Source organism: Streptomyces sp. NPDC020845 (genome assembly GCF_044334165.1).
Classification (GTDB): Bacteria; Actinomycetota; Actinomycetes; order Streptomycetales; family Streptomycetaceae; genus Streptomyces.
On the sequence record NZ_JBIRSJ010000017.1, the window covers coordinates 162,990 to 261,279 of the forward strand.

The 98,290-nt window shown below is 71.0% G+C and carries 100 protein-coding genes and 1 pseudogene (1 of these 101 running past the window's edge); 49 read left to right on the forward strand and 52 right to left on the reverse strand.

The window, feature by feature from the left end; genetic code table 11:
- The 4 genes from dnaG to ACH4U7_RS39385 form a co-directional block, all read right to left on the reverse strand.
- Positions 1–128, reverse strand: the start of a protein-coding gene (gene dnaG / locus ACH4U7_RS39370) for a DNA primase (protein ID WP_398532568.1). 1,879 nt of this gene lie to the left of the window's left edge; the window shows 128 of its 2,007 coding nt (coding positions 1–128); its start codon is at positions 126–128; its stop codon lies beyond the left edge, outside the window.
- An 87-nt stretch (positions 129–215) separates the two neighbouring features.
- The gene (locus tag ACH4U7_RS39375; protein ID WP_398532569.1) at positions 216–1,496 is read right to left on the reverse strand and encodes an NAD(P)/FAD-dependent oxidoreductase; all 1,281 of its coding nucleotides are present in this window, start codon (positions 1,494–1,496) and stop codon (positions 216–218) included.
- A 405-nt stretch (positions 1,497–1,901) separates the two neighbouring features.
- Positions 1,902–3,344, reverse strand: coding sequence for a deoxyguanosinetriphosphate triphosphohydrolase (locus ACH4U7_RS39380; RefSeq protein ID WP_398532570.1), 1,443 nt, complete (start codon positions 3,342–3,344; stop codon positions 1,902–1,904).
- Positions 3,341–4,177 (reverse strand): sirohydrochlorin chelatase, encoded by an 837-nt coding sequence (locus ACH4U7_RS39385; protein WP_398532571.1) that lies wholly within the window; start codon positions 4,175–4,177, stop codon positions 3,341–3,343. Before ACH4U7_RS39385 ends, ACH4U7_RS39380 begins: the two co-directional genes overlap by 4 nt.
- Before the next feature lie 225 nt (positions 4,178–4,402).
- Between ACH4U7_RS39385 and ACH4U7_RS39390 the strand changes: the two genes are divergently transcribed.
- Complete coding sequence (locus ACH4U7_RS39390; protein ID WP_398532572.1) at positions 4,403–6,649, forward strand: molybdopterin oxidoreductase family protein; 2,247 nt, start codon at positions 4,403–4,405, stop codon at positions 6,647–6,649.
- Positions 6,650–6,743: 94 nt separating this feature from the next.
- On the opposite strand, the gene ACH4U7_RS39395 is transcribed toward ACH4U7_RS39390, so the two are convergent.
- Positions 6,744–7,742, reverse strand: a complete 999-nt coding sequence (locus ACH4U7_RS39395; protein WP_398532573.1) for an adenosine deaminase — start codon at positions 7,740–7,742, stop codon at positions 6,744–6,746.
- Between the two features lie 151 nt (positions 7,743–7,893).
- Here ACH4U7_RS39395 and ACH4U7_RS39400 point away from each other — a divergent pair, with 151 nt between their 5' ends.
- Positions 7,894–8,607: a vancomycin high temperature exclusion protein gene (locus tag ACH4U7_RS39400; protein WP_398532574.1), complete on the forward strand. Its 714-nt coding sequence runs from the start codon at positions 7,894–7,896 to the stop codon at positions 8,605–8,607.
- Between the two features lie 20 nt (positions 8,608–8,627).
- On the opposite strand, the gene cutA is transcribed toward ACH4U7_RS39400, so the two are convergent.
- Positions 8,628–8,951, reverse strand: coding sequence for a divalent-cation tolerance protein CutA (gene cutA, locus ACH4U7_RS39405; protein ID WP_089506579.1), 324 nt, complete (start codon positions 8,949–8,951; stop codon positions 8,628–8,630).
- Between the two features lie 99 nt (positions 8,952–9,050).
- Here cutA and ACH4U7_RS39410 point away from each other — a divergent pair, with 99 nt between their 5' ends.
- Entirely contained in the window at positions 9,051–9,449 is a 399-nt protein-coding gene (locus ACH4U7_RS39410; protein WP_398532575.1) for a cupin, read from the forward strand.
- Positions 9,450–9,507: 58 nt separating this feature from the next.
- Here ACH4U7_RS39410 and ACH4U7_RS39415 read toward each other — a convergent pair whose 3' ends face one another.
- The 5 genes from ACH4U7_RS39415 to ACH4U7_RS39435 form a co-directional block, all read right to left on the reverse strand.
- On the reverse strand, positions 9,508–12,060 hold the full coding sequence (locus tag ACH4U7_RS39415; RefSeq protein WP_398532576.1) for a CBM35 domain-containing protein: 2,553 nt from the start codon (positions 12,058–12,060) through the stop codon (positions 9,508–9,510).
- Between the two features lie 35 nt (positions 12,061–12,095).
- On the reverse strand, positions 12,096–12,944 hold the full coding sequence (locus tag ACH4U7_RS39420; RefSeq protein ID WP_398532577.1) for a carbohydrate ABC transporter permease: 849 nt from the start codon (positions 12,942–12,944) through the stop codon (positions 12,096–12,098).
- On the reverse strand, positions 12,941–13,885 hold the full coding sequence (locus ACH4U7_RS39425; RefSeq protein ID WP_398532578.1) for a carbohydrate ABC transporter permease: 945 nt from the start codon (positions 13,883–13,885) through the stop codon (positions 12,941–12,943). Before ACH4U7_RS39425 ends, ACH4U7_RS39420 begins: the two co-directional genes overlap by 4 nt.
- A 16-nt stretch (positions 13,886–13,901) precedes the next feature.
- Positions 13,902–15,230 carry an ABC transporter substrate-binding protein gene (locus ACH4U7_RS39430; RefSeq protein ID WP_398532579.1) on the reverse strand — a complete coding sequence of 443 codons (1,329 nt, stop codon included), beginning with the start codon at positions 15,228–15,230 and terminating at the stop codon, positions 13,902–13,904.
- A 184-nt stretch (positions 15,231–15,414) separates the two neighbouring features.
- Positions 15,415–16,443 carry a LacI family DNA-binding transcriptional regulator gene (locus tag ACH4U7_RS39435; RefSeq protein WP_089506583.1) on the reverse strand — a complete coding sequence of 343 codons (1,029 nt, stop codon included), beginning with the start codon at positions 16,441–16,443 and terminating at the stop codon, positions 15,415–15,417.
- A gap of 79 nt (positions 16,444–16,522) precedes the next feature.
- On the opposite strand from ACH4U7_RS39435, the gene ACH4U7_RS39440 reads away from it, so the two are divergent.
- The gene (locus ACH4U7_RS39440) at positions 16,523–18,766 is read left to right on the forward strand and encodes an alpha-galactosidase (protein WP_398532580.1); all 2,244 of its coding nucleotides are present in this window, start codon (positions 16,523–16,525) and stop codon (positions 18,764–18,766) included.
- A gap of 224 nt (positions 18,767–18,990) precedes the next feature.
- Here ACH4U7_RS39440 and ACH4U7_RS39445 read toward each other — a convergent pair whose 3' ends face one another.
- Entirely contained in the window at positions 18,991–19,671 is a 681-nt protein-coding gene (locus ACH4U7_RS39445; RefSeq protein ID WP_398532581.1) for a TIGR04222 domain-containing membrane protein, read from the reverse strand.
- A gap of 89 nt (positions 19,672–19,760) precedes the next feature.
- Here ACH4U7_RS39445 and ACH4U7_RS39450 point away from each other — a divergent pair, with 89 nt between their 5' ends.
- The 4 genes from ACH4U7_RS39450 (at position 19,761) to ACH4U7_RS39465 (ending at position 21,410) form a co-directional block, all read left to right on the forward strand.
- The gene (locus ACH4U7_RS39450; protein ID WP_398532582.1) at positions 19,761–19,982 is read left to right on the forward strand and encodes a hypothetical protein; all 222 of its coding nucleotides are present in this window, start codon (positions 19,761–19,763) and stop codon (positions 19,980–19,982) included.
- A 619-nt stretch (positions 19,983–20,601) separates the two neighbouring features.
- Complete coding sequence (locus ACH4U7_RS39455) at positions 20,602–20,790, forward strand: DUF397 domain-containing protein (protein ID WP_398532583.1); 189 nt, start codon at positions 20,602–20,604, stop codon at positions 20,788–20,790.
- 81 nt (positions 20,791–20,871) lie between these two features.
- Entirely contained in the window at positions 20,872–21,240 is a 369-nt protein-coding gene (locus tag ACH4U7_RS39460) for a VOC family protein (RefSeq protein WP_398532584.1), read from the forward strand.
- A 26-nt stretch (positions 21,241–21,266) separates the two neighbouring features.
- Entirely contained in the window at positions 21,267–21,410 is a 144-nt protein-coding gene (locus ACH4U7_RS39465; RefSeq protein WP_398532585.1) for a hypothetical protein, read from the forward strand.
- A 21-nt stretch (positions 21,411–21,431) separates the two neighbouring features.
- On the opposite strand, the gene ACH4U7_RS39470 is transcribed toward ACH4U7_RS39465, so the two are convergent.
- From ACH4U7_RS39470 to ACH4U7_RS39480, 3 genes are all read right to left on the reverse strand, one after another.
- Positions 21,432–22,028, reverse strand: a complete 597-nt coding sequence (locus tag ACH4U7_RS39470) for an HD domain-containing protein (RefSeq protein ID WP_398532586.1) — start codon at positions 22,026–22,028, stop codon at positions 21,432–21,434.
- Between the two features lie 187 nt (positions 22,029–22,215).
- Positions 22,216–22,752, reverse strand: coding sequence for an SRPBCC family protein (locus ACH4U7_RS39475; RefSeq protein WP_398532587.1), 537 nt, complete (start codon positions 22,750–22,752; stop codon positions 22,216–22,218).
- Positions 22,692–23,099, reverse strand: a complete 408-nt coding sequence (locus ACH4U7_RS39480) for a PhzF family phenazine biosynthesis protein (RefSeq protein ID WP_398532588.1) — start codon at positions 23,097–23,099, stop codon at positions 22,692–22,694. Before ACH4U7_RS39480 ends, ACH4U7_RS39475 begins: the two co-directional genes overlap by 61 nt.
- Positions 23,100–23,294: 195 nt before the next feature.
- On the opposite strand from ACH4U7_RS39480, the gene ACH4U7_RS39485 reads away from it, so the two are divergent.
- Complete coding sequence (locus tag ACH4U7_RS39485) at positions 23,295–23,720, forward strand: iron chaperone (RefSeq protein WP_398532589.1); 426 nt, start codon at positions 23,295–23,297, stop codon at positions 23,718–23,720.
- Between the two features lie 12 nt (positions 23,721–23,732).
- On the opposite strand, the gene ACH4U7_RS39490 is transcribed toward ACH4U7_RS39485, so the two are convergent.
- Both ACH4U7_RS39490 and ACH4U7_RS39495 read right to left on the reverse strand, forming a co-directional pair.
- Positions 23,733–24,518, reverse strand: a complete 786-nt coding sequence (locus ACH4U7_RS39490) for a sulfite exporter TauE/SafE family protein (RefSeq protein WP_398532590.1) — start codon at positions 24,516–24,518, stop codon at positions 23,733–23,735.
- A 126-nt stretch (positions 24,519–24,644) separates the two neighbouring features.
- Positions 24,645–25,262, reverse strand: coding sequence for a hypothetical protein (locus tag ACH4U7_RS39495; protein WP_398532591.1), 618 nt, complete (start codon positions 25,260–25,262; stop codon positions 24,645–24,647).
- Between the two features lie 145 nt (positions 25,263–25,407).
- Between ACH4U7_RS39495 and ACH4U7_RS39500 the strand changes: the two genes are divergently transcribed.
- The 11 genes from ACH4U7_RS39500 to nirD all read left to right on the forward strand — a co-directional run bounded on the left by ACH4U7_RS39500 (position 25,408) and on the right by nirD (position 37,528).
- Positions 25,408–26,085, forward strand: a complete 678-nt coding sequence (locus ACH4U7_RS39500; RefSeq protein ID WP_398532592.1) for a response regulator transcription factor — start codon at positions 25,408–25,410, stop codon at positions 26,083–26,085.
- A 7-nt stretch (positions 26,086–26,092) separates the two neighbouring features.
- On the forward strand, positions 26,093–27,451 hold the full coding sequence (locus ACH4U7_RS39505) for a sensor histidine kinase (RefSeq protein ID WP_398532593.1): 1,359 nt from the start codon (positions 26,093–26,095) through the stop codon (positions 27,449–27,451).
- A gap of 87 nt (positions 27,452–27,538) precedes the next feature.
- Positions 27,539–28,831 carry an ATP-binding protein gene (locus ACH4U7_RS39510; protein WP_398532594.1) on the forward strand — a complete coding sequence of 431 codons (1,293 nt, stop codon included), beginning with the start codon at positions 27,539–27,541 and terminating at the stop codon, positions 28,829–28,831.
- The gene (locus ACH4U7_RS39515) at positions 28,831–29,277 is read left to right on the forward strand and encodes a roadblock/LC7 domain-containing protein (RefSeq protein WP_398532595.1); all 447 of its coding nucleotides are present in this window, start codon (positions 28,831–28,833) and stop codon (positions 29,275–29,277) included. Before ACH4U7_RS39510 ends, ACH4U7_RS39515 begins: the two co-directional genes overlap by 1 nt.
- The gene (locus tag ACH4U7_RS39520) at positions 29,274–29,633 is read left to right on the forward strand and encodes a DUF742 domain-containing protein (RefSeq protein WP_014179897.1); all 360 of its coding nucleotides are present in this window, start codon (positions 29,274–29,276) and stop codon (positions 29,631–29,633) included. The genes ACH4U7_RS39515 and ACH4U7_RS39520 overlap by 4 nt, the downstream gene beginning before the upstream one ends.
- 289 nt (positions 29,634–29,922) lie before the next feature.
- The gene (locus ACH4U7_RS39525; RefSeq protein ID WP_043491684.1) at positions 29,923–30,471 is read left to right on the forward strand and encodes an ATP/GTP-binding protein; all 549 of its coding nucleotides are present in this window, start codon (positions 29,923–29,925) and stop codon (positions 30,469–30,471) included.
- Positions 30,472–30,539: 68 nt separating this feature from the next.
- Complete coding sequence (locus ACH4U7_RS39530) at positions 30,540–31,754, forward strand: cytochrome P450 (RefSeq protein WP_398532668.1); 1,215 nt, start codon at positions 30,540–30,542, stop codon at positions 31,752–31,754.
- Positions 31,751–33,085 (forward strand): cytochrome P450, encoded by a 1,335-nt coding sequence (locus ACH4U7_RS39535; protein ID WP_398532596.1) that lies wholly within the window; start codon positions 31,751–31,753, stop codon positions 33,083–33,085. Before ACH4U7_RS39530 ends, ACH4U7_RS39535 begins: the two co-directional genes overlap by 4 nt.
- Before the next feature lie 68 nt (positions 33,086–33,153).
- Positions 33,154–34,497, forward strand: coding sequence for an NAD(P)/FAD-dependent oxidoreductase (locus ACH4U7_RS39540; RefSeq protein ID WP_398532597.1), 1,344 nt, complete (start codon positions 33,154–33,156; stop codon positions 34,495–34,497).
- Positions 34,498–34,499: 2 nt separating this feature from the next.
- Positions 34,500–37,157, forward strand: coding sequence for a nitrite reductase large subunit NirB (gene nirB, locus ACH4U7_RS39545; protein WP_398532598.1), 2,658 nt, complete (start codon positions 34,500–34,502; stop codon positions 37,155–37,157).
- On the forward strand, positions 37,154–37,528 hold the full coding sequence (gene nirD, locus ACH4U7_RS39550; protein WP_398532599.1) for a nitrite reductase small subunit NirD: 375 nt from the start codon (positions 37,154–37,156) through the stop codon (positions 37,526–37,528). The genes nirB and nirD overlap by 4 nt, the downstream gene beginning before the upstream one ends.
- Here nirD and ACH4U7_RS39555 read toward each other — a convergent pair.
- The 5 genes from ACH4U7_RS39555 to ACH4U7_RS39575 all read right to left on the reverse strand — a co-directional run bounded on the left by ACH4U7_RS39555 (position 37,511) and on the right by ACH4U7_RS39575 (position 41,807).
- On the reverse strand, positions 37,511–38,722 hold the full coding sequence (locus tag ACH4U7_RS39555; RefSeq protein WP_398532600.1) for a hypothetical protein: 1,212 nt from the start codon (positions 38,720–38,722) through the stop codon (positions 37,511–37,513). The two genes, nirD and ACH4U7_RS39555, sit on opposite strands and share 18 nt — an antisense overlap.
- 95 nt (positions 38,723–38,817) lie before the next feature.
- Positions 38,818–40,017: a CU044_5270 family protein gene (locus tag ACH4U7_RS39560; protein ID WP_398532601.1), complete on the reverse strand. Its 1,200-nt coding sequence runs from the start codon at positions 40,015–40,017 to the stop codon at positions 38,818–38,820.
- 1 nt (position 40,018) lies between these two features.
- Complete coding sequence (locus ACH4U7_RS39565; protein ID WP_398532602.1) at positions 40,019–40,576, reverse strand: RNA polymerase sigma factor; 558 nt, start codon at positions 40,574–40,576, stop codon at positions 40,019–40,021.
- A 166-nt stretch (positions 40,577–40,742) separates the two neighbouring features.
- A complete protein-coding gene (locus tag ACH4U7_RS39570) occupies positions 40,743–41,258 on the reverse strand; it encodes a GNAT family N-acetyltransferase (protein ID WP_398532669.1) in 516 nt (171 codons plus the stop codon).
- 339 nt (positions 41,259–41,597) lie between these two features.
- Complete coding sequence (locus ACH4U7_RS39575; RefSeq protein WP_398532603.1) at positions 41,598–41,807, reverse strand: DUF397 domain-containing protein; 210 nt, start codon at positions 41,805–41,807, stop codon at positions 41,598–41,600.
- 111 nt (positions 41,808–41,918) lie between these two features.
- On the opposite strand from ACH4U7_RS39575, the gene ACH4U7_RS39580 reads away from it, so the two are divergent.
- Positions 41,919–43,547 carry an IS200/IS605 family accessory protein TnpB-related protein gene (locus ACH4U7_RS39580; protein WP_398532604.1) on the forward strand — a complete coding sequence of 543 codons (1,629 nt, stop codon included), beginning with the start codon at positions 41,919–41,921 and terminating at the stop codon, positions 43,545–43,547.
- Here the strand turns inward: ACH4U7_RS39580 and ACH4U7_RS39585 are convergent.
- Together ACH4U7_RS39585 and ACH4U7_RS39590 are read right to left on the reverse strand one after the other, a co-directional pair.
- The gene (locus ACH4U7_RS39585) at positions 43,544–44,758 is read right to left on the reverse strand and encodes an endo-1,4-beta-xylanase (protein ID WP_398532605.1); all 1,215 of its coding nucleotides are present in this window, start codon (positions 44,756–44,758) and stop codon (positions 43,544–43,546) included. The genes ACH4U7_RS39580 and ACH4U7_RS39585 overlap by 4 nt on opposite strands.
- A 13-nt stretch (positions 44,759–44,771) precedes the next feature.
- Positions 44,772–45,872 (reverse strand): endo-1,4-beta-xylanase, encoded by a 1,101-nt coding sequence (locus tag ACH4U7_RS39590; protein ID WP_398532606.1) that lies wholly within the window; start codon positions 45,870–45,872, stop codon positions 44,772–44,774.
- 128 nt (positions 45,873–46,000) lie between these two features.
- Here ACH4U7_RS39590 and ACH4U7_RS39595 point away from each other — a divergent pair, with 128 nt between their 5' ends.
- From ACH4U7_RS39595 to ACH4U7_RS39615, 5 genes are all read left to right on the forward strand, one after another.
- Complete coding sequence (locus ACH4U7_RS39595) at positions 46,001–47,044, forward strand: LacI family DNA-binding transcriptional regulator (protein ID WP_398532607.1); 1,044 nt, start codon at positions 46,001–46,003, stop codon at positions 47,042–47,044.
- A gap of 160 nt (positions 47,045–47,204) precedes the next feature.
- Complete coding sequence (locus ACH4U7_RS39600; RefSeq protein ID WP_398532608.1) at positions 47,205–48,524, forward strand: ABC transporter substrate-binding protein; 1,320 nt, start codon at positions 47,205–47,207, stop codon at positions 48,522–48,524.
- Positions 48,524–49,447: a carbohydrate ABC transporter permease gene (locus ACH4U7_RS39605; protein ID WP_398532609.1), complete on the forward strand. Its 924-nt coding sequence runs from the start codon at positions 48,524–48,526 to the stop codon at positions 49,445–49,447. Before ACH4U7_RS39600 ends, ACH4U7_RS39605 begins: the two co-directional genes overlap by 1 nt.
- Positions 49,444–50,370: a carbohydrate ABC transporter permease gene (locus tag ACH4U7_RS39610; RefSeq protein ID WP_398532610.1), complete on the forward strand. Its 927-nt coding sequence runs from the start codon at positions 49,444–49,446 to the stop codon at positions 50,368–50,370. Before ACH4U7_RS39605 ends, ACH4U7_RS39610 begins: the two co-directional genes overlap by 4 nt.
- A gap of 35 nt (positions 50,371–50,405) precedes the next feature.
- Complete coding sequence (locus ACH4U7_RS39615; protein ID WP_398532611.1) at positions 50,406–52,766, forward strand: glycoside hydrolase family 3 N-terminal domain-containing protein; 2,361 nt, start codon at positions 50,406–50,408, stop codon at positions 52,764–52,766.
- Positions 52,767–52,773: 7 nt separating this feature from the next.
- Here ACH4U7_RS39615 and ACH4U7_RS39620 read toward each other — a convergent pair whose 3' ends face one another.
- From ACH4U7_RS39620 to ACH4U7_RS39630, 3 genes are all read right to left on the reverse strand, one after another.
- Positions 52,774–54,810 (reverse strand): hypothetical protein, encoded by a 2,037-nt coding sequence (locus tag ACH4U7_RS39620; RefSeq protein ID WP_398532612.1) that lies wholly within the window; start codon positions 54,808–54,810, stop codon positions 52,774–52,776.
- A 92-nt stretch (positions 54,811–54,902) separates the two neighbouring features.
- Positions 54,903–55,823, reverse strand: a complete 921-nt coding sequence (locus ACH4U7_RS39625) for an amidohydrolase family protein (RefSeq protein ID WP_398532670.1) — start codon at positions 55,821–55,823, stop codon at positions 54,903–54,905.
- 53 nt (positions 55,824–55,876) lie between these two features.
- Entirely contained in the window at positions 55,877–56,311 is a 435-nt protein-coding gene (locus tag ACH4U7_RS39630) for a MarR family winged helix-turn-helix transcriptional regulator (RefSeq protein WP_398532613.1), read from the reverse strand.
- A gap of 117 nt (positions 56,312–56,428) precedes the next feature.
- Here ACH4U7_RS39630 and ACH4U7_RS39635 point away from each other — a divergent pair, with 117 nt between their 5' ends.
- Together ACH4U7_RS39635 and ACH4U7_RS39640 are read left to right on the forward strand one after the other, a co-directional pair.
- Entirely contained in the window at positions 56,429–57,286 is an 858-nt protein-coding gene (locus tag ACH4U7_RS39635; RefSeq protein WP_398532614.1) for an alpha/beta fold hydrolase, read from the forward strand.
- A 48-nt stretch (positions 57,287–57,334) separates the two neighbouring features.
- Positions 57,335–57,748 carry an SRPBCC family protein gene (locus ACH4U7_RS39640; RefSeq protein WP_398532615.1) on the forward strand — a complete coding sequence of 138 codons (414 nt, stop codon included), beginning with the start codon at positions 57,335–57,337 and terminating at the stop codon, positions 57,746–57,748.
- Positions 57,749–57,799: 51 nt separating this feature from the next.
- On the opposite strand, the gene ACH4U7_RS39645 is transcribed toward ACH4U7_RS39640, so the two are convergent.
- The 3 genes from ACH4U7_RS39645 to ACH4U7_RS39655 all read right to left on the reverse strand — a co-directional run bounded on the left by ACH4U7_RS39645 (position 57,800) and on the right by ACH4U7_RS39655 (position 59,618).
- Complete coding sequence (locus tag ACH4U7_RS39645; RefSeq protein ID WP_398532616.1) at positions 57,800–58,744, reverse strand: zinc-binding alcohol dehydrogenase family protein; 945 nt, start codon at positions 58,742–58,744, stop codon at positions 57,800–57,802.
- 118 nt (positions 58,745–58,862) lie between these two features.
- Positions 58,863–59,396: a chloramphenicol phosphotransferase CPT gene (gene cpt, locus ACH4U7_RS39650; protein ID WP_398532617.1), complete on the reverse strand. Its 534-nt coding sequence runs from the start codon at positions 59,394–59,396 to the stop codon at positions 58,863–58,865.
- 18 nt (positions 59,397–59,414) lie between these two features.
- Positions 59,415–59,618: a DUF397 domain-containing protein gene (locus ACH4U7_RS39655; protein ID WP_398532618.1), complete on the reverse strand. Its 204-nt coding sequence runs from the start codon at positions 59,616–59,618 to the stop codon at positions 59,415–59,417.
- Positions 59,619–59,923: 305 nt separating this feature from the next.
- Here ACH4U7_RS39655 and ACH4U7_RS39660 point away from each other — a divergent pair, with 305 nt between their 5' ends.
- The 3 genes from ACH4U7_RS39660 (at position 59,924) to ACH4U7_RS39670 (ending at position 61,290) form a co-directional block, all read left to right on the forward strand.
- Positions 59,924–60,121 carry a DDE-type integrase/transposase/recombinase gene (locus tag ACH4U7_RS39660; protein WP_398532619.1) on the forward strand — a complete coding sequence of 66 codons (198 nt, stop codon included), beginning with the start codon at positions 59,924–59,926 and terminating at the stop codon, positions 60,119–60,121.
- 264 nt (positions 60,122–60,385) lie between these two features.
- On the forward strand, positions 60,386–61,063 hold the full coding sequence (locus ACH4U7_RS39665; protein WP_398532620.1) for a transposase: 678 nt from the start codon (positions 60,386–60,388) through the stop codon (positions 61,061–61,063).
- Entirely contained in the window at positions 61,060–61,290 is a 231-nt protein-coding gene (locus ACH4U7_RS39670; RefSeq protein ID WP_398532621.1) for a hypothetical protein, read from the forward strand. Before ACH4U7_RS39665 ends, ACH4U7_RS39670 begins: the two co-directional genes overlap by 4 nt.
- Before the next feature lie 17 nt (positions 61,291–61,307).
- Here the strand turns inward: ACH4U7_RS39670 and ACH4U7_RS39675 are convergent, their stop codons facing one another.
- The gene (locus tag ACH4U7_RS39675) at positions 61,308–61,562 is read right to left on the reverse strand and encodes a hypothetical protein (protein WP_398532622.1); all 255 of its coding nucleotides are present in this window, start codon (positions 61,560–61,562) and stop codon (positions 61,308–61,310) included.
- A 229-nt stretch (positions 61,563–61,791) separates the two neighbouring features.
- Here ACH4U7_RS39675 and ACH4U7_RS39680 point away from each other — a divergent pair, with 229 nt between their 5' ends.
- The gene (locus tag ACH4U7_RS39680) at positions 61,792–62,241 is read left to right on the forward strand and encodes a hypothetical protein (protein WP_398532623.1); all 450 of its coding nucleotides are present in this window, start codon (positions 61,792–61,794) and stop codon (positions 62,239–62,241) included.
- 69 nt (positions 62,242–62,310) lie between these two features.
- Here the strand turns inward: ACH4U7_RS39680 and ACH4U7_RS39685 are convergent, their stop codons facing one another.
- From ACH4U7_RS39685 to ACH4U7_RS39695, 3 genes are read right to left on the reverse strand one after another with little or no spacing between them, the layout of a single operon-like run.
- Entirely contained in the window at positions 62,311–63,009 is a 699-nt protein-coding gene (locus ACH4U7_RS39685; protein WP_398532624.1) for a response regulator, read from the reverse strand.
- The gene (locus tag ACH4U7_RS39690) at positions 63,006–64,208 is read right to left on the reverse strand and encodes a sensor histidine kinase (protein WP_398532625.1); all 1,203 of its coding nucleotides are present in this window, start codon (positions 64,206–64,208) and stop codon (positions 63,006–63,008) included. Before ACH4U7_RS39690 ends, ACH4U7_RS39685 begins: the two co-directional genes overlap by 4 nt.
- 20 nt (positions 64,209–64,228) lie before the next feature.
- Positions 64,229–64,777, reverse strand: coding sequence for a hypothetical protein (locus tag ACH4U7_RS39695; protein ID WP_398532626.1), 549 nt, complete (start codon positions 64,775–64,777; stop codon positions 64,229–64,231).
- A gap of 166 nt (positions 64,778–64,943) precedes the next feature.
- On the opposite strand from ACH4U7_RS39695, the gene ACH4U7_RS39700 reads away from it, so the two are divergent.
- A complete protein-coding gene (locus tag ACH4U7_RS39700) occupies positions 64,944–65,045 on the forward strand; it encodes a transposase (protein ID WP_372455166.1) in 102 nt (33 codons plus the stop codon).
- 356 nt (positions 65,046–65,401) lie between these two features.
- On the opposite strand, the gene ACH4U7_RS39705 is transcribed toward ACH4U7_RS39700, so the two are convergent.
- The 8 genes and pseudogenes from ACH4U7_RS39705 to ACH4U7_RS39740 form a co-directional block, all read right to left on the reverse strand.
- Positions 65,402–66,631, reverse strand: coding sequence for a hypothetical protein (locus ACH4U7_RS39705; RefSeq protein ID WP_398532627.1), 1,230 nt, complete (start codon positions 66,629–66,631; stop codon positions 65,402–65,404).
- 518 nt (positions 66,632–67,149) lie between these two features.
- A complete protein-coding gene (locus ACH4U7_RS39710; protein WP_398532628.1) occupies positions 67,150–67,467 on the reverse strand; it encodes a helix-turn-helix domain-containing protein in 318 nt (105 codons plus the stop codon).
- A gap of 10 nt (positions 67,468–67,477) precedes the next feature.
- The gene (locus ACH4U7_RS39715; protein ID WP_398532629.1) at positions 67,478–68,557 is read right to left on the reverse strand and encodes a tyrosine-type recombinase/integrase; all 1,080 of its coding nucleotides are present in this window, start codon (positions 68,555–68,557) and stop codon (positions 67,478–67,480) included.
- 105 nt (positions 68,558–68,662) lie between these two features.
- Positions 68,663–68,842, reverse strand: a pseudogene (locus ACH4U7_RS39720) (hypothetical protein); the annotation flags it as partial.
- A 298-nt stretch (positions 68,843–69,140) separates the two neighbouring features.
- On the reverse strand, positions 69,141–69,533 hold the full coding sequence (locus tag ACH4U7_RS39725; RefSeq protein ID WP_398532630.1) for an ester cyclase: 393 nt from the start codon (positions 69,531–69,533) through the stop codon (positions 69,141–69,143).
- Between the two features lie 82 nt (positions 69,534–69,615).
- Positions 69,616–70,356: an SDR family NAD(P)-dependent oxidoreductase gene (locus ACH4U7_RS39730; protein ID WP_398532631.1), complete on the reverse strand. Its 741-nt coding sequence runs from the start codon at positions 70,354–70,356 to the stop codon at positions 69,616–69,618.
- A gap of 459 nt (positions 70,357–70,815) precedes the next feature.
- Positions 70,816–71,154 carry a hypothetical protein gene (locus tag ACH4U7_RS39735; RefSeq protein ID WP_398532632.1) on the reverse strand — a complete coding sequence of 113 codons (339 nt, stop codon included), beginning with the start codon at positions 71,152–71,154 and terminating at the stop codon, positions 70,816–70,818.
- Between the two features lie 184 nt (positions 71,155–71,338).
- Positions 71,339–72,355, reverse strand: a complete 1,017-nt coding sequence (locus ACH4U7_RS39740) for a WD40 repeat domain-containing protein (RefSeq protein WP_398532633.1) — start codon at positions 72,353–72,355, stop codon at positions 71,339–71,341.
- Positions 72,356–72,379: 24 nt separating this feature from the next.
- Between ACH4U7_RS39740 and ACH4U7_RS39745 the strand changes: the two genes are divergently transcribed.
- The 3 genes from ACH4U7_RS39745 to ACH4U7_RS39755 all read left to right on the forward strand — a co-directional run bounded on the left by ACH4U7_RS39745 (position 72,380) and on the right by ACH4U7_RS39755 (position 75,020).
- Positions 72,380–72,979 carry a hypothetical protein gene (locus ACH4U7_RS39745; protein WP_398532634.1) on the forward strand — a complete coding sequence of 200 codons (600 nt, stop codon included), beginning with the start codon at positions 72,380–72,382 and terminating at the stop codon, positions 72,977–72,979.
- A 62-nt stretch (positions 72,980–73,041) separates the two neighbouring features.
- Positions 73,042–73,917 (forward strand): alpha/beta fold hydrolase, encoded by an 876-nt coding sequence (locus ACH4U7_RS39750; protein WP_398532635.1) that lies wholly within the window; start codon positions 73,042–73,044, stop codon positions 73,915–73,917.
- A 173-nt stretch (positions 73,918–74,090) separates the two neighbouring features.
- A complete protein-coding gene (locus ACH4U7_RS39755; protein ID WP_398532636.1) occupies positions 74,091–75,020 on the forward strand; it encodes an oxidoreductase in 930 nt (309 codons plus the stop codon).
- An 88-nt stretch (positions 75,021–75,108) separates the two neighbouring features.
- Here the strand turns inward: ACH4U7_RS39755 and aroQ are convergent, their stop codons facing one another.
- The 5 genes from aroQ to ACH4U7_RS39780 form a co-directional block, all read right to left on the reverse strand.
- The gene (aroQ, locus tag ACH4U7_RS39760) at positions 75,109–75,582 is read right to left on the reverse strand and encodes a type II 3-dehydroquinate dehydratase (protein WP_398532637.1); all 474 of its coding nucleotides are present in this window, start codon (positions 75,580–75,582) and stop codon (positions 75,109–75,111) included.
- 2 nt (positions 75,583–75,584) lie between these two features.
- Positions 75,585–75,905 (reverse strand): hypothetical protein, encoded by a 321-nt coding sequence (locus tag ACH4U7_RS39765; RefSeq protein ID WP_398532638.1) that lies wholly within the window; start codon positions 75,903–75,905, stop codon positions 75,585–75,587.
- A 162-nt stretch (positions 75,906–76,067) separates the two neighbouring features.
- Entirely contained in the window at positions 76,068–77,420 is a 1,353-nt protein-coding gene (locus ACH4U7_RS39770; RefSeq protein WP_398532639.1) for an MFS transporter, read from the reverse strand.
- Between the two features lie 78 nt (positions 77,421–77,498).
- Positions 77,499–78,359 (reverse strand): sugar phosphate isomerase/epimerase family protein, encoded by an 861-nt coding sequence (locus ACH4U7_RS39775; RefSeq protein ID WP_398532640.1) that lies wholly within the window; start codon positions 78,357–78,359, stop codon positions 77,499–77,501.
- A complete protein-coding gene (locus ACH4U7_RS39780) occupies positions 78,346–79,347 on the reverse strand; it encodes a zinc-binding dehydrogenase (protein ID WP_398532641.1) in 1,002 nt (333 codons plus the stop codon). Before ACH4U7_RS39780 ends, ACH4U7_RS39775 begins: the two co-directional genes overlap by 14 nt.
- 295 nt (positions 79,348–79,642) lie before the next feature.
- On the opposite strand from ACH4U7_RS39780, the gene ACH4U7_RS39785 reads away from it, so the two are divergent.
- Positions 79,643–80,455: an IclR family transcriptional regulator gene (locus ACH4U7_RS39785; protein WP_398532642.1), complete on the forward strand. Its 813-nt coding sequence runs from the start codon at positions 79,643–79,645 to the stop codon at positions 80,453–80,455.
- Positions 80,456–80,531: 76 nt separating this feature from the next.
- On the opposite strand, the gene ACH4U7_RS39790 is transcribed toward ACH4U7_RS39785, so the two are convergent.
- Positions 80,532–80,969, reverse strand: coding sequence for a MarR family winged helix-turn-helix transcriptional regulator (locus ACH4U7_RS39790; RefSeq protein WP_398532643.1), 438 nt, complete (start codon positions 80,967–80,969; stop codon positions 80,532–80,534).
- A gap of 232 nt (positions 80,970–81,201) precedes the next feature.
- Between ACH4U7_RS39790 and ACH4U7_RS39795 the strand changes: the two genes are divergently transcribed.
- The 10 genes from ACH4U7_RS39795 (at position 81,202) to ACH4U7_RS39840 (ending at position 91,729) form a co-directional block, all read left to right on the forward strand.
- A complete protein-coding gene (locus ACH4U7_RS39795) occupies positions 81,202–82,035 on the forward strand; it encodes a CoA transferase subunit A (protein ID WP_398532644.1) in 834 nt (277 codons plus the stop codon).
- Positions 82,032–82,826 (forward strand): CoA-transferase subunit beta, encoded by a 795-nt coding sequence (locus ACH4U7_RS39800; protein WP_398532645.1) that lies wholly within the window; start codon positions 82,032–82,034, stop codon positions 82,824–82,826. Before ACH4U7_RS39795 ends, ACH4U7_RS39800 begins: the two co-directional genes overlap by 4 nt.
- 5 nt (positions 82,827–82,831) lie before the next feature.
- A complete protein-coding gene (locus ACH4U7_RS39805) occupies positions 82,832–84,028 on the forward strand; it encodes a thiolase family protein (protein WP_398532646.1) in 1,197 nt (398 codons plus the stop codon).
- A 32-nt stretch (positions 84,029–84,060) separates the two neighbouring features.
- A complete protein-coding gene (gene pcaH, locus ACH4U7_RS39810; RefSeq protein WP_398532671.1) occupies positions 84,061–84,828 on the forward strand; it encodes a protocatechuate 3,4-dioxygenase subunit beta in 768 nt (255 codons plus the stop codon).
- The gene (pcaG, locus tag ACH4U7_RS39815) at positions 84,828–85,430 is read left to right on the forward strand and encodes a protocatechuate 3,4-dioxygenase subunit alpha (protein WP_398532647.1); all 603 of its coding nucleotides are present in this window, start codon (positions 84,828–84,830) and stop codon (positions 85,428–85,430) included. The genes pcaH and pcaG overlap by 1 nt, the downstream gene beginning before the upstream one ends.
- A gap of 85 nt (positions 85,431–85,515) precedes the next feature.
- Positions 85,516–86,877 (forward strand): 3-carboxy-cis,cis-muconate cycloisomerase, encoded by a 1,362-nt coding sequence (gene pcaB / locus ACH4U7_RS39820; RefSeq protein ID WP_398532672.1) that lies wholly within the window; start codon positions 85,516–85,518, stop codon positions 86,875–86,877.
- 301 nt (positions 86,878–87,178) lie between these two features.
- Positions 87,179–88,465, forward strand: a complete 1,287-nt coding sequence (pcaC, locus tag ACH4U7_RS39825) for a 4-carboxymuconolactone decarboxylase (protein ID WP_398532648.1) — start codon at positions 87,179–87,181, stop codon at positions 88,463–88,465.
- Between the two features lie 113 nt (positions 88,466–88,578).
- Entirely contained in the window at positions 88,579–89,868 is a 1,290-nt protein-coding gene (locus tag ACH4U7_RS39830) for an ABC transporter substrate-binding protein (protein WP_398532649.1), read from the forward strand.
- A gap of 8 nt (positions 89,869–89,876) precedes the next feature.
- Positions 89,877–90,887 carry a carbohydrate ABC transporter permease gene (locus ACH4U7_RS39835; RefSeq protein WP_398532650.1) on the forward strand — a complete coding sequence of 337 codons (1,011 nt, stop codon included), beginning with the start codon at positions 89,877–89,879 and terminating at the stop codon, positions 90,885–90,887.
- A 5-nt stretch (positions 90,888–90,892) separates the two neighbouring features.
- Positions 90,893–91,729, forward strand: a complete 837-nt coding sequence (locus ACH4U7_RS39840; protein ID WP_398532651.1) for a carbohydrate ABC transporter permease — start codon at positions 90,893–90,895, stop codon at positions 91,727–91,729.
- Here the strand turns inward: ACH4U7_RS39840 and ACH4U7_RS39845 are convergent.
- Together ACH4U7_RS39845 and ACH4U7_RS39850 are read right to left on the reverse strand one after the other, a co-directional pair.
- Complete coding sequence (locus ACH4U7_RS39845) at positions 91,687–92,805, reverse strand: ArsR/SmtB family transcription factor (RefSeq protein ID WP_398532652.1); 1,119 nt, start codon at positions 92,803–92,805, stop codon at positions 91,687–91,689. The genes ACH4U7_RS39840 and ACH4U7_RS39845 overlap by 43 nt on opposite strands.
- A gap of 246 nt (positions 92,806–93,051) precedes the next feature.
- Positions 93,052–94,116: an AraC family transcriptional regulator gene (locus ACH4U7_RS39850; protein ID WP_398532653.1), complete on the reverse strand. Its 1,065-nt coding sequence runs from the start codon at positions 94,114–94,116 to the stop codon at positions 93,052–93,054.
- Positions 94,117–94,216: 100 nt separating this feature from the next.
- Here ACH4U7_RS39850 and ACH4U7_RS39855 point away from each other — a divergent pair, with 100 nt between their 5' ends.
- On the forward strand, positions 94,217–95,134 hold the full coding sequence (locus ACH4U7_RS39855) for an MBL fold metallo-hydrolase (RefSeq protein ID WP_398532654.1): 918 nt from the start codon (positions 94,217–94,219) through the stop codon (positions 95,132–95,134).
- A 49-nt stretch (positions 95,135–95,183) separates the two neighbouring features.
- On the opposite strand, the gene ACH4U7_RS39860 is transcribed toward ACH4U7_RS39855, so the two are convergent.
- Both ACH4U7_RS39860 and ACH4U7_RS39865 read right to left on the reverse strand, forming a co-directional pair.
- Positions 95,184–96,794, reverse strand: coding sequence for an MFS transporter (locus ACH4U7_RS39860; protein ID WP_398532655.1), 1,611 nt, complete (start codon positions 96,792–96,794; stop codon positions 95,184–95,186).
- 236 nt (positions 96,795–97,030) lie between these two features.
- Positions 97,031–97,462 carry a hypothetical protein gene (locus tag ACH4U7_RS39865; protein WP_398532656.1) on the reverse strand — a complete coding sequence of 144 codons (432 nt, stop codon included), beginning with the start codon at positions 97,460–97,462 and terminating at the stop codon, positions 97,031–97,033.
- A 75-nt stretch (positions 97,463–97,537) separates the two neighbouring features.
- Between ACH4U7_RS39865 and ACH4U7_RS39870 the strand changes: the two genes are divergently transcribed.
- Complete coding sequence (locus ACH4U7_RS39870; RefSeq protein ID WP_398532657.1) at positions 97,538–98,161, forward strand: TetR/AcrR family transcriptional regulator; 624 nt, start codon at positions 97,538–97,540, stop codon at positions 98,159–98,161.
- The last annotated feature ends 129 nt before the right edge of the window (positions 98,162–98,290 follow it).

Sequence of the window (98,290 nt, forward strand, 5' to 3'; positions counted from 1 at the left end):
AAGGGGCACAGGCCCTTGAGATTGCCGCCGCCGGCATTGCGCAGCTGGAGGTACTCGGACACAACGGCGTCAATCGGGACCGCGTCCCGCACCGCCTTCACGTCGTCATCGTTGATCCTGCCTGCCACGCGTGAATTCTACGGCCGGGCTCCGACATCGCCGGAGCCCAGCCGGGCGCGCAACCGGTGTACGGGGTTCCGCCTACGGGGTTCCGCCTACGGGAGCAGGGACGTCAGCGGGACGGACGGGTTCGCCAGGTCGTCGGGGTCGAGGCGGACGCCACTGCGGATGAGGCGCTGGATGGGCTCGACGACATCCCACACGTTCACGTTCATCCCCGCCAGCAGGCGGCCCTCGCTCAGCCAGAAGGCGATGAACTGCCGCTTGCCGACGTCGCCGCGGCACACCACCTGGTCGTACGAGCCGGGCGGCGCGTAGCCGGAGTACTCCAGTCCGACGTCGTACTGGTCGGAGAAGAAGTAGGGCACGCGGTCGTACGCCACGTCCTGCCCGAGCATGGCGCGGGCCGCGGCCGGTCCGCCGTTCAGCGCGTTGGCCCAGTGCTCGACGCGCACCCGGCCCCCCGGCGGCTCGATACCGCCCGGGAAGGCGAGCGGGGCCGCGGCCACGTCGCCCGCCGCGAAGACGTCCGGGTCGCTGGTGCGCAGCGAGGCGTCCACCACGATCCCGCCGCCCGCCGCGCGGTCCGCCACCTCCAGACCGGACGCCTCGGCGAGCGCGGTGCGCGGGGCGGCGCCGATCGCGGCCAGCACGTCGTGGGCGGGGTGCTCCTCCCCGTCGTCGGTGCAGGCCGCCAGCACCACACCGTCCTGCCCGGTGATCTCGGTGAGCCGGGCGCCGAAGTGGAAGCGGACGCCGTGCTCCCGGTGCAGATCGGCGAAGAGGGTGCCGAGCTCGGGACCGACGACGAGATGGAGCGGGGTGGGCTCGGGCTCGACGATCGTCACCTCGGCGCCGTACCCGCGCGCGGCCGCCGCCACCTCCAGGCCGATCCAGCCCGCCCCCGCGATGACCAGCTGACCGTTGTCCCGGCCGAGCGCGGCCAGGACCGACCGCAGCCGCTCGGCGTGGGCGAGACGGCGCAGATGATGCACGCCGACGAGGTCGGTGCCGGGGATGTCGAGCCGACGCGGCTCGGCGCCGGTCGCCAGCAGCAGCCGGTCGTAGTGGATACGGGTCCGATCGCCGAGGACAACGGCCTTGGCGGCGCGGTCGAGCTGCACGGCGGTCTGGCCGAGGTGCAGCTCGATATCGGCCTGGGCATACCAGGCGGGCTCATGCACGAAGACGCTGTCGCGCTCCTGGCTGCCGGTGAGGAAGCCCTTGGACAGGGGCGGTCGCTCATAGGGGTGGTCGCGCTCGTCACAGATCAGGATCACCCGGCCGGTGAATCCCTCGGCCCGGAGGGTTTCCGCGGCTTTTGCCCCGGCCAGACCCCCTCCGACGATGACGAACGTCTGGTGTGCGTCGACCACTTCTCTCCTCCTCGCTGCCGCGCGATTCCCATGCGCGGCTACGCCGTGTCAAGGCCGGTCGTATGAGCCCCGGTCATGTGAGCCGATGTTCGAGCCTCCCGCACCACGCGTGCGGCGGGAAGGGGCAGAAAGCTGCTGCCTGGAGTTCCGGCGTTCGTCAGCGGCTGTCAGCAGGTGTCGGCAGGTTGGGTGTTGGCCGGGTGACAAATGCCAAGTTATCCGGCCGTAGTGCGGCGGCAGCTTAAACACGCGCCCGTGGGCCACGGCCCACCGTCGCCGAGCCGTACGGCGGGGTGGGCCCACCCGCACCCGCCGGGCACGGGCGAGGCGGGCACGGGCGAGGCGGGCACGGGCGAGGCGGGCGGGGCCGCGCGTGCCCGGCGGGCGCGGGCGGGACGCCCCCGCTCATGGCCGCCGGACCGTGCCACGGGTGGCCAGTCGGGCGTGCAGGGAGCGGGCGGAGGTGTCGGTGAGGGCGGCGATTTGGTCGACGATGGCGCGGAGGCGCGCCGTGTCGTCCCCGGCGGCGTCCGCTTCGTCGTACAGGGCGCGGAACTGCGGGTCCAGGCCGACCGGGGCGCGGGCGATCAGTGCCTCGCCCAGTTCGGCGATGATGACTCGTTGGTCGGCGCGGACCGCTTCTTGGTCGGCGCGCTGCATCACATAGCGGTCGGCGACCGCCTTCAGGACCGCGCATTCCAGGCGCGCCTCGCGCGGGACCACGAGCTCGGCGCCGTAGCGGGTGAAGCGGCCGGTGCCGTACGCGGCGCGGGTGGCACCCTCGGCGGCGAGGCAGAAGCGGCCGATGAGCTGGCTGGTGGCGTCCTTGAGCCGGGCCTGTGCGACGGAGGAGCCGTCGTAGCCGTGGGGCCACCACTCCTGGTCGAGCAGCCGGTCCAGGGCCTCGGCAAGTTCGTCGGGCTCGGCACCCGGGGCGTAGCGGGCGGCGGCGACCGCGAACACCTCGCGGCGCTCGGGTTCGGCGAGCAGCAGGCCGGGGTCGAGGTGGCCGGCGTGCAGGCCGTCCTCGACGTCGTGGACCGAGTACGCCACGTCGTCGGACCAGTCCATGACCTGGGCCTCGAAGCAGGTGCGGTGCTCGGGCGCGCCCTGCCGGAACCAGGCGAAGACCGGGATGTCGTCCTCGTACACCCCGAACTTGCGCGAGCCGGGGTCGCTGGGGTGCCCGCCGCGCGGCCAGGGGTATTTGGTGGCGGCGTCGAGCGCGGCGCGGGTGAGGTTGAGCCCCACGCTCACCGCGGCTCCGGTGTCCGGGTCGGCGACGAACCGCTTGGGTTCCAGCCGGGCGAGCAGCCGCAGCGACTGGGCGTTTCCCTCGAAGCCGCCGCAGGTCTCGGCGACCTCGTTGAGCGCCTGCTCGCCGTTGTGCCCGAAGGGCGGATGGCCGAGGTCGTGGGCCAGACAGGCCATCTCCACCAGGTCCGGGTCGCAGCCGAGGGCGGCGCCGAGCTCCCGGCCCACCTGGGCGCACTCCAGGGAGTGGGTCAGCCGGGTGCGCGGGGTGGCGTCCCAGGCGGGGGCGGCGGCGCCGGGGCCCGGGTCGGCGGCGGGGGCCGCGGGGACGGCGGGTACGACCTGGGTCTTGCCGGCCAGCCTGCGCAGCGCGGCCGAGTGCAGCACCCGCGCCCGGTCCCGCTGGAACGCGGTCCGGCCCGGGCGCTTGTCGGGCTCGGCCGCCCAGCGCTCGAGGTCCGCCGCCTCGTAGCCGGGGCTCGCCCAGGCTGAGGCTGCGGACTCGGTCGGCTGGAGGGTTGGGTGGGCAGTGGGCCGGGCTTGTTCTGCGGACTCAGCTGATGGTTCGGGTGCCGTGGGGCCAGTGCGGCTCATACACCGACGGTAACCGCCGGATGTGACATGGGTGCAGAGGCGAGCGCCTGTTCGTAGCGGTGGACCACGAGCCGCGCCACGGCCGGATGGTCGCCCAGCGGCCCGGAGGCGATACCGGGTGCCGCGTCCGCGCACTGGGTCGCGAAGCGGCCCGGCGCGGCGAAGTACGAGGCCACCGCGATCCGCCGGCCACGCCCCATGTCGGTCAGGGCGCGTACCGCCTCGGCCACCGTGGGCGCGGCGGCGGAGGCGTAGCCGGGCAGTACGGGCACGCCGCCGAGCCGGGCGCTGAGCAGGGCCGCCGTACGGGCCGTGTCGGCGGCCGAGTCCCGGTCGCGGGAGCCCGCCGCCGCCAGGACGACGCCCGCCCCGGAGAGCCCGCCGGATGGCCCCCCGAACAGCCCGCCGGACGGCCACCCGGCCTCGGTGAGGCGCGCGTGCAGGGCCTCGGCGAGCAGCGGGTGCGGGCCGAGCGGGGCGGCCATACGGACGGACAGGTGGGGCGCGGCGGCGACGGCGTCCGGCAGGTCCCGTTTGATGTGATGGCCGCGGCCGAGGAGGAGCGGTACGAGGACGGCCTCGCCGCGCAGCCCGGCGAGCGTGTCGGCGAGCAGCGGATCGTTCAGCTCGACATGGCCGAGGCGTACGGGCAGGTCGGGGCGGAGCGCGCGGACGCGGTCCACGAGCGCGGTGACCGTGCGCAGCGCCTCCGGGTCACGGCTGCCGTGCGCCACGGCGACGAGGGTGGGCGGGCGGTGCGGGGCGGTGGGACGGGAGCCGCTGACGGTGAGATGGCCGAGTTGCGCGCTGAGCTGTGCGGTGATCCGGGTCATGAGCTGGGCCGTACTGTCGAGAGGGCCGGAAGGGGCTGCGGGACCGGGGCGAGACGACGCCTTCATGACGAGAGCCTCGCAGCGGGACATTGCACCCCCGTTGCGCGGCCGTCACAGGTGATTGCCACGAGTTCACCGCTCACCCCCGCCCGCGCTGAGGTCCGGTTGCCCGATGCGTAACGCGAGCGGGCGCGGCACGTAACACGGCCGTAGCACGCTGACCGCATGCCGCATGTGACCGGCGCCATGACGCCCGACCCCGCCGTCGACACCCACTGCCCGTACTGCTCGCTCCAGTGCGGCATGGCGCTGCGCCCCGCGCCGGGGAGCGAAGGGGGCGTGGCGGTGGTGGAGCGGACGGCGTTCCCCGTGAACCGCGGCGCGCTGTGCGGCAAGGGCCGTACGGCGCCCGCCGTACTCTCCTCCCAGGTGCGCCTGACCGAGCCGCTGGTCCGCCGCCCTGACACCGGCCGGCTCGAACCGGCCACCTGGGAGGAGGCCCTGGACCGGATCGCGGAGGGGCTGGCGGGCGCGGCGCAGACGTACGGGCGGGACACCGTGGGGGTCTTCGGCGGGGGCGGGCTGACGAACGAGAAGGCGTACGCGCTGGGGAAGTTCGCCCGGGTCGTGCTCGGCACCTCGCAGATCGACTACAACGGCCGCTTCTGCATGTCCTCGGCCGCCGCCGCGCACAACAGGGCCTTCGGCCTCGACCGCGGGCTGCCGTTCCCGCTGGCTGACGTGGCCCGCACCGGGTGTGTGATCCTCGTCGGCTCGAACCTGGCCGAGACCATGCCGCCCGCGCTGCGCTATCTGACCGAGCTGAAGGAGTCCGGCGGCAAGCTGATCGTCATCGACCCGCGCCGGACCCGGACCGCCGAACAGGCGGATCTGCACCTGGCCCCGCGCCCCGGGACGGACCTGGCGCTCGCGCTGGGTCTGCTGCACCTGGTGGTCGCGGAGGGGCGGGTGGACGAGGAGTTCATCGCGCGGCGTACGAACGGCTGGCCCGAGGCGCGGGCCGCGGCGATGGCGCACTGGCCGGAGATGGTCGAGCGGATCACCGGCGTCCCGGTTCCCGAACTCCGCGAAGCGATGCGGATGTTCTGCGACGCGGAAAGCTCCATGGTGCTCACGGCGCGCGGGCCCGAGCAGCAGTCGAAGGGCACGGACACCGTCGGCGCCTGGATCAACCTGTGCCTGGCCACCGGCCGCGCCGGCCGCCCGCTGTCCGGCTACGGCTGCCTCACCGGCCAGGGCAACGGCCAGGGCGGCCGCGAACACGGCCAGAAGGCCGATCAGCTGCCCGGCTACCGCAAGCTCGACGACCCGGCGGCCCGCGCCCATGTGGCCGGCGTATGGGGCGTCGCCCCCGACGCGCTGCCGGGGCCGGGGCGCAGCGCGTACGAACTGCTGGACGCGCTCGGCGGCGACGTACGGGCCCTGCTGCTCATGGGCTCCAACCCGGTCGTCTCCGCTCCCCGCGCGGCCCATATAGAGGCGCGATTGCGGTCGCTGGACTTCATGGCGGTCGCGGACGTCGTCCTCTCGGAGACCGCCGCGCTCGCGGACGTCGTCCTTCCGGTGACCCAGTGGGCGGAGGAGACGGGCACGACGACCAACCTGGAAGGCCGCGTCATCCTGCGCCGCGCCGCCATCACCCCGCCGCCCGGCGTCCGCTCGGACCTGGAGGTGCTTCACGGGTTGGCCGCCCGGCTGGGCTGGGAGAAGGGCTTCCCGACGGACCCGGAGGAGGTCTTCGACGAGCTGCGGCGCGCGTCGGCGGGCGGGGTGGCGGACTACTCGGGCATCACCTACCGCCGGATCGCGGAGGAGGACGGGGTCTTCTGGCCCTGCCCGGAGGGGGCGGAGGCCGCGGAGTCGGACTCGGCCCTTTCGGCCGGGACCGCGGCAGAGGCCGCCGGGGCGGGCCTGGCTGGGGCCGGGGCGCAGGGCGCCTCGGCCGAGCCCGGCCTGCCCCCGGGTACGCACCCCGGTACGCCGCGCCTCTTCCTCGACCGCTTCGCGACCGACGACGGCCGGGCCCGCTTCGTACCGGTGTCCCACCGCCCCGCGGCGGAGGAGCCCGACGCGGAGTATCCGCTGTTCCTGACCACCGGCCGGGTGCTCTCCCAGTACCAGTCGGGCGCGCAGACGCGTCGGGTCGAGGAGCTGAACCGGGCCGCCCCCGGCCCCTTCGTCCAGCTGCACCCCCAGCTCGCCGAGCGCCTGGGTGCCGCCGAGGGCGACCGGCTCGCGGTGGTCTCGCGCCGCGGGCGGGCCGTCGCCCCGGCCCGCATCAGCCGCGACATCCGGCCGGACACGGTGTTCATGCCCTTCCACTGGGCGGGCGAGGGACGGGCCAACGCGCTCACGAATCCGGCGCTGGATCCGGTCTCGCGGATGCCGGAGTTCAAGGTGTGCGCGGTGCGGGTGGAACGGGCGGAACAGGTGGAACCAGCCGCGGGATAGTTCCCCACCCCGGCGGGGCCGCCCCGCCGGGGTCGGCCACAGGCGCAGCCGGGGGCTCCCGGCAGGGCGGGGCGGGGATCAGCGCGCCCCCACCTCAGCCCTCGTACACGTCGACTTCCTTCAGGTACGCCGCCCGAGCCGCCTCGTCCAGGAAGGAGGCGCGGAAGGAATTCCGCGCGAGCACTCGCAGCGTGGCGTCGTCCAGGCGCAGCGCGTCCCGCACGGCGTTGAAGTTGTCGCCCGCGTAGCCCCCGAAGTACGCCGGGTCGTCGGAGTTCACCGTCACCAGCAGCCCCGCGTCCAGCATCGCCCGCAGTGGGTGGTCCTCGAGCCGGTCGACGACCCGCAGCCGGACGTTGGACAGCGGGCATACGGTCAGCGGGATCTGGTCCGCGACCAGCCTGGCGACCAGGGCCTCGTCTTCCAAGGAGCGTACGCCGTGGTCGACGCGGTCGACGCCGAGGATGTCCAGCGCCTCCCATACGTACGCGGGCGGCCCCTCCTCCCCCGCGTGCGCCACGCACTTGAGCCCCGCCTCCCGCGCCCGGGCGTACACCTCGCGGAACTTCGACGGCGGGTTGCCGACCTCCGCCGAGTCGAGGCCGACGGCCGCGAGGCGGTCCAGGTAGGGGCGGGCCGACTCGAAGGTCTCCAGGGCGGACTCGGCACTCTCGTCGCGCAGGAAGCACATGATCAGGCGGGTGGTGATGCCGTACGTCCGCTCCGCCGCGTCCAGCGCGCGCGTCAGGCCGTCGATGACCGTGCCGATCGCGACGCCGCGCGCGGTGTGGGCCTGCGGGTCGAAGAAGATCTCGGCGTGCCGGACGCCCTGTGCGCGGGCGCGGGCGAGATAGGCGTTGGTGAGGTCGGCGAAGTCGTCCTCGGTGCGCAGCACTGCCATCAGCGCGTAGTAGAGGTCCAGGAAGTCCTGGAGGTCGGTGAAGGAGTACGCGGCGCGCAGCTCGTCCTGGGTGGCGTACGGCAGCTCGACGCCGTTGCGCTCGGCGAGCGCGAAGGCCAGCTCGGGTTCGAGGGTGCCCTCGATGTGGAGGTGGAGCTCTGCTTTGGGGATCGGGGGCGGGGTCGGGGGCACGACGGGATCACCTGCTGTTTTCGCTGACGGGGAAACTCACGGGGAGGCTGACAAGACTAATGCGGCGGTGTCTGCCGGCTGAACCGATCAAGCAACCGATCGGTCGTGATCGGCGTCAGTCCAGTCGGACAGCGGAGAGAGCGGTGGACGGATGGGTGCCGGAGAGCGGGTACGGAGAGCGGTGCGGGCCGTGCGGGCGCGGCTGCGCCTGCCCAGGACCCGGCGCGGGCAGCGCCGCGCCGTCCAGGTGGTGATGGGTGTCAGCGTGCTCGCGCTGCTGCCCGCGACCTGGCTGCGGCTGTCCACCGACGCCCGGGTCCGTACGGTCGCGGACGTCCCCAAGGCGCCGGTGGCGGTGGTCTTCGGCGCCGGGCTGTGGAACGGCGAGCCGTCCCCGTATCTGGCGCACCGCCTCGACGCGACCGCCGAGCTGTACGAGCGGGGCAAGGTCCGCGCGATCCTGGTGACCGGCGACAACAGCCGGCACGACTACGACGAGCCGGACGCGATGCGCGCCTATCTCGTCCGGCACGGTGTGCCGGACGGGCGCATCGTGAGCGACTACGCGGGCTTCGACACCTGGGACTCGTGCAGCCGTGCCGAGCGGATCTTCGGCGTGCGCCGGGCGGTGCTGGTGAGCCAGGACTTCCATATCCGCCGGGCGCTGGCGCTGTGCGAGGCGGCGGGCATCGACGCGTACGGGGTCGGCGTCGCCGAGCCGCACGATGTGACGTGGCTCTTCGGCGGGGCGCGGGAGGCCGTCGCGGCGGGCAAGGCCGCGCTGGACGCGGCCTTCAAGCCCGATCCGCACTTCCTGGGGCCGCGCGAGCGGGGGATCGACAAGGCGCTGGCGGGCTCCCGCTGAGCCGTGCCCTCAGGCTGCGTTCAGTCGATCGTCGTCTGCTCCACCACCCACCCCAGGTAGTCCTCACTCCCCTGCGTGATCGGCGTCGCGATGATCTCCGGCGTCTCGTAGTCATGCGCCTCGCGGAGGTGCGCCTCCAGCTCCCCGTACCGCGCCGCGGTGGTCTTGAACAGCACCTGCCACTCGGCGGCCGTCTCGATCTCGCCCTGCCACCGGTACACCGACGTCACGGGCTGGCTGATCTGCGCGCAGGCCGCAAGCCGCGCGGTCACGGCCCCGCGCGCCAGCGCCTCGGCCTTCTCTGGGGTGTCGGTGGTGGTCAGTACGGTCAGGAAGTCGGCCATGGTGGAAGAGCCCTTCTGTACGCATCCCGGCTGTGCGACTGGCGCGCAACACGCTAGCCGGTGACGATTGAGGTGACCCGGCGACGATCGAGGGACACCATGGACGACCTCACCGCACTCGCACGCCACCACCTGGACCGGGCCAAGACCGACCCCCACGGCCGAAGCTCCCATCTCTTCCTGCATGACGGGCCGCTGCGGCAGAGCGTGATCGCCATGGTCGCCGGTTGCGAGCTCGAGGAGCACAACGCGCCCCCGGCGGCGAGCCTGCAGGTGCTGCACGGGCATGTCCGGCTGACCGCGGGCAAGACCGGGCACGTCCGGCTGGAGCTCATCGCGGGGCAGGTGCAGCGCATCCCGCAGGAGCGCCACGCGCTGGTGGCGGTGGAGGACTCGGTGGTGCTGCTGACCGCCGTGACCGCCACGGTGGGCTGCCCCACCCCCACCGAGGAGGCCGCCGCGCACCACCACGCCGCACGTCCCCACATGGCGCGCTGAGACAGAGGCACCCGCGCCCCCGGCGCTGATTGCCCGGGGGCGCGGGATCGGTATGGTCTCAGCCGGTCACCGGGGCGAGCTGGACGCGGTCGATGTTCGGGGCGTACGAGCTCGCGTTGGAGAACGTCAGCGTGTTCGCGCCCTTCGCCAGCTCGACCGGGACGGCCACGCTCCAGTAGTCGTTCCAGGTCCAGGTGTTCTTGAAGGTGACGCGCTGGGCCGCGCCGCCCCCGACCGCGATATCGGCGGTCCGGGAGATGATGTTGGTGTTGTACTGGTGGCCGTCCGCGCGCTGGTTGTTGGCGTAGTGGACGATCAGCAGGTAGCGGCCCGCCGAGGGGGCCTGGACGGTCAGCTTGAGGTTGTTGGCCGCGCCGGCGCCGAGCGAGCCGACGTAGGCGCCGCCCGAGGCGTAGTCGCTGGAGGTCCTGGCGGCGGCCCCGCCCAGGGTGCCGCTCTCGGCCTCGTACGAGGCGAGTCCGGTGGTGTCGCCCGCGCCCGTGGCGTCGAGGGAGGAGAGCCGGACGGCGGACCCGGTGGCGGAGGCGGCGGTGACGCGGTTGTTGCCCGCGGTGAGGAAGAGCCGCAGGGGCCGTTCGGGGGCGGTGGTCGTGGTGGTGCCGTGCAGGGACAGCTTGACGGGGGCGCCGGAGCCGCGCGGGGTCAGGGTGTAGTAGCCGTCGCGCGGCGCGTACACGTCGAAGACCGCGGCGTCCGAGCCGTCGAGCTCCAGGGACCCGGTGCCGACGCCGGCGGCCGAGGAGTAGTCGTAGCGGGGGCTGCCGGAGGGGTCGGCCAGGGTGGCCTCGTACGAGGCGGACGAGGCGGCCGGGGTGGTGGCAGCCGTCAGGTCGATCTTGTCGAGGGTGACCTCGCCCTTGTCGTGGGCCAGGGTGAGGGTGTGGCTGCCCGCGCCCAGCCGGACGGTCATGTGCTGGATGCCGCGGTAGGTCCAGTTGAGTGTGGAGGGGTAGGTGACCGGCTGCGCGGACTGGCCGTCAACGGTCAGGGTCTGGGTGGAGGGGGCCCCGGCCTGGTTGCCGTAGAAGATCGCCAGGTCGTAGTCGCCGGTCTTGGGGACGTCGACGTTGAACGCGACCTTGCTGGTGGGCTTGTTGAGGGAGCCGACGTCCTTGGTGCCGGAGGCGGCGTAGCCGTTGGCGTTGGAGACGGTGCCCTGGGTGTAGACCTGGCCGTCGGTGATCGCCGCGGACTCCGCTTCGTACGACGCGCTCCACGGCACGTCGGCCACCCGCGGGGTGCCGGTGCCGGCCGGGGTGAGCGTGATCCGGTACGCGGACATCGTCTTCATACCGGTCAGCGGCACGGTCACCGAACCGTCCGCGCCGACCTTGAGCTCGCTCCGGGACAGCACGCGCGGCGGCGCGGCCGCGCCCTCGTAGCCGGACCACTCGGCCTCGGAGACGGTCGCCACCACCCGCGAGCCGAACAGGTCGCGGTCGACGTGCTGGACTGCCACATCCGCGGCGCCCGCCGAGCCGCCCACCAGGATCTGCGCCTGCTTGCGGGACGGGTCGTACGAGGCCAGGCCCTGGAGGGTGTCGATGGCGTTGGCGGTGGGCGGGGTGACCTTGACGGTGCGGCCGGTCATCCCGGCGTACCAGCGGAAGAACCACCAGCCGCCGTTGGGGATGTTGGACCGTACGACATTGCCGCTGAGGTTGCCGGCGGCGTCCCAGTAGGCCTGGTTGGCGTACACCTTGTTGCGCTCGAACATCGACACCCACTGGACCAGCTGGCCCGGGACGGACAGGTCGCGGCGGTTGGCGTACTCGTCGATGCTGATCGGGCGCGGCGAGATCCCGACGCTCTTCTCCAGCGCCCGGTAGTGGTCGTAGTGGGACTGGAAGTCCTTCAGCGAGCCCGACGACAGCTCATGCCAGGTCATCACGTCCGGCAGCACGTTGTTGGCCTTCGCCCAGGTCAGGAACTCCGGGAGGAAGCGGGTGTCGTAGCCCGCCTCGTTGGGTCCCGCGATCCGGGCGTCGGGGTCGATGGAGCGGATGCGCTGGTAGACCGTCTTCCACTCGGCGAAGAAGCGGTCCCGGCCCTTCTGGTAGGCGGCGGGGTCGGAGGAGCCCAGCTTGTACCAGATCTGGTCGGGCTCGTTGAACGGCACATAGACGAACCGCTCGCTGTGCGGCGCGCCCGCCACATCCTTGGCCATCTTCTCGACCTTGGGGAGGTAGTCGTCGATCCCCAGGTCCTGGTACGGCCACTGGGTGTACATGTCCTGGAGCAGGATGTAGACGTCGTCCCCGCCGTTGCGGAAGAAGGACTTGGAGACCGTCAGCGCGTCCCCGTTGGGGTGCTGCGCCCCGCCTTCCGGCTTCTGCGAGATGGTGGTCAGCTTGAGCGGGGCGAGGGCGGCGTCGCTGGGTACGCCGTCGTCGCTCAGCCCGTACAGCGCCCCGTTGGCGCCGTGCAGCACCGGGCCCTCGCTCGCGGCGAGGTCGACGGAGATGCGCTGGGCCGCCGCCTTGGACTTTCCGGGGTTTTGGTCATCCGCGTACGAGGCGCCGGGCAGCGTGGCGGCGATCAGCGCCGCCGCCCCGGCTATCACGGTGGTGAGGGCTCGTCGCTTTCTCATCGGAACTCTTCTCACAGGACCTCCAGTTACTCCAGTTACTTGACGGCTCCACTGGTGATTCCAGAAACGATCTTTCGCTGGGCAATCAGGAACACCGCGACCATGGGCAGGCTCATGACCACGACATAGGCGAAGACCAGATGCCAGTTGTTGAGGTAGAGCTGTGCGCTGGCGACCTTGTAGAGGCCCAGCGGCAGCGTCGCCTTGTCCCCTCCGCCCAGGACGAAGAAGGCGTAGAAGATGTCGCTCCAGGCATAGAGCATCACCATGATCGTCGCGGTGGCGATCACGGGCCGCAGCAGCGGCAGGATGATCCGCGCGAAGACGCGCAGCGGCGAGGCGCCGTCCATCCGCGCGGCCTCCTCCAGCTCCAGGGGGATGGTGCGGATGAAGCCGGTCATGAAGAAGATCGACGTGGACAGATACATCCCGGTGTAGACGGCGATCATGCCGGGGCGGGTGTTGGCCAGGCCCAGCTGCCGCAGCTCCATGACGATGGTGATCACGGCGGGTGGCAGCAGCAGCCCGCTGATGGTGAGGGCGTACGCGGCCGACACCAGCCGCCCCCGCCGCCGGGCGAAGACCCAGGCGGCGCCCGCGCCCAGCACCAGGACCAGCACCACCGAGGGCGCCACGACCAGCAGGCTGTTGACGAAGCCGCGCACCATCTCGCCCTCGCTGAGGGCCTTGTCGTAGTTGGCGGCGGGCTGCCAGTGTCCTGGCAGGTCGAGGTTGGGCTTGACGGCCTCGCCCTGGGGCTTGGCCGAGGTGGCCAGGACCAGCCACAGCGGTACGCCGACGGCGAGCGCGGCGAGCAGCAGGACGAGGGCGGGGCGTGCGTACCGCCAGAGTCGGGCGGTTGACGAAACAGCCAGAGCGCTCAAAGCATCTGCTCCCTTCGGCGCAGTCCGATCACGAGCGGGATCGCGACGGCCACGACCACCAGGAAGAGCACCAGGCTCATCGCGGACGCCTGCGCGTACAGGCCCTGTCCGAAGACCCGGAACATGTAGATGTTGAAGACCTCGGTGGAGGACGCCGGGCCGCCACCCGTGGTCGCCTGCACGATGTCGAAGGTGTTCATCGAACCGATCAGCGCGGTGGTCACATTGAAGGTGACCGCGGGCGCGAGCATCGGGAAGCGGATCGACCAGAACGTCCGCCAGGCGCTCGCACCGTCGACCTTGGCGGCCTCCAGCATGTCGCCGGGGATGCCCTTGAGCCCGGCGAGGTAGATGAGCATGGCCAGCCCCATCCACTTCCATCCGTGGATGGCGCTGACCAGCACCATCGTCCAGGTGGTGGAGCCCAGCCACGGAATGCCCGTGCCCAGCAGCTGGTTGACCGCGCCGTCCTGGTCGAGCAGGGCCTGGAAGACATAGCCGACGGCGAGCGCGGAGATCAGCACGGGCAGGAAGAACACCGCGCGGAAGAAGCGGTTGAAGCGGGTGTCCTGCTCCAGCAGCAGGGCCAGCACCAGCCCGAAGACGTTCTGGAAGAGTGCCGCCAGCACCGCGTACACCAGGGTGGTGCGGATGGCGCGGAGCAGCGAGCCGTCGTCGGCGATGGTGGTGAAGTTGTCGAGCCCGGCGAAGGAGATATCGGTGTGGTACGCCGACCAGTTGGTGAACGGGTAGAAGAAGTTCAGCAGGTTCGGCAGCAGGAAGAAGCCCGCGAAGACCACCACGGCCGGCAGCGCGAACCACCAGGGGTGGTGCACGGCCGCTCTGGGCAGCCGCCCCACGCTCTTCCGCCGCCCGGCCCCTGCGTCGCCTCCGCTGCCCCGGCCGGAACGGGCGCGCGTTCGTACGGCGGTGTCTGCCACGGCTGGCCCTCCCCGCTCAGAAGCCCGGAGCGCTTTGGGCCTTGGCCACCTGGGCGAACTGGTCCTGCACCTGTTGGGCGACCTGCTTCGGCGACTTCTTGCCGTAGATCATGTCGCCGAGGGCGAGGTGCAGATCGGGGGCGACGATGGCCTTGGCCTGGAACACCCCGATGGCCTTGGGCAACGCAGCGACCTGGTCCTTGGCGGTCTGCGGCAGCCCGTCGGGGGTCGGCACGGACGGCTCGATGGAAGGGATCTTCATCGTCTTGATGTAGTCCGCGTAGTCGGGGCCGAGCCAGAAGGCGAGGAACTGGCGGGCGGCGTTCTGCCGCTTCTCGTCACCGGTCTTGAAGGCGACGACGCCGTTCGTCTGGTCCGGGGAGTACAGGCCGGTGGCGCTGGAGTTGGCGATGGGGAACCAGCCGAGCTTCTGGTCGATCTCGGCGGTGCTGTGCTTGGCCTGGATCTGGCTCTGGAAGGACGTGACGTTGAGGACCATGGCCGCGTCGCCCTTCCACAGGGCGTCCGCGGAGTCGGTGAAGGTGCCGGTCCGGTAGTTCTTCTGGGCGAGCCCGGCGCCGAGCAGCTTGTCCTTGTAGGTGGTGACGGCCTTGACGACGGTCGGGTCGGTCCATTTGTTCTCGTTCTTGTTGAGCCCTTCCCACCACTGCTTGTCCAGGTCGGTCAACTGCACCTGGACCTGCCACTGCAGTGGCCACTTGTCGCCGCCCACCTCGTAGAACGGCGCGGTGTCCGGCACCTTGTCCTTGATGCGGTGGCCGAGGGCGAGCAGGTCCGCGTAGCTCTTGGGGAAGTCCTTCTCGGCGATGCCGGCCTTCTTGAAGACGTCCTTGTTGTAGTAGACGCCGAGCATGGCGGGGCTGGTGACGATGGCGGCGTAGCGCTTGCCGCCGATCACGCCCAGGCTCCGCTCGGTGTCGCCGAGCTTCGCCTCCCAGGGCTCTCCGTCGAGGGTGAGCAGATTCCGCTGCGGCTGAATGAAGGGGAGGGTGGAGATGCTGGGCTGCCAGAACATCAGGTCCGGCCGGTCGCCCGCGGCGAGCTTGGTCGGCACGTTCTGCTCGTAGGGGTCGGGGATGGGCTGGGTCTCGACCTTGGCGCCGGTGGCCTTCTCGAACGCCTCGATGACCTGTTTGGGGGCGTTGACCGTGTTCTGCGCGGTCCACATCGTCAGCTTGACGCCGTCGAGCCGGGCGGTGGGGTCGACCTTCGTCTTGGCCGCGCCGCCGGTGTCGTCGCCGCCCGCGGAGGTCGCGTCGCTGCAGGCGGTGGCGGTCAGGGCGGTGGCGCATATCAGGGCGAGGGCGGGGAGGACTCTTCTCATCGCGGTTCTCTGCCTCACTGCGTCGTCGGAGTGCGGGGGCGGGGGCGTACACGGAGTGGAGGGTTACGCGGAGGGGTTGCGCGGTGCGTTTCGCGGAGGAGGTACGCGGAGGGGTTGCGCGGTGCGTTTCGCGGAGGAGGTACGCGGAGGGGTTACGCGGGGGCGGGCAGCAGGGGCGTGGCGCTCACCGGGGCGGCGGGCCGGAGCTCTCCCGGATGATCAGCTCGGGTACGGACACGGGGTGCGGGGCGACCGGTTCGGCCTGTTCGACCAGCCCGTACAGCAACCCGAAGGCGGCCCGGCCAAGACCCGTGAAGTCCAGCCGCACGGTGGTCAGGGAGGGGGTGAGATACGCGGAGTGCGGCGCGTCGTCGAATCCGGCCACGCTCACCTCGCCGGGGATCGCCCGGCCCGCCTCGTGCAGCGCGCGGATCACGCCGAGTGCCAGGTCGTCGTTGCCGCACAGGATCGCGGTGACCGACGGGTCGCGGGCCAGTTTCTGTCCGGCGCGGTAGCCGCTGGCCGGGTCCCAACTGCCCGCCACCGGCCGCGGCTCGGCCGCCCCGGCCTCGCGCAGCGCGTCCCGCCAGCCCGCGGTGCGCTGGCCGGTGCGGCGGGTGCTGGAGGGGATCGCGACGTAGTGCACGGTCTCGTGGCCGAGGCCCAGCAGATGACGGGTGGCGGCGCGGGCCGCCTCCCGGTCGTCGGTCCACACCCAGGGGCGGTGTTCGCCTGGCGGGCTCGCGGGGGTCTCCACCACGCCCACCACCGGCAGCTCCTCCGGGATCGCCGCCAGCGCCCGGACGCCCGCGGTGTCGTACGCCATCACGATCAGCCCGCCGCCGGCGTCGGCCGCGCGCTGCACCTCGGCGCGTACGGCGGCCTCGTCGGCGGTTTCCAGCACGCCGATCCCGACCGCGTAGGAGGAGGCGCGGGCGGCCTCCTCGATGCCTTGGAGGGTCGCTGCGTAGCCGTAGTGCATGGTGTTGGCGGTCAGCACGGTCACCGAACGCGCGCGTCCGCTGGCCAGGGCGAGGGCGGTGGCGCTGCGGCGGAAGCCCAGCTCCTCGATGGCGGCGAGTACGCGCTCGCGGGTCGACGGCTTGACGCTCGGATGGTTGTTGATCACCCGCGAGACCGTCTGGTACGAGACGCCCGCCGCACTCGCCACATCGCGGATTCCTGGCCGTCTTGTGTGACCGGTCACATTCATGCCAGGATTGTGACCGGTCACATAGGGGTCGTCAAGAGAACGCAACGAGGAATCACGAGGCGGACCAGGAGGGGACACGTTGACCGATACGGCATCCGACACGACATCCGAGGCGGGGGCAGGCGGCGCCCGGGACACGTTCACTTGGGGCCACGCGGGGCTCACGGCCCACTTCGCGACGGGCGTCGACGGGGTGGTGCGGCTCGTACGGCTGACGATTCCGGACGGTGAGGGACCTTCCCCTGAAGGGCCCTCCCCCGAGCAGCCCGGCGGCCCCCACCCCGCCCCACTGCCGCTCGTCGAGGTGCTGGCCCTCGGCCACGGCAGCGAGTGGTCCGGGCAGCGCGGCATCGAGACCGCTCTGGGCGCCCGGCTGCGCCACCGGGGCCACCGGGCCGTACGGGACGAGAAGGACGGACAGGGCTGGCACCGGCTGACGTTCGACCTCCACGACCCGGACACCGGCCTGACCGCCGAGGTCCGGCTGTCCTCCCCCGACGGGCTGCCGGTGCTGCGCGGCGAGGTCCGGCTCATCAACGAGGGCACCGCCCCGCTGACCGTTCAGGCCGTCACCAGCCTCACCCTCGGCGGGCTCCCCTCCCCCGACGCGCTCGATGTGCACCTGGCCCGCAACGACTGGCTCGCCGAATGCCGTTGGGCGAGCGAACCCCTGCGCACCCGGATCGTCGACCTCAGCCGGGACGCCCACCAGCACGACAGCCGCGCCGCCCTCGCCCTCCACAGCCGCGGCGGCTGGCCGTCCGACGGCCATCTGCCCATGGGCGCGCTGACCGACCGCACCACCGGCGACGCATGGGTGTGGCAGATCGAGTCGCCGACCGGCTGGCGGTGGGAGACCGGGGAGCGGGCTCACGGTACGTACGCCGCGCTCCACGGGCCGACCGACGCCGAGCACCAGTGGCGCGAACGGCTCGCCCCCGGCGCGTCGTTCACCACCGTCCCCGCCGCGCTGGCGCTCGCCCGGGGCGGTGGCCTCGATACGGCCCTGGCCCACCTCACCGCCTACCGCCGCGCCACCCGCCGGCCGCACCCGGACCACACCACCCTGCCCGTGGTGTTCAACGACTACATGAACACCCTCATGGGCGACCCCACCACCGAGCGCCTGCTGCCGCTGATCGACGCCGCCGCGGGAGCCGGGGCGGAGTACTTCTGCATCGACTCCGGCTGGTACGACGACGACGCACAGGGCTGGTGGGACAGCGTCGGCGCCTGGCAGCCCTCGGCCCGCCGCTTCCCCGGCGGCGGCATCCAGGCCGTACTGGACCACATCCGCTCCCGCGGCATGGTCCCCGGGCTGTGGCTGGAGCCGGAGGTCGTCGGCGTACGCAGCCCGGTCGCCGCCGAACTGCCTCACGACGCCTTCTTCCAGCGGGACGGGGTCCGCCTCGTCGAACACGGCCGCCACCACCTCGATCTGCGCCACCCGGCCGCCCGCGCCCACCTCGACAAGACCATCGACCGCATCGTCGGCGAATGGGGCGTCGGCTATCTCAAGCTCGACTACAACATCAGCATCGCCCCGGGCACCGACTGGCACCCCGAAACCGGCGCGACCGGCGCGACCGGCCGCCGCACCGCCCCCGGCGCGGGCCTCCTCGCCCACGCCCGCGCCTACCAGGACTGGCTGGCCGCCGCGCTCGACCGCCACCCCGGGCTCGTCATCGAGAACTGCGCCTCGGGCGGGATGCGCATGGACTGGTCCTCGGTGGCCCTCACCCAGCTCCAGTCCACCAGCGACCAGCAGGACCCGCTCCGCTACCCGCCCATCGCCGCCTCGGCGCCCACGGCGGTGCCACCGGAGCAGGGCGCGGTGTGGGCCTATCCGCAGCCCGAATTCACCGACGACGAAATCGACTTCACCCTGGCGGGCGCCCTGCTGGGCCGCGTCCACCTCTCCGGCCACCTCGACCGGATGTCACCGCGACAGCTGGCCCGGGTGCAGTGGGCCGTCGCGACGTATCGGCGGCTGCGGGGCGATCTGGTCACGGGGGTGCCGTTCTGGCCGCTGGGGCTGCCGGGGTGGGACGACGCCTGGGTGGCGTTGGGGGTGCGCAGCGGCTCGGCCACGTATGTGACGGTGTGGCGCCGGGAGGGCGGCCCGGCGGAATGCGCGCTGCCGCTGGGGCATTTGGCGGGCCGTCGGGCGGAGGTCGAGGTGCTGCACCCGGCCGCCGCCTCGGGCGCCGAGGCTCGGTGGGACGCGGGGCGGGGCGAGTTGGCCGTGGCGCTGCCCCGTACGCCGATGGCCCTCCTGGTCCGGCTGACGCCCGTCGGCCCCGCCGACCAGGCCGTGTCTTAGAAGTCGGTGACCAGGACGGCGCACGCCCCATCGGGCACGGCCGGTCACAGCCACTCGCACGCGACGCGTCGGCCGGCCGGCCGACGCGTCAGTCGTGGGCGGTACCGCCTCTCTCCCACCCCCCCTAAAGAGCGCTTGCTCTGCATCAAGCATTTTTTGTAGAGGGGGTGGGGGGAGGCCCGAACCGGTCCGACGTTCGACGCGTCGGCCGGTCGGCCAACGCGTCAGTCGCCCCCACCACCCCCACCGCCGCAACCGCTCCCGCAGGAGGCATGGCCGCCACCGGAATGGGATCCCCAGTCCGAGCCCGAATCCGAGCTTGAATCCGAGGCTGAGGCAGAGTCCACTTCGCGGTCGTACTCATCGCCGTCCTCGATGGCCTCACCCATACGGATCAGGCTTGCGCCGAGCCCGTCCTGATACGGCGTCGCCTCTCTGACGGCCGTGCGCAGGCGCTCGTCCTGAACGGCGGCGAGGCCGTCGAAGACGTACCCGGGAAGCGCCTCCTCCTGCCTGGCCGACTCCAACTCCCGCTCACCCGCAGGCGTAAGACGCTGCCTGGAGCGGCCGAGAAGGCCGTACGAAGCGAGCTGGCGCCCGATCTTCTTCATCTCGGGGCCGTACCGCACCTCCGCGACCGCGGAGTACGAGTCCTTCCCCACCGGGTGACACTGCTTGATGAGTGCGCGCTCGATCGGGTGGTCGGCCGGATCCCCGGCCCTGAGGGCCCGCACCCTGGAGCCGATGAACTTGATCGCGCCGCCCTCGCGCAGCCTGATGAGGGCGGTGCGGGCCACACGCCGTGGCCCGCCCGCCAAGTAAGCGATGTCGTAGATGTCCAGTGTCCGTGGCGCCGATGAGTCACGACGCCGGAATATCGTCCGCACAGGAATGCCCCCGTCCATCCCACTGATTCCCGTACTGCCAGTATTGTCCGGACGATGTCCCGTCAACCCGGGTCACCATCGCTTCAGAGCCAGACTTGAGGTTGACGGTGGCCCTTGGCTCCGTCACCTCATCAGACCCGCTGAAGCGCGTCGTGACACCTGACATGCGTGACAACGAACCGAAGTTCAACCTGATCGAAAATGAGACCTACGAAGACGCGGTCCAGCGGCGCGTCGAAGCTATGGACGCGCTCGGCGAATACATTCCGCCCTCGTCCTATGAACTTTTCCTCAAGCGGCGGAAGCGGAAGCCTGGCTCCGCAGTCTGATGGTGTTCCGGGCTGCGGAGCCAGGCTCGCCGCGAGGGGCGTATCTTCGCGCAACGCATACACCCACCTAGCCGCAGCCACTCGCGGGCATCCGCCTACGGCCCCCGAAGGCCCGCGGGGCTATGCCGGCTCGGTCCGCACTCGGCCGACGTCGCAGACCATCGCCCCCGATCATCGTCTTCATATTGCGGCGCAGTTGGTCCAGCTGCCCCTGCAGAATCGCCGTGGCGTTGGCGGGGTCGGCGCGTACGGCCGCCCGGGCTCCGCTGTCGCCCTGGCCGGACGCCGAAAACTCATCGCGGCGCGCGGACCACGCTGCGGCAGCGCCCCCAAGGACGGCATCAGAGTTGGACGGGCGAGGTGGCCAGGTCTAGCTCGACCCAGACTTCCTTTCCCACGGTTCGCTCGCGCACCCCCAGCGGGTCGCCAAAGCCCTGACGATGAGCAGCCCGCGTCCGAATTTGTCATCGGGGGTGGGGCGGCGCGGCTGGGGGAGGCGTTCGCCCTTGGCATCGGAGACGGCGATGCGCAGGAGGGTTTCGACCGCATCGCACGCCTCTCATTGGCACAGCACGATTCACTCGCCCTGATCCGGCGTGTCTGCGAGGAGATGTAGTACGTGACTGCCCTTGAGTTCGTGAAGTCGAGCTACAGCAGCGGTGGAGGTGAGTGTGTCGAGGTGGCCACCAACGTGCCCGACGCCGTCGCCATACGCGACTCCAAAATCCCGGACGGGCCGATACTCCGTATACCGCCCACCGCCTGGACCGCCTTCCGGGCCGCCATAGCCACCGGACAGCTCGGCTAGTGCCGCATCAGGCGAGGTTCGCTTCGTTGTTGGGCGCGTAGCCGGTGTCGTCGGCTCGGTGCGGTCCGCCAGAATCAGCGCATGCTGAGAGTTGGTTCCGTTGTGCTGGGTGTCTCGGATGTGCCGCGTGCGGCCGCGTTCTGGATGGAGGCCCTGGGATACGTCCCGCGCGAGGAGATGGAAGATGACTGGGTGGTGCTGGTGCCGGCGGAAGGGGCCGGGGTGCAGTTGGCGCTCGGTCTCAGCGAGACGCCGGTCCAGGAGCATCCGCGGATCCACCTGGACCTGTATGCCGGGGACGCGGCCGACCAGGCCGCCGAAGTCGAGCGGCTGGTGTCCCTGGGGGCTCGGCGCATCGACTGGGATCTTTATCCGGACGACGCCGACTTCGTCGTGCTCGCCGATCCTGAAGGTAACCGCTTCTGCGTCATCGACACCGGTCACCACTGACGGAGATCGAAGGCACATTCCTGGAAGTGGAGACCCTCGTCCGGGAGGAGGGCGAACTACCGGCCGCGCTCAATGATGTCCGTATGATCATGACTGAGCTCGGCATTCATGAAAGTGACCTCACGGCAGAGCTCTACACCGACGCTGTTGCGGCTTACCGCGCATCCTGACTTCACCCGTACTTCACCCCGTCAGGCCGACGCGTGTCCATACCGAGCACGAAGGGTTGCGAGGTCCGGCTCGCCGAACCGGGCGCGCAGTGCGTGGAATGCGTCGACCTTCTCCGTGCCGAACCGGACCACGTGCGCGGCATACATGTCGAAGGAGACGAACGCCGGGGGATTGGCCTTCGTGTGGAACTTGTCCGCGTACATCACCAGCTGTTCCTCTGCGGTCTCCGCCACGTAGTCGGCCACCGGCAGAGGCAGCTCCTGCCGCTCGATGTCGTGCCGCGTGAGCCCGACGCCCGTGTGGCAGGAACAGAAGCGACACAGCCGCTCGGGGAAGCCCTCCTGGCACAGGATCGTGTGCCCGAGCACCCCATGGCGGATGTAGTCGCCGACCCGGAGTCGGCCCCCGTTGTCGTAGAGCCGGTAGACGCCGATGTCGTGGAGAAGGGCACCCGCGCGGACGAGGTCGGAGTCGAGCCGGTGGCCGTCGGCGGCCAGCAGTTGCTCGGCGACTTTCCAGACGATCTCGCAGTGCGTGTACACGAGGTGGAACGCTTCCCGCGTCGGTGCGTACTTCTCGTGCAGCGCCCGTATGTCGTCGACCGTCGGCAGAATCACGGCGCGAGCTTAGCAACCTCGGCTCGTAAGCTCCTGACCTGTCCACCTTTGTCCACTGCACCCGATATGCGGCTTCGGCGCGGATCCCGGGGGGGCGGGGCCGCATATCGGTACAGCGGAGAAGGGGGCTGCGGAAGGTCCCACCGGACGGGTCCTGGGCGGCCCGTGGCGCCCGAGAGCCCGCGGGCTATTGCGGCTCAGTCCGCACGCGGCCGATGTCGCAGACCATTGCCCCGATCGTCGTCTTCATATTGCGGCGCAGCTGGTCCAGTCGCCCCTGAAGGATCGCCGTGGCGTTGGCGGGGTCGGCGCGTACGGCGGCGCGGGCTCCGCTGTCGCCCGGGCCGTGTGTGAACGACTGGCGGACCACCGTCTGGTCGGGGCGCACGGCGGGGCGCAGGTCGTAGCGCCAGGTGGCGAAGGGTTCGTGGGTTTCCGGGGCGCCGCCGTATACGTCCCAGCCGAACGCGTAAGGCGGATCAGCGGCGTTGACCACGCACAGCACCTGCGTGACCAGGCCGTTCGGGAACCGGTTGCGGGCTTCGTACCGCGCGCCGACCTCCGGTGCGGTCCAGCCGTCCAGCCAGGCCGCGTAGGTGCACTCCGGGCTCCACTCGCCGAGGCGCGAGAGGTCCGTGATCGCGGCCCAGAGCTCGTCGACGGTCAGGTCGACGAGCAGTTCCACTTCGGTGTGGGCACCGGTGACTCCATAGTCCTCATCCATGTGTGGGTAGACCGCCCGGGCGCCGAAAACTCATCGCGGCCCGGCGCCGGGTCAGGGCGGGGGCTCCCGCCCCGTTCGAGCCAGGCGTGGGCCGAGCCGAGCGTGGGGTGGCCGGCGAACGGAAGCTCGCCGCCGGGGGTGAAGATCCGCAGCCGGTAGTCCGCGTCCGGGGTCGAGGGCGGCAGCACGAACGTCGTCTCCGACAGGTTCGTCCAGCGGGCGAGGCGCCGCATCGCCTGGTCGTCCAGGTCAGCCGCGTCGAACACGACGGCCACCGGGTTCCCGAGGTAGGGAGTCGAGGAGAACACATCGACCTGTGCGAACGGACGTGAGCGCGGCACGGTCATCGAGGGGCCTTTCACGAGCAGCGGAACCTGTCCCATCCCACCCCTGCCCCGGCGTCCGGACAGAGCCACCTGCCACAAATTGGACTGCGTTGGACTGCGACCGATCAGTTTTGGAGAAGCCACGCACGTCAGCGGCTCCCTAAGATCGAAATCGCCCCGCAGAACAGCGGGAACACCGACCGGAGGGAGACCGCAATGAGCGACACGGAGTTCACGGCCGAGGAGCGCGCCGCGATGAAGGAGCGTGGCCGGGAGGTGAAGGCGGCTCGCCGAGGCTCCGCCAAGGCGGACGGTACGAGCGAGGTGCTGGCGAAGATCGCCGAGATGGAGGCGGGCGACCGCGCCCTGGCCGAGCGGATCCACGCCCTCGTCACGGCGGCGGCGCCGGAGCTCACGCCCAAGCTCTGGTACGGGATGCCCGCGTACGCGAAGAACGGCAAGGTGCTCTGCTTCTTCCAGTGCGCCGCGAAGTTCAAGGCCCGCTACTCCACCCTCGGCTTCAGCGACCAGGCGAACCTGGACGAGGGTGCGATGTGGGCGTCCTCGTACGCGCTGACCGGGGAGTTGACGGCCGGCGACGAGGCGCGGATCTCCGAGCTGGTGAAGCGCGCGGTGAGCTGACACCGAGAGGCTTCAGGCCGCCAGCCACTGGTCGTACGCCAGCTTGCAGACCAGCGAGACCACGACGACCACCAGGACCCCCCGTACGAACCCGCTCCCCCGCTTGAGCGCCATCCGCGCGCCCAGCATCCCGCCGCCCAGGTTGAAGAGCGCGAGCAGCGCCGCCATGCGCCACAGGACCGTGCCCTGGATGGCGAAGGTGACCAGCGCGCCGAAGTTGGTGCAGACGTTGACGACCTTGGCCGTGGCCGAGGCTGTGACCAGGTTCATATGGAGGGCGGCGACGAGGGCGATGACGAGGAAGGTGCCGGTGCCGGGGCCGATGAGGCCGTCGTAGAAGCCGATGCCGAGGCCGATGGCGAGGATCGCGGCCAGGACGCGCTGCCTGGTCAGGGGCTCCGCGGGAGCCGGGGCGGTGCCGAAGGCCGGGCGGAGCAGGACGAACGCGAGGACGGCCAGCAGGACCACCATGATCAGCGGACGCAGCACGCCACTGTTGATACCGGAGGCGAGGAACGCGCCCGTGAGGGAGCCGGCGACGGCGGCGGCGCCGATACGCGTGGCGAGCCGTATGTCGAGCGGGGTCTTGCGAGTGTACGTGATGGCGGCACCAGTCGTGCCGACGATGGCGATCGCCTTGTTGGTGCCGAGGATGTAGGTGGGCTGGTAGTGCGGCAGTCCGACCAGCATGGCGGGCAGCAGTAGGAGGCCCCCGCCTCCTACTACGGCGTCGATCCAGCCGGCACCAGCCGCGGCCAGGCAGAGCAGGAGCAACGTCACCAGCGGTATGTCAGGCATGGGTCAGGAGCCTATGGCGGCGCGGAAACCCGGCCGGAGCCAGGTCCAGGTCCGGGCCCGGGACCAGGCCCGGGACCGCCGGCCGCCCCCAGGCCGGCGGTCCGTCGTGAGGCCCGCGGTCGCGCGCTACTTGGTCTTCGGGGTTGCCGGAGCGAGCGTGGCGTGAGCGTGGCATTCCTTGGCCGGGAACTTCTTCCAGGCCGAGTCGGAGCCCTTGATCACAAGAACCCGGCACGGCTCGCCCGGCTTGCTCGGCTCGCCCGGCTTGCTCGGCTCGCCCGGCTTGCTCGGCTTGCTCGGCTTGCTCGGCTTGCCCGGCAAGGTCGGAACGGGGCACTCCCTGGTGTGGCTCGGCTTGCCGGGGATCCCCTTCACCACGGACAGCTCGATCCCGTCACCGTTCTTGACGATCTTGATGCCCTTGGGAAGCTTGATGGCCTTGGCTGCCTTGGCAGTCCTGCCGGCTTCGACGACCTTGAGGCCCTTGGTCGCCCTGGTGATGACGCGGGCGTCCCGGGCGCCCTTTTCGATCTTGGCGGCCTCGGCAGCCGGGACAGCCTTGCCCTCCGTGATCACGCAGGGCTTGGACGCCTTGGCCATCACCACATCGGCACCCCCCACCGAGGCGGTGCGCGACGGGCCGGCGGCCGAAGCGGAGGCCGTGGCCCCCAGCGTCAGAACGCCGACGGCCGCGGCGAGCACGACGCCTCGGCGCTTGGTGGCGATGGAGCTGAAGCGAGTCACAAGTGTCTCCTTACGCAGGTTACGCAGGGGATATGAACCCGGCGGACTCCCGGTCCGTCGGTGCGTCCACCGTGGCGTACCGACGCTGAGTCCTCGCTGAAAGCTCTTCAGCGGGGACTCAGCTTGTGCGTGCCATGCTGCTCCCGTGCGCATTCTCGTGGTGGAAGACGACGCCCGGCTCCGCGAACTCCTCAAGGAAGGTCTGGAGCAGGAGGGTTTCACCGTCGAGACGGCCGGTGACGGGCGCAGCGGCCTGGCGCTGGCCCAGTCCACCGAGTACGCGGCGATCGTGCTGGATGTGATGCTGCCCGGGCTGTCGGGCTATCAGATCTGCTCCCGGCTGCGGGAGGCCGGCGTCTGGACGCCGATCCTGATGCTGACCGCCAAGGACGGCGAGTACGACGAGGCCGACGGACTCGACGTCGGCGCGGACGACTACCTCACCAAGCCATTCTCCTACGTCGTCCTCATCGCGCGGGTGCGGGCCCTGGTGCGGCGCGGCAGCCTGGACCGGCCCGAGGTGCTGGAGCTGGGGGATCTGCGGCTGGAGCCCGCGGCCCTGGCCTGCAGCCGGGGGAAGGACAGCGTCACGCTGACGGCCAAGGAGTTCGCCGTACTGGAGTGCCTGGCCCGCCGCGCCGGACAGGTGGTCTCCAAGACCGAGATCGTGCACACGGTGTGGGACACCGCCTACGAGGGCGGGGCCAATCTCGTCGAGGTCTACATCAGAACCCTGCGCCGGAAGATCGACGTGCCGTACGGCAAGCAGGCGATCCGCACGATACGGGGCGCGGGATATCTGCTGGCCCGCGACGGGGGGTGACCGCGGCATGAGATCCATGAGCCTGCTGACCGGGATGAGTGTCCGCGCCAAGGCCACGGCGGCCGCCGTCGGCACCGTCGCCCTCGCCATAGCGCTGTGCATGCTGGCCCTGGTCCTGGTCCTGCAGCAGAACCTGCGTGACAGCGCGAAGGCGGATGCCAAGCAGGCCGCCGTCAGCGTCGCGGACCAACTGGCGACGTCCGGGAAGACGAAGCTGGCGGAGAAGGCGCTGGTCGTCACGCCCCAACCGGTGACCATCAAGGCCGCGGGACGGGTGATCAGCCCCGCACGTCCGGGGGAAGCTCCGCTGGACAGCAAGGTGGTCAGCAGCGCACCCGTCTTCCTCACCGCGAGGGCCCACACGGCGTACAGCGTGGACGTCGCCCCCTCGACCACCGCCGTCGACAACGCCACCCGGCTGCTGCTGCGCCAGGTCGCCCCCGCGGCGGCCGGGCTCGTGTTGTTCGTGGCCGCGCTCACCTGGCTGCTGGTCGGCCGTGCGCTGCGCCCGGTGGCCGCCATACGCGAGGAGTTCACCGAGATCACCGAACGCGCTCTGCACCGCCGGGTCCCGGTGTCCAAGGCGCGCGACGAGATCTCCCGGCTGGCGCGGACGATGAACGCCACGCTGGACCGGCTGCATCAGGCCATGACCCGGCAGCGCCAGTTCGTGGCGGACGCCTCCCACGAACTGCGCAGCCCCATCGCGGCCGTACGGGCCCAGCTCGAACTCGCCCTGGCCCGCCCCTCGCGGACGGACTGGCCGACCGCCGTGCACAAGGCCCTCCTGGACACCGAACGCCTCCAGGCCGTCGCCTCCGATCTGCTGCTGCTCGCCAGGCTCGACGCACAGGAGGCGCCGCCCCAGGCCCCGGTGGACCTCGCGGCGCTGGCGGCCGAGGAGGTACGGCGGCACCCCGGCACGGTGTTGGAGCACGCGGACACCTCCGACGCGGACGCGTCCAACGGAGACGCGTCTGATGGAGACGCCGGACCGGCCACCGCCGCCGCCGTCGTGCACGGCAGCCGCGTACAGCTCTCCCGGCTGCTCACCAACCTCACCGACAACGCCCGCAGACACGCCCGCACGACCGTCTCGGTCGGCGTCGCGGTCCGCGACGGCATGGTCGAGCTCTCCGTGGACGACGACGGCCCCGGCATCCCCGAATCCGACCGCGAGCGCGTCTTCGAGCGCTTCACCCGGCTGGACGACGCCCGCGCCCGGCAGGACGGCGGCACCGGCCTCGGCCTCGCGATCGCCAAGGACATCGCGCACGCCCATGGCGGGACTCTGACCCTCCACACCAGTCCTCGGGGAGGGGCCCGGGTGCTGCTGCGGCTGCCTGTGGCTGCCGTTGTGAGATGAGACTTTGACAACTACCGGAACAGACTGATCGGTTGGTCAGTAGTATCTGCCCGTTCTTGGCCGCATCGCGGGTGGAGGTATACGAACGTGTTGTCGGAGACGGCGGGAGTCATCGCCGTCGCATCCGCTCTGCTGGTGCTGACGTTGCTGCTGGGCTCGTTATGGGTCGCCAGGCTGCGTACGGCGCTCGCCGAGGCGCGTACGACGGCCGAACGGGAGCGGGCAGCCGCCGCTGAGGCGCGGACCGAAGCCGAGCGGGAACGGGCCGTCGCGGCCGAGCGCGGCGAGGAGGTGGCCCGGCTGTCCGCCGTACGGGCCGAGCTGGACGAGGCGGCCCGCCGGGAGCGGAATCTGCGCGACTCCGTCCAGGCGTCGTTCGAGTCCGTGGCCAGGAATATGCATGCCATGGCGGTGGTGCAGCAGCAGGTGCTCGACGGCCTGGAACAGCGCATCAGCGAGGCGGCCTTGATGGCCGAGGTGATGAAGGCCGACCACGCCGCGGCCCAGATGACCCGCAAGGCGCAGACCCTGATGGTGATGTGCGGGATCTGGCCCGCGCGGCGCGAGACCCGGCCGGTGACGCTCTTCGACTGCGTGCGCGGCGCGCAGTCGCGGATCGTGGAGTTCGGGCGGGTCGATGTGCACGGCGGCCAGACGCTGTACGTGGTGGCGCCCGCGGTCGAGGGTCTGATGCACGCGATCGCCGAACTGCTGGAGAACGCCACGGTGTTCTCCCCCTCGCGCACCCAGGTCGCGGTCTCCATCCGGGAGGTCGCCGCGGGCGCGGTCGTCGAGATCGACGACGCGGGGCTCGGTATGCCGCCCGATGTGCTGGAGCAGGCCGTCGCCCAGCTCCGGGACAGCCTTGACCTGGCCGAGCTGGGGGCGGTGCCGCGGCTGGGGCTCGCATGTGTCGGGCGGTGGTCGCGGGAGCTGGGCTTCAGCGTGGAGCTGTCGACCGCCTCGGCGTACGGCGGGACGCGGGTGGTGGTCTTCGTACCGCACCGGCTGCTCGGCGGGGGCGCCGAGCCGGTCGTGGACACGGAGCCGGTCGTCATCGAGCCCGTGACCGCCCCGGCCGCACCCGCACCCATCGGGGCCGACTCCGGGACCGGCCCCGACTCAGGGGCCGGGGCCGGGCTGCCGCAGCGGCGCAACCGCCGCCGTACGAACCAGAACGCACCCGACGCCAAGACGCCCGCCCCCAGCCCTGGTTCCGGCCCCGGTTCCGCCGCCCCCGCCTGCGACCCGTGGACCCCCGAGGCCGCCCGCGCGTCCATCGCCAGCATCGTCTCCGGCACCCGTCGCGGGCGCGCGGAGGTGGCCGAGGCCGACCAAGCCGACCAACAGGACCGAGCAGATCGAGAAGGAGGCCGGTAGTGGCCGGAACCATAGCCAGGCTGCCGGACGTTGGATGGATGCTGCGTCCGCTGACGCAGATCCCGGGCGTGCGACATGCCGTCGTCGTCTCGGAGGACGGTCTGCGCATGGGGCATGGCTCCGCCGAGGGGCTGACAGGGGATGTGCCCCAACTGGACGTGGCGGAGGCCGAGTCGCTGGCCGCCGCCTGCGCGGCGCTCACCGTGACCGGGCAGTCCACGGCGGCACTGTTATTCGGCGACGACGCGGGGGTGCGGCAGCTGATGGTCGAGTCCGACAAGGGGTTCGTGCTGTTCACCTCGGCCGGCCAGGGGGCGTCTCTGGGCGTGGCCACCGATATGGAAGCGGATGTCGGTCTCGTGGCCCAGCAGATGCAATTACTCGTAGCGAAAATAGGCGCCCATCTGAGCAGCCGTCCACGGGAGTCGATGACCTCGACGCCATGAACGAGCCCCGCGAGGAACGGACCACCCCGGCAGTGCGGCCGTACGTGATCACACGTGGCCGCGCGGGTTCCTCACGGGACGAGCTGCCGTGGGAGACGCTCGTCATGGCCTCGGGAAGCGCGCCGCCCCCGGATCTCCAGCCGGAGTACCGGCGGATCGTCGACTTCTGTCAGGGTCTGCTGTCGGTGGCGGAGGTGGCCGCGCACCTCGGCCAGCCACCGGCCGTGGTGCAGGTGCTGCTGGCAGATCTCATCGACTGGGGGCATATCGTGGCGCGCCCGCCCGTCCGGGCCGCCAAGCGTGCCGATAGGGACTTGCTGAGGAAGGTGCTCGATGGGCTTGAGAGCAAGCTCTGAGATCTCGGACGGAGCAGGCGGCGCGGACGACGCAGACGGATCGGGCGACGCGGACGGCGCGGGCGACGCGGACGGGACAGGCGGTGCGGGCGGAACAGGCGGTGCGGAGGGCGCCGATGACAGGGACGGTGTGCACGGCGTGGACGGCGACGTGGACGGCGGCGTGGACAATGAAGACGACGAGGGTGACGGGGACAAGATGGCCGACATGAACGACGCGGACGACTCGGCCGACGCGGACGACGCCGACGATCTGGCCGGCACACCCGTCATGTATGTGCAGTCCAGCGTGTCCGGCGCGGCCAAGATCCTGGTCGTCGGCCCCATGGGCGTCGGCAAGACCACGCTGATCGGCACGGTCTCGGAGATCAAGCCGCTGTCCACCGAGGCGACCATGACCCAGGCGGGCGCCCGCCTCGACACCGCCGTACGGCCGTCCAAGATCACGACCACGGTGGCCCTGGACTTCGGCCGGATCACGCTCGGCGGCGAGTTGGTGCTCTATCTGTTCGGCACGCCGGGGCAGCAGCGTTTTCTACCCGCGTGGAAGGACCTGGCGCGCGGCGCCCTGGGCGCGCTCGCACTCGTCGACACCCGCGATCTGGAGGCCTCCTTCGACGCCATCGGGCATCTGGAGGACCTGGACGTCCCGTTCTCCGTCGCGGTCAACGCGTTCCCCGACAGCGTGCTGCACAGCGAGGACGATCTGCGCTCCGCGCTCGATCTGCTCCCCCACACCCCGCTGGTCATCTGCGACGCCCGGGAGCACAAGTCCTCCGTCCAGGCGCTGATCTCGCTGGTCTCCCACCTCATAGAGACCATCACGGAGGCGTCGTGACGGCCGGTTGGGCCGATGGCGCGCGGCCGGCCCCGGTGCCGCTGTACGGGCCGGGGCTGGACGGCGACATGCCCGCGCTGTACGAGCGGATGCGCCGCGACCACGGCCCGGTCGTGCCCGTCGCCATCGCGCCCGGCGTCGAGGCATGGCTGGTGCTCGGCCATCGCGAGCTGCTTCATCTGACCCGCGATGAGCAGTACTTCTCGCACGACCCCAGGCGCTGGACCCCGCTGCGCGACGGCCGCGTACCGCCCGATTCGCCGCTGGTCCCGCTGGTCGGCTGGCGCCCGGCGCTGCTGTTCGCCGACGGCCAGCAGCACCGCCGGATGCGCTCGGCGGTCGCCGAGGCGCTGGGGCGGCTCGACGGGCACGAGCTGATCCGTACGGTGCGGTCCGCCGCCGAGCGGCTGATCGCCGGGTTCGCGGACCGGCATGAGGCGGATCTGGTGCCGCAGTACGCGCGGCTGCTCCCGCTGCAGGTCGTCACCCAGATCCTGGGCCTCGACGAGGAGCGCGGGCCGCGGCTGGTCGAGGCCATCGCCGCCATCGTCAACCCCACCGCCGCCGCCACCGGCGCCAACCGGCGCATGGGCGGCATTCTGCTGGAGCTGATCGAGCAGAAGAAGCGGCAGCCGGGCGCGGATCTGACCTCCTGGCTGCTGGAGCACCCGGTCGGCCTCAGCGACCAGGAAGTGCTGCACAACCTCGTAGTGATCATCGTGGCGGGGAACCAGACGACCGTGAACTGGATCGCCGACACCGTACGGATCCTCCTCACCGACCCGGGCTTCCGCTCCTCGCTGGCCCGCGGCCACCTCACGGTCGACGACGCGCTGGACCTGGTGCTGTGGCGCCATCCGCCCACCGCCAACTTCCCCGGCCGCTACGCCACCCGCGATCTGCGCTTCGGCGGACAGCACATCCGCGCCGGGGACATGCTCATCCTGGGCCTGGCGGGGGCGAACGCCGACCCCGAGGTGCTGCCCGAGGACGGCCGTCCGGTCATCGGCAACCGCTCCCACCTCGCCTTCGGCGCCGGTCCGCACACCTGCCCGGCACGGGACCCGGCGCGGCTGATCACCCGGACCGCCGTGGACACCCTCCGGCACCGGCTGCCCGACCTCGAACTGGCGGTGCCGGAGGACCAGTTGGCCTGGATCACCTCGCCCTGGTCGAAGAACCTGGCCGGGCTGCCGGTGCGGTTCACCGCCCCGCAGCTCGCGGCCGACGCGGCGGACGCGGCGGCGGCCACCCACCCGGCAGACTCAGGAGACTTACGATGACCGACGCGGCTGATGCGACCGATGCGGCTGACGCGACCGACGCGACCGACGGCCAGTGCCCCGTGCCGCACGCCGCACCCGCCCCGCATCGGCTGGACCCCACCGGGGCCGGTCAGCACGCGGTCAACGCACGGCTGCGGGAGCGCGCGGCCGCGGTCCCGGTCCTGCTGCCCGGCGATGTCACGGCCTACGCCATCACCCGCCACGAAGAGCTCAAGGACTTCACCACCCACCCCCAAGTCGCCAAGGACGCCCGCCACTTCGCCGCGCTGCGAGACGGTGAGATCCCGCCCGGCTGGCCGCTGGCGACCTTCGCCACCGTACGGGGCATGACCACCGCCGACGGCGCCGACCACAAGCGGCTGCGCTCCCTGGTCACGCGGGCGTTCACCCCGCGCCGGGTGGAAGCGCTGCGCCCCGCCGTCGAGGAGCTGACCGCCGCCCTCCTGGACCGGCTGGCCGAGGCCGCCGCCGAAGCCCCCGACGGCGTGGTCGACCTGCGCCGCCACTTCGCGCTGCCGCTGCCCATGGGCGTGATCTGCCGGCTGCTCGGCGTCGGCCCCGAGCACCAGGACCGGCTGCACGCCCTCTCCAACGACATCGTCGGCACCCGCACCGCCCCCGAGCGGGCGCTGGCCGCCAACCGCGAGATGATCGCCATCCTGGGCCAGGTGGCCGCCGCGCGGCTGCGCTCGCCGGGCGACGACCTGACGAGTGCGCTGATAGCCGCCCACGAGGAAGATGGTGACCGGCTCAGCGAGGAAGAGCTCATCGGCACGCTGCTGCTGATGATCATCGCCGGGCACGAGACCACGCTCAACCTGATCACCAACGCCGTGCGGGCGCTGTGCGCCCACCGTGACCAGCTGGAGCTGGTGCGCTCCGGCGCCGGCGAGGCGTCCTGGGGCGCTGTGGTCGAGGAGACCCTGCGCTACGACAGCCCCGTCAGCCTCTTCCCCTTCCGCTACCCGACCCGCGACCTGACCGTCGGCGACACGGTGATCCCCCAGGGCGCCCCCGTCCTCGTCTCGTACACCTCCGCCGGGCGCGACCCGCGCGCCCACGGCGCGGACGCCGATCGCTTCGACATCACCCGCCACACCCGCCCCGACGCCGCCCGCCATCTGTCCTTCGGCCACGGCGCGCACTACTGTCTCGGCGCGCCGCTGGCCCGTATGGAGGCCACGATCGCCCTCGACGCGCTGTTCACCCGCTTCCCCGGCCTTGACCTGGCCGTCCCCGACGACGCGCTCGTCCCGCACCCCAGCTTCGTCGGAAACAGCCCGCAGGAGCTGCCGGTGCGGCTCACAACGGCTTACGGGGCGCGCTGAGGGCAGCGTTGCTTCAGGGAAACGGCGGTGATGCTGCCGGGTAACAGGCACCCCGCACGCTTCCTGGCATGAGGTCGTACAGGGAACCGGGCAGCAGCAGTCGCCGGGTGGTGATCGTCGGCGGCGGCATGGCCGGAACACGGCTGGCGCAGCAGCTCGCCGCGACGGCCGCCGACGGCTCCGTCGAGGTGACGATCATCGGCGAGGAGCCGCACCCGGCGTACAACCGTGTGCTGCTCGCCGAAGTCCTCGCCGGGCGGTACGCCCCCGATGTCATCGCCCTCCCGGCCCTTGCTGTCGGCCGTCGGCTGAGCGGCGTACGCGTGGTCCGGCTCGACCGGGACCCGGGCGAGGTCGTATGCGACGACGGGCGCCGCGTCCCGTACGACGCGCTGGTGCTGGCCACCGGCTCCAACCCGGTGCTGCCCCCGCTGCGCGGGCTCTTCGAACCCCACGGCCACGACCTGCCGGACGGCGTCCACGCCTTCCGCACCATGGACGACTGCCTGGCCCTCGCCGCGGCCGTCCGCCCCGGCGTCCGCGCCGTCGTCATCGGCGGCGGCCTGCTCGGCGTCTCCGCGGCACGGGCCCTGGCCCAGCGCGGCGCCCAGGTCGTCCTCGCCCACCAGGGCGAACACCTCATGGAACGGCAGCTGGACACCGGCGCGGCTGCGATGCTGCGGCGGCATGTGGCGGCGCTGGGCGTGGAGGTCCACACGGAGTGCCGCGTACGGGGGCTGCGCACGCGGTCCGTGTCCGCTTCCGGCGGCGGGCGCACCGTTCGCGCCGTGAGCGCCGTGGAACTGGCGGACGGATACGCCCTCGACGCCGACCTGGTCATCCTCGCCTGCGGCGCCCGCCCCCGCGTCGGCCTGGCCCACGCGGCCGGCCTCGCCGTGGCGCGCGGCATCGTCGTGGACGACCAGCTGCGCACGAGCGACCCCCGGATCTTCGCGATCGGCGACTGCGCGGAGCACGCCGGCGTCCTGTACGGCCTGGCCGGCCCGGCCCAGGACCAGGCGGACACTTTGGCACATGTTGTGGGCAATCGTGCCGCAGGGCGGCACGGGTGGGCACAACCCGACCGCCGGGCCGCGCACGGCGACGAAACCGGCCCCCGGTACACGGGAAGCCGCACCCTGACCCGGCTGACGCTCGCGTCCGCCGCCGGCCCGCTCGATCTCGCCGCGTTCGGCGAGACCACCCCCGCCCCCGGCGACGATGTCGTGCATCTGGCCGACGCCACGCGGAACGCGTACCGGAAGGTCGTGGTCCGTGGGGATCGGCTCGTCGGGGGGATTCTGCTTGGCGATCTCGGCAGCGTCGGCGCGCTCGCCCGCACTTGGGAGGGTGACGAGCCGCTCCCCTCCGCCCCCTTGCTGCACCTGCTGACCAACGATGGAGGCTCCTGACGATGAGCGCACCCAACCCTGCCCCCACCGCCGCCCCCACCATCGTGCTCGTCGGGCACGGCATGGTCGGCCAGCGCTTCCTGGAAGGGCTCGTCGAGCGGGGCGTGACCGAGCGCGCCCGGGTCGTCGTGTTGTGCGAGGAGCCGCGGCCGGCCTATGACCGCGTGCAGCTGACCTCGTACTTCTCCGGCCGGACCCCCGAGGACCTGTCCCTCGTGGAGGACGGCTTCATGGCCCGGCACGGTATCGAGCTGCACCTGGGCGACCCGGCCGAGCACATCGACCGCACCGCGCGCACGGTCACCGCGCGCTCGGGGCTGACCGTGGCGTACGACTCGCTGGTGCTGGCCACCGGCTCGTACCCCTTCGTGCCGCCGGTGCCGGGCAAGGACAGCCGGGGCTGTTTCGTCTACCGCACGATCGAGGATCTGCTGGAGATCGAGGAGTACGCCAAGAACTGCTCGTCCGGCACCGTGGTCGGCGGCGGCCTGCTCGGCCTGGAGGCGGCGGGCGCGCTCAAGGGGCTCGGGCTGACCACCCACATCGTGGAGTTCAATCCGCGGCTGATGGCGATCCAGGTGGACGAGGGCGGCGGCGCCGCGCTGCGGCGGACCGTGGAGGACATGGGCCTGGTCGTGCACACGGGCGTCGGCGGCAAGGAGATCACAGCGAACGCTGACGGCGCGGTCTCCGCGATGGCCCTCTCCGACGGGTCGTCCATCGACACCGATCTGGTCATCTTCTCGGCGGGCGTACGCCCCCGCGACCAGCTGGCGCGCGACTGCGGCCTGACGGTCGGGGAGCGCGGCGGGATCGCGGTGGACGAGCGGTGCCGTACGAGCGATCCGGCGGTGTTCGCGATCGGCGAGTGCGCACTGGCCGCGGACGGCCGGGTGTACGGGCTGGTGGCGCCGGGGTACGAGATGGCGCTGGTGGCCGCGGACGAGATCGCGGAAGCGGCCGACGAGATCGCGGAGGCAAGCCGCGAGAGTGGCTTCACGGGCGCCGACACCTCCACCAAGCTCAAGCTGCTCGGCGTGGACGTGGCCTCGTTCGGCGATGCGCACGGCACGGCCGAGGGCTGTCTGGACGTGGTGTACGCCGACTCCCGCGCGGGCGTCTACAAGAAGCTGGTGATCGGCGCGGACGGGGCGCTGCTCGGCGGGGTGCTGGTCGGCGACGCCGAGTCGTACGGCATGCTGCGGCCGCTGACCGGCAGCGTGCCGCCGGTCGCGCCCGAGCAGTTGGTGCTGCCGGCCGGGCTGGGGGCGCCGGCCGCGATCGGCCCGTCCGCCCTGCCGGACGAGGCGGTGATCTGCAACTGCCACAACGTCACCAAGGGCAGCATCCGTTCGGCGGTCACCGACCACCAGTGCACCACGGTCCCCGAGGTGAAGAAGTGCACCAAGGCGGGCACCGGCTGCGGCAGTTGCCTCAAGGCGCTGACCACCCTGGTCAACGATGAACTCGAGGCGAGCGGCGTCAGCGTCGACAAGGGGCTGTGCGGCTGCTTCTCCTACACCCGGGCCGAGCTGTACGAGATCGTCCGGACGCTGCGCATCACCTCGTACGCCGCGCTGCTGGACAGCCACGGCCGCGACGAGGCGCGCAGCGGCAACGGCTGTGAGATCTGCAAGCCGACCGTGGCGTCGATCATCGCCTCGCTCGCGCCGACGGTGGGCGCCAGCGGCTATGTGCTGGACGGTGAGCAGGCGGCGCTCCAGGACACCAACGACCACTTCCTCGCCAACCTCCAGCGCAACGGCTCGTATTCGATCGTGCCGCGCATCCCCGGCGGGGAGATCACCCCCGAGAAGCTGATCGTCATCGGCGAGGTGGCACGGGACTTCGGGCTCTATACGAAGATCACCGGCGGGCAGCGGATCGATCTGTTCGGCGCCCGCGTGGACCAGCTGCCGCCGATCTGGGCGCGGCTGGTGGAGGCCGGGTTCGAGTCGGGGCATGCGTACGGCAAGGCGCTGCGCACCGTGAAGTCGTGCGTGGGGCAGACCTGGTGCCGCTACGGCGTGCAGGACTCGGTGCGGATGGCCATCGACCTGGAGCTGCGCTACCGGGGGCTGCGCTCCCCGCACAAGCTGAAGTCGGCCGTCTCCGGGTGTGCGCGTGAGTGCGCGGAGGCGCGCGGCAAGGACTTCGGGGTGATCGCCACCTCGAACGGCTGGAACCTGTACGTCGGGGGCAACGGCGGCGCGGACCCGCGCCACGCCGATCTGCTCGCCCAGGACCTCGACGACGAGCAGCTGATCCGGCTGATCGACCGGTTCCTGATGTTCTACATCCGCACCGCGGACCGGCTGGAGCGCACCTCCGCGTGGCTGGAGCGGATCGAGGGCGGCCTCGACCACGTACGGGATGTGGTGGTCGACGACTCGCTGGGGCTGTGCGCCGAGCTGGAGGCGCTCATGGCCGACCATGTGGCGGGCTACCGCGACGAGTGGGCCGAGACCCTGGAGGACCCGGAGCGGCTGCGGCGCTTTGTGTCCTTCGTCAACGCGCCGGGCGCGCCGGATCCGACGGTGAAGTTCGTGCCCGAGCGCGACCAGGTCAAGCCGGACCTGACGATCCTGTCCGGCCCCAGCATCCCCGTTCGCACTCTCGACCGTACTCTCGAAACTCTCGAAGGGGCTGCAAGCCGATGACCATGGCACTGGAGCGGACCGCCGTCCGCGTGGAACTCCTCATCGACCAGCGGTGGTTCGCGGTGTGCGACCTCTCCGATCTGATCCCGGGGCGCGGGGTGGCGGCGCTGCTGCCGGACGGGACGCAGGTCGCGGTGTTCCTGGACCGGACGGGGCGGGCGTACGCGATCGACAACCGCGATCCGTTCACGGGCGCGTATGTGCTCTCGCGGGGTCTGCTGGGCTCCCTGGGGACACGGCCCTTCGTCGCCTCGCCGCTGCTGAAGCAGCGTTTCGACCTGGAGACGGGGCGGTGCCTGGACGACGAGGGGGTCGTCGTCCAGGCATACGCGGCACGCACAAGCGACGGGGTGTCAGCCCAGGTCGCGTGAGACGACGATCCCGCACTGGACGGGGTCGCTCGCGCAGCCGGCCGTCCCCGCGGCGAGCACGCCCTTCGTCCCGGGGACGGCGGCGATGCCGAACACCGTGGACATCTCGCTGTGCTCGGTGATGTCGGCGGGCAGCTTCTCGGTCGACCACTCCGTACCGGTCCAGCGGGCCAGTACGGAGTGGGGGTCGCCGCCCGGGGTCCAGCCGGCGATCCACAGGCCCCCGGCGCCGTCCGCGCCCGCCGCGTTCGCCTCGTCGACGGGGAGCGCGGGCAGCGACTGCCAGCGACTGCCGGTCCAGTGGGCGGCCATGGTGGCCGTGGGCGCCTGCGGGTCGTTGGTCTTCCCGACGACATAGACCGAGTTACGGCCGGTGGCCACGGCGTGGTTGGCCGCCCAACCGGTCGGGTGCTCACTGGGGACCGGCACCTCGCGGACCGTCCAGCCGCGGCCGTTCCAGTGGTACAGCAGCGGTACGGTCTTCTCTCCGGTCGCCGCGTCGGCGGTGACCCAGACGTCGTCCGGGCCGGTACCGGTGATGTCCCAGGGCTGCACCTGGCCACCGCCGGGGGCCGCGGGCAGGTCCACCTTCTGCCACCCGGAGCCGGTCCAGCGCTCCAGACGGGAGACCTGGGCGTCGCCGTTCGGATCCCAGTCGAAACTGGTCAGCCAGGCCGACTTCGTACCGAACGTGGCGAGGTCGCCGATGAAGCTCAGCGACCCCTCCGCGGGGGCCGCGTGGTCGACCTTGCTCCACTTCTTGCCGTCCCAGTGCTGAAGCACGAGCGGCGCGGACATGTTGTCGTCCAGCGTGCCGGCCGCCCAGGCGTCGCCGGGCGCCGAGGCCGCGACCTTCTCCAGCCGCGCGGCCTTGCCACCCGTGGTGGCGGCGGGGACGTCCGTCCACGCGGTGCCGTTCCAGTGCCTGATCGTGGGGGTGCCCCCGTCGGCGCCGTCTGCCTTGCGGCCCACCGCCCAGGCGTCCTTGGCGCCGGTCGAGGCGACGTCCCAGAACTCCGTGGAGACGGTCTCGCTCAGCGGCGTTGCCAGTTGCCAGGGGGTGGCGGCGCGGGCCGCCCGATCGGACGCGGTGGTGGTCGCAGTGCCGGTCGCGGCGTTCGCCGGTGCCCCTGACGAGCCGAGTGCGATCGCGCACACCGCTACCGCTATGCGCAGCCCTGCGTTCCTGGCCATGGTGCTCCTTCTGCTCGGTTGGTGCTCTCAGAAGGAAATGGCCGCCGGCCGACGGTTCTTACAGGTGACCTTGTCCTACCGATAACCCCGCCCGGTCACTTGGGGGCTTTCAGCTGCCGGTCCGTCCACTTCGACGTCACGGTGGCGGTGTGGTTCACCACCGTGCCCGCGGTGAGCCCCGCCTCGGCTGCCTGCGCGTTCGGCTTGGTCAGCACCTGCTGGTCGGACAGCAGCGCACCGGTAGCCGGGTTCACGATCAGCTCCGACCGCGCGGTCCCGTAGTCGGGCCGTTCGGTCGCGGGCAGCGCGAAGCCGACCCCCTTGCGGCCCAGCGGGTCGGTCACCTCGCCGAGCGACCGGATGCCCGGCAGATCCGCGATGACGCGGTACGCGGCGGCCCGCACCTCGGGCTTGACCGGGAGGCTGATCAGGCCGGCCGCCTGCCGCCACATCCACTCGGTGCGGCCGGAGATCTCGCTGCCGCGGTCCTCCTCGTACAGGCCCTCCAGGTACTCCTTCAGCTTGCCGCTGTCACCGGGGAGCTTCCGCAGATCCGCGTACGTCACATTGCGCGCGCCGAGGGCGGCGATCTTGTCACCGTCGTTGATCCGGGTCACCGTCGGCCGCTTCTCGGACCCTGACTCGATCCTCAGACCGAGCTTGCCGCCCGACCCGGACCCGGACTCGGCGAGCGTGAGGTCCTTCGGCGATCCGGCGGCCCGCCAGCGCGCCGTGTCGCGCTCGGTACGTGGCTCGGTGGTGTCGTCGATCCCCGAGACCCACAGGCTCTGCGTACCGGGCCTCACCCCGAAGGACCACTGCTGCGTCTCGGAGGAGACGACCGCGAAGGTCGACCCGGACTCGGCGACGACGCCGATCCAGCCCGACCGGGTGGTCGTCTGCCAGTACGTGCCCTCGTCGGCCTTGCTCTCCAGCCGGCTGGCCACGTTCAGCAGCGCGAGGCGGCCGTTCTCGGGGGTGTGCCGGGGGCCGGCCGTGGTGGGCCGGGCCGTGGCGCGGGAACCGCCTCGGGCGTCCTGGGCGCCCGAGCCGCCCTGGGGCAGGGTGGCCACGAGCACCCCGGCCGCGGCCGCCGTCGCGGCGACGGGCAGCGCCCACCGCCAGGTGAACGGCCGGGCGGCGGACCGGGAGGCTTCCGGCGCCTCCGGGGCGCTGCTCAGGATGGTGATCAGGTCGTGCCGGGCGCGTTCCGAACCGGCCAGGCGCTCCGGGTCGAACTCCGGGGGCCGGGCGTCCGCCAGCGTCTTCATGACATCGGGCCGCTTACGTGCCATGTCAGTGCTCCTTCACTGTCACTTTCGGGCGAGAACCACGAACTTCGCGAGAGAGTCCGGCCGAGTCCTCGACCGCGCTGACGGCCCGCTCCAGCCGCCGCCTGGCCCGGTGCAGCCGCACCGAGAACGTAGCGGTGGCACAGCCGAGGACGCGCGCCGCCTGTCGCGGGCCGAGCCCGTGCCAGGCGACCAGCGTCAGCACCTCGCGGTCCGCGTCGGACAGCGTGGCCAGCGCCTGCAGCGCCGCCTCGCGCTCGGTCACATCCGCGGCCACATCCCCGACGTGGGGGCCGGAGGCGATGATGCGCTGGGCCTCCTCCGCGGCCAGGGCGTACTGTCTGCCGTCGCGGCGGCGCAGCTCGCGGGTCAGATTGCGGGCCACGCCGAGCAGCCACGGCAGCGGTGGCGTGGGGATGTCCCGCATCCGCCGCCAGGCGACCGTGAAGGTCTCGCTGGTGATGTCCTCACCGACCTGCCGCCCCACCAGGCTCGAGGCATAGGCGAGCACCCGGGGATGGCACTCCTCGTACAGGTCACGGAAGCGTTGGGCGTCGGTCACGCGCCGTCTCCTCATCTCGGCTCTCTCATCTGGCAGTGGTCGAGAACCGCGATTTCTTACACCGCGAGGAGAATCTTTTCGGGTGGCGGGCGGTGTCCGAGGGAAGCTCTCCCCCGCCCCCCTTACAAGCCTGCCGGAGGCATTGAGTGGAGCCTTCGGGGTGTGGCTACAGAGACTGGAACCTCTCCTCAAGGTCAGCGATGCGCTCGGCGCGTCGGCCCATCAGGTAGACCCGGCTGTTCGTGCGCTGCACTTCGTGCACCAGGCTGAAGCCCTGGGTCTCGTTGTACCTCACCAGTCCGGGGAAGTTGCAGCCACGGCGGACCCACGCCTTCCCCTCCCGGGCGGCCCGGTCCACCGCCCACAGTCCCATGACCGTTCCCGGATTCTTCTCACGGTGCGCGGGGTCGGTGACTGTTGAGTAGAGGTAGTGGGCCGACTCGTTCAGCTCGTCTTGCGTCCAGCCCCAGGGCGGGGTCTGTTCCTGCACGGTGGTGCACCCGATGATCTGCCCGCCAGCCTCGGCGAGGACCCACACTTCGCCCTCGGAGTTCTCTGCCTGCCGTGCGAGTTCGGTGGCGTTCTCCCGCCAGCTCGGATGCCCTCGCTCCTCCAGCCACGCAGAGCGGGTGAGGATCATGTTCTCTACAGCAGGGATGTCGTCGGCGGTGGCCGGGCGCATTGCGAACACCTTGTCTCCTGGGGTCGGTGGGCGGCAAACCGTCCGGAGCCTGACTTTGCGGTGAGTATCAGACAGCGACACGCCGTGGTGTTGGCGTGTCGCTGTCCGATACTCACCGCAAAGTCAGCTCAGAGCATGCGAGTGGGTCCCACTCAGTGCTTGCGCGGCTGGATGGGAGCACGTGTAGCCGGATACCGCGACCACCACAAGCCTCGGCAGGCAGGCAGCGAGAGCCCGAAGAAGTCTCCGCATCGCGCACACCATGGCAACCCGTTCTCCGGGTCCGTAGGGCACTCGGCAGCGCAGCGAGGGCACTTCCTCACGGTGACCTACTCTCAGTCAGGCGCTCAGGTCGAACTCTCCGGCCTTCACGGCGTCCGTAAGCGTTGCCCACGCGTCCGCCGTCATGGTGACGATGGTCTCGGGCCGCTCGCTGTCTCGCAACGCCACCACACCCGGCACGTTCACGGCCACCTGGGGGCAGTTGCCCACCTTCTTGTCACGGCAGGCCGCTGCCCCGACGAACTCGAACTCCGGACGTTCAGCCATGGTGCCCATCGGGGAACGGGAGTTCTTGCATCGAATGCGTGACCTTCGCCGGTGATGGTCGTTGTATGTGGTGACGGATCTCTGCGACACCGGGTGGGGGGGTGAATAAGGGTGGGTGGGCTGCGGGAGGTGGCGGCACCATTCGTGGTGCCCGGCCCTTCGGGGGTCGCGATCCGTACCCGGCTCAAGGGCCTGACCGCCGGGGACGAGGCGGTGCTTTGCCTGGTCGGCGGTCTGCTCGGTTCGCTCGCTTCCCGTGATCTGAAGGCGCGGTGCGCGGCCGGGCTGGAGCATGGCGGTGAGCAGTGGGCCGAGCGCAAGCGCACTCTCACGCAGGAGTCCTCGTCCCGCTGGGCCGGGTCGATCACGAAGGCCACCCACGATCAGTGGGCGCTCGCCCGGCGTGGCCAGCTCGCGCACATCCAGAACCTGGAGGCCGGGATCGAGACGATCACCCACCGTCTGTCCGTGGCTGTGGGTGAGAAGGGCACCAAGCAGGCCCCGGGCGGCTACCGCAGCGCGCGGGAGTGGCACGCGAAGAGGCGCCGTCTGTGTGTGCTCGAAGACCGGCTTCGGACGGTGCGGGCGGACCGTGAGGCCGGGGTCGTGCGCGTGGTGCGCGGCGGGAAACGGCTGCTGAACACCCGGCACAACCTGGAGCAGGCGCAGCTCACCGAGGAGCAGTGGCGCACGCGGTGGCAGGCCGGGCGCCGGTTTCTCCAGGCGGACGGCGAGTCCGGCAAAAGGTTCGGCAACGAGACCATCCGCGTCACCGACGACGGCGAGGTCTCCATCAAGCTCCCCGCGCCGCTGGCGCACCTGGCGAACGCCCCGCACGGCCGGTACAGGCTGGCGGCGAAGGTGTCGTTCACGCACCGGGGTGAGCAGTGGGCCGACCGCGTGGCAGCGAACCGGGCCGTGGCCTACCGCATCCACGAAGACACCCTCCGGGGACGCTGGTATCTGACCGCATCCTGGACGATCCCCCCGGTCCAGACCGTCCCCCTTGGGGCGGCCCGCGCCGGTGGCCTGATCGGCTTCGACACCAACGCCGACCACCTCGCCGCCTGGCGCCTCGACGAACACGGCAACCCCACCGGCGATCCCCGACGCTTCTTCTACAACCTGTCCGGCACCGCCCAGCACCGCGACGCACAGGTGAGGCACGCCCTGATCCGCCTGCTGCACTGGGCCAAGCGCCACGGTCTGTCGATCGCACTCGAAGACCTCGACTTCCAAGCGGAGACCACCCGCGAGAAGCACGGCCGCCGCAAACGGTTCCGCAACCTCATCTCCGGGCTGCCCGTCAGCAAGCTGCGGGCCCGGCTGGTGTCGATGGCGGCCGAACTCGGCATCACCATCGTCGTCGTCGACCCGGCCTACACCAGCAAGTGGGGCGCCCAGCACTGGCAGAAGCCCCTCACCAGCAAGACCAGGAAGACCACTCGCCACGATGCTGCCGCCGTGGCGATCGGCAGGCGCGCGCTGGGGCACCCGATCCGGCGACGGACGGCACCGCCCCGTACCCACCAGAGCGATGGGTGCGGGCATCGGACCGTCCAGGCCCGACCGGACACCCCAGCGCGCGAGGGAAACCGCCCCCGCATCCCCGGACCACGGACACGATCCGTGCGCGCCGGACGCGGAGCGAACGCGGTGGACCAGAACGCCCAACACCGTTCGGGGCGTCCGGCTGAGCGTGAGCCCTGGCAACAGGACTCACTCCCGCTCAGTCTTTAGAAACGGTAGGTCCAGGCCACCTTCCAGCCGTTGACGGCACTGGAACCGGTGTTCTTGACGGTGACGTTCGCCGTGAAGCCGGTGTTCCACTGGTTGGTGACGGAGTACGTCACCGCGCAGCCCGTGGTGGGCGTGGGGTCCTGCCCGCCGTCGCCGGTCCAGCCGAGGGCTTCGGCGATGCCGTAGTACGCCGGTTTGGGCTGGTAGTTCTCGTCGTACGGGGTGGCGGCGCCCTGGCCGTCGAAGACGTCGGGGATCCAGGAGTCGGAGTCGGTGAACCCCCAGACCGTCACCCCCTTGCAGCGGCTGACCGCGACGCATGCGCTGGTGACGGCCTTGTAGTCGGCCTTCTGCTGCGCGAGTTTCGCGTCGCTGACGGGCAGCTGCATCCGGATGTCCAGCTCGGTGACGGCGACGTCCACGCCGAGGTCGGCGAAGCGCTGCAGATTGGCCTGCATCGTGGACGGCACCTGGCCGAGGATGAGATGGCCCTGGAAGCCGACGCCGTCGATCGGGACGCCGTCCGCCTTGAGCGACTTGACCAGGTTGTACATGGCGTCGCTCTTCGCGCCCGTGCCGTCGGTGTTGTAGTCGTTGAGGTACAGCTTGGCGTCCGGGTCGGCGGCGCGGGCGGCGCGCAGCGCGTCGGCGATATAGCTCTGGCCGAGCTTCGTGTACCACATCGACTGCCGGAAGGTTCCGTCCTCGTTGAACGGCTCGTTGACCACGTCCCAGTGCGAAATCTTGCCCTTGTAGCGGCCGACCTCGGTGGTGATGTGGTCGGTCATGAGGGTGCGCAGCTGGTCGGCGGTCCAGCTGCCGGAGGTCAGCCAGCCCGGCAGCTGGCTGTGCCAGACCAGGGTGTGGCCGCGCACCTGCATGTCATGCGACTGGGCGAAGTTGACGACGGCATCAGCGCCTGTCCAGTTGTACGTACCGCGGCTGGGCTCGACGGACTCCCACTTCATCTCGTTGCCGGGGGTGATCGAGTCGAACTGGCCGCCGGCGACCGTGGCGTAGGTGCCGCTCAGCTTGGACGCGGTGACGGCGGTGCCGTAGTACTTGCCCTTGGCCTGGGCCAGGTCGCGCAGCACCGGGTCGGCCGCGCTGCTGGGGGTGGCAAGGCCCAGCAGCAGCGCTCCGGCGGCGGCAAGGACGAGGGTGGCTCTGCGGACGCCCTGGGTGCGTATACCGTGCGGGTGAGGTCTCATCGCGTGCCGCCCCTTAGGATCCGGCCAGGCCGTCGCGGAACGCGGTGTAGGCGGGCTTGGGCTGGTAGTTGTCGTCGTACAGGTTGGCCGCACCCTGGCCGGGGAAGGTGCCGGGGACCCAGGAGTCCCGGTCGCCGAAGCCCCATACGGTGATACCGGCGCAGCGGGAGATGGCCAGGCAGGTCTGGGCCACGGTCTTGTAGTTGGCCGCCTGCTGCTGGAGCTTGGTGGAGTCGGCCGGGGTGGCCATGCGGATGTCGAGCTCGGAGACGACGATCTCGAGGCCGAGGTCGGCGAAGCGCTGCAGGTTGGCCTTCATGGTGGAAGGCACCTGGTTCACGATGAGGTGGCTCTGGAAGCCGACGCCGTCGATGGGCACGCCCTGGCTCTTGAGCCGCTGGACCAGGTTGTACAGACCGTTGCTCTTCGCGCCCGTGCCCTCGGTGTTGTAGTCGTTGATGAAGAGCTTGGCGTTCGGGTCGGCGGCGCGGGCGGCGCGGAAGGCGTCGGCGATGTACGACTCGCCGAGCTGCTGCTGGAACTTGGACTGGCGCAGCGTCCCGTCCTCGTTGAACGCCTCGTTGACCACGTCCCAGCGCTGGACCTTGCCCTTGTAGCGGCTGACCTGGGTGGTGACGTGGTTGGTCATGATGGTGCGCAGCTCGGAGTTGGAGAACGAGCCGTTGGCCAGCCAGTTCGGCATCTGGCTGTGCCAGACCAGGGTGTGGCCGTAGACCTTCTGGTTGTTGCTCTGCGCGAAGGAGACCAGCCGGTCGGCGGCGGCCCAGTTGAACTGGCCGCGGTTGGGCTCGACCGAGCCCCATTTCATGGCGTTCTCGGCGGTGACGCTGGAGAACTCGCTCTTGGCGATGTTGGCGTAGGCGGCGTCGCCGAGCCGGCCGTCGTTGATCGCCGTACCGACGAAGCGGCCGGTACGGTCGGCGACCTCGCGGAGGGTGGGGTTGGCTTTTGCGCGGGTGTCGCTGCCGGTCGCGGTGGTCCCGGCGGTCGCCCCTCCCGCCCGGTGATCCGCGGCCTGACCGGGGGCGGCGAGCCCAAAGGCCAAGGTCGCCACGGCGGCCGAGGCCACCAGTGCGCCGCTGCGTAAGCTCATGAGCTTCATGGACGTCCCTCTCTTCTCTTCACGTCTGATCCGGTTTTCCGGAAGACTTCTGCAAGGTTCCGAGGGTGCGCCCGGAAAGGTAGAGGCGGGAGTGACTCTCGTCAACGGAGGAGGCGGAAATGGCTACGGAGAGCGCGGGTTCCGAAGGTGGCGCCCGGCCCAAGGTGACGATCACGGCCATCGCGCAGGAGGCCGGGGTGTCGGTGCCCACGGTCTCGCGGGTGGTCAACGGGCGTTCTGACGTCTCGCCCGAGACCCGGGCCCGGGTGGAGAATCTGCTGCGGCTCCACGGCTACCGCCGCCGCCAGACCGCCCCGGGCGACCGGGCCGCCCTGGTGGACCTCGTCTTCAACGACCTGGACAGCCCCTGGGCGGTGGAGATCATCCGCGGGGTGGAGGAGGTCGCGCACGAGGACGGCGTGGGCACGGTGGTCTCCGCCATCCACGGCCGGGCGGGCGCGGCGCGGCAGTGGATGAAGAACCTGCGGGCGCGCGCCTCGGACGGGGTGATCCTGGTGACCTCCGTGCTCGAACCGGTGCTGCACGAGGAGTTGCGCCGGCTGAACGTGCCGATCGTGGTGGTCGACCCGGCCGGCTCCCCCGCCCTGGACGCGCCCACCATCGGGGCGACCAACTGGGCGGGCGGCATGGCCGCGACCGAGCATCTGCTGGGCCTGGGCCACCGCCGGATCGGCTTTATCGCCGGCCCGCCGCGGCTGCTGTGCAGCCGGGCCCGGCTGGACGGCCACCGGGCCGCCCTGGAGGCGGCCGGGGTGCCGTACGACCAGGCGCTGGTGGCGCAGGGCGACTTCTACCACGAGTCCGGTTTCGTCGGCTGCGATCAGCTGATGGACGCGGCGACCCCGCCCACCGCCGTGTTCGCCTCCAGCGACCAGATGGCCCTGGGCGCGATCGAGGCCCTGCGCCGCCGGGGCCTGCGGGTGCCGGAGGACGTGAGCGTGGTGGGCTTCGACGACCTTCCGGAAGTCCGCTGGTCGGCCCCGCCGCTGACCACGGTGCGCCAGCCGCTCGCGGAGATGGGCAAGCTGGCGGCCCGTACGGTGCTGCGCCAGGCGCGCGGCGAGGAGATCGAGTCGCCCCGGGTGGAGCTCGCGACGGCGCTGGTCGTCCGGGCCAGTACAGCCCCGCCGAGCACGGCCTGAGCCCGGCCTGAGCCCGGCCTGAGCACGACCTGAGCCCGGGCCGTTCGTAGGTTTCAACAGGCTTGCTTGTGCGATCTATTGACAGGCCGTCAGTGCGCTCATACCGTCCACGCAATCACTTCCGAGAATTATCGGGCTACTTCCGGAAGGCAATGCGACGATGACGATGCGTACCCCCAGGTCACGGGCGATCCTCCGTACGTCCACCCTGGCTGCCGCTCTGCTCTTGGCCACCACCACCCTCACCGCCTGCGGCAGCTCAGGCCCCGGCGGCTCGGACGACGACTCCATCAGCGTCTGGGTCTACCAGGACGCCTCGACCAAGGTGCAGCGCGCGGTCGTCGAGCGCTTCAACAAGACCTCGGATGTGAAGGCGAAGCTCACCGAGGTGCCCGGCGAGGGCTACTCGGACAAGATGCGCACCTCCATGGGCACCCCCAACGCGCCGGACGTCTTCTTCAACTGGGGCGGGGGCAGCATCAGCGACTTCGCCAAGGAGGACATGCTGGTCGACCTGGGCCCGACGCTGAAGAAGGACCCGGACCTGCAGAAGGCGTTCATCCCCTCGATCCTCAAGGCCGGGGCGGTGAACGGCACGTTCTACGGCATCCCGATGCGCGGGATGCAGCCGGTGATCCTCTTCTACAACAAGAAGGTGTTCCAGGACGCGGGGGCGCAGCCGCCCAAGTCCTGGGACGATCTGCTGGGCCTCATCGGCACCTTCAAGAAGAAGGGCGTCACCCCCTTCGCGCTCGCGGGCACCGACCCGTGGACCGAGCTGATGTGGGTGGAGTACCTGGTGGACCGCTACGGCGGGGCCGATGTCTTCAAGCGGATCCAGAACGGGGACTCCTCGGGGTGGAGCGACCCGAGCGTGCTGAAGACCGCTGAGACGATCAAGGATCTGGTCGACCGGGGCACGTTCGGCAAGAACTACAAGTCGGTCAACTACACCGCCGACGGGGCCTCCACGCTCTTCGCCAAGGGCAAGGCCGCGATGCATCTGATGGGCTCCTGGGAGTACGCCAACCAGAAGGCGAACCAGCCGGACTTCGCCAAGTCGGGGCTCGGCTGGACCACCTTCCCGGCCGCCCCGGGCGGTAAGGGCGACCCCAAGAACGTGGTGGGCAACCCGACCAACTACTGGTCGATCAACTCCAAGGCCAAGGGGAAGAAGAGGGACGCGGCGATCGAGTTCGTGAAGTTCGCCGCCAAGCAGGACTACTCCAAGGACCTGATCGCCAACGGCGATGTGCCCGCCACCTCCGACGCCGCCTCGCTGCTGAGCGAGCACGAGAACCCGACCTACGCGCAGTTCCAGTACGACATGGTCCGTGAGGCCCCCAGCTTCACCCTCTCCTGGGACCAGGCGCTGTCGGCCAAGAACACCCCGGCGATACACACCAACATCCAGAAGCTGTTCAACGGGCAGCTGAGCCCGGCCGGGTTCGTGGCGGCGATGAAGAAGGACATCAAGTAATGGCGGGCGCCGACGGCAAACGTGCCGACGGCAAGGGTGCGGGCAGCGGCGCTGCCCGCCCCAGCGCCGCCTGGGCGCTCCCCGGGGTGCTGTTCTTCGCGTGCTTCGCCGTCGCCCCCATGCTGCTGGTCGGCTATCTGGCCTTCACCGACTGGGACGGTATCGGCACCCCCCAGTGGATCGGCACCGACAACTGGTCCCGGCTGTGGCACGACCCGGACATGCGCCAGGCCGTCTGGCTCAGCCTGCTGCTGACCGTACTGACCTGGCTCGTACAGACCCCGATCGCGCTGCTCCTGGGGGTGTGGGCGGCCGGGCGGCAGCGCAACCGCGCCGTGCTGTCGGCGATCTTCTTCCTGCCGCTGCTGGCGTCCTCCGTCGCCCTCGCCCTGGTGTGGAAGCAGCTGCTGGACCCCAACTTCGGCCTCATCGCGGAGATCGGGCCCGCCCTCGGCTTCGAGGACGGCGATCTGCTCGGCGACTCCCAGGGCGCCCTCGGCGCGATCCTCTTCGTCACCGCCTGGCAGTTCATCCCCCTCCACACGCTGATCTACCAGGGCGGCGCCCGGGCCATCCCGCGCTCGCTCTACGACGCGGCGGCCATCGACGGCGCCGGCACCGTCCGCCAGTTCTTCTCGATCACGCTGCCCCAGCTGCGCAACACCGTGGTCACCTCATCGGTGATCATGGTGGTGGGCGCGCTGACGTTCTTCGACACCGTCCTGATCCTCACCAAGGGCGGCCCGGGCACGGACACCAGCATCGTGCCGTACCTGATGTACAAGAACGGCTTCCAGGCCTTCGACCTCGGCTACGCCAGCGCGGTCGCGGCCCTCCTCGTGGTCGTCGCCACCACCGTCTCGCTGCTGCTGGTGCGGCTGACCGGCTTCAGCGCGATGCGCAGCACCCGGGAGGGGATGTGACCGACGTGCTGCACCAGCGCCCCGAGGCGGACCGTACGACCGGCAAGGCGGCCCCGCCGGCCAAGCCCCGGCGGGCGGGCCTGCCCCGTCTGCTGACGGGGAGCGGGCCCCGAAGGCCCAACTACCCGGCCGGTCTGGCCTCCCTGCTGTGGCTGGTCATCGTCGGCGCCCCGCTGTACGTACTGGTGGCCACGACCTTCCGGACCCGCGACGGCTATATCGACGACGGCCCGCTCGCGCTGCCCACCCACCCCACCCTCGCCAACTACGACCGGGTGCTCAGCAGCCACTTCTTCTCCTATCTGGGCAACACCCTGGTCGTCACCGCCGTCTGCGCCGCCATCGTCATCGTGCTGTCGGTGACCGTCGGCTATGCGGTGGTGCGCGCCCGCAGCCGGATGTCCCAGCGCGTCTTCCGGATCTTTCTGCTCGGGCTCGCCATCCCGTCCCAGGCGGTGATCATCCCGATCTATCTGGTGATCACCAAGCTCCAGCTGTACGACACCCTGCTGGCGGTGATCCTGCCGACGGCGGCCTTCTCCCTCCCCGTCAGCGTGCTGATCCTGGCGGGGACCATGCGCGATATCGACGAGGAGCTGTACGAGTCGATGGCGCTGGACGGCGCCGGGCCGACCCGGGTGCTGCTGCGGCTGGTGGTGCCGATGTCGCGGGCGGGGATCTCCACGGTCGGGGTGTACTCGGCGCTGCACGCCTGGAACGGCTTTATGTTCCCGCTGATCCTCACCCAGTCCAGGAGCAACCGGGTGCTGACCCTGGGCCTGTACGACTACGTCGGCGAGTTCCGGGTGGACACCCCGGCGCTGCTCACCGCGGTCGTGCTGTCCATCGTCCCGATCTTCGTCGTCTATCTCTTCGCCCGCCGTCAGCTGATCAACGGCCTGATGGGCGTGGGCGGCAAGTGAGCGGCCCACCGAACAGTCCTGAGCCAAGGAGCTTCATGCCTCACCCCTGGCAGAACACCTCCCTCCCCGCCGAAGACCGCGCCGCGGACCTGCTCTCCCGGATGACCCTGGAGGAGAAGCTCGCCCAGCTCGCCGGCGTCTGGCCGGGCTCCGAGTCCACGGAGGGCGAGGACGTCGCCCCGCTCCAGCACCAGGTCAACGAGGAGGTGGACCTCGACGCCCTGCTCCCCCACGGACTCGGCCAGCTGACCCGCCCCTTCGGCACCGCCCCCGTCGATCCGGGCGAGGGCGCCGCCGCCCTCGCCCGCACCCAGGCGCGGGTCGCCGCGGGCAACCGCTTCGGGATCCCGGCCGTCGCCCACGAGGAGTGCCTGACCGGGTTCTTCGCCTGGGGCGCGACCGTTTTCCCCACGCCACTGGCCTGGGGCGCCACCTTCGACCCGGCGCTGGTGGGCCGGGCCGCGGAGCTGATCGGCGCCTCGATGCGGGCGGTCGGCATCCACCAGGGCCTGTCGCCCGTCCTCGACGTGGTGCGCGACCCGCGCTGGGGCCGTACGGAGGAGTCCATCGGCGAGGACCCGTATCTGGTCGGGACCATCGGCACCGCGTATGTGCGCGGCCTCCAGTCGGCCGGGATCATCGCCACCCTCAAGCACTTCGCGGGCTACTCCGCCTCGCGCGGCGCCCGCAACCACGCCCCGGTCTCCATCGGCCCGCGCGAGCTCGCGGACGTCATCCTGCCGCCGTTCGAGATGGCCCTGCGGGACGGCGGGGCGCGCTCGGTCATGCACTCCTACAACGACCTCGACGGCGTCCCGTCGGCCGCGAACCGCTACCTGCTGACGGAACTGCTCCGCGAGCGCTGGGGCTTCACCGGCACCATCGTCTCCGACTACTTCGGCCTCTCCTTCCTGGAGCTGCACCACCGCGTCGCCGACACCCCGGCGCGCGCCGCGGCGCTCGCGCTGGAGGCGGGCGTGGACGTGGAGCTGCCCGCCGTACGCTGCTTCGCCACGCCGCTGCGGGACGCCGTACGGGCCGGGGACGTCCCCGAGGCGCTGGTGGACGCGGCGGCGCTGCGGGTGCTGCGGCAGAAGTGCGAGCTGGGGCTGCTCGACCCGGACTGGTCGGCCACACCGGCCGCGCTGCCCCAGGTCGTGGACCTGGACCCGCCGGTGATGCGGGAGGTGGCCCGGCAGCTGGCCGAGGAGTCGGTGGTGCTGCTCGCCAACGACCGCGAGGCGCTGCCGCTCGCCCCCGAGACCCGGATCGCGGTCGTCGGCCCGCTCGCCGACGACCCCGCGGCGATGCTCGGCTGCTACACCTTCCCCCGGCACGTCGGCGTCGAGCACCCGGACCTGCCCCTCGGCATCGAGGTGCCGACGGTGCTCGCCGCGCTGCGCGCCGAACTCCCCGACGCACACATCACCCACGCCGAGGGCTGCGCCCCGCCCGGCCCGGCCGCGGCCCCGCCCGGCGCCACCGCCACCTCGGCCGCCGTCGCCGCCGAGAGCCGCCTCGCGCGGGCCGCCCGCGTCGCCCGCGACGCGGATGTGTGCGTCGCCGTGCTCGGCGACCGCTCCGGCCTCTTCGGCCGGGGCACCTCGGGCGAGGGCTGCGACGCCGCCGACCTCGAACTCCCCGGCGAACAGGGCGCCCTGCTCGACACCCTGCTGGCCACCGGCACGCCCGTCGTACTGGTCCTGCTCACCGGCCGTCCGTACGCGCTCGGCCGCTGGTCGGGGCTGCTCGCCGCCGCCGTTCAGACCTTCTTCCCCGGCGAGGAGGGCGGCCCGGCCGTCGCCGCGGTCCTCTCCGGCCGGGTCAACCCCTCGGGCCGGCTGCCCGTCAGCGTCCCGTACACGACCGGCGGCCAGCCCTGGACGTACCTTCAGCCGCCGCTGGGCCTACGGGGCGAGGCCAGCAGCGTCGACCCGACCCCGCTGCACGCCTTCGGCCACGGCCTCTCGTACACCTCCTTCAGCTGGGAGCGCCCGGAGGCGGACGCGGCCACCCTGGCCACCGACGGCGAGACCACGCTGCGGCTGACCGTCCGCAACACGGGCGAGCGCCCGGGCACCGAGGTGGTCCAGCTCTATCTGCACCAGCCCGTGGCCCGCACCGTACGCCCGGTCACCCGGCTCATCGGCTACACCCGCGTCCCGCTCGCCCCCGGCGAGAGCGCCGAGGTCCACTTCACCTTCCACGCCGACCTGGCCTCCTACCCGGGCGCCCCCGACGGGAGCCGGATCGTCGCGCCCGGCCCCCTGGAGCTGCGCCTTGCCGCCTCCAGCGCGGACGCCGACGTACGGCATACGGTGCCGCTGACGCTGACCGGGCCGGAGCGGGCGGTGGACCACCGGCGGCGGCTGGTGTGCGCGGCGGAGGTGAAGTGACGGGGGGCTACGCGGATGGCCCCCTTCCGTCCTCGACCAGCGCCCAGGCGTGGGCGAACAGCTCGGGGAGGGTGCGCGTGGGCAGCGGAAGCGGGTTCTCCAGGCGCCCGTTGTAGGAGCGGTCCACCCCGATCAGGTCCGCCTTCCACGCCTCCATGGGCTGGTAGGGCTTCTTGGCGTGGATCCACTCGCCCGGCAGGAAGATCTGCCGGCCCGCCCGGGGGCGCTTGTCCTCCACGACCAGGCCGCGCTCGACCAGCACGGCGACGGCCTTCTGGTGCCGGGCGGGCTTCCACCCGTTCCAGGTGCGGAGGTTACGGTCGGTCGGCGCGGGCAGGGCCAGCAGCTGGAGGTAGAGCGCCGCCGCGTCCTCGTCGATGCCGAGCCCGCCCGCGACCCGCGCGACCACATCGGGCGCGGAGGCCGCCGGGTTCGTCTCGTACGCGCCGGCCGGCAGCGCGGCGCTCTCGATCCGCTCCATGATGCGCGCGCAGACCGGGCCGCGCAGCCACTCGACGAGCCCCAGCTCACGGTCGTAGCGGGAGTCGGCCCTGGCCCCCGACAGCGCCCGGGAGCGCTCGTCGGCGCCGTAGAACGCCGGGCGGAAGTACAGGCGGGTCCGGGACAGGTACCCTCTGCGGTCCACTATGCCGTCCGTGACCACGGTGAGCCCGTCGTCGATGGACGCGACGTCCAGCCGCTCCGGCCCGGCATACGGCTGGTACCCGAATCGCTCGTGCAACTCGGCGACCGAGGCTCCCACCTTGGGGTCGAGCGTGCCGGCGTCCAGCAGCAGCCCCGGGTGGTTCAACCGCTCCTGAACCACGCGCACCAGACCGGGCGCCCCCTCGCGGACGAGGTCACCGGCGGGGAGCTCGGCGTAGACCCAGAACAGGTTGGGGACGATGGAGAGCAGGCGGTCCTCGAACCTCGCGACATCCCACCGGGCGTTGGCGTCGCTGACCATCGGGCCGTGGTCGGTGTTCTTGATCCAGGTGTCGACGGGGGCGCTGAGCCCGGGCTCGGCAGTGGGGTTGGTGAACGCCGCGCAGAAGTCAGCCGCTGACAGGCGCAGCATCTGCAGCTCGACGACCGCGTTATGGGTACGCTCCGGCACCACGGTCCGCCGGCCGTACCGCTCCCGCCACGCCTCCGCGATCCGCTCCGCCACCCCGCGCATCCCGTGTGGCTCCCACAGCTCGGCAGGGTCCTCGGGCAGCACATCCGCCAGCAGCTCAAGGCGGTCCATCGAGGTCAGCCGGGCGTGTTCGGAAGCGCCGTCCTCGGCCTCGGCCACCTTGAGCCGCAGAATCTCCCGCTCCTCGTTCTCGAGGAACGGGATACGGCCCCTGACGTGCATCCCCGCCAGCACGAGGGACGCCGCCGCCCGTCCCATTCCCGTGCCTTCCCTCAGCGCGGCCACCGCCTGGTGGTCCCACGGCACCGGCCCGCGCTCCCGGACGAGGCCCACCAGCCGGCGCAACTGCTCGGCGCTGCCCCATCCTCCGCGCGGGGCGTCGGTCACCTCCTCGATGACCCCCAGGCCCGGCGCATCCGCTTCGCCCGTACGCAGATCGACGAATTTACGGAGCCTGTCACGGTTCCAGCCGACCGCGACGGCCGCCCCTCGCTCGTCCCGGACCGCTGCCGGGTCGCCTTCAGCGATCCGCACCAGACCGGTGCGAATCCGGCCCGCCGGATCGCAGAACGGGCCGTCCGCCCAGATCTCCAGCAGCGCGAGCAGACGCCGACGGCGCTCCTCGCGGGTGGAGGGCGCGGCGGCGCGCAGCGCAACGGTGCCGATGCGCCCGATGAACCGCGCCCAGGATCCCTCCCCGGCCCTTCCCAGGCCGCCGTCCGGGGTGGGCGGATCCCATGTGCCCGCCATATAGCGACCGGTCCGCTCGATACCGGCCAGCGCGCCTTTGTCCGTCCAATACCCCGAACCGTCGACGAGCCCGTCCAACGCGGCCCCGACGTGGTAGTCGTCCAGGGACGCCACCTCGGCGCGATCCGTCACCAGCCCGCCTGCTGTCGTCTCCATGAGGAAATCTTGGCTCATGGGTCCGACAGCGGCCCGGGCGGCCTGTCACAGACCGGCTCAAAGACCGGCTCAAGGCCGGATCAAAGACCGGCTCAAAGAGCGAAAAGGCGGGCGGCGTTGTCGTGGCAGACCGCGCGCAGCCAGTCGGTGCCGAGGTCGAGGTCCCGCAGGACGCGCAGGGCATCCACGTACGGATACGGGATGTTCGGGAAGTCGGTGCCCAGCAGGACCTTCTCCCCCAAGGCGGCGAGCCGGGGCAGCTCGGCGCGCGGGAAGGGCATTTCGGCCTCGACAAAGGGCGTGAAGGACATGGTCGTATCGAGCATGACGTACTCGTACCGCTCGGCCAGGTCGAGGAATTCCACGTACTCCGGCCCGCCCAGATGCGCGACCACCAGCCGCAGCGCGGGATGGCGGGCGAGAACGGCACCCATCGGGCCGGGCCCGGTGTACCGGCCGGGGATGGGCCCGGAGCCGCAGTGGGTGACCACGGGTGTGCCGCGCTCGGCGAGCAGCGCCCACACCTCGTCGAGCAGCGGGTCGCCGGGGTCGAAGCCCCCGACCTGAAGATGGCACTTGAAGACGCGCGCGCCCTGGTCGAGGGCGCGGCGCACATCGTCGAGGGCGCAGGGCTCGGCGTAGAAGGTCGCGGTGTGCAGACAGTCCGGCGTACGGGCGGCGAAGCCGGCGGCCCAGTCGTTGAGCCAGCGGGCCATGGCGGGCTTGTGCGGGTAGAGCATCGCGGTGAAGGCGCGCACCCCGAAGCCGCGCAGCACATCGAGGCGTTCCTGCTCCTCCTGCCGGTACGCGATCGGCCAGACCTTCCCCACGAGGGGGCCCGCCGCGTCGAAGTACGCCCAGACCTTGTCCAGGACGCGCTGCGGCATGAAGTGGGTGTGGACGTCGATGAGGTGGTCGAGACCCGCCTCGGCGCGGAAGGCGGCGACGTCGGCACGCTCGGCGGTGGTTTGCTCGGCGGTGGTTTGCTCGGCGCTGGTTTGCTCGGTGGTCATCGGAAGCGGGTCGGCCATGAACGGCAGCGTAATCGGCGACAGATCGCACGTTCTTACGGGGTGAAGTGGCGGGCGAGGACCGCGAGGGCGTCGGTCACCTCGCGCAGCCGCTGAGGGTCGTCGGTGCCGAGGGCGGTGGCGAGGGCCGCGTCGACGGTCGTGGCGCGCACCTGCGCGACGCGGGCGGAGGGCTCGGCGGCGGGGCTGATGAGCGCGCGGCGGCGGTCGGCGGGGTCGGGGGCGGTGGTGATGGACCCCGCCTCCTTCAGTCGGGCGACGGCGGTGGAGATCTGGCTCTGCGGCAGTCCGGTGCGGCCCGCGATATCGCCGACGGTGGTGCCGGGGTGCGCGGCGATGTCGCTGGCGGCGATCAGCACGAGGCGCGTGCTGCCCCCGTGGCGTTCGGCCCCGCCGGGGGGTTCGGGCATGGCGTCCTCGCCGATCTTCATGAGCGTACGGCCGAGGAGGAAGAGTTCGACTCCGTTCACACAGCGAGGGTACATCGAATTAGATACATCTATCTTGATGCATCGAATTTGATGGATTACTGTGACGCGTGGCAGCCGGAGACATGACAGCCACGCCACCGACCCGAGGGGCATCCCATGACGTACGACAACACCCGCACCGGCACCATCGACGCACCCGGCGCCACCCTCCACTACCAGGTACGCGGGGACGGCCCCGCGCTGCTGATCGGCCAGAGCGGCGAGGGGGACGCCGACCGCAGCGTCGACCTCGCCGCGCGCCTCGCCGATACGTACACCGTGATCACCTACGACCGGCGGGGCCTGTCACGGAGCCGACTCCACGACCCGTCGCGCGGGGCGACGCTCACCGAGCACGCCGACGACGCGGCGCGCGTGCTCGCGGCGGTGACCTCCGAACCGGCCGCGATGCTCGGCTGCAGCCTCGGCGCCCTCATCGGCCTGCACCTCGCGGCGCGCCACCCGGGCCGGATCCACACCCTGATCGCCCACGAGCCCGTCGCGCCCCGGCTGCTGCCCACCGCCGAACGCACCCACCACGAGCACGAACTCGCCCACCTCCAGCGGCTCTACGTACAAGACGGCCTCGCCGCCGCCCTCCCCGAGATCGCCCGCGTCCTCGGCATCGACACCACCGGCCGCGACTCCGAACCCGGCCTGACCCCGCAGCCCATCAACGACCTGCGCCGCGCCAACTTCGACTACTTCATCCGCCACGACTTCACGGCGGTCCTCGCCGACACCCTCGACCTCCCCACCCTCACCGACACCCCCACCCGCATCATCCCGGCCGTCGGCCGCACCACCCCCGAGGGCGTCTTCGACCGCCGCTGCGCCTACGCCCTCGCGGACGCGCTCGGCACGGAGGTGGTGGAACTACCCGGCGGCCACAACGGCAACACCAGCCACCCGTCCGGCTACGCGGCCCGCCTGCGCGATCTGCTCGCCGTACCTGCTCACGCAGCTCAGCCATGACCGATTCGTTCAAGACCGCATCGGCAGTGGTTGCGTACCGTCGGGACCATGGAGAACACCGCCCCGGAATCACGCCACCTCAGCACATATATCGACCGCCCCGCCAAGGCCGTCTACGACTACGCGTCGGCCCCCTCCAACCTCCCCCAGTGGGCGCACGGTCTGGGGAAGTCCATCGCCGAGATCGACGGTCAGTGGATCGCCGACTCCTCGCCCCTGGGACGGGTCGTGGTCGCCTTCGCGCCCGAGAACGAGTTCGGCGTCCTCGATCACGATGTCACGCTGCCGTCGGGCGAGACCGTCTACAACCCCGTGCGGGTGATCGCTGACGGCACCGGCTGCGAGGTGGTGTTCACCCTCCGCCGACAGCCGGACATGAGCGACGAGGACTTCCAACGCGACACGGATGCGGTGACCGCCGACCTCGCCACGCTCAAGCAGGTGATGGAGCGCGCTTATTGATGCCGCTGAGTTCGGCACGACGCGGCGGGCGAGGCAGGAGCAATGGGACCGTCAGGAGAAGTCCAGCACCAACCGGCCACGCACCCCGCCAGCCTCCAGGATGCGGTGAGCCTTGGCCGCCTCGTCCGCGGGCAGGACGTCGGCGACGTGCAGCGTCAGGGTGCCGTCCTCGGCCTGGCGGCGCAGCGTGTTCAGCCGCCCGGTGTCGGTGATGCCGTCCGTCACCATCACCGGGCACACGCGGATGCCGCGCTCAGCCGGGCCGGACCAGCCCCGCAGCTCGGCCAGGGTCCCGCCGTCGGCGATGGCGGGCAAGATCTCCGTGGTCTGCATCGAGCCATCCACGAGACCGGGAACACCGTCGGATGCCAGCGCGCGAATGCGAGCGGCGACATCGGTGCCGCGCTCGACGACGTGGTCGGCGCCGAACCCGCGCACCCGGTCGGTGTCGTGTGGGGCGGCATCCGCGATGACGGTCAGCCCGTCGGCCTTGGCCAGCTCAACCGCGTACCCACCGACAGCACCGGCCGCACCGGTCACGGCGACGGTTCCGCCGGGCGGCACGGCCAGCGCGTCCAGGGCAAGGCGTGCGGTCATGGCGTTCATCAGCAGCGTGGACGCGGCGGCGAAGTCCGCCCCCTCGGGCGCCGGCACCACCGAGGCAGCAGGCACCACGATCTGCTCGGCGTAGGCTCCGCCGTGCACGCTGGTGAACAGCACCATAGCGACCACCCGTTGGCCCACGGCGAGCCGGTCATCAGTCCCGGGTCCGAGCTGGTCGATCACGCCGGCGGCGTCCATGCCGGGCACGAACGGGGGCTGGCGGTCGGACATGCGCACGGCGTGGCCACCGGTCCGCAGCAGGACGTCGGTCGGATTCACGGCGGCCGCGTGCACGCGGATGCGGACCTCACCGGGGCCCGCCTGCGGCTCGGGCAACTCCAGGACACGCAGGACTTCCGGACCGCCGAAATCGTAAACACCGATAGCCTTCATAGCCCGGTACAACCTGCCTCGCCGACACTGCATTCCACAGCAGCAAGGGCAATCCGCCAGCCGCACGCTCCCGGCCAACGCGAAGTCATTCTGCAATGGCCTCTCAGCAGCCGGCCGCTCAGCCGACATGAGCGGCGATGGCCCGCGCGCACTCCAGGGAGTCGGTGTGCGAGGTGTCCACCTCCAGGTCGTACTTCACACCCTCGTGAACCACATCCGCCTGCGACTCCGCCATCCCCACCGCCCGATCCCCGCGAGCGGCCTCACGGGCCGCGGCTACCTGGGGCTCACACCTGACGCCGACCCACAGCACACCGAGGCCGCGCAGCGCCTTCACCCACCGCTGCTGGGACTCCGCCTGCCCCAGGAACACCTCGTCGACGATGACCCGAGCCCCGGCCCGGGCCATCGCGGCGATCCCCTCGATCCACGCGGCCTCCAGCGCCCTGAACTCCGACCCGACGCTCACCCCGCCATCCGGAGCGAACTCGATCCCGGACGTCGCCCCCGTCATGGACGCGGGCATCGCCTCGATGAGTGTGTCGACGCTGAAGGTCAGCCATGGGTCCGGCAGAACCGCTTGCAGCCCCCTGGCGAGGCTGGACTTCCCCGAGCTGGATCCGCCATTGAGCACGATCACCTGAGTAGTCATCGCGCCAGGTTAGACGGCCTAACGGTCGAGCTCGCCATCCCTGACGGCATCCACGAACGCCTGCCAGGCCGACGTCTCGAAGAGCAGGGCGCCGCGCGCACGGTCCTTGGTGTCGCGGACGGCTTGGCGGCCGGTGGGGAGGATGCCGCGTTCGACGCAGTTGTTGTCACTGCCGCTGTAACTGCTCGTGTGCCACGTCGCGCCGTCGAACTCGGATATCAAGGTCTACCTCCTAGAGGAGATCTCGAAAGGCCGTGGGTTCGAGCTTTCCGAAGGGGGCTCGTAGCCGAACTCGCGGGTGGTGCGTCCAGAACGGTACCGGAGCGGGCTCGGGTTCGTCCGGGCCCGCCGAACCGAAGGCTAGGCCGTCTTCTTTTGGATCTTGCTGCCCCTCAGCTCTGGGTGGTCTCCCCTGACGACAACGCCGGGCTGGCGTGCCCCCGCTCCGCCGGGGCTTCAGTCGTTTCCGGGTGGCTGGTCTCGACTTTCCGGTGCGACCGTCGCGGGGCGCTCTTCCAGGGCGTCTGGTGGTCGACGCGCTGAGGATGGCCCACGGCCGCAGCGGCCTGGAAGCCGGCTGTATCCTGCACAGCGACCGCGGAAGCGAATACACCTCAGCTGAATTCCGGGCAGAAATAAAGTCGTTGGGGCTCCGCCAGAGCACCGGCCGAACCGGGTCTTGTTATGACTGTGAGGATGGGGTCACCGTCGCCGGGGCGGCCTGACTGGTGTTACGACTGACCCCTCGGGTGTCCTTGCTGTTGATCTGTCGGTCACTCCGGCGGCGGGTGTCATGCGGTCCGTCGACCGCGCGGGCAGTGACCGAATAGGAGCCTGTTGCCCCAGGCACTCGTCACAGTCCTGTCCTCCCGCCCGGCCGACGGTCTCGCGCTGACCGCTGCTCCCGGGAGGGGAACCGACAGCCATGACCAGCATCCTGCAGGCCGAGCCGATCGGGAAAGTCGTCGTCGGAGTCGACACGCACAAGCATGGTCGAGATGATCCGCCACCTCAAGATCGCCCGCGACGGCGCGGTCAAGGCCCGCACCCAGGCCATGGTCACCCTCAAGGCCCTGATCGTCACGGTCCCCGACGAGCTGCGGCAGCAACTACAGGGCTTGCCGAAGATGACCCTCATCGAACGATGCGCCGGCCTGCGGCCGGGCCCCGTGACCAGCCCAGCAGCCTCCGCGAAGCACTCCATACGCGCCATGGCCCGCCGTTGGAAAGATCTCCACGACGAGGTCAAGGAACACGACGTTCTGCTGGGGCAGCTCACCAAGGCCCACGCTCCAGACCTGGTCGACGCCTTCGGGATCGGCGCGGACACCGTCGCCGAAGTGCTTGTCACCGTCGGCGACAACCCCGAGCGCATCCGCTCCCAGGCCGCGTTTGCCAAGCTCGCGGGTGTCTGCCCCGTCCCGGCCTCGTCCGGCAAGACGAACCGGCACCGGCTCAACCGCGGCGGCCACCGGCAGCTGAACTCCGCGCTCTATCGCGTGGTGATCGTCCGAATGCGCTTCCACCAGCCCACTATCGACTACGTTGCCCGGCGCACGGCGGAGGGCAAGACGAAACAGGAGATCATCCGCTGCCTCAAACGGTACCTGGCCCGGGGGATCTACCAGTACATCAAGGCCAAGCAACCACCTACGAAAGCGACTTGACGAACTATAGGAGCGTCAACGCGGCGGCCGAGAGCTTCTGGGCCGTGCTCAAAGAGGAGATCGGCACCCGGCTCTGGCCCGACCGGGCCACCGCCCGCGCCGAGGTCTTCACCTTCATCGAGACCTTCTATAACCGGCGCCGCCTCCGGAAACACGCTGTCTTCGGGTACATCACGCCCCACGAGACACACCAGCGGCTCCAGAACGACCAAGCACTCGCAGCATAGAAGAAGAGTGTCCAGGATCACGGGGAAACTTCAGCGGCGTCCTGCCCCCGGCTGACCGGCAGCTGCTGCTGTTCCAGCGGTGGCTCGCCGAGAAACTGCCTGCCGTCGGCGACGCCGGGCACCGGCGACTTCTGGAGCTCTTCGCGACCTGGCAGGTTCAGCGCCGCCTGAACTCCCTGGCCGACCGCGGCCCGCTCACCAGTAAGCAGGTTCAGCAAGCCCGCGACGAGATTCGTCTCGCGACCGCCTTTCTCGATCATCTGGCCGGGCATGGGCGGACCCTCGCCGAGTGCACGCAGGCCGATGTCGATAATTGGTACGCGGGCGGCTACACCGCCCGGCGACTGACCCACGCCTTTCTGCGATGGGCGATGCGGTCCAAACACATGCTCAAGGTCGCCGTCCCGCATCGCTCCACGAGCAACCCCGCCCCGCTCGCCCAACAGCAGCGACTCACCCTGTTACGGGAGGCCGTCGACCAAGGCGACATTCCGGGACCGTGTGGTCGCCGCGCTCGTCCTCCTTTACGCGCAACCGCTCACCCGGATCGCTCGGCTCACCACCGACGATGTTCTTCACGAAGACGGCGAGGTTCTGGTCCGGCTCGGCGAGCCTCCCTCGCCAGTCCCTGAACCGCTTGCCGGAATGCTGCTGACCTACCTCGACCAGCGACCGAACACCATGACCGCCACCAATCCCAACGCCCGGTGGCTCTTTCCTGGCCGCAGGGCTGGACAGCCCATGACCCCGCACATGCTCGAACTCAGGCTTCGCCACCTGGGCTTCCCCACCCAGCGAGGACGCACGGCGGCCATCCGCCACCTCGTTCTCCAGGCACCCGCACCCGTGATTGCCCGCATGCTCGGCTACCACGACGACACCACAGCCCAGCTCGCCGCCGAGGCAGGAGGAACCTGGCGCCACTATGCCCCCGGCGACCACACACGGTGACACCGGCGCCTCAATGACCAAGGAATAGGCGTCAGTCGATTACGCGAGGCCGCCAGTTTCACACCCCGGTCATGCCAGGCCGGCCGCGATGGCGCGGCGGACGGCGTCGGCGCGGTCCCGGATGCCGGCTTTGGCGAACAGGTTGTTGATGTGGGTCTTGACCGTGGCCTCGCTGATGAAGAGTTTCTCGGCGATGGCCCGGTTGGGCAGGCCCTGGCCGATAAGGGTGAGCACCTCGCGTTCGCGGCGGGTGAGGCCCGGGGGGAGCGACTGCGCGTCGGCCGGCGGGCGCGTGCGGACGGTGGCCAGGAGGCGGTTCTGCACCTCGTGGTCGAGTACGGACTGTCCCGCGGCGGCGGCCCGGATCGCACGGACGATGTCCTGGCGCCCCGCGTTCTTCGTCAGATAGCCGCGGGCGCCGGCGCTCAGGGCGGCCAGGATCGAGTCGTCGTCGGCGAAGGTGGTCAGCACGACCACGGCCGTTCCCGGGTGTTCCTCGCTCAGCCGGCGGGTGGCCTCGGTGCCGTCCATGACAGGCATGCGCAGGTCCATCAGGACGACGTCGACCGGTGTGGCGGCCACGGCGGCGAGCACCTCGGTACCGTCCGCGGCGGCGGCCACGACGTCGATGTCCTCGGTCATGTCGAGCACTGCGGCCAAGGGCTCGCGGACGGTGGCCTGGTCGTCGGCGACGATCACCTTCAGCGAGCGCTCGGTCAGCGGGTCCTGCGGGGTCCGTGGCTCCTGGGCCGGTTCGTTCGTCGTCATCCTCGGATCACTGCCTCCACCTGCCAGCCGCCCCGGTCCGGTCCCTCGGTGAGCGGACCCGCGGTGAGGGTGCCGCCCAGCAGGGCGACGCGTTCGCGCATTCCTATCAGTCCCATGCCACTGCCGACACTCGCGGTCGCCTCACCGGTCGCGGGCCCGTTGCGGACGGCAAGGCTGGTCGAGGCGGCGTCGAACGTCAGCTCCACCGCGATCTCGGCCCCGGGAGCGTGCCGGGCCGCGTTGGTCAGCGCCTCCTGCGCGATGCGCAGCACGTTCTGGGTGACCTGTGCCGACAGCTCTCGGACGGCCCCGGTGACGGTGAGCACCTCGCGGTGGCCGGACGACTCGATCATGGCGGTCAGGCTCTCGAGCAGCGGAAGGGAGTCCTCGCGCAGCGCGTGCACGGTCCACTGGGCCTGCTTCAGGCTCTCCCTGACAAGGCTCTGCGCCTTGTTGTGCGCCGCGCGGACCTTCTCCAGGTCGCCGGTATCCATCAAGGCGTCCGCCAGCTCCAGGTGCATGTTGATCCCGGCCAGCGAGTGCGCCAGCACATCGTGGACGTCGCGGGCGATGCGGCCGCGTTCGGTGAGCACGGCCGTTCGCGCCTCGGCCCGCGCGGCCCGCTCGGCGGACTCGGCGGCCTGGAGCCTCGCCTCCACTGCCTGTTGCCTGCCGCGGCCCAGGATTCCGGCCACCACCGGGATGCCGGTGCTGAGGCCGAAGGTCCAGGTGCGCAACTGGTGATCGGGGCCGACGTAGAAATACGGCCTCAAATAGAAGACAGCGCCGCACAGCAGACTGGACAGGGCCGCGACCGCCAGGGCCGGCTTGAGGGCGAGGCGGTAGCCGGCGTGGCCGACGAGGAAGTAGGCGAAGAGGTAGCCGGAGCCGCTGCTGCTCACCTCCAGCAGGCCGGCGGATGCCACGACACCGGCGGTCAGCCAGACCAGCGCGGCCCGGTGTGGGAAGGCGGGCGGCAGGTGTCTGGCCAGCAGGGCGACTGAGTTGACCACCAGCAGGGCGACCACGGCCAGGCCGCGGCCGCTGACGCCCACCGGCCGGACGGTGATGACCGCGATGGCGATGACCAGCAGGGTGACGGCCCACTGGAGAGAGGCGTCGTGCCGGAGCACGACCCGAGGGCCGGGCTCCCGTTCGGAAGCCGGCCCGGGGGCTGGGGGATTGTCGGAAGCGGACACGGCGCGACGATAACCCGTACTCAGACCGTCCGGTCCGCGGCGACCGCCGCGACCCGTCCGTCCACGGCCGGCTGCCGCAGCTCCCGGGTGGCCATGCGGCCGCGGAGAAATATGGCGCCCAGCCGCGTGACCACCTCGGTGAGTGCCATCAGCACGAACGCGGCCACCCACGCGTCCCCCGTGGTGATCTGGTGCGCCAGGCTGAAGCGGGCCACGTCGTCGGCGCCGCCGTGGTCGACCCACAGCTGGAAGCCCATCCGCGCCCCCATGCCCAGCACCCACACGGTCGCGGAGACCGCGCCCGCCTTGATGAACAGATGCGCGCCGACCTTGCGTATACGGGTGTAGACGCCGCCCACGACGCCGAGGGCCGCGCCGACGGCGACGAGCGCGCCGATCAGCACCAGGTCGTTGCCGGCCGTGGGCACGGTGGTCAGGTAGCTGTGCGCGACGAAGGCCACGATCCCCAGGGGGATCACGTACGACTTGGCGTCGAGGCGGCCCTCCCGCAACTGCCGGAAGACGACGAGGAGGAGGGCGATGTCGGTGATCCAGTCAGTCGTTGTCATGCCTCAAGCCTGCTGGCACGGGCCCATACGCGCCTGGACCCACGGGTGGAACTACGGGTGGAGTCCGGTCAGCCGGTGATCTCACGGGCTCACGGGAGCAGCAGTCGTTCCAGCAGGACGACGAGAACGACAGATCGCCCCCTTTCGCCACCAGGTCGATCTGCTGATCACGATCCCCGGGATCAGCACCACGGTGGCCCACGTGATGATCGCGGAGATGGGCGCGGACATGAGCCGGTTCCCGAGCGCCGGGCACCTGGCCGCCTGAGCCGGACTCGCCCCCGGCAACCGCGAGTCCGCCGGGAAACGCAAACGGGCACCGACCCGGCACGGCAACGTGTGGCTCAAGGGCGGACTCGGCGTCGCCGCCCTGGCCATCGGCCGCACCAAGGGCACGTATCTCGCCGCCCAGTACCACCGGCTGCGACCGCGGCGCGGCGAGAAACGCACCATCGTCGCCGTCGCGCACAGCATGCTCGTCCCCGCCTACCACATGCTCACCACCGACGTGCCTTACCAGGACCTCGGCCCCGAGAGCCTTCCGGGGCCAAGATCATCCCGTGGCGGGTTTCTGGCGTATCTGGGAACCCCCCACGTTCTCGGTGTCGATGCCGTCGGGTGTGGCTACTCGGGCCCTGGTCTCGGTGCGGGTCCCGCGTTGCGGAGGCTGTGTTCGATGAGGCCGGGTTGGTCGATGGTGCCGGTGTAGCGCAGGGCCGCCCCGACGGACAGGCCGAACAGGTCGCAGATGCGGCGGGGGTCGCCGCCGGTGGCATCGGCCTCGTGAAGGAGGCGGTCCTCCCGGAGCCGGCTGGTGGGCATGCCGAGCACGTCGTTGGTCCAGACGTGGCTGACCGGCTCCACGCCGCAGCCTGTGGTCTGGGAGACGAACAGATGGGGGTTGGCGGTGCGGGGCCAGCGGCGGTTTCGGTAGTCCAGACAGGCCGCCAGGCGGGTACGCACGGGGTCGGCGAGCAGGACAGTCCGGTTCGGCAGGAACAGGCGACCGTCGCGCAGATCGGTGGTCTTCAGGCTGCGCAGTTGCCCGGAGGTGAGCGCGTGGAAGATGGCCAAGGCGGCCAGAGCGGCCCGCGGCACTTCCTGGTCGTGGAGGACTTCGCGGAGGGCGTCGACCTCGACGGGCAGGGGAATTGTGGGGGTCGGCATGCCGCAGAAGATCCGGGCGGTGGGGTCGGTGAAGATGATCCGCCGGTTCTTCAGTGGCCGCAGGATATGCCGCAGGCCCTGGAGCATGTCGACGCGTGGGGTTCCGCTGTCGGGCAGGACGGCGATGACGTCGGCACGGGTGATGGACCTCAGCGAGTCCTTGCCCTGGCCCGCCCACGCTCGCAGAGCGGGCAGCGCGTTCGTCACCATCCGCTGAATCCACCGGTGCGGCTGTGCCTTGACGCGCGGCGCGGTGGTGCTGCCGGACAGCTTCAGTTCGAACCAGGTGGTGAGTTCGCCGAGCATCGGTTCGGGAAGGTCGGCGGTGCGCTCGCGGAACCAGGGGACGACGTTCGGCGTACGGTCGTCGTCCAGCATGTCGAGCTCAGCCAGCAGCCTCAGCAGGGGGCTAACCGGGAGGAGCAGGTCACGCAGCAACAAGACGTCGGACGCCCGGAACCGGGCGCCGGGTGTCTCCTGGATGCTCAGTAGGACGCGTAGCCCGCGGTCCAGACCCCAGGCGGTGTTGTACCCGAGCCCGTGGCGTTGCGCGTAGTCGTCGACCGCGGCCTTCAGCGCCGCTGCAACCTCGGGTGCGTCAACGTCGGGGAAGCCGCGCTCTTGGCCGCGCCGCAGGTCCCGGCCAGACGGGGGAAACAGGACGAGCTGCCGGTGCTCTGCTGGCACCAGCGGCGGCGGAGGCTGCGGAGCCGGTTCAGGCCGACGCCGCGACGACTTCGGGTTCAGCAGTTGCAAGCGCCTTTCCGTGTCCGCGAAGTACAGCTGCTGCCCGTGTCGGTTCGCCCCTTCCAGGTCTAGGGCATGGCGGCGGGGCCGCAGCATCTGGGCTTGCTTCGTGCACAGCCGACACGCGTCGTTCTCGCCGAGGTGAAGGACGCGACCGCAGATCCGGCGTGGACCGGCGTCCGGGTAGAGCCGACGCCAGCCACGGCACCCCACGCACATCCGGCCGTAGCGCCGCAGCATCCCCCATGCGAAGCAGTCCGGGCAGGATGTCGGACGCTCTGCTGATGACCCGCGGTAACAGTTACGGCACTTGAACGCCGTCCAGTAGTCCTCGGTCGATCCGCACTGACGGCACGGCGGCGGGTCGCACGGTTGTGGCCTGCAGCGGTGGCAGTACTTCGCGCCCTGACTCGATACTGGCCGCTGCCGGCACCGCGGACAGGTTCGCGGTGGCGCCATCAGAGCGGCGGAAGGGTCCGGCCGCGGCCCAGCCGTGGCACTACCGACGTGGACCCGGTCGCCGCTTGCGACTCGGCCTGCGGCCTTCTGGCCGCCGCTGCCTCCGGCTCGTGAATCAGCAGATCCGCCGTGGTGCACTTCAGTACCAGGCAGATGATGTCCAGGTCATCGAGCCGGACCGTCGTGGGTGTCCCCGTCCACAGCGCCGACATCTTGCCCGTGCTGATCTCCAGCCCGGCCTCCGCCAGGCGTCGGCGCATCTCGGTGGACTTCCAAATCCCCCGCTCGGCGGCCTTCATCCGCAGGTTCCAGCGCATATCCTCTTCCTCAGCCCAGGCCCAGCCGGGTCATAACCCGGTGGTTCGCCGCCGCCCACGTCTGCTCGATGTGGTTCTCGTGGACGTGGATGTACCGGGTTGTAGTGGACAGCCATTCGTGGCCCAAAAGCTCTTGGACCGCCTTCAAGTCGACGCCTTGCAGGTAGAGCGAGGACGCGCAGAAGTGCCGTAGCACGTGCGGTGTCAGACGTCCGGACCACGTGGGCAGGAAGGTAGCCACCGCGCCCTTCAGGCCCGACCGCAGTGCGTCGTCACCGGCCCGCAGGCAGAACCCCGTGAGAGGGTCGCGGCGCTCGCTGGGGAACATCGGGGCGTCGGGGTTGGCGTAGTCGTCGCCGAACTGGTGCCGTACATCGCCGAGCCACCAGTCCATCAGGGCGTCCGTCGAGTTGATGGCCGGCACCAGTCGCCCCTTCGGCCCCCGCCCGCGACTGCCCTTGCCGTGCCGGACGTGCAGCTTGCCGAAGTCGCCCAGGTCGGGCCGCCAGTCACGGATGTCCAGCTTGAGCGTCTCGGTCATGCGCGTCCCGACCCGTCGCCACAGCGAGGCGACCATGTAGTCCCGGGCAGCGGGCAGGAACTTCCTCGCCCTGCCCAGAGACTCCCGCCAGCCGTTGAACAGCTGGTCGACCTCCGCCTCGGACGGCGGAATCCTCTGCGTTCCGTACTCGCTCTTGGCCGGGCGGTTGAACTCGTCGATCGGCTGCACCAGCACGTGACCGGTCAGCGCATGGATGTCGCCCTGGTAGCGGGCAATCAGGAAGTCGAAGAACTGCGCGAGCGTCCACGCCTTGGTCTGGACGGTGCTGTGAGCCAGTCGCTTGACCTTGCGCTGATCCGCGAGGAACCGGTCGGCGTCCTCCGGGCCAGTGGTCCATACCGGCCGACCGAGGAACCGCACGAACTCGAAGATCGCCCGGCGGTCGTCGGCGATCGAACTGTCCGCCATCCCGGCGCCGACCCCGGCAAGGAGGAACTGATCAACCAGCTCCTGCTCAAAGTCCTCGTATTCCTGCGCAGTCGCCAGTCGCCGCGGTATTCCGATCGACCGGACGACCGCGAGCGTCATCGACGCCTCAGCTCACTGGGAACGGCCATGCGTCATGGATAGCGGCAGATCATCAGGATTCTCGACGGAACGTCGGACTCTCCACGCGATCGAGTGAACCCCCGCTCAGCAGCACCGCAGGTCAGAAGATGATGAACCGAGCAGAAAGAACTCACGGGAGTCCCGACAGATGTACTGCTGCGAAGCGGCGGGAGACAGCGCAGCGGCTGTCAGCTCGTCCCAGGCAGTGGAGTAGCGCAGCACGTCCTGTCGCTGTTCGAGCAAGCCACCACCCGTGATGTGCTGGCGAACGTGCACAAGCACACCGACTCCGGCGAGTGCCACCTCCGCCTCCAGAACACCCCGGACGGCGTCCGCACCACGGTCAGCGACACAGAACCCACGCTCCCCACCGTCCGCGAGCCGGACTGGTGCGCCGAGAGCGGCCGTGGCATGGACGGCGACGATACCTCCGACCCCTCCCCCGTCCCGCTGCTGGCCGCTTTGCGCCGAAGGCGCGAGACGATACCCGCACCCGGCAACCGAACCATGCCGCCCCAATCAGCGTTGGGCTACTTCGCAGGGGCGGGCCGCCAGAGGCAGGTCAGGCGACCAGCTGTCGCCGCACCGCCTGGGCGTCGATCAGATAGTTCATCTCGTAGAAACGCCCGTCACGGACCTTGTGGAAGGCGTACTCGGCATACTCGACCGTAGCGCCGGTGGGCGGCACGCCGAACCACTCCTTCGCGGGTGTGCCCTTGTTGAACAGACGGGCCGCCACTCGATCACCGTCGATGGCGAGGTCCATGACCCGCCAGGTGAAGTCCGGGACCGCATCGGTGTGGCCCTCCTGGTCCGCGATGACGTCGTCCCGCGTGACCGGGTGGCCGTTCATGATGAGTTCGTCGTGGATGAATTCGGTCATGCGGTGAAACTCATGAGCGTTGAGCGCGTCGATGTAGCGCTGGAAGAAGTCGCGCAGTTCGGCGTCAGACATGATTGCCTCTCAGTGCCCCGGATCGTGGTGTGTTCGAATGGTGCCGGTTATCCGCTTCGCTGCGTGCCACCCGGCGGTCCGGTCAGATCTGGTTCATTCCGCCGTCGACATAGAGATTGGCGCCGTAGACGAAGCTGCTGTCCGACGAGGCGAGAAAGGTCACGGCGGCGGCGATCTCGTCGGGGTCGGCGACCCGCTTGGAGGGCAGGCCGGCCGCGACGGTCTCCATCATCTCCCCGGCGCGATCGCCGAAAGCGGCGTCCCACATCGGGGTGTTCACCGGGCCCGGCGAGATCGCGTTGACCCGGACACCCCGGCTGCCGAGCTCGTCGGCCCAGGCGCGGGCGTATGCCCGCACGGCCGCCTTCGACGCTCCGTAGGCGCTCATGCCCGCCGCGCCTCCCTCGGCGGCGGTGGAGGCGGTGAGGATCACCGAGGCGCCGTCGTTGAGCAGCGGGAGGGCCTTCTGCACGGTGAGGAAGGTGCCCTTGACGTTGATGTCGAAGATTGCGTCATGGATGTCCTCGGTGAGCTCGTCCAACGTCGCGATGTGGTTGATGCCCGCGTTGGCGAACAGCACGTCCAGGCCCTGCCCGTGCTCCCGCACGCGCTGGTACAGGCGGTCCACGTCGGCCGCGACGCTGATGTCACCGGACACAGCGGTGGCGTTGCCGATGGCGGCGACGGCCTTCTCCAGCTCGGTTTCGCGCCGGCCGGTGATGAACACGTGCGCGCCCTCGGCTGCGAGTCGCTTCGCAGTCGCCAGGCCGATCCCGGCGTTGCCGCCAGTGACGACTGCGGTCTTACCCTCAAGCTGCCCCATGGCCATGACCTCCCAAAATTTAAGCACCGATCGATACTGAATGAGACTGTAACACCTTCCGCACCGGCCAGTACAAAATAGGTGCGATGGATTGCACGGAGACGCGGCAGAAGGGACCGATCGGCCGACCGAGAGGCTTCGACACCGACCAACCCCTTGAACACGCCATGCGGGTCAGCCGACCGCCCGGCAGGTGGCCACCGCGTTCCTCAACGGCTCCGTCCGGGACACCACCCGCCCCGGCTGCCCCACCGGGCGCCTCGGCGTCCAAGGGCCCCTCGCCGCCGGCAACTCAGGACGCAACCCCGCGACGACCTCCAGCAGGTGGCCGACATGGCCCTGCGAAGCCGGCCACCAGCCACGGGCCCGGCTCAGCCGAGCGGCTGAGCCGGCACGGCCCGCTTCGCAGGCTCGGGCAGTGGCGGCGCCTCGGTCCACACCCGGCGCACGGCGCCGGAGTCAGATCCCGGGTCCGTAACCGGGGTTCGGCTGCCGGCGAGGGGTCCACCACTCGGTGAGCCCCCACACCCCGAGCGCGAGCGCGGCCACGGCTGCGAGTGCCGCGACCCAGGGACGGCGCACCCATCGCGTGGTCAGCGTCCAGGCGAAGAGCGGAACCAGCGCGCCGCCGAGCACGATGAGCGGCAGATCGACGTAGAGCACGCTCAGATCGCGGGCATGGCCCTCGAACCCGCCGTCGATACTGATCGCGGCCCGCGGTGCCCAGACGAGCGGCGCGGTCGTCGCACCCAGGCCGGCGAGAAGGCATCCGGCGGCACCGCTGGCCTTCGGGCTCATGCCCGCGGTCCGTCCCGTGCTCTTTCCGCTCATGCCCGCGACAGACGCGATGGCACGGCGCACGGTTCCGGGGCTCACACAAGGTCACCAACAGGCCCGCTGAAGCCGAGAACTGGAGACAGCTGATGACGCGAGCTCACCAGTACCAGGGCGTCCGCCGCGCCGCCCCGCGATCGTCTGCCCGTCAGACCGATGGGTCCCAGACGCGTACGACGCCACCTCGGCCCGCCGTCAGCACCACACAGCGGCCGTCCACCGGCGTGATCGCCACCGCCCAGACCTCGCCCTCGTCTCCGGCCAGCGGCGCCCCGATCTGCCGCCCCTCGGCGAGGTCCCAGACCCGGGCGGTCCCGTCGTCGCTGCCGGTCACCGCGAGCGTACGGGCTCCGACCACAGCGGCGGCCACGGTGGACACGCGCTCCGTGTGACCCGTGGGGAAATGGCCGACCGGCTCGCCGCCGACCGCGTCCCAGATCCGCAGCTCGCTCTCGCCGGAATCGGTCACCGCCAGCGCCACGGGACGGCCATCGACCTCGGACAGCGCAACGGCGTGGACCAGTCCGTCGACGGACCACTTGTGGACCAGTTCGTCGGACTCCAGATCCGACAGCAGCACTTCACTGTCACCGCCGGACACCACAACCGGACGCCCACGAACCTGCCCCAGCGCGAGGTCGCTCATATCGTCGGAGTGGCCGGGCAGCTCCCGCGGCTCCTGCTCCTCCGCGTCCTCGTCATCGGTCGGCCCCCATGCCTCGACCCCGGGATCCGCCGGATCCCATACCCACACCTCGGGGGTGGGTCCACCGGCCACGAGGGTGATGCGCCCGCCGACCGGCACCATGCCCAGGGCGTGAACACAGCTGCGAAACTCCGGCGGGGCATTGAGCAGTTCGCCGCTCATCACATCCCACAGACCCGGCCCTTGATGCTGCCCGCCCGCGGCGAACAGCACCCGCCCATCGACGACGGTCACATCCATATGCTCGAAGTCCGGGTACACGGGAATTCCGTACGACCCGTTGTCGAAATCGTCCAGTGGCCGCTCCAGCCACTCATCCCCGATCAGGTCCCATGTCCACACGTCGTTACGACTGGCGCAAACCGCCCACGGCCGTCCATTCACATCGGCCACAGCGAAGTCGTCGATATTTCCTTCGGACGGAATCACGCTGCTCTTGATCAGCCGAGGGTCGGTCATGTCGACGATCCTAAACTGGCCGCCATGTCGCCCAAGAGCTTCTACGAGTTGGTCTTCAGCGTGTCTCCCGGAGCTGCCCGTAAGGACGCCCATTACGTCGTCGGCAGCCTTGATGAGGTCAAGCGCGCTCTGGATTCCGAGCTCTCCGCCGGCGCCAGTGTCTACTTGCTGTGCTGGCACACCACGAAATTGGCGTTGAATGTGTACGAGCGGGGCGAATGCGTCCGCTCGATCAACCTCCACCCGCACATCATCGTCTCAGTCGATGGATATCCGGACATCACCTTTCTTGAATCGGGCAAGCCAGTCGGCCATGAAGTCGGCGCGGATGACCCGTACAAGATGGAAACGGCGCTTTCCGATGGAATGTTCTCCGGAGAACTCGACGACGCGATCGAGGTCACCGTCGATTGGGCGAGCGTCGAGGTCCCGCCGCTGGTCGGCGAGATCGCGGTGGACGGCGACTATGTGAAGCTCGTCGATCATCCCTCCGACGACGACTGTGACGAGGGCTATGAGGATGACGAGGACTTCGACGAGGACGACTTCGACGAGGATGAACTGGAGGACGAGTTCATCGAGCGCGGCTATGTCCCGTACGGGTTCAGCGACTTCGAGGAGTGAGACCGCCGCACCCGGCGAAAACCCATGTGCGTGGCGCCCCGGCCCCGGCCAAGATGGCGATCATGAGCGTGTTCATCGAGGATCCCGCACGGCTCGGTGAGGAACGGCTGTCCGACGGGCGGTCGCTGGGGTGGGCCGAATGGGGGCCGCCGGACGGTGTGCCCGTGTTGCTGTGTCCGGGGGCCGCCACCAGCCGGTGGCTCGGCTTCGGCGCGGACGTCGTCCAGGCGCTCGGGGTGCGCCTTGTCTCGGTGGACCGTCCTGGGCTCGGCGTCTCGACCCCCGCACCCGGCCGGAGCTTCGGCGACTTCGCCGACGACATCCGCCAACTCACCGCGCTCCGCGGGCTGGGGCGCCCGCCGGTGGTGGGGAACTCCCAGGGCGCGCCGTTCGCGCTCGCGTGTGCCGTGGAGGGCATCGCCTCCGCGCTGGCCGTCGTATCCGGCGCGGACGAGGTCGCCACGCCGGAGTTCGCCACGGCCCTGCCACCGGATCTGCGTGGCCTGGTCGACCGGACCGCGAGCGACCCGGCGGGCGCCGAGGCGTTCTTCGCCGGCCTCGGCGCGGACGCGATGTGGGACATGGTGATGGCTGGGAGCCCGGCGTGCGACCTCGCCGTATACCGGGACCCCGGTTTCGCCGCCGCCTACCGCCGCGCCCTGGCCGAGGGCTTCGCCCACCAGGCCACCGGCTACGCCCGGGACACTGTCCTGGCCATGGGGCGGTGGCCGTTCGACCTCGCCCGGATCGCCGTACCGGTCGACATCTGGTACGGCGAGCGGGACACCAGCCACTCGCCGGACAACGGGGCGCTCCTCGCCACCCGTATCCCCGGCGCCGACCGCCGCGTCGTGCCGGACATCGGTGGCGCGGTGCTGTGGACCCACGCCGAGCCCGTCCTCACCTCCCTCCTGCGGAAGGCCGCGGCCAACCGGTAGCCAACGGGCAGGCGGCCGGTGGGCGGCCGTCCCGCAGGCCGTCCCGCAGGCCGCCCCACGCCGCCTAGGCCACACATGCCTCGCACCTTCGCGGCCTCGCGCCTAGGCTGTCGCCGGAGGCGATGGCTACCGGCCGGTAGCCCAGACGGCGACAGACCGCGAAGGAGCGCGAGATGAAGGGCTGGACCGCGAGCGACATCCCCGACCAGACCGGCCGCACCGCCGTGGTGACCGGCGCCAACAGCGGCATCGGCTACATCACCGCCCGCGAGCTCGCCCGCCACGGCGCCCAGGTGGTGCTGGCCTGCCGCAGTGAGGCCCGCGGGGCCGAGGCCGCGGAGCGGATCCGGGCGCAGGCCCCGGGCGCGAATGTGCGGGTCGCGCCGCTGGACCTGGCGGACCTGAAGTCCGTACGGGCCTTCGCGGCCGAGCACAAGGGCGACCGGCTCGACCTGCTGATCAACAACGCGGGTGTGATGGCCCTCCCCTACCGCAGAACCGCCGACGGCTTCGAGATGCAGTTCGGCGTCAACCACCTGGGACACTTCGCTCTGACCGGCCTGCTGCTGCCGAAGCTGCTGGAGGCGGGCCCGGGGGCGCGGGTGGTCAGCGTCTCCAGCTTTATGCACATGCTGGGGACGGTCGACCCGCGCGACCTCAACATGGAGCGCAAATACGGGCGTTGGACCGCATATGCCCGCTCCAAGACCGCCAACCTCCTCTTCGTCCACGAGCTGTCCCGCCGCCTGCGCGCCTCCGACACCCGGCTCACCGCCACCGCGGCCCACCCCGGCTACGCCTCGACCAACATCGCCACCGCCGCCCCCAAGCTGGAGGGCCGCCGCGGCACCCAGCGCTTCATGGAAATCGGCAACCGCTTCTTCGCCCAATCCCCCGACAACGGCGCCCTCCCCACCCTCTACGCCGCCACCGCCCCCGACGTACACCAGGACGACTTCTTCGGCCCACCCTTCGGCATGTGGCGCGGCACCCCCACCCGCTCGGCCCGCGCCAAGTGGACACGGGACGACAAGGCGGGGCGGGGGCTGTGGGCGGCGTCGGAACGGCTGACGGGCGTACGGTACGACGCGCTCGCGGGCTGACTGCTTACGTTCAGCGTCGGGGGCAGGGGATCTCGAGGAGGCGAATGAGGTGGCGGTTCGCGGGCCCGGCTGGTCACCGCCGTATCCGTTACTCCGCGGTCCGGCGCCGCTCCTCGATGCGGTTCAGTACGGCGCGCAGCGCCAGTTCGTAGCCGAAGACGCCGTGGCCGCAGAGGTAACCCTGGCTCACCGCCGCCGTCACCGACGTGTGCCGGAACGGCTCGCGGGCGTGCACATTGGAGATGTGGACCTCGATACAGGGCACGTCCAGCCCCGCCACGGCGTCCACCGCGTCCCGCAGCGCGTAGCTGTAGTGCGCGTACGCACCGGGGTTGAAGATGATGCCGTCGTCGTGGCGGGCCTGGTGGACGAGGTCGATGAGCATGCCCTCGCTGTTGCTCTGCGCACACCGCACCTCGGCCCCCAACTCCTGCCCCAGCGCCGTCGTACGCTCCTCGATCTGCTCCAGCGTCGTGGCCCCGTATGTGGCGGGGTCACGCTCGCCGAGGAGGTTGAGGTTGGGGCCGTGCAGCAGCAGGACGCGGGGGCGGTGGGCGGTCATCGTCAAGGGTGTCCGATTCGTTCGTCGAGGGCGCGGCGGGCGCCTTCGAGGGCGGGGGCGGTGGCCCGGCGGGCGGTCTCGGCGTCGGGGAGGCCGAGCGCGATGGCGATCTCGTCCCAGCTGCGGCCCGAGCCGAGCAGCGCCTGGACGGCGGCGCCGAGGGCGGAGTCGGTGGCGCGGCGGGCCTCGGCGATCTCGCTGAGGGTGGTGAGCAGATCGGGGGCGGTGTGGGCGGCGCCGGTGTGCCGGCCGGCGAGGGTGAGCGACTGGTCCGCGGTCACCCACCAGTCGGCCGGGGTGGGGGGCTGTTGAGTCACGGTCACCCGGCCATGGTAGCTCCGGGGACCGCCGAATGGTTTGCTTGGTCCGCTGTACGGACCATGATCCGCGATCGGTCGGCATACCGGTGGCACAGCGGCGGCACACCGGCCTTGGTGAAGCGCTGCGGGCCGGATCGTGCTCCGGCCCGCTCCGCCTCACGTACCTCACGCCTCGACGCGCTCCACCTTGTCGATGAGCAGCGCGTACGCAAGCAGCCCCACGGCCACCACGATGGCGATGTAGCCGAGCGCCCACGCGAAGGAGCCGGTGCCGTCGACGATGACGCCGATCACCAGCGGGGTGAGCACCCCGCCCGCGTTGGCCATGAAGTTGAACACGCCGCCGCCGGTCCCGGTGAGCCGACGCGGGACGGCGTCCGAGAACAGCGCCCAGCTGTTCTGCATCAGCCCCTGGGCGAAGAACGCGATCGACATGAAAGTGATCACGAGCGGAACGGAGTTGGTGAAGTTCGCGCAGACGATGATCGAGGCCAGTACGAAGCCGATCATCACGGGCGTCTTGCGGGCGAACGTACGGGACTTCCCGCTGTTCAGCATCCGGTCCGACCAGGCGCCGCCGACCAGCGTGCCGACCAGCGCCGCGAGATACGGCGCGGAGGCCCAGAACCCGGCCTTGATGACGCCCATGTCCTTCTCCTCCACCAGATAGCTGGGGAACCAGGTGAGGAAGAAGAACAGCACGGAGGCGCTGGCGAACTGTCCGATGTACATGCCCCACAGCCGCCGGTTGGTGAGCAGCACTCGCAGATCGGCCCAGATGTCCGTGGGCTCGCTCGCCGCTGCCTTCTCGGCGGCGTCGGCCGTCTCCTGCTCGTCCGCCTGCCGGATGTGCGCGAGTTCCTCGGCGCTGACGCGCGGGCTCTGCTCCGGACGGTCGTACACCCGGCGGAACCAGACGACGGAGAAGAGCAGCCCGATGGCCCCGGTCACCAGGAAGACCGAGTGCCACCCGAAGTGCACGGTGAGCAGCGAGAGCACCGGGGCGGCGATCGCCAGGCCGATGTACTCGCCCGCGGTGTACGTGGCGGTGGCCCGCCCCCGCTCGCGGCCGGGGAACCAGTTGACGACGAGCCGGTTGTTGGACGGGAAGGCCGGGGCCTCGAAGGCGCCGAGCGCGATGCGCACGCCGATCAGCGAGCCGAAGCCGCGGGTCAGCGCCATGGCGGCGGTGGCCAGCGACCAGCCGATCAGCGCGTATCCGAAGGCCAGCTTCGCGCCGACTCTGTCGATGAGCCGCCCGGTGGGGATCTGCAGCAGCAGATACGCCCAGCCGAAGGAGGAGAGCAGCACGCCCTGTTCGGTGGCGCTGAGGTGGAAGTCGTCCTTGATGTGCGGGAGGGCGACCGACAGGTTCGTACGGTCCAGGTAATTGATCGCCGTGATGACGAACAGCGACGCGAGCAGGCCGTAGCGGGCGCGGCTGACGGCCGGGCGGGCGCTGTCGGGAATGAGGGGTGGGGCGGCGGAGGGGTTGGTGTTGGTGCTTGTGGTGCTCATGAAGACTCCTTTGTCTCAGCCGGGGGACTCGGCCGGGGGACTCAGCTGGGGGACTCAGCTGGGGGACTCAGCAGGAACTCAGGCCGCGGGGGTGGCCACGGCGGCCGTGGCAAGGACGCGACACGTGGTCCGGTAAGCGCGCGCGGCGGTCTCCGCGGGTGCGCGGGCGTCGAGGTCGTCGGAGAGGACCTCGACCGAGACGGGAGCCTGTACGCCGGCTCGGCGCAGCAGACGCAGCAGACCGGTGAGGTCCGCCGATCCCTCTCCTGGCAACTGCCGCTGGTGGCGGGCTTCGTGCAGGGTGTCGGACAGGGGGGTGGGCAGAACGTCGTCGAGCTGGACGCTCACCACGGCGCCGGGCGGCAGGGCCGCGATCTCCTCGGGGCGGGTACGGCCACGGGTGAGGTGCCAGGCGTCGAGGATCAGCCCCGGGGAGGCGGCCCCGGCCGGGCGCGGGGACCGTACGGCGGCCACGACGCGCGCCGCGAGGCCCAGGTCGCGGATGCCGGAGAACGGCATGAACTCCAGGCCCAGCACCGCCCCTGCCCGCTCGGCGCGCTCGGCGGCCGTACGGAGCCCGTCGACCAGGTCCTGGTACGGGTGCTCATCGAACATCCCGGCGTTGACGCGCCGGGCGCCGAAGGTCTCCGCGATGTGGAAGACGGTGTCGTCCTCGCTGCGCCGCCGCTCGTCGTAGCGCCGTGGCCGCGCCCAGTGGCGCAGTAGTTCCACCTCGGTGAGCCGCAGGCCGTACTCGGTCAGCAGGGCCGCCATCCGGGCGTCGGTCCAGCCCTCCGCACGGGCCTGCCGATACTGGTGCACGGCCAGGCCGATGCCGGTGAACCCGGCCTGCGCGGCGGCCCGGACGCGCTCGTCGAAGGAGGCGGTACGCAGGGTCAGGGCGCACAGGGTGAGCCCGGGTGCGTCAGTCGCCGTCATCGAAGCAACCGCCGTCATCCAGGGAGATCCACGTCTTGCCGGCCCGCTCACGCGCCCCGGCGAACGCCTCCTGCGCACGCTCCAGCGGGAAGCGGGCGCAGATCGCCGCGCCGGGCCGCACCGCGCCGGAGGTGATGTCGGCCAGCGCGGCCGTGAAGTCGCCGGGGTGGTCGTAGATGAGCGAGCCGCGCAGGGTGAGCTGGGAGCGGACCAGCTGGTTGACGCTGAGCGGCAGCCCCGCCGAGCCGAGCCCGACGAGGACGGCGGTGGCGCCGGGGACCGTACGCTCCAGGGCCGCGCCCAGCGCGGCAGCCACCCCGGAGGACTCGAAGACGTAACGGAAGCCCCCCTCGCCGTCGGCCGCCGCGCGGGCGCCCAGCGCCTCGGCGTGCGCCAGGCGGCTGGCGTGCGGCTCCACGACGGCCGGGCGGACGCCGATGGCCAGCAGCGCCTGGCACAGCAGCAGGCCCTGCGCACCCGCGCCGACGACCAGCGTCTTGTCCCCGGCCCCGACTCCCCCGCGCCGCACGGCGGTACGGGCCACCGTGTACGGCTCGGCGCAGGCGAGATCGGCGGGGTCGGCGGTGTCGGGGACGGGGTGGGCGAAGGAGGCGGGGACGACGATCCGCTCGGCGAGGAGACCGGGCGCGTTCATGCCGACGATGACGCGCTTGGTGCAGGCGGAGGTCAGGCCGCGGGCGCACTCGGGGCAGTCGAGACAGGCGTAGTTCGGCTCGATGACCACGCGCTGCCCCACGGCGCGGTCCACGACCCGCTCGCCGACGGCGACGACCCGGCCGAAGCCCTCGTGGCCGACGACCCACGGCAGCGCCGGAACGGCCCGGTCGCCGTCGAAGACGGCCAGGTCGGAGCCGCAGATGCCGATGCCTTCGAGGCGGACCAGGACATCGTGGGGGCCACACTCGGGTTCCGGCCAGTCGTCGACTGTCTCAAGGCGGCGGGGAGCGGTGAGGACGGCTGCTTTCACCGTGTCTCCTACGTGGGGAGGGGAGGGCGGACGGGGAAGTTGGTCCGCTGAATGGACCTTGGGGTCCGTGTGCCGGTGACGATAGAACGTACGCTGAGCATCGACAAGAGGTTGCGGGCGAGTAACCACGGTGTAAAACGGACGGCCCGGCCGGAAACCCGGGCCTGACAAGCCAGAAAGCCCTTACCCACCCCGCTCCGGCCCTGGTCCGCACAGCGGACCTCGGTCCATACTGGGCGTCCCTATCGGGCCTGGACAGGTCCGCCGAGCGGACCGAACGGCGAGGAGCAGCGGTATGAGCGAAGACAGCACGGGCGGCACGGACGGCCAGGACGGCAAGGAAGGGAAGGAGGGCGGCGAGGCCCGGGGGATGCGGACGGTCCAGCGGACCATCGACATCCTGGAGCTGTTCAACGAGCACCGCCCCGCGCTGTCCCTCCGCGAGATCGTCACCACCAGCGGCCTGCCCAAGACCACCGTGCTGCGGATCCTTCAAACCCTGCGCCTCAACGGACTGCTCTGGCTGGACGAACACGGCCGCTACACCGCCGGCCCCGCCTTCCTGCGCTGGGTCCGCATGGCGGACCAGGGCTGGCGGCTGCCCGCCCCCGCCCGCCGGGCGCTGCGCGAACTGGCCGCCGAGCACCGGGAGACGGTGCACCTGTACGTACGGCGCGATGTACACCGCATCTGCATCGCCCAGGAGGAGGGGCCGCAGGCGCTGCGCCATGTCGTCCAGGTCGGCGACGAACTGCCGCTGTGGGCGGGCGGCCCGTCCAAGGTGCTGCTGCTCGGGGCGGACGACACGCTGCTCGACCGGGTCGCCCGCCGCTCCCCGCACGGCCCGGACCACGCCACGACGCTACGCCGCTGGGTGGCCGAGACGCTGCACAACGGGTACGCGGTCAGCCACGGTGAGCACGAGGAGGGGCTGTCGGCGGTGGCCGTCCCGGTACGGGCGCGGGGCGGCGAGGTGGTCGCGGCGCTGTCCTTCGGCGGCCCCTCGGCCCGCTTCACGGCGGAGCGGCTGCCACGCTTCGTCAACTCACTGACGATGGCGGCCCGTGCGGTCGGGGGAAGCGGAGGGTTCGGCGGCCTGCGCGGGTAGGCGCCCCACGCCCGCAACGGACAGCGCCACCCACGGCCGCGGCAGGCAGAGCCACCGCCGCAGCGGGCAGGACGGCCTACGCCCGCAACTCCTCCGCCGCGTCCGCGACCCGCGCGATCAGCCGCAGCAGCGTCTCCCGCTCCCCCTCATCCAGCGGCGCGAGGAAGACCCGGTTCATCCGCGCCGTACGCGTCACCAGCTTGCGGTGGACGCGTACGCCCTCATCCGTCAGCTTGAGCACATTGCGCCGCCCGTCGCGCGGGTCACGCACCCGCTCGACCAGCCCCCGCCGGGCCAGCCGGGCCACGAGGTCGGCGATGGTGGAGCGGTCGAGGTGGACATGTTCGCTGAGGGTGCGCTGGTCGATGTCCGGCTTCTCGACGAGCGCGTTGAGCACCGCGAACTGCGGCGAGGTCGTCTCCTCCGAGACCATCGCGCCCCACAGCAGGGAGTGTGCCTGCTGCAGCCGGCGGGCCAGGTGCCCGGGATGAGTACTCAGATCGACCCCGCCCATACCCCGTCGCCCCTCTCCGCGTCCGGTTCCTGCGCGCACCTCTTGCGCGCACCCCGCATTTGATTCGTACACTGAACAATTCTGCCCCGCGGAAGCACCCGTGTCGAGCGCCAAGGTTTCTTCCTAGACTCTCTTGACTGAGCCCCCTTGACGATGACAGCGTTCTGGGACGACAAAAATAATCAGCACACTGAGCATCTGGGCTCAGATGTGCGAGCACCGCGGAGTGACGATGGCCGACATCCGAAGCCTGCACGACGCCGTGGCGGACCTGGTCCACGATGGGGACACCCTCGCGATGGAGGGCTTCACCCACCTCATCCCGTACGCCGCCGCGCACGAGATCATCCGTCAGGGCATCACCGACCTCACCCTCGCCCGGATGACCCCCGACGTCATCTACGACCAGCTGATCGGCGCCGGACTGGTGCGCAAGCTGATCTTCTCCTGGGGCGGCAACCCCGGCGTCGGGTCGCTGCACCGCTTCCGCGACGCCGTGGAGAACGGCTGGCCGCGCCCCCTGGAGCTGGACGAGCACAGCCACGCGGGCATGGCCAACCGCTATGTGGCGGGCGCGTCCAAGCTGCCGTTCGCCGTGTTGCGCGGTTACCGGGGAAGCGACATCCCGACTCGTACGGAGACGGTCTCCACCGTCGTATGCCCCTTCACCGGCGAGGAGCTGGCCGCGGTCGCGGCCCTCAACCCGGACGTCACGGTCATCCACGCCCAGCAGGCCGACCGGAGCGGCAACGTCCAGCTATGGGGGCTGACCGGCGTACAGAAGGAGGCCGCGCTCGCCGCCGACCGGGTCCTGGTGACCGTGGAGGAGATCGTCGACACGCTGGAGCCACGGCCGGGCGGGGTCGTCCTGCCCACCTGGGTCATCGACGCGGTGGCCGAGGTCCCCGGCGGCGCCCACCCCTCGTACGCCTCCGGCTACTCCGTCCGGGACAACGCCTTCTACCAGGCATGGGACCCGATCGCCCGCGACCGCGAGGCGTTCACGCGATGGATCGAGGAGCACGTGCGGAACGAACACAGCGGCGCGAAGGCTGCCGCGCGATGACCACAGCCACCACCGAAACCCCCGACTTCACCCGCGACGAGCTGATGGAGGTCAACGCCGCCCGCGCGCTCGCCGGCGCCAGGACCTGCTTCGTCGGCATCGGCCTGCCCAGCACCGCCGCCAACCTCGCCCGCGCCACGGTCAATCCGGACCTGGTCCTGATCTACGAGTCGGGGACGATCGGCTCCAAGCCGACCCGGCTGCCGTTGTCCATCGGCGACGGCGAGCTCGCGGAGACCGCGGACGCCGTGGTGCCGGTGCCGGAGATGTTCAACTACTGGCTCCAGGGCGGCCGGATCGACGTCGGCTTTCTGGGCGCGGCGCAGGTCGACCGCTACGCCAACATCAACACCACGGTCGTGGGCCGCGGCCCGGACAAGCCGGAGGGGCGGCTTCCGGGCGCGGGTGGCGCCCCCGAGATCGCCTCGAACTGCGGCAAGGTGCTGATGGTGCTGCGCCACTCCATCCGTAACTTCGTCCCCAAGCTCGACTTCGTGACCACCCTCGGCCACGGCGCCGGCCCCGGCGACCGCAAGAAGCTCGGCATGCCCGGCGCGGGTCCGGTCGCCGTCATCACGGACCTCGGTGTGCTGCGCCCCGACCCGGCGACCGCGGAGCTGGTGCTGACCGAGCTGCACCCGGGGGTATCTGTCGAGCAGGTACGGGCCGCCACGGGCTGGGAGCTGCGGGTGAGCGACGGACTCGGCGCGACCGAGCCGCCGACGCCGCGGGAGCTGGCCGCGCTGCGCGCCCTCAAGAACGCCGGAAAGAGCTGCGGAAAGGACGCTTGATACAGATGAGCAACGGCACTCTGCGCGAGGTCTACATCGTCGACGCCGTCCGCACTCCCGTCGGCAAGTACGGCGGCGCACTCGCGGGCGTACGCCCCGACGACCTGGCCGCCCATGTCGTACGCGCCCTCCTCGCCCGTACCCCCGACCTCGACCCGGCCCGCATCGACGACGTCTACTTCGGCAACGCCAACGGCGCGGGCGAGGAGAACCGCGATGTGGCCCGGATGGCCGTCCTGCTGGCGGGCCTCCCCGTCAGCGTGCCCGGCGCGACCGTCAACCGGCTGTGCGCCTCCGGTCTGGAGGCCGTGCTGCAGGCCGCCCGCGCCATCGCCGTCGGCGATGCGCATATCGCGCTGGCCGGGGGCGTGGAGTCGATGAGCCGCGCCCCCTGGGTACTGCCCAAGCCGGAGCGGGCGTTCCCGGCCGGGCACCAGCAGCTGTACTCCACCACCCTCGGCTGGCGGATGACCAACCCCGATATGCCGCCCGAGTGGACCGTCGCCCTCGGCGAGGGCGCCGAGCTGGTCGCCGACAAGCACGGCATCGGCCGCGAGGCGCAGGACGCGTACGCGCTCACCAGCCACCAGAAGGCGGTACGGGCGTGGAAGGAAGGGGCGTACGACGCGGAGGTCGTGCCGTACGAGGGCGTGGACCTGCTCCGGGACGAGACCATCCGCGACAACACATCGCTGGAGTCCCTGGCCAAGCTGAAGCCCGCCTTCCGTAAGGACGGCGGCACGGTCACGGCCGGCAACTCCTCGCCGCTGAACGACGGCGCGGCCGCGCTGCTGCTCGTCGACGAGGAGGGGCTGCGGGCCACCGGGCGCGAGCCGCTGGCCCGGATCGGCGCGTCCGCCGTCACCGGCATCGAGCCGCAGTACTTCGGCCTCGGGCCGGTCGAGGCCGTGAACCGCTCGCTCGCCAAGGCCGGCCGTACCTTCGCCGACCTGACCACGCTGGAGCTCAACGAGGCGTTCGCCGCGCAGGTGCTGGGCTGCCTCGCCGAATGGCCGGACCTGGACCCCGACCTCGTCAACCCGCGCGGCGGTGCCATCGCCATCGGCCACCCCCTCGGCGCCTCCGGCGCCCGGCTCGCCGGGGCCGTCGCCCACCAACTCGCCGCCGCCGGCTCCGGGGTCGGCCTGGCCACGCTGTGCATCGGCGTCGGGCAGGGCCTCGCGCTCGTACTCGAAAGGTAATGGTGACCGAGATGCCCAGCCAGATACCTCAGGTGCCCCTCACCCAGTCCGACATCGACGGCGAACTGGCCGCGCTCCACGAGGAGTACGGCAAGGCCCGCGCCGACGGGGCGCCCGCCGCCCACCACCCGCCGCGCGACTTCCCGCCGTACCGCAGCAGCCTGCTGCGCCACCCCAGGCAGCCGCTCGTCACCGTCGAGGGCGACCCTGAGACCGTCGAGCTGCACACGCCCGTCTTCGGCCACACCGACATCACCGCGACCGACAACGACCTCACCGTCCAGCACCAGGGCGAACCCCTCGGCGAGCGCATCACCGTCTCCGGGCGGCTCCTCGACAGCCGGGGCCGCCCGGTGCGCGGACAGCTCATCGAGCTGTGGCAGGCCAACGCGTCCGGCCGCTACGCCCATCTGCGCGACCAGCACCCCGCCCCGCTCGACCCCAACTTCACCGGCGTCGGCCGCACCCTCACCGGCGACGACGGGAGCTACACCTTCACCACCATCAAGCCGGGCGCGTATCCGTGGCGCAACCACGTCAACGCCTGGCGCCCCGCGCACCTCCACTTCTCCCTCTTCGGGACGGCGTTCACCCAGCGCCTGGTCACCCAGATGTACTTCCCCGGCGATCCGCTCTTCGCCTACGACCCGATCCTCCAGTCGGTCGCCGACGAGCGGGCGCGGCAGCGGCTGGTCGCGACGTACGACCACACGCTGTCCCAGCCCGAATGGTCGCTCGGCTACCGCTGGGACATCGTCCTGGACGGGCCGTCCGCCACCTGGATCGAGGAAGGCCGCTGATGCCCACGCAGCCCGCCCGACAACTCCCCTTGTCCCCCACCCCCTCGCACACCGTCGGCCCCTTCTACGGCTACGCACTGCCCTTCACCGGCGGCGGAGACATGGCCCCGGCGGGGCGCGCGGACGCGATCACCCTGCACGGATACGTCTACGACGGCGTGGGCGCCCCCGTCCCCGACGCCCTGGTCGAACTCTGGCAGGCGGGCCCCGACGGCTCCCTGTCCGGCGCCCCCGGCTCGATCCGCCGCGACCCGGTGACCGGCGGCTACGCCGGACGCAACGGAGTGGACTTCACCGGCTTCGGCCGGATCCCCACGGACGCCGACGGCCACTGGACCGCCCGCACCCTTCCCCCGGGCGCCCCCTCCCCTGCCCCCTACATCAGCGTCTGCGTCCACGCCCGCGGCCTGCTGCACCACCTCTTCACCCGCGTCTACCTCCCCGAAAACGCCACCGCCAACGCCGCCGACCCCCTCCTCGCCTCGCTCCCCCCGGCCCGCCGCGAGACCCTGGTGGCCACGGCCGGCCCGCAGCCCGGGACGTACCGCTTCGACATCCGCCTCCAGGGCGAGGGGGAGACGGTCTTCCTTGAGTTCCGCTAGCTCCCACGCGGCTGCTTCCGCCGACGACAGCGGACTGCTGTCGCCGGTCCGGGTCGGGTCGGCCGTCGAGGAGGCCACCGGGGACCTGGCGTTTGTGCAGGCCATGCTGGACGCGGAGGCCGCGCTCACCCGGGCGCAGGCCGCGCTCGGGCAGGCGCCCGGCGCGGCGGCGGTGGCAGTGGCGGACGTGGCGCGGGCCGAGCTGTACGACGTGCGGGACCTCGCCGTACGGGCCCGCGCCGGGGGCAACCCGGTCATCCCGCTGGTCGCCGACTTGACGGCGGCGGTGGCCCGTACGGACCGGGAGGCGGCCGCGTACGTCCATCGCGGCGCGACCAGCCAGGACATCCTGGACACCGCCACCATGCTGGTCGCCGCCCGCACCCTGCCGCTGATCCTGGCCGACCTGGCCCACACGGCCACGGCCCTCGGCCACCTGGCGACCACCCACCGCACCACCCCCATGCCCGCCCGCACCCTGACCCAACACGCCGTACCCACCACCTTCGGCCTGAAGGCAGCGGGCTGGCGCGCCCTGACCCTGGACGCCCAGGACCGCCTCACCGCGCTGCGCCCGCCCGCCCAATTGGGGGGCGCGGCCGGTACGTTGGCGGCGTTCGCGGCCTTCGCGGCGTTGGCGGAGGGCGCCGGTGTGACTGGCGCGGCGGGCGATGACCTCGGCGTTCAGCTCGTGGCGCGGTTTGCCGACGAGTTGGGGCTCGCCGAGCCCGGGTTGCCGTGGCACACGCTGCGTACCCCCGTGGCCGACCTCGGGACCGCGCTCGCCTTCACTGTCGGTGCCCTGGGCAAGGTCGCGGCGGATGTCCTGGTGCTGTCCCGGACGGAGATCGGGGAGGTCGCCGAGGGCAGCGGGGGCGGATCGTCCGCGATGCCGCACAAGAGCAACCCCGTCCGCGCCACGCTGATCGCCGCCGCCGCGCGGCAGGCCCCCGGGCTCGCCGCCACGCTCCTCGGCTCGCTCGCCGCCGAGGACGAGCGGCCCGCCGGGGCATGGCACGCCGAGTGGCAGCCGCTGCGCGAGCTGCTGCGGCTGGCGGGCGGGGCCGCGCGGGAGGCCGCCGAGCTGGCGGAGGGCCTGCGGGTGTTCCCGCACCGGATGGGCGAACACCTCGCGCTCACCGACGGCCTCATCGTCAGCGAGCGGATCGCCGCCGCGCTCACGCCCCTCGTCGGCCGCTCGCGCGCGAAGGAGCTGCTGACGTCGGCGTCCCGACGGGCCGGGGAGGAGTGCGTCGGGCTGGCGGCGGCGCTGGCCGGAACCCTGGCGGAGGTGCCGGGGCTCGCGGACGTGCTCTCGGAGGCGCGGCTGCGGGAGCTGACGGATCCGGCCCGCTACACCGGCGCCGCCGCCGCGCTCGTCGACCGGGCACTCCGCCGCCCGGACCCGGACGGCGGCCCCGGCTCGCCGCAGCCCGGCGACGCGTAACCGTTCCTGTGGACTGAGCAGGAGTGAGTCCGCTCAGCCGCACGCCCCGAACGGTCTTGGTACGGCCAGAGGCGACGGGGAGGCCCCGAACCATCACTCCGGTGGAGCAGGGGCCCCGCACGCTGACGCCGTACCCGGCGTCCCAGATCGCAGGACCAACGTAGCCCGAACAGCCCACAACGCCGCGAGCCCGGAAGCCGACCATCACACGATCGAGTTGCACCACCCTCGTGCACGCTCACCAGCGAGCAGTTGACAACCCTCACCCCTCCCCCCTCAACCCCCGCCCGGAGCGCCTCCCATGACTGTCCTCCCCCACCACCTCCTCGACGGCCCCGCCACCGCCCCGCCCCTCATCCTCGGCCCGTCCATCGGCACCTCCCTCGCCGTCTGGGAGCCCCAACTGCCCGCCCTCGCCCGTACGCACCGCGTGCTGCGCTGGGATCTGCCCGGGCACGGCCGCTCCCCCGCCGGGCTGCTGCCCTCCGACGGCAGCGCCACCATCGGCGGCCTCGCGGCCCTCGTGCTGCGGCTCGCCGACGCGCAGGGGTGGGAGCGGTTCGCGTACGCGGGGATCTCGATCGGCGGGGCGGTCGGGCTGTATCTGGCCACGCACCACCCGGAGCGGGTCGAATCGCTTGCCGTGATCTGCTCCTCGGCCCGCTTCGGCGAGCCCGCGGCCTGGCGCGAGCGGGCCGCGCTCGTACGGGCCGAGGGTACGGAGGCGATGGTCGCGAGCCGGCCGGGCACCTGGTTCTCGCACCGCTTCGCCGCCTCGCCCCGCGCCGTCGCACTGCTGGCGGACCTGCGGGCCTGCGACCGCGCGGGGTACGCGGCCTGCTGCGACGCCCTCGCCTCGTACGATCTGCGCTCCGCGCTGCCGTCCATCACGGGCGTGCCCACGCTGGTCGTCGCGGGCCGCGACGACCCCGCCACCCCGCCCGCGCACGCCCGCGAGATCGCGGACGCGGTGCCGGGGGCGAGTCTGCTGGAGGTGGCGGGGGCGGCGCATCTGGCCGGGGTGGAGCGGCCGGAGCCGGTTACGGCCGCGCTGCTCGCGCACTTTGCCGCAGGGGCAGCCACGGACGCGGACACCGACACCGACACCGACACCGACACCGACACGAACGCGAACACTGACACGGACGCAGAAGTCAACGTCAGCGCCAGCAACGACGCCTCCCACCGCGCCGCCGGATTCGCCGTCCGCCGCGCCGTCCTCGGCGACGCCCACGTCGACCGCGCGATCGCCCGTACGACCCCCTTCACCGCCCGCTTCCAGGACTTCATCACCCGCTACGCCTGGGGCGAGATCTGGACCGGCGACGCCCTGGACCGCCGCATCCGCAGCTGTATCACCCTCACCGCGCTCATCGCCCACGGCCACGACGCGGAGCTGGCCATGCACATCCGGGCCGCCCTCACCAATGGCCTCACCCGTGAGGAGATCGGCGAGGTGCTGCTGCAGAGCGCGGTCTACTGCGGCGTTCCGGCGGCGAACTCCGCGTTCACCACCGCCCAGCGGGTCTTCGACGAGATGGACGGCTACGCCGCCGACGGACCGTCAAACTCTGGCCAGAGCAGCTGACATACCGCCGCAACACCCCTGTCGTAATACACCCCCATGGTTGATCATCGGGTCGGTACGGTGGTTGTTTGCACGATCCGGCCACAGGCAGCGATGGCACAAGGGGGCACAGCATGTCCGTCAACCGAAACTCCATCAGCCGCAGACGACTGCTCGGCACCGGCGGGAGCCTGGCTCTGACGGGGGTTCTGGCCGCCGCGTGCGGCTCCAACACCGGGCGGGAGTCGGATGATTCGGGCGGCAAGCCGGTCATCGAGCAGTGGTACCACCAGTACGGCGAGGACGGCACCGAGCGGGCGGTGAAGCGGTACGCCGCCGCGTACGGCAAGACCGGCAAGGCCAAGGTCGAGGTGCAGTGGCGGCCGGGGAACTACGACCAGCAGACGGCCGCCGCGCTGCTCACCGCGTCCGGCCCGGACGTCTTCGAGGCCAATGGCCCGACGCTGGATCAGATCCAGGGCGGCCAGGTGGTGGATCTGACCGACCTCCTCGACGGCGTCAAGGACGACTTCAACCAGGCGGTCCTGGCCCCCAAGACGTACGAGGGCAAGATCTGGGGCGTTCCGCAGGTCGTCGACATGCAGCTGCTCTACTACCGCAAGAGCCTGCTGAAGGACGCCGGCGTGGAGCCGCCGCAGACGCTCGACGCGCTGGTCGACGCGGCGAAGGAGCTCACGGACAAGAAGACCAAGGGGCTGTTCCTGGGCAATGACGGGGGCGCCGGAGTGCTCGGCGGCACCCCGCTGCAGGCCGCGGGGCTGCAGTTGGTCACCGACGACGGCAAGGTCGGCTTCGACGACCCGGCCGCCGCCCGCGCGCTGGAGAAGATCCACCGGCTGTACGCGGACAAGTCGCTGCTGCTCGGCGCGCCCTCGGACTGGTCGGATCCTTCGGCGTTCATCCAGGGGCTCACGGCCATGCAGTGGTCGGGCCTGTGGGCGTTGCCGGCGGTCAAGAAGGAGCTGGGCGATGACTTCGGGGTGCTGCCGTTCCCGAAGGACGGGTCGGCGGGGAAGCCGTCGGTGCCGGTCGGGGCGTATGGCGCGGCGGTCAGCGCGAAGGCGAAGCACAAGGAGGAGGCGAAGGCCTTCGTGAAGTGGCTGTGGGTGGACAAGACGGAGTACCAGGAGGACTTCGCGCTGTCGTACGGCTTCCACATCCCGGCCCGGATCTCGCTCGCCAAGAAGGCCGACAAGCTGCGCGGCGGCGCGGCCGGGGACGCGGTGCGCTACGCCACCGACCACGGCTTCGCCGAGCCGTTGCTGTGGACCCCGGCGAGCCGGACCGCGTACCAGGACGCGCTCAGCCGGATCATCAAGGACGGCGCGAGCGCGGATCAGGAGCTGCGGGACGTGGTGCGCAAGGTGGGCGCGGAGCTGCGGCGCGTGCAGAAGAAGAGCTGACGCCCGCGATGGCGCAGGACGCGCAGCAGAACACTCAGACCACACCGGCCACGCTTTCGCACACGCTTCAGGACAGGCAGCCCGCCCCCGGTACGTCGCGCACCCTGCGGCACAGGCTGCTGGGCAAGCAGAACCGCACGCTGTGGTTCTGGGTCTTCGTCGGCCCGTTCGCGATCGGGCTCAGCCTGTTCACCTACGTACCACTGGCATGGAGCGTCTACCTCAGCTTCTTCGACGCGCACAACACGGTCTCGCCGACCGACTTCGTCGGCCTGGACAACTACACGGCGATGCTGCGGGACGACGCCTTCACCGACAGCCTCGTCACCTTCCTGGTCTTCACGGCCTTCATCGTCCCGGCCACCTACCTCCTCTCGCTCTCCCTCGCGCTGATGGTCAACCGGCTGCGCTGGGCGCAGGCGTTCTTCCGGTCGGTGTTCTTCCTCCCCGTGGCGTGCTCGTATGTCGTGGCGGCGCTGATCTGGAAGATGTCGATCTTCAACGGGGTGCGGTTCGGGCTGGCCAACACCGTGCTGGGCTGGTTCGGCGCGGATCAGATCGCCTGGCTGTCGACGACCGACCCGCCCTGGTACTGGCTGGTCATCGTGACCGTACGGCTATGGCTTCAGGCGGGCTTCTACATGGTGCTGTTCCTGGCCGGGCTGCAGCGCATCCCGCGCGGCCTGTACGAGGCGGCGGCGGTGGACGGGGCGCGGCCGGGGTGGCAGGTCTTCCGGTACATCACCTTTCCGCAGCTGCGGGCGACGTCGATCGCGGTGACGCTGCTGCTGGTCATCAACGCGTTCCAGGCATTCGACGAGTTCTACAACCTGCTCTCGGACTCGCGCGGCTATCCGCCGTATGCCCGTCCGCCGCTGGTGTACCTGTACTACACGGCGCTGGGGCAGGGGCAGAACCTGGGGATGGGCAGCGCGGGTGCGGTGATCCTGGCGCTGATCATCGCGGTGGTGACGGTGGCTCAGGCCCGCTGGTTCAGGCTCGGCCGGAAGGAGGACTGACCGGAATGAGAGAACCCCTCGTACGCGTCGGCCGCGCGCTGCGGCTCGTCCTGCTGATCGCGCTGGCGCTGCTCTTTCTGATCCCCTTCTATCTGCTGGTGCGCAACGGGCTGTCGCGCGAGGAGGACATCACCTCCGCCGAGTGGACGTTCTTCCCGAGCGAGCTGCGCTGGTCCAACATCGGCGAGCTGTTCGACGACCCGAATGTGCCGATGGCGCACGCGCTGCTCAATTCCTCGCTGATCGCGGTGGCGACGACGCTGGGCACGCTGCTGCTGGCCTCCCTCGCGGGGTACGGGCTGGCCCGGATCCCGTACCGCTACGCGAACGTGGTCTTCTACTGGATCCTGGGCACGCTCATGGTCCCGGCGGCCGTCACCTTTGTGCCGACCTTCGTCCTGGTGTCCTCGCTCGGCTGGGTGTCCACGCTGCGCGGGCTGGTGGTGCCGACGCTGTTCAGCGCGTTCGCGGCGTTCATCTTCCGCCAGTACTTCCTGGGGTTTCCCCGGGAGTTGGAGGACGCGGCGCGGGTGGACGGGCTCGGCTACTGGCGTACGTACTGGCGGGTCGTGGTGCCCAACTCACGACCGGTGTTCGCGGCCGTCGGCACGATCGTCTTCATCGGCGCCTGGAATGCGTTCCTGTGGCCTCTGGTCATCGGCCAGGACCGGGACACGTGGACCGTGCAGGTCGCCCTGTCGACGTTCACCACCGCCCAGACGGTCAACATCCACGAGCTGTTCGTCGCGGCTGCCGTCTCGATTCTGCCGCTGCTGGTGGTCTTCCTCTTCCTGCAGCGCTACATCGTCGCGGGCGTGGAGCGCTCGGGCATCGACGACTGAGCGGGGGACCGAGCAGGGGACTGAGCGGGGGCGCCGCCGCGCAGCAGGGCGGCGCCCAGCGGGGTCAGGGTGTGCAGTACGGCGCTGCCCCGGCGGAGAGTGAGCACCAGGCCGGCGTCGCGCAGCACGGTGGCGTGCTGGCTGGCGGAGGCGATCGACACGCCCACGCGGCGGGCGAGTTCGCTGGTGGTGCAGCCGCCGCCGACGCCCTGGAGCACGGCGGAGCGGGTCTGTCCGACGAGCTTGCTCAGCGACTGGGCAGCCCCGGCGCCAGGACCCGGGACGGCGGCAGGGGCGGGGCGGGGTGTGGCGACGGGCCGGGCGCGGGGGGCCGTGGCGGGGCGGGCCGGGGGGTGCGGCGGTGCGGGGCGCGGGGCGTGTTCGACCGGGTAGACCAGCACCGGTCTCAGGTCGGGGTCGAAGAGGGTGACCGGGGTTCTTCGGCAGAAGAACGACGGCTGGAGCAGCAGCCCGCGCCCGCCGAGCTCCAGGTCACGGTCGACCGGGTAGTCGACCTCCAGGACCGGCGGCCGCCAGCGCATCGTGGGCGGCAGGGACGCCAGCAGCCCGTCGGCTCCCCCGTCCAGCAGGGCGCGGCCCCGTACGGCGCGGTCGGCCTCGATACGGGCCTGCAGGCGCGGCCAGTACGGGGCGATGGCGGCGTGGTGGTAGGAGGTCAGCGTGGCGGTCAGACGGTCCAGCGAGCGCCGCTCGCCCTGGCCGAGGTCGCGTATCCAGCCGGGGAGGCGGGCCGCGGCCGGGAGGCGGGAAATCTCGGTGTGCAGCCGCGTCTGTGAGGTGGCGCGCAGCGCTTCCATGCCGCTGTCGCAGCCTATTCCGCCCTCGGCCGGGGTGAGGAAGTCGGGGAAATAGCCGCGTGAGGGAATGAGCGGCGCGAGCAGCCGCGCTTCGCCGTTAAGCCTATTTCGCGCCAGTGAACGCCATTCTCCGTATACGGTGGCGGCCCGGTGCTCCCGCAGCCGGTGGAAACTCAAAACGGTTTCCCACAGCGCGTCCGGGCGGATCGCCATCCGCAGCCGGGCCAGATCGAGCTCACCGAAATGCACACGCAGCACCGGACCCCCACCAAGTGACACCCGTGATCGCCCCCCGACCACGGAAGAGTATGCACGGTGCCACCGTCAGTGACCACGTCCTTTTGGCCAGAGTTGAAACGGGGCGCGACAAGCCGTGCGGGGCCGGAATGCTGTTCACCGTTGAAAAGCGCGGCCTCCGGGAAAGGCCCCCGGGGGGACGTCCGCAATTCAACAGGCGGTGCTCACGACCGGATTTGCTCGTTCCCGTGGGGGGTGACGAGTGTGTTACGGCCGTCTGGGCACTTCTGTTGCCGCTTGAGCCGATGCGAGCGGCAACGGCTCCCGTGGGGGGAGTGAGAGGGGGCGGCCCCCGGCCAGGTGCCGCCCCCTCGCCCGCGGTGTGGTACGTCCCGCCGTGGTACGCCCCGCCGCGGTCTCCGCCCGGTACCGCCCGGGGCTGGTCCCGAACTCCCGGCTGAAGGCGTGGGAGAGGGCGTACGGGGTGCCGTAGCCGACCCGGCGGGCGATGGTGGCCAGGGGATCCGCTGTGTCGCGGAGCTGGGTGGCGGCGAGGGTCAGGCGCCACCAGGTGAGGTACGCCATCGGAGGGCGGCCGACCAGGGCCGTGAACCGGCGGGCCAGGGTGGGGCGCGAGACGCCCGCCTCGGTGGCCAGGCGGTCGTTGGTCCATGGGGCGGAGGGGTCGGAGTGCAGCGCCCGTAGCGCGGCGGCCGCCACCGGATCGCCCAGAACGCCCGGCCAGACTCCGGACGCGCCCTCGGCCATCCAGGAGCGGAGCACGTAAATGAGGAAGAGGTCGAGCAGGCTGGGGATCGCCATGCAGGAGCCGGGCTGCTGTCCTCCCAGCTCGCGGCCCAACAGGTCGATGATGGACCGGAGTTCGGGGTGGCTGCCGACGCGGTTCGGCAGATGGACGACCTCGGGCAGTTCCGCCATGAGCGGGTGTACGCGACTGCGGTCGAGCCGGTACTTGCCGCACACCATCGCCACCTCGCCCGCCATCTCGCCCGAAACGGCCTCCGGCCGGCGCGGAACCGTCCCGTCCAGCCATCGCTCGAACGGCACCGCCCGCTCCACGGCCACCGCGTCCACGGGAGAGTCGGCGATCACATGCCCCGTGCCGTGTGGCAGCAGCACCGCGTCACCCGTACCGAGCGAGACCGGAGCGCCGCCGTCGGGCAGCAGCCAGCAGCCGCCCTCCAGTACGACATGGAAGCCCGCGCCGTCATACGGGGCGAGCCGTGTGCACCAACTCCCGCTCACCCGCACCCGGCTGGAGGAGGGCCGCCCGAGGCGCACGGTCGAGATCGCGTCGCTCACCACATCCATCGGGCCAGGGTATCGATGGACTCAAGGCTGAGACGGATGCGTATTCGGTTGAGCTCAATGAGCATTGAGAAGATCAACCGCTCTTTCTAGGTTCGAGAACATGAAGAGCGAGAGCGTGCAGAGCATCGTGCTGGGCGATGTCGAGGTCATCCGGGTCACCGAGTGGCAGGGGCCATTCGCCCCCACCCGCGGCCTCGTCCCGGAGGCGGCCGCCGAGGTGTGGAAGGACAACGAGGAATGGCTGGCGCCGGACCACTGGGATCCGGACAGCGACAGGGTGGTGGGTGCCGTGCAGAGCTGGGTGCTGCGCAGCGGCGGGCGGACCGTCCTGATCGACACCGGGGTGGGCAACGGGCGGGAGCGGCCGGATTCGCCGCACTTCCACCACTGGCGCGGTGACTTCCTCGACCGCCTGGCGCGCGCCGGGGTTCGCCCGCAGGACGTCGACGTCGTCGTCAACACCCATGTCCACGGCGATCACGTCGGCTGGAACACCAGGGACGCCGAGGGGGCATGGGTGCCGACCTTTCCCCATGCCCAATACCTCATCCCCGCGGCCGACGACCACCACTTCGGCCCGGAGAACGCGTACGCGAACGGCCTGCGCGAAGACGACCGGCTGATCTACGAGGACAGCGTCGCGCCCATCCACCGCGCCGGTCAGGCCGTCCTGTGGAACGACTCCTACCGCATCGACCAGCACCTCACCCTGGAGTCCGCGCCGGGCCACACGCCCGGCTCATCAGTGCTGCGGCTCGCCTCCGGCAGCGACCGGGCGGTGTTCGTCGGCGATCTGCTGCACAGCCCGGTGCAGATTCTCCACCCCTCCCTCAGCAGCTGCTTCTGCCTCGACCCGGCGCAGGCGGTGAGCAGCCGCCGCCGGATCCTCGAACGGGCCGCCGACGAACGGGAGCTGGTCATCCCCGCGCACTTCGGTGGAGCGGGGGCCGTGGAGGTCCGGCGGGAGGGTGACGGGTTCGCTCTCGATCGGTGGGCGACATCACCGATGGAGCGGTGAGCCCGACGGTGGTCGCGGCCACCGGGCCGCGACCACCGCCATCACCCGGTCACTCCTGCGCGGTCTCGGCCGTCGACTTCCTCCCCGGGCCGAACAAAAAGCAGAACAAGGCGGCGGCCACCAGGACCACGGCGCACGCCACAAACGTGGTGCGCATGGCGCCCACGAAGCCGGTGGCGAAGGTGTCGCTGGTGACGCGTTCGTACAGCCTGGTCGCGGCCGGAGTCAGACCATCCGGCGCCGTGGGCGGACGGAGGTGCTGCCCGGCGGCGGCGCTGTCGTCGATGAACCGCGTACGCAGCTGCTCCGGCAGCCGACCGGCGCGCTTCTCGGCCTCGCTGCGCAACGTCGAGGAGAGGCGGGCCGACAGCAGGGCGCCCAGTACGGCGGTGCCGAGGACACCGCCGATCTGCCGCGTGGTGCTGGAGACGCCGGAGGCCGCCCCGGCCAGCCGTGGGTCGACGCCGTCCATGGTGGCCTGCTGCAGGGGCGCGAACGTGGCGCCGCTGGCGATCCCGATGATGGTCAGACCGGGCAGCAGACTCCACGCACCGCTGGTGGGGCCGACCATCGCCACCAGTACGAGCAGGCCGACGGCCAGCAGCGTCACCCCCGCCATCAGGACGTACTTGCCGCCGAACTTGTCCGACAGCCGTCCGGCGTACGCGGAGCCGACCGCGGTGAGCACGGCGTTCGGCAGCACCACCAACCCGGTCTCCAGCGCCGAGTACCCGCGCGCCATCTGCAGATACAGCACCAGCACGAACATGATGCCGATCATGCCGAGCTGGAAGACGAAGCCGACCCAGTTGCCGACCGCGAAGTTGTGCCCCCGGAACAACGCCAGCGGCATCAAAGGCTCTTCCCGCTGCCGCTGCTGCCAGAGGACGAACACCACCAGCAGCACGACGCCCGCGACGACGACCGAGGTGATGCTGATCGGCCCGGCGATGGTGCCCCAGTCATAGCGCTCCCCCTCGATCAGGCCGAACACGATGCCGCTCAGCCCGGCGGTGACCAGCGCGACGCCGACCAGATCGAGCCGGTGGGTGCGGCCCGAGCGCATGGGCGGCGCGAAGGTCAGCGCCAGCACGGCGGTGGCGATGCCGATCGGGACGTTGATGAAGAAGATCCAGCGCCAGCTGAGATGAGCGAGCAGAAAGCCGCCCACAACCGGGCCGATAACCGGCGCGAAGCCCACGATCGCCCCGAACAGGCCGAACGCGCGGCCGCGCTGCCGTGCCGGGAAGATCGTCAGGATCGACGAAATGACCTGCGGAAACAGCAGCGCCCCGCCCAGCCCCTGCAGCGCCCGCGCCGCCAGCAGCTGGGCCGGCGAATCGGCCAGCCCGCACAGCGCCGAGGCGACGGTGAAGCTGACGATGCCGATCACGTACAGCCGTCGGTAGCCGTAGATGTCCCCCAGCCGCCCGGTGGTGATCAGCAGCACCGAGAAGACGAGCAGATAGCCGTCGATGACCCACAACACCTGGTCGTACGAGGCGTCAAGGCTGTCGATCAGGGTGGGGATGGCGACGTTGACGATGGATCCGTCGAGCAACGACATGAAGAAGCCGATGCACATGATCGCGAGAACCAGCCACGGACGCTGTGTGGTTGGTTGCTCCGCGGATGTGACCGCGGACTTGACTTCCGACACTCCGGAAACCTCCCTGAGGGAAGGGAGAACCGGAAGAGCCGACGGACGCACGTCGCCACCATCACAGAACACCCTTCCCAGGATGTGGTGAGGTGACTTCCACCCTCCCCGTGTCATCCGGACCCGGGGGAAGCTGGTTGGCGAGGCGCGAGGCCCAACGGTGAGAAGCCGACTCGGAGACTAACACGTGGGGCTCGTAGTTCCGGTCAATCACGGCCGGGGGCAGAAGTCCCCGGTCAGCCCGCCGGGTTCATGGTGCGGGTATCCGGAGTCGGCGGCGAGGGGGCGGAGGCCATCAGCAGTGCTGCGAGCGCGATGGGTGCCGCCGTCTGGTATCCGATCCACACCTCGCCCCCGGCACCGCTGCCCCGCCATGCCATCAGCAGGCCGACAAGCGCCGCCAGCACCCAGCCGCTGTCGTAGGCGACCATGAGCCGCGTGTATGTGGACATCGGGCGGCTGCGCACATACCTGATCTCGACCCCGCCGCCGATCAGCAGGGCAACGCCGGAGACGACCATCAGCCAGCCGGACACACCGAGCCAATCGCCGAGCCGCGCAGCGCCGATGATGAAGGCGGCGCCGAGCAACACCTTGACGACACCATCGGCGACGGCCCCCACCAACCGGCGCGTCGCTGACGATGTCGCACCTTGAGCCTGTGTCATGAGCGTTCCTCCCCGACGCCTGTACCCTGCTCCCCAATTTGATAACTTCATTACTAGTGTAATGAGATTATGAGAATGACAAGAGCGGAGACCAAGGAACGCAACCGCCGTGCCCTGCTGGATGCCGCCTTCCAGGTCGTCTCCCGAGACGGGTACCGGGCCAGGCTGGAGGAGATCGCCGAGCGCGCCAACCTGACCACCGGCGCCATCTACTCGCTGTTCGGCAGCAAGAGCGGCCTGGTGGTAGCCCTGGTCACCGACTACCTACGGCCGCACTACGAAGAGGTCGAACAGGCGATTCCCGCCGAAATGGATCTCCTTGAAGCGGTCGACGCCTTTGCCCGGCACTACCGGCGCAGCTGTGACGCTCCCGACGCGCTGTCTGCCCTGTCGCTGCAGATCACCCTGCTGGACATGACCCTGCGCGACCCCGAACTGGGTTCCCGGCTCGCCGCGTCCGTCCGGACACAGGAGAGCCACCTGATCGCGTTGTTCACCGGCAGATCACACAACGGGCGGGTGGTGACGTCGCATCAGGCGCAACGTCTGGTCACCGGGCTCAGGGCACTGTTCGTCGGCCTCACCCAGGGCGTTCTCCTCGGCCTCGCCCCCGGTGCCGACGAGCAGTACTTCGCCGACGCCGCCCGCGCCCTGGCATCTGGCGCGGCCCTCGTCGACCACGATGGGGACGGCTCCTGAGTGGGCGGTTCGTGAGTCTTTGAGTCGATCTGCCGTCGCCTGATGGTGTGGCGGTGGGGCGGAATCTGCCGGTCCGCGGTTGGTGGTCTGGTGATGTGACCGGGTGAGTGAACGCAAGCCGTACCCGAG

What these genes read in the sequence shown, in the direction of transcription:
- ACH4U7_RS39415 (WP_398532576.1), bottom strand. Translation starts at nt 12,060, where the DNA reads ATGAGAAAGCGACGAGCCCTCACCACCGTGATAGCCGGGGCGGCGGCG.
- ACH4U7_RS39805 (WP_398532646.1), top strand. Translation starts at nt 82,832, where the DNA reads ATGAGCAACGGCACTCTGCGCGAGGTCTACATCGTCGACGCCGTCCGC.
- ACH4U7_RS39750 (WP_398532635.1), top strand. Translation starts at nt 73,042, where the DNA reads ATGAGCGTGTTCATCGAGGATCCCGCACGGCTCGGTGAGGAACGGCTG.
- ACH4U7_RS39445 (WP_398532581.1), bottom strand. Translation starts at nt 19,671, where the DNA reads ATGGACGGGGGCATTCCTGTGCGGACGATATTCCGGCGTCGTGACTCA.
- ACH4U7_RS39530 (WP_398532668.1), top strand. Translation starts at nt 30,540, where the DNA reads ATGCCCGCGCTGTACGAGCGGATGCGCCGCGACCACGGCCCGGTCGTG.
- ACH4U7_RS39665 (WP_398532620.1), top strand. Translation starts at nt 60,386, where the DNA reads ATGGTCGAGATGATCCGCCACCTCAAGATCGCCCGCGACGGCGCGGTC.
- ACH4U7_RS39625 (WP_398532670.1), bottom strand. Translation starts at nt 55,823, where the DNA reads ATGACCACCGAGCAAACCAGCGCCGAGCAAACCACCGCCGAGCAAACC.
- ACH4U7_RS39520 (WP_014179897.1), top strand. Translation starts at nt 29,274, where the DNA reads ATGAACGAGCCCCGCGAGGAACGGACCACCCCGGCAGTGCGGCCGTAC.
- ACH4U7_RS39850 (WP_398532653.1), bottom strand. Translation starts at nt 94,116, where the DNA reads ATGGATGTGGTGAGCGACGCGATCTCGACCGTGCGCCTCGGGCGGCCC.
- ACH4U7_RS39725 (WP_398532630.1), bottom strand. Translation starts at nt 69,533, where the DNA reads ATGTCTGACGCCGAACTGCGCGACTTCTTCCAGCGCTACATCGACGCG.
- ACH4U7_RS39685 (WP_398532624.1), bottom strand. Translation starts at nt 63,009, where the DNA reads ATGACGACGAACGAACCGGCCCAGGAGCCACGGACCCCGCAGGACCCG.
- ACH4U7_RS39490 (WP_398532590.1), bottom strand. Translation starts at nt 24,518, where the DNA reads ATGCCTGACATACCGCTGGTGACGTTGCTCCTGCTCTGCCTGGCCGCG.
- ACH4U7_RS39710 (WP_398532628.1), bottom strand. Translation starts at nt 67,467, where the DNA reads ATGCGCTGGAACCTGCGGATGAAGGCCGCCGAGCGGGGGATTTGGAAG.
- ACH4U7_RS39785 (WP_398532642.1), top strand. Translation starts at nt 79,643, where the DNA reads ATGAGCGAAGACAGCACGGGCGGCACGGACGGCCAGGACGGCAAGGAA.
- ACH4U7_RS39840 (WP_398532651.1), top strand. Translation starts at nt 90,893, where the DNA reads ATGAGAGAACCCCTCGTACGCGTCGGCCGCGCGCTGCGGCTCGTCCTG.
- ACH4U7_RS39770 (WP_398532639.1), bottom strand. Translation starts at nt 77,420, where the DNA reads ATGAGCACCACAAGCACCAACACCAACCCCTCCGCCGCCCCACCCCTC.
- nirB (WP_398532598.1), top strand. Translation starts at nt 34,500, where the DNA reads ATGAGCGCACCCAACCCTGCCCCCACCGCCGCCCCCACCATCGTGCTC.
- ACH4U7_RS39615 (WP_398532611.1), top strand. Translation starts at nt 50,406, where the DNA reads ATGCCTCACCCCTGGCAGAACACCTCCCTCCCCGCCGAAGACCGCGCC.
- ACH4U7_RS39755 (WP_398532636.1), top strand. Translation starts at nt 74,091, where the DNA reads ATGAAGGGCTGGACCGCGAGCGACATCCCCGACCAGACCGGCCGCACC.
- ACH4U7_RS39790 (WP_398532643.1), bottom strand. Translation starts at nt 80,969, where the DNA reads ATGGGCGGGGTCGATCTGAGTACTCATCCCGGGCACCTGGCCCGCCGG.
- ACH4U7_RS39835 (WP_398532650.1), top strand. Translation starts at nt 89,877, where the DNA reads ATGGCGCAGGACGCGCAGCAGAACACTCAGACCACACCGGCCACGCTT.
- ACH4U7_RS39800 (WP_398532645.1), top strand. Translation starts at nt 82,032, where the DNA reads ATGACCACAGCCACCACCGAAACCCCCGACTTCACCCGCGACGAGCTG.
- ACH4U7_RS39620 (WP_398532612.1), bottom strand. Translation starts at nt 54,810, where the DNA reads ATGGAGACGACAGCAGGCGGGCTGGTGACGGATCGCGCCGAGGTGGCG.
- ACH4U7_RS39675 (WP_398532622.1), bottom strand. Translation starts at nt 61,562, where the DNA reads ATGCCCGGCCAGATGATCGAGAAAGGCGGTCGCGAGACGAATCTCGTC.
- ACH4U7_RS39595 (WP_398532607.1), top strand. Translation starts at nt 46,001, where the DNA reads ATGGCTACGGAGAGCGCGGGTTCCGAAGGTGGCGCCCGGCCCAAGGTG.
- ACH4U7_RS39570 (WP_398532669.1), bottom strand. Translation starts at nt 41,258, where the DNA reads ATGCGCCCGGCCACCGCCGACGACATCCCTGCTGTAGAGAACATGATC.
- ACH4U7_RS39830 (WP_398532649.1), top strand. Translation starts at nt 88,579, where the DNA reads ATGTCCGTCAACCGAAACTCCATCAGCCGCAGACGACTGCTCGGCACC.
- pcaC (WP_398532648.1), top strand. Translation starts at nt 87,179, where the DNA reads ATGACTGTCCTCCCCCACCACCTCCTCGACGGCCCCGCCACCGCCCCG.
- ACH4U7_RS39475 (WP_398532587.1), bottom strand. Translation starts at nt 22,752, where the DNA reads ATGGATGAGGACTATGGAGTCACCGGTGCCCACACCGAAGTGGAACTG.
- nirD (WP_398532599.1), top strand. Translation starts at nt 37,154, where the DNA reads ATGACCATGGCACTGGAGCGGACCGCCGTCCGCGTGGAACTCCTCATC.
- ACH4U7_RS39740 (WP_398532633.1), bottom strand. Translation starts at nt 72,355, where the DNA reads ATGACCGACCCTCGGCTGATCAAGAGCAGCGTGATTCCGTCCGAAGGA.
- ACH4U7_RS39585 (WP_398532605.1), bottom strand. Translation starts at nt 44,758, where the DNA reads ATGAGACCTCACCCGCACGGTATACGCACCCAGGGCGTCCGCAGAGCC.
- cpt (WP_398532617.1), bottom strand. Translation starts at nt 59,396, where the DNA reads ATGACTACTCAGGTGATCGTGCTCAATGGCGGATCCAGCTCGGGGAAG.
- ACH4U7_RS39600 (WP_398532608.1), top strand. Translation starts at nt 47,205, where the DNA reads ATGACGATGCGTACCCCCAGGTCACGGGCGATCCTCCGTACGTCCACC.
- ACH4U7_RS39400 (WP_398532574.1), top strand. Translation starts at nt 7,894, where the DNA reads ATGGGTGCCGGAGAGCGGGTACGGAGAGCGGTGCGGGCCGTGCGGGCG.
- ACH4U7_RS39485 (WP_398532589.1), top strand. Translation starts at nt 23,295, where the DNA reads ATGAGCGACACGGAGTTCACGGCCGAGGAGCGCGCCGCGATGAAGGAG.
- ACH4U7_RS39695 (WP_398532626.1), bottom strand. Translation starts at nt 64,777, where the DNA reads ATGACAACGACTGACTGGATCACCGACATCGCCCTCCTCCTCGTCGTC.
- ACH4U7_RS39855 (WP_398532654.1), top strand. Translation starts at nt 94,217, where the DNA reads ATGAAGAGCGAGAGCGTGCAGAGCATCGTGCTGGGCGATGTCGAGGTC.
- ACH4U7_RS39730 (WP_398532631.1), bottom strand. Translation starts at nt 70,356, where the DNA reads ATGGGGCAGCTTGAGGGTAAGACCGCAGTCGTCACTGGCGGCAACGCC.
- ACH4U7_RS39435 (WP_089506583.1), bottom strand. Translation starts at nt 16,443, where the DNA reads ATGAATGTGACCGGTCACACAAGACGGCCAGGAATCCGCGATGTGGCG.
- ACH4U7_RS39635 (WP_398532614.1), top strand. Translation starts at nt 56,429, where the DNA reads ATGACGTACGACAACACCCGCACCGGCACCATCGACGCACCCGGCGCC.
- ACH4U7_RS39575 (WP_398532603.1), bottom strand. Translation starts at nt 41,807, where the DNA reads ATGGCTGAACGTCCGGAGTTCGAGTTCGTCGGGGCAGCGGCCTGCCGT.
- ACH4U7_RS39430 (WP_398532579.1), bottom strand. Translation starts at nt 15,230, where the DNA reads ATGAGAAGAGTCCTCCCCGCCCTCGCCCTGATATGCGCCACCGCCCTG.
- aroQ (WP_398532637.1), bottom strand. Translation starts at nt 75,582, where the DNA reads ATGACCGCCCACCGCCCCCGCGTCCTGCTGCTGCACGGCCCCAACCTC.
- ACH4U7_RS39870 (WP_398532657.1), top strand. Translation starts at nt 97,538, where the DNA reads ATGACAAGAGCGGAGACCAAGGAACGCAACCGCCGTGCCCTGCTGGAT.
- ACH4U7_RS39605 (WP_398532609.1), top strand. Translation starts at nt 48,524, where the DNA reads ATGGCGGGCGCCGACGGCAAACGTGCCGACGGCAAGGGTGCGGGCAGC.
- ACH4U7_RS39645 (WP_398532616.1), bottom strand. Translation starts at nt 58,744, where the DNA reads ATGAAGGCTATCGGTGTTTACGATTTCGGCGGTCCGGAAGTCCTGCGT.
- ACH4U7_RS39560 (WP_398532601.1), bottom strand. Translation starts at nt 40,017, where the DNA reads ATGGCACGTAAGCGGCCCGATGTCATGAAGACGCTGGCGGACGCCCGG.
- ACH4U7_RS39505 (WP_398532593.1), top strand. Translation starts at nt 26,093, where the DNA reads ATGAGATCCATGAGCCTGCTGACCGGGATGAGTGTCCGCGCCAAGGCC.
- ACH4U7_RS39775 (WP_398532640.1), bottom strand. Translation starts at nt 78,359, where the DNA reads ATGACGGCGACTGACGCACCCGGGCTCACCCTGTGCGCCCTGACCCTG.
- ACH4U7_RS39735 (WP_398532632.1), bottom strand. Translation starts at nt 71,154, where the DNA reads ATGAGCCCGAAGGCCAGCGGTGCCGCCGGATGCCTTCTCGCCGGCCTG.
- ACH4U7_RS39410 (WP_398532575.1), top strand. Translation starts at nt 9,051, where the DNA reads ATGGACGACCTCACCGCACTCGCACGCCACCACCTGGACCGGGCCAAG.
- ACH4U7_RS39535 (WP_398532596.1), top strand. Translation starts at nt 31,751, where the DNA reads ATGACCGACGCGGCTGATGCGACCGATGCGGCTGACGCGACCGACGCG.
- ACH4U7_RS39715 (WP_398532629.1), bottom strand. Translation starts at nt 68,557, where the DNA reads ATGACGCTCGCGGTCGTCCGGTCGATCGGAATACCGCGGCGACTGGCG.
- ACH4U7_RS39795 (WP_398532644.1), top strand. Translation starts at nt 81,202, where the DNA reads ATGGCCGACATCCGAAGCCTGCACGACGCCGTGGCGGACCTGGTCCAC.
- ACH4U7_RS39385 (WP_398532571.1), bottom strand. Translation starts at nt 4,177, where the DNA reads ATGACCCGGATCACCGCACAGCTCAGCGCGCAACTCGGCCATCTCACC.
- pcaG (WP_398532647.1), top strand. Translation starts at nt 84,828, where the DNA reads ATGCCCACGCAGCCCGCCCGACAACTCCCCTTGTCCCCCACCCCCTCG.
- ACH4U7_RS39540 (WP_398532597.1), top strand. Translation starts at nt 33,154, where the DNA reads ATGAGGTCGTACAGGGAACCGGGCAGCAGCAGTCGCCGGGTGGTGATC.
- ACH4U7_RS39865 (WP_398532656.1), bottom strand. Translation starts at nt 97,462, where the DNA reads ATGACACAGGCTCAAGGTGCGACATCGTCAGCGACGCGCCGGTTGGTG.
- ACH4U7_RS39380 (WP_398532570.1), bottom strand. Translation starts at nt 3,344, where the DNA reads ATGAGCCGCACTGGCCCCACGGCACCCGAACCATCAGCTGAGTCCGCA.
- ACH4U7_RS39390 (WP_398532572.1), top strand. Translation starts at nt 4,403, where the DNA reads ATGCCGCATGTGACCGGCGCCATGACGCCCGACCCCGCCGTCGACACC.
- ACH4U7_RS39555 (WP_398532600.1), bottom strand. Translation starts at nt 38,722, where the DNA reads ATGGCCAGGAACGCAGGGCTGCGCATAGCGGTAGCGGTGTGCGCGATC.
- ACH4U7_RS39460 (WP_398532584.1), top strand. Translation starts at nt 20,872, where the DNA reads ATGCTGAGAGTTGGTTCCGTTGTGCTGGGTGTCTCGGATGTGCCGCGT.
- cutA (WP_089506579.1), bottom strand. Translation starts at nt 8,951, where the DNA reads ATGGCCGACTTCCTGACCGTACTGACCACCACCGACACCCCAGAGAAG.
- ACH4U7_RS39745 (WP_398532634.1), top strand. Translation starts at nt 72,380, where the DNA reads ATGTCGCCCAAGAGCTTCTACGAGTTGGTCTTCAGCGTGTCTCCCGGA.
- ACH4U7_RS39640 (WP_398532615.1), top strand. Translation starts at nt 57,335, where the DNA reads ATGGAGAACACCGCCCCGGAATCACGCCACCTCAGCACATATATCGAC.
- ACH4U7_RS39480 (WP_398532588.1), bottom strand. Translation starts at nt 23,099, where the DNA reads ATGACCGTGCCGCGCTCACGTCCGTTCGCACAGGTCGATGTGTTCTCC.
- ACH4U7_RS39590 (WP_398532606.1), bottom strand. Translation starts at nt 45,872, where the DNA reads ATGAGCTTACGCAGCGGCGCACTGGTGGCCTCGGCCGCCGTGGCGACC.